The sequence below is a fragment of the Sporosarcina gallistercoris genome, assembly GCF_014836415.1.
GTDB lineage: Bacteria > Bacillota > Bacilli > Bacillales_A > Planococcaceae > Sporosarcina > Sporosarcina gallistercoris.
This window is the reverse complement of sequence record NZ_JACSQY010000002.1, coordinates 115344-230686: the sequence shown is the minus strand read 5'-3', so window position 1 is coordinate 230686 and position 115343 is coordinate 115344. Positions and strand designations below refer to the sequence as shown.

Here is a 115343-nt window from a genome sequence, read left to right as displayed (position 1 = left end):
TCCGAACGTCTGAAACGATTCGCACCTTTTTTTGCAGAAGTATTTCCAGAAACGAAAACTACCGAAGGGCTCATTGAATCTCCCCTTACTGAAATTCCAAACATGAAGCAGATGCTGATTGATGAGGCCGGAATTGATCTAGGAGGTACTTTACTTATCAAACAAGACAACGCGTTGCCGGTATCTGGTTCCATAAAAGCGCGCGGTGGATTCCACGAAGTGTTAAAACATGCAGAAGTATTGGCGAGGGAGCATGGCCTCATTCAAGAACGGCAGGACTATCGTCAATTTACAGAACAGCCTTTCACAGAGCTGTTCGCTTCCCGCAAAATTGCTGTCGGATCGACAGGGAACCTAGGATTGAGTATCGGTATCTTGAGCGCTGCACTTGGTTTCGAAGTGACGGTTCATATGTCAGCGGATGCAAAACGATGGAAAAAGGAATTACTTCGGAGTAAAGGAGTTACCGTCATTGAATATGAAGATGACTACAGTAAAGCAGTAGCAGAAGGCCGGCGTGAAGCTGAGATGGATCCGATGTGTCACTTTGTAGACGATGAAAACTCCCGTGAGCTGTTTTTGGGCTATGCAGTTGCAGGTGAACGAATTGCTGCGCAGTTTGAAGAACAGGGAATCGTAATTGATGAAACGCATCCTCTGTTCGTCTACTTGCCATGTGGTGTAGGCGGAGGACCGGGCGGTGTCGCATTCGGTCTGAAATTGGCCTATGGCGATGCTGTTCACTGCTATTTTGCAGAGCCTGTCAATGCGCCATGCATGTTATTAGGTATGATGACAGAGTTGCACGATAAAATCAGTGTCCAAGAAATTGGTTTGGACAATAAAACAGCAGCAGATGGACTGGCAGTCGGTCGTCCTTCTGGCTTTGTAGGAACTGTCATGAAGCCATTACTGGATGGAATATACACTGTAAATGACCGTACGCTATTCGGATTGTTACGAATGCTTGCGGATACAGAGTCGATTCAAGCTGAGCCATCTGCACTTGCAGGAATGATGGGAGCAATTCACACAGTTTCTTCAGGTGTAAGATTTGCGGAATCTGAGCATGCAAGGCATCTCGTCTGGTCGACTGGGGGCGGAATGGTGCCAGAGACTGTAATGGAAGCGTATTATGAAGAAGGCGGAAATGTCGAATTATTTCCCGGGAAATCGACAAAATAAGTGGAATACTTCAATTGCAGTTAACGTTCATTTAAAACGTTAACTGTTTTTTATTCAGCGAAATGGATGGTTATTAGGTGGTGATATCCGTTTGAAACGCTTATGTAAGGGGAATATTTATTTATAGAAGATACTCAACAACTTCAATTGGAGGATGAACAACTATGAACTCCCCTGTTACCCAAGCGATGGATAACCAAAAAGACCAGCCTCATTCAATGATGCCGGCTGCAAAATGTGTAACCGAATATGATACATTACGTCAGGTCGTTTTATGCGAACCTAAATATATGGCCATCAAAGATATCATTAATGATGTGCAAAAGAAATATAAAGATGAAAATATCGATCGCGCTAAGGCGATGAAGCAACATGAAGAGTTTGAAACGAAACTCAAAGAGCATAATGTGGAAGTCATTAAGTTACCTTCTTCTGAGCAGTATCCCGAGCAAGTTTTCACTAGAGATATCGGATTTACATTGGGAGATCGGCTATTTCTTGCGGATATGGCAAGCGATATCCGAAAAGGTGAGGAAGCAGCTCTTCAAAACTGGCTCCTTCAAGAAAACATACCTTTCCGCGTTTCAGAAAGCAGAGTGGAAGGTGGAGACGTGATTGTAGACCGCAATCGTGTGTTCGTTGGAATTAGCAGCCGCACGAGTGAAGAGTCTGTGCAGCATTTGGAACAAAGCCTTCCTGATCACGAAGTTATCCGGGTTCCTTTTAATGAAAAGTATTTACACTTGGACTGTGTATTTAATGTGATTTCTCCCGAAGTCGGATTATACTTTCCAGAAGCATTCGATGAAGAAACACGCAAATATCTAGAGTCGTTGTACAATCTTATCGAAGTCAACAAAGACGAGCAATTTTCGATGGGCACGAATGTCTTATCGATTGGAAGCGGGCAGCTGTTTAGTTTACCTCAGAACCCGCATGTCAATGCAGCGATGCGTAGTAAAGGCTTCGAAGTGATTGAAGTGGACTTCTCAGAAATTATTAAATCCGGCGGTTCATTCCGTTGCTGCTCCATGCCAGTAGTACGAAACGATTAATAGGTAAAGCCGCTTCTTATTTTGAGGGGCGGCTTTTTATAATTATTGCGATTTCAAATTTACGAGGAGGCGGTTATTCAATGGATAAAGTAATCTATCTTGTAAACCATGGGGAAGCAGAAGGTTTTACAGCGCAGGACTCGTTAACAGCCGAAGGGATCTTACACGGCAGTGAACTTGCACAATTTTTAGAGCATTATCCAATTGAGCGAGTGATTACAAGTCCTTTGATGCGGGCCCGACAGACTGCAAACGAAATTGGTGACAAACTTGGAATTCATATCGAAGAAGACAGCAGGTTAGCGGAGCGGCAAATGAGCTCACAAGTGTTTGATGATTGGTTAGTGAAAGTGGAAGACACTTTTTTAGATTTGAATCTTTCTTATGAAGATGGTGAAACATCGAATGATGCGATGCAGCGCGTGTGTGATGTTGTCGATGAACTTCCGGATAACAGTCATACGGTATTGGTCACACACAGTTTGCTGCTCGTGTTGCTCATGCGCTGTTTCAATGACCGAATCGGATTTGAAGAGTGGCAGGCGATCAAGCATCCTGACGTTTACGAGATACGACTGACGGATACGGGGGCGCAGATAACCCGTTTATGGGAAAATGAATGAAAATAAGAGGGCGTCCAGGAATCTTCACGGACGCCCTCTTATTTTTTGACCATACATGAACGAGGTACTGGAAATCTAGGAAAGCGCTCATAAAGCATGGGAAGTGCTCATAAATCCAGAAAAGCGCTAATAAAGCATGAGAAGTGCTCATAAAAGCAGGGAAACGCTCATAAAGCATGAGAAGTGCTCATAAAACTAGAAAAACGCTCATAAAGCGTGAAGACTGCTCATAATTCCCACAAAGTGCTCATAACCCCATCCACGACCCCCTCAAAAAGATCAGCTGGACAGAAGCATTGATAGCCACAGTCCAGCAGTCTCGTTCACAAATGCTACAGTCGTCGTCCTATAGGGTGATGCAGCATACGAGTTGCAAGAATAGCACCTATTATGGCTCCGCTCACGCTTGAAACGAGAAAAGGCGGCAGAAAGAAGAATGCTCCGACAGAGGAACCTATCAAAATTGCTGCGTATGGTACTGCCAACAGAGAGGCGATGATTCCTGTACCGATCATTTCTCCTAGCGCTGCTGACCAGACTCGTCCTGTTCTTTGAAACAGGATCCCGGCAAGGGCCGCGCCAATCATCCCACCTGGAAAAGCCAATAATGAGCCAGTGCCTGTCAGAATGCGAATGATCGCAGTCACGAATGCAATCATAATAGCAGGAACAGGACCCAGAAATACAGCTGAAGCGACGTTGACAGCATGCTGAATCGGATATGCACGTGCAATGCCTGCCGGGAAGGAAACGAAGGCAGAACCGGCAACCGCAATCGCAACAAGCAAGGCCATTATGGCAATCTTACGAGTCCCCACTAGATTCCCACCTTAACCCGCTGAACAGCGTCAAGTAGTGAACGGGCAGCGGCTTCGGGATTTTCCGCACCTGATATTGCTGAAATGATGGAAACCCCTGTCGCTCCGCTGTTCATCACGATATCTAAATTACTGGCAGTGATCCCGCCAATGCCGACAATCGGGAGTTCTGGGAAGATGGCAGCCACTTCTGATATTCTTGCAGTACCTGCCACTGGCTTCGCATCCGATTTGGAAACTGTTTCATACACAGGTCCCATCCCTATGTAATCGGCGCCGGCAGCCAGAGCGCTAGTCGCTTCGAAAACGGAATGTACCGAAACCCCCAATAGTTTCTGCTCACCGATGTTGCGACGTACCACAGATGCAGACAAGTCGTCTTGGCCAACATGCACCCCATCTGCATCAATCAGAACTGCGAGCTCCACATCATCATTCACAATGAATGGAACGCCATATGCCTTACATAATCGCTGACAACTTTTTGCGAAAGCCGTTTTTTCATCTCCTGTCAATGCATCTGGTCCTTTTTCACGTAACTGAAAGCACGTAATTCCACCCTTTAGCGCTTGTTCTAACACATGTAAGGGATCGCCATTAGGTGCATTGAACGAACCCATTATGAAATACACACGCAAGTCAACGTCTCTCAATAAGTTTCACCTCCCCGGTTTTCAACTGATTTCTCTTCCTGAATGCAGCGTGGTTGGTAGGTCCTTGTCCATTTCCAAGTTCAATCCCATCTTCAATAGCTAGTTGGATGAAGTTCTTGGCCGTCACAACAGATTCTTCCAAAGAACGACCCTTCGCTAATTCAGCCGTAGCCGCCGCAGCAAATGTACAGCCGGTGCCGTGTGTATGTTGAGTTGCAATCCGTTTTGAGCGCATTAAAAAGTGTTCACCACTTGTGGACATGAACAAATCTTCCGCATAGGGCACGTCTTCACGATGTCCCCCTTTTAATAGAACTGCAGAAGCTCCCATAGATAGCAGTCTATTCGCGGTAAGTTTCATGTCCCTTTCTGTGAGAATCCGCTGACCCGTCAATACTTCCGCTTCAGGAATGTTCGGTGTAATGAGTGTCGCTACTGGAAGCAAGTGACTTCGGAGCGCAATGACTGCTTCGTTCTGCAACAAAGAAGCTCCTCCTTTTGCAATCATGACAGGATCAATGACTAAAGGAATTGCAGAATAAGCTTTTAGTTCATTCGCGACGGCCTCTATGATTTCAGAAGAGAATAACATGCCGGTTTTAATGGCTTTCACTGGGAAATCGTTGAGCACCGCCTGTATCTGCGCTGTAACCATCGCCACATCAACGGATTGGACGGCATGTACGCCGAGTGTGTTTTGTGCAGTAATCGCTGTCAGTACGGAAGTGCCAAAAACTCCGAGTTCTTGAAACGTTTTCAAATCCGCTTGAATACCAGCACCGCCGCCGCTATCGGAACCTGCAATCGTTAAAGCTACTGATGTCATGAAATCGCCCCCTGTTCGTACTGGAAATGATCATCGGTAATATCTTGAGATTCAATGGAGTGAAGTGTGTTCAAGAAATTCATAGCAAAATCACCAGGACCGAAGGACTGCTCGGCTGCAATTTCTCCAGACTTCTTATAGAATGCAAGACTTTCAGCTGCTGTTTGAAGTGTGTCACCGTTACTAGTTGCTAAAAAAGCTCCCATCACTGCACTTAAAAGACAACCGGAACCAGTCACTAGCGACATGAACTCATGTCCGCCTGATATACGAATCACTCTTTCGCCATCGGTGACCAGATCTGTTTCACCTGTGACTGCGACTAAACACGTATTCAATCGGGCAACTCGCTTCGCGGCGTCTGTTATATCAGAATCACCGCTTCCCGCATCAACGCCTCTGGCATTCCACTCGACACCAGCAATGGCGGCAATTTCGCCTGCATTCCCTCGGATTAATGTGAAATCCAAGGCATTCAGAAGATGATTGACTGTTCGCTGTCGGTACCTAGTTGCACCCGCACCGACCGGGTCAAGTACAAGGGGATGTCCATGTTGTACGGCACTCTTTCCAGCAGCAATCATCGAATCGACAGTTGACGGATCCAGTGTTCCTATATTCAGCAGGGTACAAGAAGAAATTGCGGCAACATCCGCAGCCTCTTCCAAGGAATCGGCCATGATAGGAGAAGCCCCCAGAGCCAATAAGCCATTCGCCTGGAAGTTAGCCACTACAATATTCGTAATGCAGTGTACCAATGGATTGGTCTGACGTAGTTCAGTGAGGATGGTATGCTGCCGCGTCATATCCGGACCTCCATTTTAGAATCGGATTCCCATTGTTGTTTAGTCCAAGCCATTTCCCAGAATTGCAATTCGTAATGACTACTTTTAACGAAATGTGCAATGAGTTCTTCACGGCGTTCCAAAGAAACAGACTCTGCTAGATCATTCATTCGATTGATTTGTTCGCGGGTCGCTTGTTCAAACCATTCCGATCCGTATGTCGCAATCCACTTATCGTAAATGGGGTGATTCGGAGTGGCGTGTTTTAATCGTTCACCAATTTCGTAATACAACCAATAGCAAGGGAGTAGTGCTGCTAACGTATCCGCAAGGTCGCCGTGCATCGCTGTCCGATAGAGGTGGGACGTATAGGCGTACGCTGTTGGCGCAGCCTCAAACGAAGCAAGATCCTTATCCGTAACGGCGAGCAATTCAAAAAAACCTTCATGCAGTGAAATCTCAGCCCCGCAAGTCTCCTCCGCATGTTGTGCAAAGCGTTGAGTTGTCGCTAAGTCTTTGGCTTGTACAGCAGCCAGTGCATGGACTTTAGCAAAATGCTTCAAGTAATACGAATCCTGAAGAACGTAAAACCTGAAAATGTCTTCAGGCAGTGTCCCAGCCGCCAAGTGCTGAACAAACGGATGGTTAAAACTTGCCTCCCAGCTTTCATCACAACGTGCACGAACCTCTTCACAAAATGTCATTTAAAAACGCCCCTTTCGATGAATGAACCGAAAAAAAGCCGCCCCTATCGACTCATCAGTCGAAGGAGCGGCTCGCGTAATAGGAAATTTCAAGGAATCTACAAAGAAATAGACTCGTCCATGTGCGATCCACTTCCCTCCGCTGGTATGAGCCAGATCAGGTTCCAAGGGTCCGCATATCTATACGCGTCTCAGTCTTTTACAAAGACTCCCCCAGTGGGCAATCGTTTTCAGTTTTCCTCACCACTATACCATAGTTTTAAAAATTGGCAATTAGGGCAAAATACAACTACTACGTGAAAAGGAGGCCAAGTACATGTCGCAGCGCTTTGAAATCACTTCCGTTACCCATGAAGTGGGAAGAATTGCTTTTGAATGGGACGACGCAGGTGGAACGTACCATGTGTATAAAGACGGCGAGCACATTTATGAAGGAACTTCCCCGGATTTTCAAGATACAGATCTATTAGCGGACACGTATTATAAATATACAATTGAAAGGCATGCAAATGACGAAGTGAAAGATGTGATCGTCATGCAGACGTCTGCTTTAACTGTTGAGAAAAATGCGGACAATCCGCTACAATCTCTGGTTATCACTACAATAGCAGCCAAGACGCAAGTAGCGTTATCGTGGGAGCGCTTAAAGGATACAGAAATGTATACAATCTATCGGAATGGAAAGGAATTAGCTCAGGTGGAGTCTAACCGTTATATCGATAGAGACTTTCCCATGGATGAACCACTGACATACGCAGTGTATTGTGAACGTTCCATTGCACAATCAGAGGAAACATTCAATAATGCAAGGTCATTCATTGCTAAAGCATTCGGTTTCCTGTATCCGAAAACGACTGAAAAAGAAGCCTCTGTGGAAGGATTTACGATCATGAAATCGATTGGAGTCCCTTCAAAGCTGCTGGTTCCATTTGCTGATCACCAGCCATCTTCGTCTGTTGATAATTGGGATTTTCGCTATAAAACATTTCTAGAAGATGACATTTTGGAGAACCCGAATGTGATTTCCCCCAACCGATATTTCAAAGGCGATAACCGGAAATTCGATCCCGAATCGGGTGCATATCGCACATGTGTGGACATTGAAATCGATTACAAAAACCCGGTCAATCCTTTGACAATTACAAAGAAGGTTGGGGAAAGTGTTGCTTTGGGGCTGGATAAGAAAGTACGTGAGCGCCAAACTGCATCTGATGAAGGAATCACCCTGAAACCCCTCGATGACAAGAAGGGTGAAACAGGTTTCCATCTGGAACATGCGGTGGGTAATCCCCTAACAACTTCTCCCGATATCAACTATGAAGTTCAAGCCGTCTTCGGGGAGAATGGTACATTCGATCTTACTGGATTCCATGATCAGTCACCCAATCATGAAATCTATCTGCGTTCTGGTAAGGAAACTGATTGGATCCCTGTTCACCAAAGCCGGAGCGCAGGCCTTGCTTATATGAGTGGAGTTACGGCATATCAGTATTGGCGCTTTTCCAATATCAATTAAAATGTCTAAAGTGCAGAAAACTATTTTCAACTTGAATTCACGATAAAAAGGAGATCGATAGAGATGATAAAAACAGCAATCGTTTATTACAGTTCAACGGGTACTAACCATCAGCTAGCGGAATGGGCAGCGGCAGCGGCTGAGGAAGCTGGTTCTGAAGTGAAGGTGTTGAAAGTGAAAGAAACGGCACCTGCTGCAGCAATTGACTCAAATGCATTGTGGAGAAAGCATCATGATGCAACGCAGGACATCGCTGAAGTGACACCAGAAGATTTGGAATGGGCGGATGCCATCATTTTCAGTGTTCCGACTCGCTTTGGTAATGTTCCTGGACAAGTGCAAAGTTTCATCGACACGGTCGGAGGTCTATGGGCACAAGGTAAACTCGCGAACAAGGCAGTGAGCGCGATGACATCCGCACAAAACGAACATGGAGGACAAGAGGCGACATTATTATCCCTCTATACTACGATGTACCATTGGGGAGCGATTGTTGTAGCGCCAGGCTATACAGATCCCGTTCTTTTTGAAGCGGGAGGGAACCCATACGGAACGAGTGTAGCGGTGGGCCAGGATGGTGAAATGAAGACCGATCGAAAAGCGATTCAAGCTGCGGTGAACTATCAGGTGAAAAGAACGGTTTCCGTTGCAAAAGCGCTTCAGCATTTAGAGTGAACACGTCAATAATGTTGCAAAACCGTCACCTTATTCATAGGTGACGGTTTTTGGTATTCCATGAGTACTACAAGGCGGTCAAGATGGTTTAACACTATATGGCTAACGCGGCCGAGAATCATTTCCTGAAAGGGTTTAAGCTCGCGACTCCTAATGACGACAACGTCAAATAACTCTGCACCCGCATAGTCAATCAGCGCTGGCACCGGTTGCAGGTTCTTTAGGAAGCCGAATGGTGAACAACGATCCGTCACCTTTCCTGCTTGAGACGTCGATAGTACCGCCATGCAGTGTGACGAGCTGGCGTACAATGGAAAGCCCGAGGCCGAATTCTCCGTAGGGATTGGATGTCCGAGAGTCGATCGCTTTATAAAAACGGCTCCAAATCTTTTCGACTTCTTCCGAATCCATGCCAATGCCGGTATCTCGGATTTCTAAAACAACGTAATCACTATCTGCTTTTGCCAACAACGAAATTTCTCCTTCTTCCGTGAATTGGATACTGTTTTTCGTAATGTTCAACAAGATTTGAGTGAGACGATCGTAATCGGCAAAGACGGTCAATGTTTCAGGTGCTTGTACATCAATTGCCGTTCCACGTTGTTCAGCCGCCGGTTCCAACTGCTCCCGGATCACTTCGAATAATTCCAAAACCCGGATCGGTTGTTTGAGTAACGTAATTTGGTTCGATCTGATTTTTTCATAGTCAAGATTTTCGTTAACGAGGCGTAACAAGCGTTTCGTCTCTCCACTCGCAAGTTGAAGCGCTTTGTCTTTTTCACTCTCGGAAATCAGATCACTCCGCAACCCTTCAATCGTTCCACGGATTGTAGTCAGCGGCGTCCGGAGTTCGTGGGAGACATCGGCCATGAACTGGCGACGGCGATTTTCCAGATTTTCAATTTCTTCATGAGAAGTATGCAGATCACTGACCATAGCATTGAAATCAGTCGCCAGTGCATCGATTTCATCCCGTCCGCTTTCAGGAATACGGATAGTATAGTCACCTGCAGAAACTGCCGCGGTTGCTAGGCGAAGCCGCTTAATACGTCGCCCGTGATAGATGGACAGCAATCCGCTTAGAATGATAGCAACTGCTAATGCAGTGAGTGCCGCGTAGACTAAGTAGCGATTCATCTGCGAAATGATCGCGCGGGGACCTTCAATTGGAGAGGTGAGCAGAACCCCGCCGACAAACTGCGGACCTTGGAAATAAGGGAGCAGCACAAATGTAACCGCCTGATCGAAACGGCGTTGCTCTTGGCGTACAGTAACGGCTTTTCCACTTTGAAGCTGCGCCCATTCTGATTCGTTAAGTTCAATTAACGGAGTCTTGAGCCCGGTCGAGTAGATGATTTTCGAGTCTTCATCGAACAAGCTATACTGGATGTCCCGGCTATTCAGCACTTGACCGTAGGATTGAAGCGTTTGCTGTGAAGGTTTTGTACTGCGATCGATATCTGTCAGAAGGGCACGTCCATATTGTGAGAGCTCATCAGTCTTCGTGTCGTACACATATTGCTCGAAGAAATGGGAAAATAGCAACCCGACTAGAAGGACTGCGGCAACAATCACACTCACGTGGCTGACTAACTGTTGAGTGAAGTAGTTCACTTTCATGAAGACGCCTCTTCCGACTCGTCAAACTTGTAACCGACTCCCCAAACGGTATGGAGAACTGGCATACCAATGCGGGAAATTTTCGTCCGGAGCCGTTTTATATGTACATCCACTGTCCGGTCATCTCCGTAAAAATCGAATCCCCAGACGCGTTCAAGCAGCTGGTCCCGTGAGAAAACCTGTTTGGGATGCCGGATGAAAAAGACGAGTAAATCGTATTCTTTCGGTGTAAGGTTTTCAATAGCCACACCGTCTGCGAACACTTCGCGTGCGTTTTCATCCACACGGAAATGGATCGTTTCAAGCACGGAATTCGTTTCCGCTTCTTTTGCCGGTCGTCTGCGTGTCACAGCTCTAATACGAGCCATTAACGCAAGTGGACTGAATGGTTTCGTCACATAGTCGTCTGCTCCCATCTCCAAACCGAGCACTTGATCGGACTCGCCATCTTTTGCTGTCAGCATAATGATGGGGACGTCATCTCCTGCTTTTCGAAGCGACCTGCAAATCGTCACTCCATCCATCGAAGGAAGCATCCAGTCGATAATGAGGCAATCCCATGAATCTTGTTGCGCTCTTTCTAAACCTGTTTTTCCGTCCATGACGAACTCGCCGGCAATGCCTTCCTTTTCAAAAAACAAGCCAATCATCTGTGACACACTTTCATTATCTTCAATGACGAGAATCTTCAACGAGGTTCGCCTCCTTTACTTTAAAGCTATCGGGAAATGCCTGTTGGTGCAACTCATTTGTCCAAAGTGAAAAAGCTGTCCAGCCCCCACGTGCAGGTATCCGGACAGCGGTTCTTCAACTTACTTGTCTACATCTGCATTACTCGAGAGTGTCACATTGACAACTTGTTGTTTGCCTTCCCGATAAATCGTGAATTTCGCTTGGTCTCCCACTTTCAGATCCGTGTAGAGGATTTTCCTTAAAGCAGTCGAAGAATCGACTGCTTTTCCATTGACTGCAGTGATGACATCCTGCTCTTTGAATCCAGCTTTCCCAGCAGGGGAAGTTGCGTCCACACTCCCAACCATGACGCCGCCTTTCACACTGTCTGGGATATCGCGCACGTACATATCAGGGACCTCTGCAAGATCGATGAGACCCACTCCGATATAAGGACGTTGGATTTTACCGTCTTTCATGAGCTTTTCCGCTAGCGGCTTCACATCGTTGCTGGGAATGGCGAAACCTAACCCTTCGACCCCGTTTTGAGCGATTTTCAAGCTGTTGATACCGATCAATTCTCCTGCTTCGTTTACTAACGCGCCACCGCTGTTGCCGGGATTGATAGCTGCGTCTGTCTGAATGACATTCAGCTCCCATTGCCCAGCGGATGTGTCTACGTTGATGGAACGAGTCGGTGCGCTGACAATCCCTTGTGTCACAGTACCTGAAAAGTCGAGGCCGAGCGGGTTACCGATTGCAACCACCGAATCACCTGCACGCAGTTTCGAAGAATCTCCGAATGATAATTTGCCTTCTGCATATTTTTTATCCATTTTAAGGACTGCTAAATCCGTGAGAGGATCAGTACCGACTAGGACAGCTTCCGTTTTTTCGCCGCTGGCTGTTGTGATCCCGAGTTTAGTCGCACCCTCAATCACATGATTGTTTGTAATGATATATGCATCGGATCCTTCCGTTTTGAAGACGACCCCTGAACCCGTTCCAACGCTTTGAGATTCGGATGAACCAGCAAAACGATTGCCAGTGGACTGGTAGTTGTCGATTCCGACAATCGCTTTAGAGGCGTCTGCTACCATATCAGATAGAGACTTTTGAGATTGAGTGCCAGTAGTTTGCACATTGTAGGGAGTTGTCGTATCAGATTGCGCTGCTGATTGAAGTCCGCTGTCCTGCTTCAAGACGTCCGTATTCACGACTGCTCCAAGTGTTAATGCCGAGCCGAGAACCCCTGCACCTATTGTGGATAATAGCCATTTACTTTTTGATGTATTCATTGTCCATCGCTCCTTTGTCTACTGTTGATAAAGTAATTGTAAATCGAACTTATGAACAAATTATTACCGAGACGTTAATAAGTTATTAATTGTTAGAAGAAAGATTGTTATCTTACAATAAAATTGTAATAATCTAACTAGTCAGATATAGTGATAGTGAACACGAATTTTTTTATTTTCAATTGAAAGCGCATACATTACTCATGCCTATAGATATCCCGGCATAGAATGGACCTGTGTGCACTGTACATGCACCAATTTTCTACTAAACTTGCAGAAATGGGAGGAATGGAAATGGTACAACAAGTTGAAAACCTAGTTTACGCAAACCCGAACACAGAAGGTGCTAAGGTGAATTTCAAGGAACGATACGATAATTTCATAAATGGTAAATGGACAGCCCCTGTCAACGGCGAGTACTTTGACAATCCGACTCCAGTCACAGGGAAAGTGTTTACTCAAGTTGCACGCTCCACTGCGGAGGATATTGAACTGGCGCTCGATGCAGCACATGCTGCTAAAGACGCTTGGGGAAAGACTTCCGTAACTGAACGCTCTAATATTCTCTTGAAGATTGCCGACCGGATTGAAGACAATCTGGAAATGCTTGCGGTAGCAGAAACGTGGGAGAACGGCAAAGCTGTGCGTGAGACGCTGAATGCGGACCTGCCGTTAGCAATTGACCATTTCCGCTATTTCGCATCTGCAATCCGCGCTCAAGAAGGTGGCGTCAGCCAAATTGATAATGACACGGTTGCTTATCATTTTCATGAGCCTATCGGTGTCGTGGGACAGATTATCCCTTGGAACTTCCCAATCCTTATGGCGGTTTGGAAACTCGCACCTGCACTCGCTGCGGGGAACTGCGTGATTCTCAAACCGGCCGAGCAAACACCGGCATCCATTCTCGTGCTCGTGGAATTGATTGAAGATCTGCTGCCTGCAGGCGTCTTGAACGTCGTGAACGGATTCGGTCTTGAAGCCGGAAAGCCGCTCGCATCCAATCCGCGAATCGGGAAGATTGCATTCACTGGAGAGACGACGACAGGTCGTATGATTATGCAGTATGCTTCCCAGAATCTTATTCCAGCAACACTCGAACTGGGCGGTAAATCTCCGAACATCTTCTTTGAGGATGTCATGGCAGAAGACGATGACTTCCTGGACAAAGCGGTTGAAGGCTTTGTCATGTTTGCCTTGAACCAGGGGGAAGTATGTACTTGCCCTTCACGTGCACTTATCCAAGAGTCGATATATGACAAATTCATGGAGAAAGCATTGGCGCGTGTCGAAGCCATCAAAGTCGGAAATCCACTGGATCCGACGGTCATGATGGGAGCTCAGGCGTCCACGGAACAGCTTGAGAAGATTTTGTCCTATCTCGATATCGGTAAACAGGAAGGTGCGGAATGCCTGGCAGGCGGCGAGCAAAACCATCTTGAAGGCGATTTGGCGGAAGGCTATTACGTGAAGCCGACTGTCTTCAAAGGGCACAATAAGATGCGGATTTTCCAAGAGGAAATCTTTGGACCAGTTGTTGCGGTTACGACATTCAAGACAAAAGAAGAAGCATTGGAAATCGCAAACGACACATTATACGGTCTCGGCTCAGGCGTCTGGACACGTGATATGAATACGGCCTATCGTTTCGGACGTGGTATCCAAGCCGGCCGCGTGTGGACGAATTGCTACCATGCTTATCCGGCTCATTCTGCGTTCGGAGGTTATAAAGCATCGGGTATCGGCCGTGAAAACCACTTGATGATGCTCGAACATTACCAACAGACGAAAAATATGCTCGTCAGCTATAACGAACAGAAGCAAGGATTCTTTTAAGCGAAAGTAGTGAGGTGAGCAGCAAATGACAGAGCGGGTTATTGCGACAGAAGCAACGCTAGCGCTGATCAAACAGCTCGAACAAAAACACGGTCCGTTGATGTTTCACCAATCAGGAGGTTGTTGTGACGGCTCATCACCGATGTGTTACCCAGAAGGGGATTTACTCATAGGAGATCAGGATGTGCTTCTCGGGTCTATTGGAAATGTTCCATTTTACATGTTGCGCAGCCAGTTTGAATACTGGAAGCACACTCAACTGATCATAGATGTTGTGGACGGAAGAGGGGGCATGTTTTCCCTTGAAGGAGTTGAAGGGAAACGATTTCTTACCCGTTCACGTGCGTTTACAAAGGACGAGGTCGAACAGCTTCAGACATGACAAAGACGGCACCCTTTTCATAGTGGGTGCCGTCTTTTGTCTATAGGATTTTATCAGATGAACCGTTTTCGCTCTGAAGGCGTTGGAAGCATACAAGCCTCTTCTTTTTTTCCGAACCACTTATACCGATTGCGTGCAACGAAGTCATAAACACTGTCTCGTAGAGGAGCAGGCACAAGTATGAACAAAAACGCGAGGTGCCACAGTCCATCGAGTTTCTTTGCAATGCGGAGTGCTGCACCTGATTTCGTATACGCTTTTCCATTTTCAATGAGAACAAGACTATCTACATCATCAGGAATTGCGAAGTCTTTAGAGAGTTGCTGTCCAGTTTCACTTTGAAGAGAGGAGAACTGAAAATACTCATATGGATCTCGTTTTATAATGAATTGAACACTCGCATCACAAAAGTTACATTCCCCGTCAAATAGCACTGTTCGCTTCATATATAATCCCCCTTAAAAAGCTTGGTAAAGTTACTATATCCTAAAACAAACCAGCTGAAACAAATTAGAGAGCTCTTCATATGAATATAATAGACGGAATACTCTTTCCGTTCGGTAGATAATATGTTAGACTACAGATGAGAGAATGTATTCTATTTGGCCTTTAGCGCTTCACCGTTCATGTCCCGCCTGTGATTACAATAAGGGAAGGTGATTGAAGTGGATCGTCAAAACATTCATCCGGATGAAATGAACTTACGCAACGATATGGATCATATCGCTATGCTGCATATGATTGGAGAGGGTGCTCCGGACTTTAGCAGGTTTCTCGACCATCGTCCGGAACCTCCTTCAGAACAGGGATTCGACGAGCACGAACTTCCAAGAGACTATCAGTGAAACCTTCCAACTGGAAGGTTTTTTGTTTGGAAGAAGAAATGTCTTTCATCAATTTCACTCTCTACAAGGCGCGAGCCCGCTTCCTCAATGCTGACTTGCATGTAATGGAGGAGAGGAGGTGATGAAAATGATGCAACAAAATCACAACCGCTGCATGAAACCACAACCAATGCCACCGATGAAACCTTGCAACAATCAAGCGCAGCCTGTAATCTGCCCGACGCAATACCGCTTCCATGATACGTTCATGCCACAGGAATTACCAGTAGTCCATCCGTTTGTCAACGTAAACCGCCAACATACCGTTCAAATCCCTCGCCACTACTACACTGAAGTGAATGAAACAATGACGGGGCAGACGGTTCAAGCAATGCCTGGTTACGGACCGGGAATGGGGCAATGGGGTCCTCAACGACCTCCGATGGGACCAGGACCAATGCCTTGGGGAAGACGATAATGTAAGAAAAGAGCCTGCAGAGAAGAGTGGCTATACTCTCCTGCAGGATCTTTTGTAATAATTATTCAACGTTGAAATAACGTGCATCAGGATGAGCGAAGACGATTGCGGACACGGAAGCTTCCGGCTCCATCATAAACTCTTCTGTTAAGTGAACGCCGATCTGCTCTGGCTTCAACAATCCGAAAAGTTTTGACTGATCTTCTAAATTGGGACATGCAGGGTATCCGAAGGAAAATCGCTGTCCTTGGTATTTTGCTGCAAATCGGTCTTTCATCGTAAAATCAGTGGTGTCCGGGAATCCCCATTGGTCGCGGATTTCTTGGTGTACACGCTCTGCAAATCCTTCCGCAAGTTCAAGCGCAGTCGCTTGAAACGCATGACTTTCAAGGAATTTTCCTTCCGATTTCAATCGTTCCGCTTCTGCCCGCACTCCGTGACCCGCTGTTACTTGCATAAAAGCGACATAATCCATTTCACCGCTATCTACAGGCTTCAAATAGTCAGCCAGGCAAAGGAAAGGCTTCTGTCGTTGGCGTGGAAATGTAAATCGTTCAATTTCAGTTTTGCCGTCTTGTGGATCATAAATGATTACATCATTCCCGTTAGCTTGAGCGGGGAAGAACTGATACAGACCCGATGCGCCAAGTTTCCCGGATTCTAAAAATCCCGTCACCATTTCATGCAGTTCAACTGCGCGGGGTTCTTGCTTTTGCAATGTTGAATCCGTAAATCCACGAAGTCCTAGATGATGACCAATCAGTGTCCTCATATTAACGTAAGGAGAGAGATGGGAAATTGAGTAATCCCGCAGCACTCGTTTCCTGCAATCATTCGGAACAAAAACAGGGACATCCGTACGGACTGTTTTCACAGGACGAGGGGCCACGGCAATAGCGACTCCGCCCTTTTCTGCTGCTTTCGCGGCTTTTATGGCATCATTCGTCGCCCGCTTCTCCAGTTGCTGATCCAGTTCTAACAGTAATGCATCTTTTTCACCGCTTTGCAGTCGGTTTGCAAGATCTAACCCTTGCATTGCATCTTTTGCATAGATGACAGGGCCATCGTATTCGGGTGCAATTTTCGTATCTGTAAAACGACGGGTAAGTGCAGCGCCTCCCACCATAACTGGCAAATCGATTCCTGCGGATTTAAAATCTTGAGCAGTCAAAACCATTTGTTGCGCTGATTTTACAAGCAACCCGGATAACCCGATTATGTCCGGCTTTTCTTTACGGATGACTTCAATCAGTTGCGCAGGTGTCACTTTAATTCCGATATCCACAACTTTGAATCCGTTATTGCTCAAAATGATTTCAACGAGATTTTTCCCGATATCATGAACATCGCCTTTTACGGTTGCGAGTACAATTTTCCCTTTACCGTTATCGTCTTCTTTTTTCTCCATGAACTGCTCTAGATACGATACTGAAGCTTTCATGACTTCTGCACTCTGGAGCACTTCGGCAACAATGAGCTGATTCGTATTGAACAGTCGACCGACTTCTGCCATTCCTGCCATGAGAGGGCCGTTAATAATATCGAGAGGTTCATCATACTGAGTCATCGCAGCATCCAAATCCTTGATAAGCCCTTCTTTTGTTCCTTCAACGACATAGTAAGCAAGACGCTCAGGAACGGTCTTCGGAATATCGTCTTCTGTTTTCTCTTTCTTTTTTCCACGATAGAACTCAGTGAATTTCGCAAGTGTTTCGTCTGTAGTCGTAAATAACAATGCGTTTGCCATATCGTTTTCCACTTGGGGAATCGAGGCATAGCGTTCCAGCTTTTCTGTATTCACGATTGCATAATCCAGTCCGGCCTGGGTGCAGTGATATAAATACACAGCGTTCAATACTTCCCGGCCTACTGGAGGGAGTCCGAATGACACGTTACTGACACCAAGAACCGTGAGTGCTCGCGGAAGATGTTCCTTAATCAGACGAATGCCTTCAATCGTCTCCACTGCCGAGCCAATGTACTGCGCATCTCCTGTCCCAACAGGGAACACGAGCGGATCAAAAATAATATCCTCAGGCGCAAGCCCCCATTTGTTGGTTAGCAAGTCGTAGGAACGTTTCGCAATCTCGAGTTTCCGTTCCCGCGTTACAGCCATCCCGACTTCATCGATCGTACCTACAACGACTGCTGCTCCGTACTTCTTAACAATCGGCATCACGGCGTCAAACCGTTCTTCACCGTCTTCTAAATTTATGGAGTTGATAATCGCTTTCCCTTGGGAATACTTCAATGCTTCTTCAATAACGTTTTCGTCTGTCGAGTCAATGACGAGGGGCGCTTTGATCTTTTTCACAACCTCTTGCATGAAATCGGTCATATCCGACAACTCATCACGATCCGGATTGGCGAGACACACGTCAATGACATGTGCTCCGTTTTTTACTTGTGACCTCGCGATTTCAGCTGCTTCCTCCACCTTGCCATCGACTATAAGCTGTTTGAATTTACGAGACCCTATGACATTGGTACGCTCTCCTATTAAAATCGGACGCATACTAGGATCGTACAAAAGTGGTTCAATTCCTGAGACAGTATGTCCGTGCGTTACAGCAGGTAGAGGACGTGGAGTTTTCCCTTCAACTGCCCGACAAATCGCTTGAATGTGGTCAGGTGTCGTCCCGCAACAGCCGCCAACAATATTCAGCCAACCTTTCTCCGCAAATCCTTCCAGCTTTTTTGAGAGTGATTCAGGAGATTCATGATAATGACCTTCTTCGTCAGGCAAACCTGCATTTGGATAGCAACTGACAAACCCTGTCGCAAGTTCTGACAACGAACGTAAATGATCCGTCATGAATTCGGGTCCCGTTGCACAATTGAGTCCGACAGAAAGGGGATTGATATGTGCGATGGACACGTAGAATGCTTCAATGCTTTGTCCTGCTAAGGTTGTTCCCATCGGTTCAATCGTTCCCGATATCATCACAGGAAGTTCCCGGCCGGTTTCTTCAAAAGCTTGACGAATGCCAATTGTACCGGCTTTAACATTCAGCATATCTTGACTGGTTTCTAGTAAGAGAAGATCCGAGCCCCCATCGATCAACCCCTTTGCCTGAACGTAGAAATCGTTTGCCAGCTCGTCAAACGTGATGCCGCCTGTGACGGACAGTGTCTTAGTCGTCGGGCCCATTGCGCCTGCAACGAACCGAGGATGTTCAAGTGTCGAAAACTCATCCGCTGCAGTGCGTGCCAGTTCTGCGCCGCGGCGATTGATCATCTCTGCTTCACTACCTAAATTGTAATCGTCTAACACGACAGGTGTACCGCCGAATGTATTCGTGCAGATGATGTCAGCACCAGCCTCCAAGTATTCGCGATGAATTCTCGTTAGCACATCGGGCTTTGTAAGATTCAAATACTCATTGCATCCTTCAAACTCCTCCCCGCCGAAGTCGTCCGCTGTTAAATTCGCGTTTTGAAGCATCGTCCCCATCGCACCATCCATTACGAGAATCCGTTTCTTCAGTTCGTCTTTAATACGTTGTTTTGGCATGGTGCACCCCTCTTTCTGCAATTGGATCAATCTCGTTGATATAGTGTACGAGCTCCACAGTCATGTCGTAGCGTAAAAATGGAGTGATCAAGTAAATCCCGTTAAACAAAGACGCGGCCGTGTCGATTAGTTCCTGAGCGATTCGAATCCCTTCGGCTGTCGCTGTTTCTCGATCATCGCCGCAGGCTCTCATACGCTCAAGCACTTCATCGGACAATTTGATGCCCGGTACTTCGTGGTGCAGGAATTCCGCGTTCCGAATATTCGTCAACGGCATGATACCGATGAAAATCGGAGTGTCTAAATGTTTGACAGCTTCATGGATTTCAATAATCTTTTCTTTTGTATAGACAGGCTGTGTGATGAAATAATCCGCACCACATTCGATTTTCTTCTCAAGTCGTTTCACAGCACGGTCAATGACCCGGACATTCGGGTTGAATGCACCTGCTACTGAGAAGTTCGCCTTTTTTCGTAAAGGACGGCCGGAGAATGAAATCCCTTCATTGAGCTTTTTAATGAGCTGGAAGAGTTCGAGACTGGAAACGTCATAAACGTCTGTTGCTCCCGGGAAATCTCCTATCTTGGTCGGATCACCTGTCACAGCTAAAATGTCATGGATGCCGAGTGCGTCCAGTCCCATTAAATGAGACTGCAGACCAATTAGGTTATGATCCCTGCAAGTAATGTGGACGAGAGGGCGGACATCATCTTGATGTTTTACAAGAGAGGCCATCGCTAAATTACTAATACGTGGGGAAGCGAGGGAATTATCAGCCATAGTCACAGCATGGGCTCCAGCTTCTTGAAGTTGACGAGCCCCTTCGAAATAATTTTCAGTTTCCAAGTGTCGGGGTGTATCCAACTCAACTAGAATCGTCCGCTCACGCTGTGCTCTTATATGCAGTGGCTCATAGCGAGCCGGTTCCGCGTCCCGTATAATGATTGGCTTGTGCGGAATGACTGCTTTTTCAGTAATAGGTGCCAGATTGGCCAATTGAGATTTCACTGCGACAATGTGTGCGGGAGTGGTTCCGCAGCATCCGCCAATAAGTCGCACACCTTCGTCCCGTAACAAGCGGGCAGCACGTCCGTAATAATCGGTTTCCGATACATAGACTATGCGTCCGTCTTCAACGTCCAGCAAACTTGCATTTGGATATGCTGATAAGAAAGCTTTCTCAGGAAGTTCAACGCCTTCAAATGCTTGAATCGTGTGATAGGGACCGAGCCGGCAATTCACCCCTACTACGTCTGCACCTAATGCCTCCAATCGGAGCAAAGCATCGTTTAATTGCAGGCCGTTTTGCAAAATTCCGGGTTCGTGCATGGATACTTGTGCAATGAGAGGGATATCGGTCTGTTGACGCAAATGCTGAACGACAGCACTAAGTTCTTCAAAGTCGTAATAGGTTTCAAGAAGAAGGCCATCAGGATCTCCTGCAAGCAGCGGCTCAGCTTGTTGTTGGACAATGGACAGTACTTCATCGATAGAGGCGTCACTTTTACGGATACTGCGGATGCCGCCAATTGTACCGAGTACATATTGGCCACCAGCAACAGCTGCGTGTTTTGCGATGGCGATCCCAGCTTCGTTAAACTCTTTTACGCGATGCTCCAGTCCGTAACGTGCAAGTTTATACGCATTGGCACTGTACGTATTGGTTTGGATGATGTCCGCTCCTGCCTGAATATACTGTTCATGGATTCCTTGAATGACGTCCGGCTTTTCTATATTTAATTGCTCATAGCAAAAATCTAAACCCTCCGCATAGAGTAACGTTCCCATTGCACCATCCGCTGTCAGAACTTCTGTTTTTAAGCGTTCCAGTAATTTCATTTCCCTAACTCCCTTTCTTACGGCAGAGCAATGAAGCGTAGAATAATAAAAAAGCCTTCTAACGTACGAAGAAGGCTTTTCATCTTAGTGATTGTCTCCTCCTCATCTGCCGGACTTTAACATCCGCTGGAAGTAGCACCTGACCGTTTGGCTGGTTGCTGAAGCATCGACGGGCCAGTTCCCTCCGCTTCTCTTGATAAGAATGACTATGAAGTTGTGTGAATAATTTTACATATCATATCGTTGTTTGAGAGTTCCGTCAATAGACAATGTCGGAAGTGAACTGGGAGTTACCTAGTATATGTGGTAAACTGTAGAAACATGCGAGGAAAGGGGATTGCTATGAGGGCGTTCAAATTTGTTATTCCGATGGTGTTATTAGTCGGTGGAGTTGCCTGGGTTATGCTTAACAAAAACTTTACAGATGTGCCAGTCATGTCTCGTTTTTATATTACGCTTGGCGCCATGGTTCTGAGTGGAGTCATTTCATTTTTCTTATTTCCTAAGGATGAAGGGAAAAGACGATAAACTGACAGAGGATCAGCTGTCAGTTTTATTTTTATTCAAATTTGTGTTAACCACAAAATAATTATGGTTGACACAATGTGATGCTCCTTTTAAACTATGACTATATAGTAAAAGGGGTGTGACAAATGGGGACAACTGCAACTATGAAACCGAACCGATCAAAGACGATAATCGGAACGCTCGGACTTGTCTACTCAGCGATGTTTGCTGCGTTAATGATGATCGGAGCAAATATTACGTATTTCCTACCGGCTTTATCGGTAAGTGGTGTACCGATTACGCTGCAAACATTCTTTGCAATCTTAGCTGGCCTATTGCTCGGAAGCCGTTACGGGGCACTCTCGATGACGGTATATATGGCAATCGGTCTTGCAGGAGCGCCCGTGTTTGCAAAATTCAGTGGTGGCTTCAGTTCGATTATTAGCCCGACGTTCGGATTTATCCTATCCTATATTTTAGTCGCATATATCGTCGGGAAAATGATTGAAAAGAATAGTACGGTGGCAGGCTTTATAATTGCAGCACTTGTAGGGTTCATCGTTAATTACCTTATCGGAACAAACTGGATGTTCGCTGCGTACAAGCTATGGGCAGCTGCGCCGGATGCGTTCACGTACAAGATGGCGTGGATTTGGATGTTACCGCCGTTACCTAAAGATATTATCCTCTCCATATTGGCTGGCTTGTTCGGTCACCGGATGGCACGCATTCTAAGAACACGTCGTTCTATTTAAACAAACCAAACCGACTTCTTTCTTAACGGGGAGTCGGTTTTCCTATGTCAACTTAAATAGATGAAACATTATCCTTGCCTGATCCGTATACAAGAGTAAGTACAGTACAAACGGAAGGAAGGCTTACTCATGATTCACTTACTCTTATTTTCTCTCATTGCAGGAAGCGTTGCCGCACTGCTTGCCGTGCCGATGCATAAGAAAGTCCTCAAGGAAGAAAAAGAAAGCAGTCCCGGTTTTAGAATGGCCCTTCTGATCATTACAGCTGTTTTGATCACGGCAGGTATCTCTATTTTTTACTACACAACAAATTTAGATCAGCATTGGTCCTCATTATGGGTTCTCTTACTCGCTGCAGCGATACTTGGAACTCTTCTAGATGGCGGAGTGTATAGGAAAGCAAAGATGACCGTTGCAGGCCTTGCAATCATTGCAGGGATTTACATTCTTTCCGCTCCTTTATTAAATGCGAACACGAAGTATGAGGCAGTTGAGATGGACCAGCAAGTGGAAATCGAAGCGTTCGACGAAACTCAGACGCCTGCGAGTGTGCCGCCTAAATTTGCACGCAACAAAATGAAAAAAGCTTTCGGGCAAGTGCCGAATACGAGTTATTACGATCTAGGTCATCTACAAATCCAAAAGGTGAAAGATGATTATGTATATATCGCCCCAGTTGAGTTTTCAGGGTTCTTCAAATGGTGGAACGGTAAGACGACACCAGGATACTTCCAAATGAGTGCCACGGACTCTGCGGATAATCCGAAGTTTGTCTCTTCGGAAATGACGTATACGGAGACATCCTACTTCAACAAACAAGTGGACCGTCATATGCGTTTACAATTTCCTGAACTGATCTTTTATGGAGATGTCCAGTTGGAAATCGACGACGAAGGCAATCCGCATTACATTCGTTCTTATGGAGAATTCATCTCCGCGCGCAATGGATTTGACGTAAAAGGGATTGTCATGACGGATCCGAAGAATGGGGCAGTTGAGAAGTTTGCGCTTGCGGATATCCCGGATTATATCGATGGTGCCGTCTCGCCGGAAGCTGTCAGTTTGCAAAACAGTTATTTCGGAAAGTATGTGCATGGTTTCTGGAATTCGTTTATCGGTAAAAAAGATGTCAAATTACCATCTGATGAAGGAACGGAAGTAAATGTCAGTCCAATTTTCGATGAAAACGGACATATGTACTACTTCACTGACTTTACAAGTCCGAAAGAAGGCGTCGATTCGATGCTCGGTTATGCGCTGACAGATGGGCGTACTGGGGAAGCGACGTATTACACAGGTGATTTAGAGGAATCCTACATGGACTCTCAAGGTGCCCTGCAAATTATTGAAAAAAAGTTCATCGAGAAAAAATGGTCTGGCGAAATGCCTGTCCTTTATAACTTCTACGGAGAAGCAAGTTGGCTGACCCCTGTACTGGACTCGAACGGTTTCCTGCAAAACTACTTCATAGTATCTGCTGCGAATCCGGAAATATCGGTGTTTGGCAACTCCCCGAATGATGCACTGAAACTGTATAAAACAGCATTACAACGAGGAGGCAGTTCTGTGAATGGAAGCTCGGAAGCGGAAGAAGCGAAGGCAGCGATCACTGCTAAACGTGTCTATAAAGAGCGGGTAGGGGACTTTACATTGGTTTCTGTAAAATCGGAAGATGGACGGAACTTCCTAGTTTCGTCTGAAACGATTCCGGAAGCGGTGTACGTGCAAGAAGGCGACAAATTAACGATTACGTATGTAGAAACAGGGGAACTCTTCCTTCCTGTCAAGGAGCTCACAAATGTCTCGTTAATGGAATAAGGGAATGGTTTTTAAAGCCATAACAAAAGCGGAAGCCGTTAAGGTGGCTTCCGCTTTTGTACGTTGTTTTATTGAAGGGCAACTATTACATTAAGCACTAACGTGAGCAAAAGGTTTCAGGATATTTGTTTTACCTTCTGTGCGGAATGTCAATACTTTATCGATCGGGTCGTAGGATTCACCGTAAAATTCATCATCTTTATACGTATGGATTTCTTCATACGTCATCTTCATTGCATTATAGACGGTCTCTTCTTCTGCATCTTCAGGTGACCAGTAAAGGATTTCGAGGTCAGTTTGTTCTCCAGTCGCGAGTGAACGACGGCTATATCCGATGCGGGATGCATGATGGAAATTTTCACGAGCATAGAAACGTAACCTTTTCTCTGTGTCCGTATCTTCATAATTCACCGGTTCCACTTCCAACAAAATCGGCTTCCCTTTTTCCTTGAGCTGTGTCAGCAGTTTTTTGCCAAGACCTTCACCCCGTGCAGAGGATGAAACAAACAAATAATCGACAAACACAAACGATTCTGTCTCAACATACATGAGCACGTGTTTCTCGCCTTCATCTTTACAATAAACATTGTGCTTATCCTTTAATAACGCGTCCATATGCTCTTTTGACTTCATTTCTTCAATAGGGAAATACTCACTTAGTTTCTCGTACCAATTCATTGGTTCAATCTCCTCCGTCGGTATGGGTGTACCCGGAGCTTTTTGTTGGGGGTCGAACGTAGAGAGGAAAAAAGAGGTCAGAAAAAAATCCTCGACTTTATTCTATACCCCTATTATAAACATACTAAACAAAAATGTTCAACTTTTTTATTTTTTCCTCCTCTGCTCATACGTTCTGCAAAATTCTTGCGTGCCTATTGTTTAATACGGTACAATTAAGTCAAAGATAGTCAAAGTCAACAATGATGACTGTGCCAATAAAAGAGGTGAGAGGATGCGTAATATTTCCGACATCATAGAAGGGTATTTAAAATCGATTATCGAACATGAAGATAATGGGATCGTGGAAATCAAGCGCAACGAAGTGGCGGAAAAATTCCAATGTGTTCCTTCGCAGATCAATTACGTCATTAAAACGCGATTTACATTGGAGCGGGGTTATGCTGTGGAATCCAAACGCGGCGGCGGCGGGTACATCCGGATTTATCGGGTTCAAACGAATTCACGTAAAGAACTATTGGATCACGTATTGGAAAGTGTGCAAGAAGGCGCTTCATATACAATGGCGGAAGACGTGATCTATCGATTGATTGCAGAACAAGTGGTTTCAAAAAAGGAGGCCAGGCTCATGCTTGCAGCTGTCGAACCGGCTGTCCTGAACTATCCGTTACCTGAACGGGATATGATTCGAGCGAGAATCTTACAGGCCATGTTATTTTCGCTCCTATACGAACAATCGGAGTGAAGCGGCGAGTTATCTAAACTATTGAGGTGGTAAAACATGCTTTGTGAAAATTGTAAAGAACGTCCAGCTTCCGTTATTTTGATGCAGGATACGCCAAATGGACCGATTGAACGGAATTTGTGTGAGAAGTGTGCATTTAACTTACAGACGTTTTCAATCAGCCCGAATCAGGAGCCGATGTCCATTCAACAATTTCTGTCACAGTGGTTGAGTGGAAGTGAAACGTTCCAACAGCAAACGCGAGAGGTTCAGACAATGCCCGAATGTCCGGAGTGCGGTCTAACCTTCCATCGCTTTTTAGAAATCGGTAAGTTCGGTTGTCCTACGTGCTATGAAACGTTCCGTGAGCGACTGCCAAAGGTGTTTGGGAAGCTGCATAATGGCAATACAAGCCACAAAGGTAAAGTTCCCGCATCGTTCAATGAAAAGATGAGCATTAAAAAGAAAATCGAGGAACTTCGAGCGCGTATGCAAGAAGCGATTCAAGAGGAACAATTTGAACAGGCTGCCGTATTGCGTGATGAAATAAAAGACTGGAAACAGAAACTCGCTGCAGAAACAGAGGAAGGGAGGAGTCATCATGGGGAATAATCAGTTTATGCAAAACGCTGTCACAGGCTGGATGATCCCTCATGGAGAGCATTCCGATATCGTGATGTCGACCCGCATCCGCCTTGCTCGAAATCTCCGCGAATTTCGGTTCCCTATCGCTTTCTCTGACGAACAGGCGGAAGAGGTCGGTAGAATTGTTTCGGAGGCACTGCTTAGCACAGGTGAAAAAGGGTATTCCTATACGAGAATGAAAGAATTATCGTCACTTGACCGTCAAGTGCTTGTTGAAAAGCATTTGATAAGCCCGCAACTTGCAGAAGCTGAACTATTCGGAGCAGTACTCCTATCTGAGGATGAAACCATCAGTATTATGGTCAACGAAGAAGATCATTTACGTATTCAGTGCATCTATCCGGGATTGCAGCTCGAAAGCGCCTATCAGAAAGCAAGTGAAACCGATAGTGCACTTGAAAAGAAACTGCCTTATGCATTCGATGAAGAGTTTGGATATCTCACAAGTTGTCCATCCAATACGGGAACTGGAATGCGTGCTTCTGTCATGCTGCATTTGCCGGCACTCACGATGACCCGGCAGATTAACCGGATCATCCCGGCTGTTTCAAGGCTAGGTATGGTAGTGAGAGGAAGTTACGGCGAAGGCAGTGAAGCACCGGGAAACGTCTACCAAGTATCCAATCAGCTGACGCTCGGTAAATCTGAGAAAGAAATATTAGCTGAACTGGCAAATATCGTCTCCAGATTGATCGCCCATGAACGCAGATCACGTGAATTACTACTTGAGAAGTCGCGAATTGCGCTTGAAAATCGGGTGTTCCGTTCACTTGGGACCATTTCGTACGCCCGGCTGCTTCCTTCCGCAGAAGCGGCTCGATGCCTGTCTGACGTCCGGCTCGGCATCGATCTTGAATTGATCGAAGATGTGGAAATGACGATTTTAAACGAGTTGATGATTTTCATGCAGTCCGGATTTCTTCAACTTTATGAAGGAGAAGAGTTAACGTCTGAAGAATTAGATATTAGTCGCGCTAAACTTTTCAGAGAACGTTTGAAAAATGATCCTTCAGAAGCAGATGGACAGACAGACCGTTCTTGAGCGTCTCTTTTGCGTCCATGTAACCGATTCGATATAATAGTCAAAGATAGTCAAAGTCAATTCACCCGGAAACCGATTGTTTAACGGACCGGAAGAATATAGATAGAAGTAGTACGATGAAAATTATTCCCTGCAGAAGGAGAGGAATGTTAATGATGTTTAATCGATTCACTCAACGTGCACAAAAAGTGCTCCAACTCGCTCAAGAAGAAGCCATCCGTTTAAAACACGAAGCAATTGGAACAGAACATATTCTACTTGGACTTATCCGTGAAGGCGGCGGCATTGCAGCAAAAGCATTAGAAGCGATCGGTGTCAGTTTCGATACAATTGAAACTGGCGTGGAAACACTCGTTGGAACAGGCAGTAAAGAAGTCGGACCAATCGTACATTACACACCGCGTGCAAAGAAGGTCATTGAGCTTTCTGTGGACGAATCCCGAAAACTCGGTCACTCGTATATTGGAACAGAGCACATTCTGCTTGCACTAATCCGCGAAGGGGAAGGTGTAGCCGCTCGCGTACTCAACAATGCAGGTGTCAGCTTGAACAAAGCCCGCCAGCAAGTGCTTCAGCTGCTCGGAAGTAATGACACGGCCAATGCAAGCGGTCAAAATGCATCGGCAACAGCTGCGACTCCAACATTGGATGGATTAGCACGGGACCTAACTGAAATTGCACGCGAAGGAACTCTGGACCCCGTCATCGGGCGAGGTAAGGAAATTACACGTGTTATCGAAGTCTTAGCGCGCCGTACAAAGAACAATCCGGTTCTAATTGGTGAGCCCGGTGTTGGTAAAACAGCAATTGCTGAAGGGCTTGCGCTGCAAGTCGTGAACAACGAAGTTCCTGAAATTTTGCGTGATAAGCGCGTCATGACGCTTGATATGGGAACGGTCGTTGCGGGTACCAAATACCGCGGTGAATTTGAAGATCGCATGAAAAAAGTGATGGAAGAGATCCGCCAAGCAGGCAACATCATTCTATTCATCGATGAGTTGCATACGCTCATTGGGGCTGGTGGAGCAGAAGGTGCAATCGATGCATCGAACATTTTGAAACCATCACTCGCTCGTGGTGAGTTGCAGTGTATCGGTGCAACGACACTCGATGAGTACCGGAAGTATATTGAAAAAGATGCAGCACTCGAACGTCGTTTCCAGCCGATTCAAGTGGATGAACCATCCGTCGAGGAGACTGTGCAGATTATTACTGGGCTACGCGATAGATATGAAGCGCATCACCGGGTTAAAATCACTAACGAAGCGATTGAAGCGGCAGCGAAAATGTCGGATCGCTACATTTCGGACCGGTTCTTACCTGACAAAGCGATTGATTTGATCGATGAAGCAGGTTCGAAAGTCCGACTGCGTTCTTATACGACGCCGCCCAACTTGCGTGAACTTGAGAAGAAGTTGGAAGCCATCCGTTCAGAGAAGAATGCTGCAGTTCAAAGTCAAGAATTCGAAAAAGCAGCATCTTATCGCGATAAAGAGCAGAAGATGAAAGAAGAGCTCGAAACGACAAAAACGGAATGGAAAGAAAAACAAGGCAAGACGGAATCTGAAGTAACCGTAAATGATATAGCGGAAGTTGTAGCGATGTGGACTGGAATCCCGGTTGCGCGTATTGCAGAAACAGAATCCTCGAAGCTGTTGAACATGGAAGAAGAGCTGCATAAGCGTGTCATTGGTCAAAAAGAAGCTGTTGCAGCTATTTCCCGGGCAATACGTCGAGCGCGCGCAGGATTGAAAGATCCGAAACGTCCGATCGGCTCGTTCATTTTCCTTGGGCCTACTGGAGTCGGAAAAACAGAGCTAGCAAGAGCGTTGGCTGAAACAATGTTTGGCGACGAAGACTCCATGATCCGGATTGACATGTCCGAGTACATGGAAAAGCATACAACGTCGCGTTTAGTCGGATCCCCTCCAGGATATGTCGGATATGAAGAAGGCGGTCAGTTAACCGAAAAAGTACGCCGCAAACCATATTCCGTCATCTTACTTGATGAAATTGAAAAAGCGCATCCAGATGTGTTCAACATCCTGTTGCAAGTGCTTGAAGACGGACGATTAACAGATTCCAAAGGGCGCACAGTCGATTTCCGCAACACGGTGATCATCATGACTTCAAATGTCGGTGCACAAGAGTTGAGAAAGAACAAATATGTCGGATTTAATCTTCAAGATGGAGAGCAAGATTATGAAGACATGAAGAAGAAAATGTTGGAAGAGCTGAAAAAAGCATTCCGCCCTGAATTCTTGAACCGTGTAGATGAGATGATCGTCTTCCATTCACTTGAAAAAGAGCAATTGGAAGAGATTGTTTCCTTGATGGCGGATGAATTGAGCAAACGGCTCGCTGAACAAGATATTGAACTTGTATTGACTCAAGAAGCGAAGTTGAAAATCGCGGATGAAGGGTACGATCCTGAATATGGCGCGCGTCCACTTCGTCGCGCACTTCAGAAACACGTGGAAGACCGTCTTTCGGAGGAACTTCTTAAAGGGACAGCACTTACTGGTAGAAAAGTGACAGTCGACTATGTGGACGGTAACTTCACAGTAGATACGCAACAAGAAGAAATGGTGGAAAATTAATAAGAAGCAGAGGAATAGGATAGTCCATCCCTAGTTGGAAAAAAGGGGAGGGGCTGTCCTCTTCGTCGTTTGGAGGATGTATATGGCGAAAAAGAAAACGAAGTTCATGTGCAGAGCATGCGGATATGAGTCGCCTAAATGGATGGGGCGGTGTCCGGGCTGCGGTGAATGGAACACGATGGATGAAGAAACGGAAATTGTTCAAAAAGGTCCTCGCGGAGCGTTCCAGCATTCTGATGCCGTGAAGCAGAAAGCGATGCCTATCAACGACGTCGCGATAGAGGATGAACCGAGAATCCGCACAGAAATGGAAGAGTTGAATCGTGTATTAGGCGGCGGCATTGTTCCGGGCTCGCTTGTATTGATTGGCGGAGATCCGGGAATCGGGAAATCCACATTGCTGCTTCAAGTGTCTGCGCTTTTAGCGAACCAACAGCAACGCGTGTTATACATTTCAGGAGAAGAATCGATTCGGCAGACCAAGCTGCGAGCACAACGTCTCGGTGTGCTGTCCGATGAATTATATATATACGCAGAAACGGATCTTGCGCTAATACATGATACGATCGATAACGTAAAACCGAAATTTGTTGTAGTGGATTCAATTCAAACCATCCATCACCCAGAAGTTGCCTCTGCTCCGGGAAGTGTATCACAAGTAAGGGAATGTACAGCGGAATTAATGAAAATAGCAAAGACGCAAGGTATCGCGATCTTCCTGGTAGGCCATGTCACTAAGGATGGTCAAATTGCAGGACCGCGCCTGCTTGAACATATGGTCGATACCGTATTGTACTTTGAGGGGGAGCGTCATCATACGTATCGTATTTTACGCAGTGTGAAAAACCGCTTCGGGTCAACGAACGAAATCGCGATTTTCGAAATGCTTCAAGCGGGATTGAAGGAGGTTCTGAATCCTTCTGAAATGTTTATCCAGGAACGTTCTCAAGGCGGTGCCGGCTCCACCATTGTCGCCTCGATGGAAGGGACACGCCCAATTCTTGTGGAAATTCAGGCACTTGTCACACCATCCAGTTTCAATTATCCAAAACGGATGGCGACGGGTCTGGACCAAAACCGGGTGTCACTTTTGATGGCGGTATTGGAAAAACGGATGGGAATGCTATTACAAGCACAGGATGCGTATATTAAAGTGGCGGGTGGCGTGAAACTCGACGAGCCTGCGATTGATCTTGCTGTCCTTATGAGTATCGTATCGAGTTATCGTGACGTTGCAGTACGGGCTTCTGACTGCTATATGGGTGAGGTGGGACTGACGGGTGAAGTCCGGAGAGTTTCCCGTATCGAACAACGTGTAGGAGAAGCGGCTAAACTAGGATTTGAGCGAGCTGTCATTCCGGCTTCCAATATCGGCGGATGGGAATACCCTGAAGGTATCCAAGTCGTGGGAGTGGAAACAGTTCGTGATGCACTTGACCTTTGTTTACCACAGTAATTACTGGAGTGCTAGGAACTTTTGGACCTTTTTGGGAGTCCTGTTCTATAGATACAGGATTCCTGATTCTTTGAGGTTCCAAAAAGCAATCGGTAGGGAATACATGTATACTAGTACTACTAAAAGGAGGTGGATCGAATGCTAAAACGAATTGTACAAATCATGTTTTTACTGGTTGGTGGGACACTTGGCGTATTGTTTCTTCCGTACTTATTCCAATTATCTTCTTTCACAGCATCACCATTTATAAATAACCCTTATGTCGCTGCCATTTTAGGAGCACTTTTCCTATTCGTGTTCAGTACGTTTTTAACAGATCCGATAGTCAACTTTATAAAGTGGTTAGAGGATTTACTGATGAAAGCTCCAATTTTAGATTTACTATTTGGTTCAATAGGATTGATTATAGGTCTATTCGTTGCTTTTTTAGCTGGATGGGGGTTAAGTAATATTCAAATTCCTGGTTTCACTTCGGTGATACCCATCTTGCTGTCAGTTTTACTAGGTTATTTAGGGTTCCAGGTGGGCTTTAAAAAACGAGATGAGTTTTTAACAGCCATTTTCTCCATCCGCAATGTAGGTCGGAAAAAGGAGCCTGAAACGGAAGCTGACGTATCTAAAAACCCTGTCTACAAGGTGCTCGATACAAGTGTCATCATCGATGGTCGCATTGCGGATATCGTTGACACTGGATTTCTCGAAGGTGTGTTGGTCGTGTCCCAGTTTGTATTGACGGAGCTCCAACACATTGCGGATTCTGCGGATACATTGAAGCGGACGAAAGGAAGGCGTGGTCTGGATGTGCTCCGTCGCTTGCAGGAAGGTGATGGCAAGAAGATCTTGATTACGGACGAAGACTTTCCGAATGTAGCTGAAGTCGATTTAAAATTAGTGAAGCTTGCTAAAAAGATGAATGGACTCGTCGTCACAAACGATTTCAATTTGAACAAAGTCGCAGATCTGCACGGAGTTTCCGTGTTGAATATCAATGACCTTGCGAATGCTGTGAAACCTGTGGTTATCCCTGGTGAAGAAATGCATGTCGTGGTCATCAAAGACGGAAAAGAACACAATCAAGGTGTTGCTTACTTAGATGACGGAACAATGATTGTTATTGAAGATGGACGGAACTTTATCGGCACTGCTATTGAAGTTGTAGTGACGAGTGTGTTGCAAACTTCCGCAGGTCGCATGATTTTCGCGAAACCTAAAAATGGTAAACAAACCAAAGCCCACTGATCGCCAAGCAGTGGAAAGGAGTCATGATGGAATATACAGTAATGATGCCTGCTGCCGGAAGTGGAACACGGATGGGAGCAGGGCATAACAAACTTTTCCTCGAACTTGAAGGGAAACCGATTTTGGCCCGCACGTTGGCTGTGTTTCAACAGGATCCTTGGTGTACAGGAATCATTTTAGCGGTGAAGGAAACAGAACGCACCACAATTGAAACAATCATCCAGCAAGAACAAATCACAAAAATTAATGCTTTGCCTGAAGGTGGGACCGAACGTCAGCACAGCGTGAAAGCATGTCTTGCAGCCCATCAAACCGGTGGTATAGTCCTTGTGCACGATGCGGCCCGCCCTTTTATCAAACAGGATGTTATCCATGAACTTGTTATGAGTGCTTCCCGGCATGGGGGTGCAGTTGCGGGTGTTAAGGTGAAAGATACGATGAAATACGTAAAAGATGGAATCGTTGAAGAGACGGCAGACCGCGAACGTTTATGGATCATTCAAACCCCACAGGCATTCCGTTACGAAATTTTGGAAGAATCGTCCCGGAAAGCGGAGGACGAAAGCTTCTTGGGGACAGACGAAGCGATGCTTGCAGAGCATGCAGGCTATGAAGTGCGGATTGTTGAAAGCACGTATGACAATATTAAAATGACGACACCAGAGGATCTTGCCTATGGTGGGTATCTCTTGAAAAAAAGGCTGGAGGAGACGGTATGATGATACGAATTGGACAAGGTTTTGACGTACATGAATTTGCAGAAGGACGCCCGCTGATTATCGGAGGAGTTACGATTCCGCATACTAAAGGATTGATCGGCCACTCTGATGCGGATGTCCTATTGCACACCATTACAGACGCGGCGCTTGGAGCGATCGGCAAAGGGGATATCGGTCATCACTTCCCGGACACAGATGCTGCGTTCAAAGACGCAGACTCAGCAGTTCTTCTTCAGGAAGTCTGGAAGCTGGTAGAAGAAGAAGGCTACACGCTTGGTAACGTGGATTGTACCATTATGGCGCAACAGCCTAAACTTGCACCGCATATTGAAACCATTAAAAACCGCGTAGCCTCTTTACTGCATGCAGATCCTAGTCAAGTGAACATTAAAGCGACTACAACAGAAAAATTAGGGTTTGTGGGAAGAGAAGAAGGGATTGCATCTCTTGCGGCGATTCTATTGGTGAAAGCTTGAGTTTTTGGTAAACTAGTCTATACAAGTAATTATTATTTGAACTAACAGAACGGAGATGTCTAGTCATGACAGCAGAAGTACGTGTGCGCTATGCGCCGAGCCCAACAGGTCATTTACATATCGGAGGAGCTCGTACCGCATTATTTAACTATTTGTTCGCTCGCCATCATGGCGGGAAATTCATAGTACGGATTGAAGATACTGACACGGTTCGTAATATTGAAGCTGGTGAATTGTCGCAGCTTGAAAACTTGAAGTGGCTTGGAATCGAGTACGACGAGTCGGTGGATATCGGCGGACCTTTTAGTCCTTATCGCCAAATGGAACGACTTGATACGTACAAAAAGTATTCCGAGGAGATGCTTGAAAAGGGCGCGGCTTACAAATGTTTCTGTACCACTGAGGAACTTGAAGCTGAACGTGAGCAACAAAAGGCGGCAGGGATTGCAGCGCCTATGTATAAAGGGACTTGCCGTCATTTGAGCGCAGAACAAGTTGCGCAAAAAGAAGCAGCTGGCATGCCGTATACAATCCGCATGCGTGTTCCTGAAAATGTAACATACACGATTGACGATCTTGTACGCGGCAGTGTTCAATTCGAATCTAAAGACATTGGTGATTGGGTCCTTGTGAAAGCGAATGGCATTCCTACGTATAACTTCGCAGTTGTCATTGACGACTTCATGATGAAGATGTCTCACGTTTTCCGCGGAGAAGAGCATTTGACGAATACACCAAAGCAGCTCATGGTCTTTGATACATTCGGCTGGGAAGCACCTCGTTATGGGCATATGACACTCATCGTCAACGAAGATCGCAAAAAGTTGTCCAAGCGGGATGAGTCGATCATTCAATTCATTTCTCAATATAAAGATCTTGGATTCTTACCGGAAGCGATGTTCAATTTCTTTGCACTGCTTGGGTGGTCTCCTGTTGGAGAAGAAGAGCTGTTCACGAAAGAGGAACTCGTCGAACAGTTTGACGAGAGCCGTCTATCGAAATCGCCTTCCATGTTCGATAAGCAGAAATTGACGTGGATGAATAACCAATATATTAAAAAGCTGAGCCTCGACGAAGTCGTTGCATTGACGTTGCCGCACCTTGTGAAAGCAGGTCGGGTGAGTGAAGATATGACAGCGGAAGAAAGTGCATGGATTCATGACTTAATCGCACTTTATCACAGCCAGTTAAGTTATGGAGCTGAAATTGTTGAGCTGTCTGCCCAATTCTTCAGCGACGCAGTTGAGTATGATGAACAATCAAAAGAAGTTTTGGCTGGAGAACAGATTCCTGAAGTGATGGCCTCTTTCAAACAGCAACTTGAGAACCTTGAAACTTTCGATGCACCGTCAATCAAAGCGGCCATCAAAGCGGTCCAAAAGGAAACAGGGCATAAAGGGAAAAACTTATTCATGCCAATCCGTGTGGTCGCAACTGGTCAAGCACATGGCCCGGAATTGCCGGAATCGATTGCATTGCTTGGTCGGGAAAAGACGATTGCGCGCGTCGGGAAGTTTGTACAGTAAGCCTTTGTTGACAAGCGGAAACAGCCGTGTACAATAAGAGTAATCTTAGAATGTATCGCATATATAAAGCGTTGAAGAGGAGAAGTATGTAAAACACACCCTTCAGAGAAGATCTCCATTGGCTGAAAGAGATCTGGGTCACCCGTTTTACAGAAATGCACCTTTGAGCGCCAGGCTGAAATCCAGTAAGCCGGACGGTTCGTCTCCGTTACAGACGTCGAGTGAAATGGAATTCTCCTATTCCGTTTCAAAAAAGAGTGGAACCACGCAACAACTGCGTCTCTGTCATTAGACAGAGGCGTATTTTTTTTTATAGAAAAGGGGGACCGACATGTTTTCCAGAATGAAAGAAGACATTCGCTGCATTTTTGACCAAGACCCCGCTGCTCGGAGTACGATCGAGGTCGTCTTGACCTACTCAGGATTACATGCTATTTGGTCACATCGGATTGCACATGTACTGTTTAAAAAGAACATGCACTTCGCAGCTAGGGCACTTTCCCAAATGAGCCGCTTTTTCACTGGGATTGAAATCCATCCTGGGGCCAAAATCGGAAGAAGGCTTTTCATCGACCATGGAATGGGAATTGTGATAGGTGAAACTTGTGAAATTGGTGATGATGTCACGATCTATCAAGGTGTCACGTTAGGTGGAACTGGTAAAGAAAAAGGGAAAAGACACCCGACTCTTCATGATAGGGTTCTAGTAGCGACGGGTGCGAAAGTGCTCGGTAATATTGTGATAGGTGAAAACAGTAAAGTCGGAGCCGGTTCCGTCGTGTTGAAAGATGTCCCGGCGGAATCGACAGTTGTTGGGATTCCAGGAAAAGTAGTTATTTCCAATGGTGTTCGGGTAAAAGATCGGCTGAATCATACATTGCCTGATCCTGTAGCGGAAATGTGCTCCTCGATGGAAAACAGGATTTCGCAATTGGAACGGCAGCTAAGTGACCTTAAAAAAGATATTCAAATTCATGATGAAAAGGATGAGAATTGATGACAATCCAGTTATACAATACGTTGACACGTAAGAAAGAGGAATTTGTTCCTGTCACTGAAGGGGAAGTGAAAATGTATGTATGTGGACCGACTGTTTACAACTACATTCATATCGGAAATGCTCGTCCTGTCATCGTGTTCGATACAGTACGAAGGTACTTGGAATACCGCGGTTACAACGTCAAGTTCGTTTCCAATTTTACAGATGTGGATGACAAAATCATTAAAGCCGCAAACGAACTTGGCGAAGAAGTACCGGAGTTAACTGAGCGGTTTATCCAAGCGTATTTTGAGGACGTGGGCGCACTCGGATGCAAGAAGGCGGATATGCATCCTCGCGTAACCGATCATATTCAAGATGTGATCGACTTCATTTCATTATTGGTCGAAAAAGAATATGCTTATGAATCAGACGGGGATGTCTATTTCCGTACGAGAAAATTTGATGGATATGGAAAGCTATCGCACCAGTCCATTGACGAATTGAAAGTCGGTGCTCGTATCCAAGCGAGTGAACGCAAACAAGATGCCTTGGATTTCGTATTATGGAAAGCGGCAAAAGAAGGTGAAATCTCGTGGAGCAGTCCATGGGGAGAAGGCCGCCCTGGCTGGCACATCGAGTGTTCGGTAATGGCTAGACAACTACTTGGTGATACGATTGATATACACGCGGGTGGGCAGGACTTGACGTTCCCGCATCACGAAAACGAGATCGCTCAGTCCGAAGCGCTGACAGGTAAGACGTTCGCTCGCTATTGGATGCATAACGGATATATAAATATCGATAATGAAAAAATGTCGAAGTCACTAGGGAACTTCGTGCTAGTACACGACATCATTCAACAGATTGACCCGCAAGTGTTGAGATTCTTCATGCTCTCCGTGCACTATAGTTCTCCAGTGAACTTCTCACAAGATCTTGTGGAAAGTGCTGCGAATGGGTTGGATCGTATACGTACTGCCTATCAAAACGTTGAACACCGTCTAGCTGTATCTGCGGATAATGGGGACCAACATGATATTTGGCTCCACAAAATCCAACAACAGCAAACTGCTTTCGAAGAAGCGATGGATGACGACTTCAATACAGCTAACGGAATTGCGGTTATTTTTGAGCTCGCAAGATTAGCGAATGTATATCTGCTCGAAAAGAACACTGAAAAAGTTGTGCTTGAAGCATTTTTGAATACGTTTAATCAGTTGATGAGTGTTCTTGGTCTGCCGTTCAAAGAGAAGGAAGAACTCCAAGATGAAGCAATCGATCGGTTGATAGAAGAACGTTTGGAAGCGCGTAAAAATCGTGACTTCGCCCGTGCAGATGCAATCCGCGATGAATTGAAAGAGCAAGGGATCCTTCTGGAAGATACTGCGCAAGGGGTCCGGTGGAAACGATCATGAGTGACTACAGTCTGCGCCCAGCAGATGTTCGACAGTTAAAAGCATTATCCCTCGCCTATATGGGAGATGCGGTCTATGAGCAGGCGGTGCGTGAGCATCTCCTGCGCTCAGGTCGTGTCAAACCGAATGTCCTTCACAAGGAAGCGACCCAATTCGTATCTGCAAAAGCGCAAGCATCCATTTTGCGGGCAATGGTAGACGAAAACTTTTTGACTGAAGAAGAGATGGCAGTCATGAGACGCGGCAGAAACGCAAAATCAGGATCTGTACCTAAAAATACAGATGTTTTAACATACAATCACAGTTCTGCGTTTGAAGCAGTCATCGGTTATTTGTATTTGTTGGAAGATAGAGAGAGAACGGCTGAGTTCATACGTAAGGCTATCGAATTTATAGAAGGAGGAGAAGACCGTGTCAGAAACTGAAGAAACCGAAATGATAGGCGGCAAAAATCCAGTCGTTGAGGCATTGCGTTCGGGAAGAGAACTGAATAAGATCTGGATTGCAGACGGGTTGAATAAGCAAAGTATCGGGGAGATTACGACGCTTGCCAAGAAAGCTGGAGTTGTTGTACAAGCTGTTCCGAAAAAGAAACTTGATCAGTTGCTGGATGTGAACCATCAAGGAATCGTTGCCTCTGTAGCAGCATACACATACGCAGAGCTGGACGATATTTTTGCGGTAGCAGAACAACGAGGAGAAGATCCATTCATTTTGTTGTTGGATGAACTTGAAGATCCCCATAATCTTGGATCGATCCTGCGTACTGCAGACGCTGTTGGTGTACATGGAATCATCATACCTAAAAGACGTTCAGTTGGTCTTACGGGTGTTGTTGCAAAAGCCTCGACAGGTGCAATTGAACACGTTCCGGTCGTTCGTGTTGTGAACTTAGGGCAAACCGTTGATGAATTGAAGAAGAAAGGTGTTTGGATTGCGGGCACAGATGCAAAAGGCTCTGCTGACTATCGGACAATGGACGCGACGCTTCCGCTAGCAGTCATTATAGGCAGCGAAGGAAAAGGTATGTCCCGTTTGTTGAAAGAGAAATGTGATTTTCTATACCACTTACCGATGCGCGGGCACGTCACCTCCCTTAACGCTTCTGTTGCGGCTTCGCTGCTTATGTACGAAGTGTTGCGCAAACGGCTGCCGAATCCGTCTACACCATGAAAAAAGATATCCTGCTAGTAGATGGTTATAACATCATCGGTGCTTGGCCGGAATTACGGGAGTTAAAACGTTTGAAACTTGCAGAGGCGCGTGACCGACTGATTGACCAGTTAGCAGAATACCAAGCATTCAAAGGCTGGCGGGTAATCGTCGTGTTCGATGCGTACCTAGTGCCGGGGATTGAAAACAAAGAAAAACGTTCCAGTGTGGAGATTGTTTTTACGAGAGAGAACGAAACTGCTGATGAACGTATCGAAAAATTGGTTTCTGAACTATCCAGACGTACCGTTCAACTGCATGTGGCCACTTCCGATTTTACCGAACAATGGATCATTTTTGGTCAAGGAGCACTAAGAATTTCTGCGCGGGAATTAGAGATTGAAATGCAGGAAATCGACAAAATCATATCTGCGAAAGTGCAGGCGATCCAAGAAAACCGCTCATTTTCAAAAATACAATTATCGCAGGAAGTGGCGGAAACTTTCGAAAAATGGCGCAGAGGGAACAGGTGAGCGGTTGACGCAAAAAAATTCCTTAAGGTATAATTGACGAACTAGTATGATAAACCGGAGTGATGGGGAATGGCGGAAAAGACAGCTTATGCACCTAGGACAGCAGACTTCAGTACCTTTTCCGATGAACAATTGATCGGAATCATCCAAGAAGGGAACACAGATGCACTCGACTTTCTCATTACCAAATACCAATCATTCGTTAGGATGAAGGCGCGTTCTTACTTCATGATGGGCGGGGACAAGGAAGACATAATCCAAGAAGGCATGATTGGGTTATACAAGGCGATTCGTGATTTCCGTGAAGATCGGCTCAGTTCGTTCAAAGGGTTCGCAGAGTTGTGTATTAAACGGCAGATCATCACGGCCATCAAAACAGCTACCCGGCAAAAACACATTCCGCTTAATTCATCGGTATCATTAGACAAGCCGGTATATGACGAAGAATCTGATCGGACTTTACTGGATGTCTTGACGGGTCCATTGAACGATGATCCTGAGGATTTAATGATTTACAAAGAGAACTTTGTTCAAATGGAAGTTGAGATGAACAAAGTTTTGAGCAGTCTTGAAAAGGAAGTGCTCGGTCTCTATCTGGACGGACAGTCCTATCAAGAAATCTCCGAAGAACTGAATCGTCAAGTGAAATCGGTAGACAATGCATTGCAGCGCATTAAACGTAAGCTTGAGAGGTATATGCAGGTAGACGTTGTTACATGAAGCATCGCCAATTTTCTGACTATCCTTGCATTGACAGGGAATAGGTTAGGTGGTACTCTTTATCAAGACTATGGAAAGACTAGGTGTTCACTAGATATGTCTAAAAAAATTGTAGTAAGCTGTGAGAAATGCGGCTCCAGAAACTATTCACTTCCGGCAGGCAGTAACAAAACAACTGAACGGCTGGTCCTGAAGAAACACTGCAGTCATTGCAATGAACATACGTTACACAGACAAACAGCGTGAGGGTCTGGCTAGACTTGAGGCCGTCATATCTACTATTCGGAGGTTTGCAAAAGAATGGGCAAGATAACAAGTTTCTTTAAAAATGTTGTCACGGAAATGCGGAAAGTCAGCTGGCCGAAACGCAAAGAACTGACTCGCTATACAATCGTGGTTATCGGTACAGTAGTATTCATGGCAGTTTATTTCGGTCTTGTGGATCTTGGCTTATCACGAGTAATGGAATGGTATGTTTCGTTATAATAGAGCACGTTGAATCGCATACTGAAAATATCCCGTCTAACTGAAAGAGCGGGTTTTTTCATTTGAACAAAAAAGGAGGGACGGACGCGAAGTCCTCAATGATATGGAAATGGAGAAAAATTGGTACGTCGTCCATACGTACTCAGGGTACGAAAATAAAGTGAAAGAAAATCTTGAAAAGCGCGTTGAAACAATGGGAATGCAAGACAAGATTTTCCGCGTGATTGTTCCTGAAGAAGAAGAAACGGATTTCAAAGAAGGTAAAAAACGTACAGTGATGCGGAAAACGTTCCCTGGTTACGTCCTTGTTGAAATTATCATGACAGATGATTCATGGTATGTGGTCCGGAATACGCCTGGAGTCACAGGGTTCATCGGTTCATCAGGTGGCGGAGCGAAACCGACACCGCTTCTTCCTGAAGAAGTGACGTTCATCCTTAAGCAAATGGGTATGAAGGATCGTAAAATGGAAGTTGACTTTGAAATTGGCGAAATGGTGGAAGTGCTAGAAGGACCATTTGCTGGATTCCAAGGTAAAGTCGAAGAAATCGAACTTGACCAAGGCAAAGTAAAAGTGTCTGTAGATATGTTCGGCCGCGAAACGAACATGGAACTTGACTTTGAACAAGTAGAACGGACGAGCTGAAAAAATTAATTCGTTCCCTCTTGCAAAACCTGAGGAATAGTGATATTATTTCAAAGGTCAGACATAGAAATGTCTGAACGTCTTACAAAATTCTACCGGCATTCGCCGGCAGGCACATATTGAGTGGGAGGGGCAACCCAAATACCACATCACGGACTTAAGGAGGTGTGTCTCGTGGCTAAAAAAGTAATCAAGCTTGTGAAATTGCAAATTCCAGCAGGAAAAGCAAATCCAGCACCGCCAGTCGGACCGGCGCTCGGTCAGGCAGGTGTCAATATCATGGGATTCTGTAAAGAATTCAATGCGCGTACATCTGACCAAGCAGGTCTTATTATTCCTGTTGAAATCACTGTATTCGAAGATCGTTCATTTACATTCATCACAAAAACTCCGCCAGCAGCAGTATTGTTGAAGGTTGCAGCTAAAATCCAAAAGGGTTCAGGCGAACCGAACAAAAAGAAAGTTGCTGTCGTGAAACGTGATCAAGTTAAAGAAATTGCTGAACAAAAAATGCAAGATTTGAATGCTGCATCAGTTGAAGCAGCGATGGCAATGGTTGAAGGTACTGCTCGCAGTATGGGAATCACGATCGAAGACTGATCTGAAACCTGATTCATTGTATGTTTTTATGGGGGTTGCGGTTGTTCTGATGAACACGCAACCCTTAATCGTGGGAGGTTTATTCCGCTAAAACCACAATCGAGGAGGAAATATCTGATGGCTAAAAGAGGTAAGAAGTTCGTAGAAGCTGCAAAGCTTGTTGACCGTACAACGGCATACGACTTAACAGAAGCGATCGAACTCGCTAAAAAGACAAGCACAACAAATTTTGATGCAACAGTAGAAGTGGCTTTCCGTCTAGGAATCGATACACGTAAAAACGATCAGCAAATCCGTGGAGCGGTAGTGCTTCCAAACGGAACTGGTAAAACACAGCGTGTACTTGTTTTCGCTAAAGGTGAAAAGCTTAAAGAAGCTGAAGCAGCAGGCGCTGACTTTGCAGGCGACGCTGAATACATCACTAAAATCCAACAAGGATGGTTCGACTTCGATGTAATCGTTGCGACACCTGACATGATGGGTGAAGTTGGTAAAATCGGACGTGTACTCGGACCTAAAGGTCTTATGCCGAACCCGAAAACCGGCACAGTGACATTCGATGTTACAAAAGCGGTTCAAGAAATCAAAGCAGGTAAAGTTGAATATCGTGCGGACAAAGCGGGGATCATCCACGCTCCAATCGGTAAAGTTTCTTTCGATAACGAAAAACTTGCAGAAAACCTTACAACTGTATTTGAAGTAATCCAGAAGGCGAAACCGGCTGCAGCAAAAGGTACTTACATGAAGTCTGTTAACTTAACGACTACAATGGGTCCTGCTGTAAAGATCAACCCTTCTTCAGTAACTGTAAAATAATTAGTTGACATACGCCCTATCGTTTGGTAGGATAACGTTTGTTGCAATATACGATTTGTACCGCAGACAGCAGGAGTGGATTACCACTTAATATTCCTGCCGAGGGACAAGACGCTCTTTTTAACAGTAAAAAGATGACGACTTTCCAACCCTCCGTCTGCCAGTCAGATCGGAGGGTTTTTTATGCATATGGTATAAATGCCCCTACACTTAACAGGAGGTGTCAAGATGAGTAAAGTATTAGAAGCGAAACAAGCAGTAGTAACTGAAATCGCGGACAAGATGAAAGCATCTGCTTCAATGGTCGTTGTTGACTATCGTGGTCTTAACGTTGCGCAAGCAACTGAACTTCGTAAACAACTTCGTGAAGCTGGCGTTGAATTCAAAGTCTACAAAAACTCGATGGCTCGCCGTGCGGCTGAAGCATCAGGCCTTGAAGGGCTTAATGAGCATCTTACAGGACCTAACGCAATTGCGTTTTCAACTGAAGATGTAATCGCACCCGCACGAATCATCAACAACTTCGCTAAAACCAATGAAGCTTTGGAAATCAAAGCTGGTGTCATCGAAGGTGCAATTGCTTCTGTTGAAGAAGTGAAAGCATTGGCGACTCTTCCTTCACGCGAAGGTCTTCTCTCAATGCTACTCAGCGTGCTTCAAGCTCCAATGCGCAACTTCGCATTGGCAACAAAAGCCGTTGCAGACCAAAAAGAAGAACAAGGCGCGTAATATCGCATCTTGACCCATTAGCGAGCTAACTCGCAAAACATACCCATTAGGAGGAACTAAAATGACTAACGAACAAATCTTAGGCGCTATCAAAGAAATGACAGTTCTTGAACTTAACGACCTAGTAAAAGCAATTGAAGAAGAATTCGGCGTAACTGCTGCAGCTCCTGTAGCTATGGCTGGCGCTGGCGCTGGAGAAGCAGCTGCTGAGCAAACTGAATTCGACGTAGTTCTAGCTTCTGCTGGAGACCAAAAAATCAAAGTCATCAAAGTCGTTCGCGAAATCACTGGCCTAGGCTTGAAAGAAGCGAAAGAAGTAGTTGATAACGCACCTAAAGCTATCAAAGAAGGCGTAGAAAAGGCTGAAGCTGAAGAAATCAAAGCTAAGCTTGAAGAAGTAGGCGCTTCTGTAGAAGTTAAGTAATTCGTGAACTGCGAAGAAAAACCGCGTCTTTGTTGACGGGTTTTTCTTCGTTTTTTTTATACCCGGATTTAACAAGTTAACAGTAAGGGGGATTCATGTGGCTGAGCATTACTATTCGAAAAGTCCCGATGTGAAAAGTGAACCGAAGCAATGGCAAACGAACTTGCGTGGAACTAACTTTGTTTTTGTAACAGATGCAGGTGTGTTCAGTAAAGGGGAAGTGGACTTTGGTTCACGTCTACTCATCGATGCATTCCAAGCTCCGGAAATTAAGGGAGACATTCTTGATGTGGGATGTGGATACGGACCGGTAGGACTTTCTATAGCCGCGTTGTTTAAAGAGCGGACGATCCAGATGGTGGATGTGAACGAACGTGCGTTGGCTCTGTCCCGGACCAATTCCCAAAAAAATAATATTGATAACGTTGTAATCTATTCCAGTGATTCGTTAGATGAAGTGGAGACAAAAGAATTTGCTGCAATAGTGACAAATCCTCCGATTCGGGCGGGGAAAGAAACGGTTTTTAAAATTTACGACCAAGCAAGCGAACGCTTAGCAGTCGGCGGCGACCTTTGGGTGGTTATTCAGAAAAAGCAGGGGGCGCCTTCAACTATAGCAAGATTAGAAGGATTATTCGGTAATGCAGAAATTGTGGAGAAAAGCAAGGGGTATTATATTATTAAGTCAAGAAAACATTGACTCCACCTAGGCGTTGTGATAACATTATAAAATGCAACAATAATTATACTGCATTCGTGTGCCTTTTTATGCGTTTGCATAAGTGATGGAAATGTTAGGTATACTGACGTTGGATAAAAGATTGGTAAATCGAAAATGAGCTCTAGCCGGAACTCGTTTTCTTTTTGTTTTTTCGATATCATACACTATTTTTTTGATTTCGAAAAGACTTTTATGAGGTGTTTGGGAATACTTGGCGCTAATTTCAAACCGGCCTGAAATTGCCAGGGTACCAAACCAGCTCTATTAATGTCTTATGAGGGGTGAAAGAGTTGACAAATCACTTAGTTCAGTATGGTCAACACCGTCAGCGCAGAAGTTTCGCGAGAATTAGCGAAGTACTAGATCTGCCGAATCTGATTGAAATTCAGACGGAATCTTATGAGTGGTTTTTGGAAGAAGGACTACGGGAAATGTTCCACGATATTTCTCCTATCCAAGACTTCACCGGAAATCTGTCATTGGAATTTGTCGATTATCAGCTTGGCGAACCTAAATATCCTGTTGATGAGTCAAAGGAACGGGACGTAACATTCGCTGCGCCACTTCGGGTGAAAGTCCGTTTACACAATAAAGAAACCGATGATGTCAAAGAACAAGATGTCTTCATGGGCGATTTCCCGTTGATGACAGAAAATGGAACTTTCATTATTAATGGTGCTGAGCGGGTTATCGTTTCCCAGCTCGTTCGATCACCTAGTGTATATTTCAACGATAAGACAGACAAAAACGGTAAACGCGGGTTTGGCGCAACTGTCATTCCTAACCGTGGTGCATGGCTTGAATACGAAACGGACGCAAAAGATGTAGTCCACGTTCGTATTGACCGTACGCGCAAATTGCCGATCACAGTCCTCTTACGTGCCCTTGGTTTTTCAAGCGATCAGGAGATTATCGATTTAATCGGCGATAATGAATACCTCCGAAACTCTCTTGAAAAAGATAACACGGAAAACTCGGAGAAAGCACTTCTTGAAATATATGAGCGTTTACGTCCGGGTGAACCACCAACTTTAGATAGCGCGAAAAACTTGCTGTTTTCCCGTTTCTTCGATGCGAAGCGCTATGACTTGGCAAACGTCGGTCGCTATAAAATGAATAAAAAGCTCCACCTTCAAAATCGTTTGTTCAACCAAACGATTGCTGAAACTCTTGCGGATCCTGAAACAGGAGAAATCCTGATTGAAAAGGGACAGCTAATTGACCGTCGTATGTTGGACAAATTGCTTCCTTACTTTGAAAAAGGTGTGGGAGTAGAAGATTTGAAGCAAATGGGCGGAGTGTTAGAAGACGACATTCGCATTCAATCTGTAAAAATCTATGCTCCAAAAGGTGAAGAAGGACAAATCATCAATGTCATCTCCAATGGCGTTATTGATGATTCCATCAAGCATGTTACACCTTCGGATATCATTGCTTCCATCAGCTACTTCTTCAACTTGTTACACGGAGTGGGTGACACAGATGACATCGACCACTTAGGAAACAGACGTCTCCGTTCAGTTGGTGAACTTCTGCAAAACCAATTCCGTATCGGTTTGTCCCGTATGGAACGTGTTGTCAAGGAACGTATGTCCATTAATGACACGCAATCGATTGTGCCTCAACAACTGATTAACATCAGACCTGTTATCGCATCTATCAAAGAGTTCTTTGGCAGCTCTCAGCTATCACAGTTCATGGACCAAACGAACCCACTCGCAGAGTTAACGCATAAGCGTAGACTATCTGCACTTGGACCAGGCGGCTTAACACGTGAACGTGCTGGAATGGAAGTACGTGACGTTCACTACTCCCACTACGGCCGTATGTGTCCGATTGAGACGCCGGAGGGGCCGAATATCGGGCTCATTAACACTCTCTCTACATTTGCGAAAGTGAATAAGTTCGGATTTATAGAAACTCCTTACCGGAAAGTGGATCCGGATACCGGACGTGTAACTTCACGTATCGATTATCTGACAGCTGACTTGGAGGACAATTATATTGTCGCTCAAGCCAATGCGCCGCTAAACGATGACGGTACATTCGTCAACGAAGAAGTGGTAGGTCGTTTCCAAGGGGATAACACGGTATTCAAACGCGAACAAATCGATTACATGGACGTTTCTCCTAAACAAGTTGTTTCTGCAGCGACAGCATGTATTCCATTCTTGGAAAACGATGACTCGAACCGCGCGCTAATGGGAGCGAACATGCAACGACAAGCAGTACCTCTTCTAAACCCGAAAGCACCTTTCGTAGGTACGGGAATGGAGCACGTTTCCGCACGTGATTCAGGAGCTGCTGTTGTATCGAAGCACGAAGGGATTGTTGAACATGTCGAAGCGAAAGAAATCCGCGTTCGTCGTATCAACATGGTAGAAGGAAAAGAAGTTAAGGGTGACCTTGACGTCTATCGTCTATCGAACTTCATCCGTTCAAACCAAGGGACTTGTTACAACCAGCGTCCAATTGTCAGTGTCGGTGATCGTGTCTCTAAGAAAGATATTCTCGCAGATGGCCCGTCGATGGAAAAAGGAGAAATGGCTCTTGGTCAAAACATCCTGATTGCTTTCATGACATGGGATGGGTACAACTACGAGGATGCCATTATCATGAGCGAACGTCTTGTTAAAGATGACGTCTTCACTTCTGTCCATATCGAAGAATATGAATCAGATGCTCGTGATACGAAACTTGGGCCAGAAGAAATCACACGTGATATTCCAAACATCGGTGAAGATGCACTTCGCAACTTGGACGACCGTGGGATTATCCGTATAGGTGCTGAAGTTCATGATGGAGACATCTTGGTCGGTAAAGTGACGCCTAAGGGTGTAACTGAACTCACTGCAGAAGAACGTCTTCTACATGCGATTTTCGGTGAAAAAGCACGTGAAGTTCGCGACACATCACTTCGTGTACCTCACGGAGCGGGTGGTATCGTATTGGATGTTAAAGTGTTCAATCGTGAAGATGGCGATGAACTCGCACCTGGCGTAAACCAACTAGTTCGTGTTTACATCGTTCAGAAACGTAAAATCTCTGTCGGAGATAAGATGGCCGGACGTCACGGTAACAAAGGTGTTATTTCCCGGATTCTGCCAGAATCCGATATGCCTTTCATGCCTGACGGAACACCAGTAGATGTCATGCTTAACCCTCTCGGTGTACCATCACGTATGAATATCGGACAGGTACTCGAGATGCACCTTGGGATGGCTGGCCGTACGCTAGGCGTTCACATGGCTTCTCCTGTATTTGACGGCGCGAACGAACAAGACGTTTGGGATACGATGGAGGAAGCGGGAATGGATCGTGACGGAAAGACTGTTCTTTATGACGGTCGTTCCGGAGAAGCGTTCGATAACCGTGTATCTGTCGGAATCATGTACATGATCAAACTTGCCCACATGGTCGATGACAAACTTCATGCCCGTTCTACGGGACCATATTCATTAGTTACGCAACAACCACTTGGTGGTAAAGCCCAGTTCGGCGGACAGCGTTTCGGAGAGATGGAAGTTTGGGCACTCGAGGCATATGGTGCAGCTTATACGCTTCAAGAAATCCTGACAGTGAAATCGGACGATGTCGTGGGTCGAGTGAAAACGTATGAAGCTATTGTTAAAGGTGAAAGTGTTCCTCAACCAGGTGTACCAGAATCCTTTAAAGTTCTAATTAAAGAACTTCAAAGTCTTGGATTGGATGTTAAAATGCTATCCGAAGACTTCGAAGAAATTGAATTACGTGACTTAGAAGAAGACGATGATATGCAGCCAACGGATGCGTTAAACCTTATGAAGGAAGACCAACCGGTCTGATTCGTAAGAGAAAGTTAATAAATGGGGGCACTGTCCCCCTTTTTTAAATGGTATAACAGGGCCAGCAAGTCAGCGACTAGACAAGAGGGAGGTAGGCTCCTTGGTAGATGTTAATAATTTCGAGTATATGAAAATAGGGCTAGCTTCTCCTGATAAGATCCGTTCTTGGTCTTATGGTGAGGTAAAGAAGCCTGAAACAATCAATTACCGTACATTGAAGCCTGAAAAAGATGGGTTGTTCTGTGAGCGTATTTTCGGACCTACAAAGGACTGGGAGTGCCATTGTGGGAAATATAAGCGTGTTCGATATAAAGGTGTCGTTTGTGACCGCTGTGGCGTAGAAGTCACACGTCAGAAAGTTCGCCGTGAACGTATGGGTCACATCGAACTTGCAGCACCAGTCACACACATTTGGTACTTCAAAGGTATTCCTAGTCGAATGGGACTTATTCTGGATATGACACCACGTGCATTAGAAGAAGTTATCTACTTTGCTTCTTATGTCGTTGTCGATCCAGCGGATACGCCGCTTGAGCGCAAGCAATTACTCTCTGAAAAAGAGTACCGGTTGTATCGTGAAAAGTACGGCTCTAAGTTCCAAGCACTTATGGGTGCTGAAGCTATTGAACAACTTCTATCTGCTATAGATTTGGATAAAGAAACAGAGAGCTTGAAGGAAGAGCTTAAGACAGTTCAAGGACAGCGTCGCACACGTGCGATCCGTCGTTTGGAAGTTGTGGAATCATTCCGTAACTCTGGAAATCATCCTGAATGGATGGTTCTTGAAGTGCTTCCAGTTGTTCCGCCTGAGTTACGTCCGATGGTTCAGTTAGATGGTGGTCGTTTTGCGACTTCCGATCTGAATGACCTATATCGCCGAGTGATTAACCGGAACAATCGTCTGAAGCGTCTATTGGATCTTGGTGCGCCGGGAATCATCGTTCAAAACGAGAAACGTATGCTTCAAGAAGCTGTCGATGCTCTCGTTGATAACGGTCGTCGCGGTCGTCCTGTAACTGGACCGGGTAACCGTCCATTGAAATCTCTTTCTCACATGTTGAAAGGTAAGCAAGGACGTTTCCGTCAAAACTTACTTGGTAAACGTGTTGACTACTCCGGTCGTTCTGTAATCGTTGTAGGACCAAACTTGAAGATGTACCAGTGTGGACTTCCGAAAGAGATGGCAATTGAGTTATTCAAACCATTTGTGATGAAAGAACTCGTTGAACGAGGCCTTGCTCATAACATTAAGAGTGCAAAACGTAAAATTGAGCGATTGCATTCGGAAGTATGGGATGTCCTAGAAGAAGTGATCAGGGAACACCCAGTCCTATTGAACCGGGCACCTACACTTCACCGTCTTGGTATCCAGGCGTTTGAACCGATGCTTGTAGAAGGCCGGGCAATTCAGCTTCACCCACTCGTATGTACAGCGTATAACGCCGACTTCGATGGTGACCAAATGGCTGTGCACGTACCTCTATCTGCAGAAGCGCAAGCAGAAGCACGTCTTCTCATGCTGGCTGCACAAAACATCTTGAACCCTAAAGATGGTAAGCCGGTTGTTACGCCTTCACAGGATATGGTATTAGGTAACTACTACTTAACTCTCGAGCGCAGTGGTGTTGTTGGGGAAGGTAAAACGTTCAGTAATGTGAACGAAGCATTAATCGCTTACCAAAACGGACATGTGCATTTGCACTCTCGTATCGCGATTGCAGCCAGCTCCCTCAAGAATCCTACGTTTACAGAGGAACAGAATACTCAATTGCTGATTACGACAGTGGGGAAAGTGATATTTAACGAGATTCTTCCTGAATCGTTCCCATATATCAATGAACCAACTACTCATAATCTGCAAGTCGAAACACCTGCAAAATACTTTGTACCGGGTACTACGGATATTCTTAAACACGTTCAAGCGGCTGAGATCGTTTCACCTTTCAAGAAGACCATTCTTGGGAACATCATTGCGGAGATCTTCCGCAGGTTCCACATCACTGAAACTTCGAAAATGCTTGACCGTATGAAGAATCTTGGTTTCAAATACTCGACACGAGCAGGAATTACGATTGGTATTGCAGATATCGTCGTACTTCCGGATAAGCACGAAATCCTACAAGATGCACAAGCGAAAGTAGATAAAGTGACACAACAGTTCCGTCGCGGTCTGATTACGGACGAAGAACGCTACGATCGTGTTATTTCATATTGGAGCCATGCGAAGGATGTCATTCAGGGTAAATTGATGGACTCTCTTGAGGACACAAACCCGATCTTCATGATGAGTGACTCCGGAGCGCGTGGTAACGCATCTAACTTTACACAGCTTGCAGGTATGCGCGGACTCATGGCCAACCCGGCAGGACGCATCATTGAATTGCCGATCAAGTCATCATTCCGTGAAGGACTTACCGTTCTCGAATACTTCATCTCGACACACGGTGCACGAAAAGGGCTTGCGGATACAGCACTCAAAACTGCTGACTCAGGATATCTTACACGTCGTCTCGTTGACGTTGCACAAGATGTCATCGTTCGTGAAGACGACTGTGGCACAGACCGCGGCTTGGAAATTTCAGCACTCACTGAAGGTGTTGAAGTAATTGAAGCCCTAGATGAGCGTATCGAAGGTCGTCACGCTAAGAAGAGAGTACTTCACCCTGAAACAGGCGAAGTCTTAGTTGAGAAAAATCAGCTTATTACCGCTGATATTGCACAAGCCATAATCGGTGCTGGCATTACTTCTATGTCCATCCGTTCGGCGTTCACTTGTAATACAAAACACGGAGTATGTAAGAAATGTTACGGCATTAACTTAGCAACCGGAGAAGCGGTTGAAGTTGGAGAAGCAGTTGGGATTATTGCGGCTCAGTCAATCGGTGAACCGGGTACACAGCTTACAATGCGTACTTTCCATACAGGCGGTGTAGCAGGAGACGATATTACTCAAGGTCTTCCGCGTATCCAGGAGATCTTCGAGTCACGTAACCCTAAAGGTCAAGCTGTCATTTCACAGATTAAAGGTATCGTTACAGATATCGATGAGATCCGTGAAGGACTGAAAGAAATTACGATTAAAGGTGACGTGGAGACACGTAAATACCTTGCTCCATACAATGGTCGTTTGAAAGTTGATGTAGGAGATGAAATTGAACGCGGTCAAGCACTGACTGAAGGTTCGATTGATCCGAAAGAATTGATTGTTGTAAAAGACGTTTCAACTGTTCAGGAATACCTTTTGAAAGAAGTTCAGAAAGTATACCGGATGCAGGGTGTTGAAATCGGGGATAAGCACGTTGAAGTCATGGTCCGTCAAATGATGCGTAAAGTCCGCGTCATTGAAGCTGGTGATACAGACTTGCTGCCAGGTTCATTACTCGACATCCATCAGTTTGCGGATGCCAACAGAAAAGTTCTTAAAACCAACAAACTACCAGCGACAGCGCGTCCTGTAATCCTTGGTATTACAAAAGCGTCGCTAGAAACAGAATCATTCCTTTCTGCCGCATCATTCCAGGAAACAACTCGCGTATTGACGGATGCAGCCATCAAAGGTAAAACAGATGATCTTCTCGGATTGAAAGAGAATGTTATTATCGGTAAACTCATTCCAGCAGGAACGGGTATGCAACGTTATCGTGGAATTGAAATGGATCGTGATGAGGAAGTAGAACAAGACGCAGTACCAGCAGAGTGATGAAACTTAAAACGGGAGGAAAAACCTCCTCCCGTTTTTCTTTTTACTGTTGACATGGAGTCTTGCAGATGGTACTATACAAAAGGTTGATAGTTGAATGTCTGTACTTTGGAGGATGACATTTATGTCTTATGATAAAGTCACTCAGGCAAAGAAGCTGATCATCGGTACAAAGCAAGCGGTGAAAACGATTCGTCTGAATAAGGCGCATGAAGTCTTCATTGCACAAGATGCAGATGAGCGGGTAACCACTCCTGCAATTGAAGAAGCAGCTCGTCAAGGAGTCCTGTTAACATATGTTGATTCTCGGGACGAACTTGGAAAAGCATGTGGCATTCAAGTAGCTGCATCAGTGGTCGTCATCACTGATTAACGGTTTTTGCACAAAGAAATGTGCAAAGCCTTTGTTTTTACCCAAAAAATGAACCACCTGGATGTGTGGTCTTAAAAAGAAGTTGGAAGGAGGAAAAACCGATGCCTACAATTAACCAATTGGTCCGCAAACCTCGCCAGTCGAAGTCTAGCGGTTCAAAAGCTCCGGCACTTGGAAAAACGTATAACAGTTTCAAAAAGTCAATGACAAATGTCAACTCGCCACAAAAACGAGGTGTCTGCACACGTGTGGGCACAATGACTCCGAAGAAGCCGAACTCGGCTCTTCGTAAATATGCTCGTGTTCGTTTGACAAACACATTGGAAGTTAATGCTTATATCCCTGGTGAAGGCCACAACCTTCAAGAGCACAGTGTTGTTCTAATCCGCGGAGGAAAAGTAAAAGACTTACCAGGTGTTCGTTACCACATCGTTCGTGGTGCACTTGATACTGCTGGTGTTACTGGCCGTATGCAAAGTCGCTCACACTACGGTGCGAAAAAGCCAAAAGAGAAAAAATAATAAAATAGCAACTATTTTGAAAGGAGGAACACCCCATGCCTCGTAAAGGTCCAGTTGCAAAACGTGACGTTTTGCCAGATCCGATTTATAATTCGAAGCTTGTCAGCCGCCTCATCAACAAAATGATGGTAGACGGTAAAAAAGGTACTTCTCAGAAAATTTTATACGGTGCGTTCGAACTTGTTAAAGAACGCTCTGGAAATGATCCGATCGAAGTATTCGAAGCAGCACTTAATAATGTAATGCCAGTTCTTGAAGTTCGTGCACGCCGTGTAGGTGGAGCTAACTATCAAGTACCAGTTGAAGTTCGTCCTGAGCGACGTACGACTCTTGGTCTCCGTTACCTCGTGAACTATTCACGTACTCGTGGTGAAAAGACAATGGAAGAACGTCTTGCGAACGAAATCCTTGATGCATCAAACAACACAGGCGCATCTGTTAAGCGTCGTGAAGAAATGCACAAGATGGCAGAAGCGAACAAAGCATTCGCTCACTACCGCTGGTAAAATCCACTCGTTCATCAATTCGTTATTCCTATATGGAAGGAGCAATACAAAATGGGTAGAGAGTTCTCCTTAGAGAATACTCGTAACATTGGTATCATGGCTCACATCGATGCTGGTAAAACAACAACGACTGAGCGGATCCTTTATTACACAGGTCGTATCCACAAAATCGGAGAAACGCACGAAGGTGCGTCTCAGATGGACTGGATGGAGCAGGAGCAAGAGCGTGGAATCACAATCACTTCGGCTGCGACAACAGCAAGCTGGAAAGGCCACCGTGTAAATATCATCGATACTCCTGGACACGTAGACTTCACAGTTGAAGTTGAACGTTCACTACGAGTACTTGATGGTGCTGTAACGGTACTTGATGCACAATCAGGTGTTGAACCACAGACTGAAACAGTTTGGCGTCAAGCGACAACATACGGCGTTCCGCGTATCGTATTTGTCAACAAAATGGACAAAACGGGAGCTGACTTCCTTTACTCGGTAGGCACACTCCACGAACGTCTTCAAGCGAATGCTCACCCAATCCAATTACCAATTGGTGCGGAAGATGACTTTTCAGCGATCATCGACCTAGTCGAAATGAAAGCTAACTTCTATCCGGATGATACTGGAATGAACGTTGAAGTTGGAGAGATTCCTGAAGAATACCGCGCGGATGCGGAAAAAGCTCGCGAACGTTTGGTTGAAGCTATTGTAGATTTCGATGAAGTCCTCATGGAAAAATACCTTGGCGGAGAAGAACTTACAGTCGACGAACTTAAAAATGCAATCCGTAAAGCAACATTGGCTGTAGAATTCTACCCAGTTGTTTGTGGTACTGCTTTCAAAAACAAAGGAGTTCAACTCGTACTAGATGCTGTCATCGACTACTTGCCAGCTCCGACTGATTTACCACCAATGATGGGTGTCAACCCTGAAACTGAACTAGAAGAAGTGCGTGAAGCTAGCGATGAAGCACCATTCTCTGCTCTTGCGTTCAAAGTTATGACTGACCCTTATGTCGGTAAACTTACATTCTTCCGTGTTTACTCAGGTGTCTTGCAGTCGGGTTCTTATATCAAGAACTCTTCAAAAGACAAGCGTGAGCGTGTAGGTCGTATCCTACAAATGCACGCAAATCACCGTGAAGAAATTTCCGAAGTTCACGCAGGGGAAATTGCTGCTGCTGTAGGACTTAAAGATACAGGAACTGGGGATACGCTATGTGACGACAAAGCGTTGATCATTCTTGAATCTATGGAATTCCCTGAGCCGGTTATCTCTGTTGCGATCGAGCCGAAAACAAAGGCTGACCAAGACAAGATGGGACAAGCTCTTGGTAAACTTCAAGAAGAAGATCCAACGTTCCGTGCACACACTGACCAGGAAACTGGCGAAGTCATTATCGCGGGTATGGGTGAGCTCCACTTGGATATCATCGTTGACCGTTTGAGACGTGAATTCAAAGTGGAAGCAAACGTTGGTGCTCCTCAAGTATCGTATCGTGAAACGTTCCGCAAAGGTGCTGAAGTCGAAGGTAAATTCGTACGTCAGTCTGGTGGACGTGGACAATTCGGACACGTTTGGATCGAATTCGAACCGAACGAAGAGGGCGCAGGATTTGAATTCAAGAACAACATCGTTGGTGGAGTTGTTCCTCGTGAATACATTCCAGCAATCGAAGCGGGTGTGCGTGACTCCCTTAATAACGGTGTCCTTGCAGGTTATCCATTGATCGACATCAAGGCTCGTCTATTCGACGGTTCTTACCATGATGTTGACTCAAACGAAATGGCCTTCAAAATCGCAGCATCTATGGCTTTGAAAAATGCAGTAGCGAAATGTGATCCGGTACTTCTTGAGCCTACAATGAAAGTTGAAGTCATCATCCCAGACGAATACATGGGAGATATTATGGGTGACATCACTTCTCGTCGTGGACGCGTAGAAGGAATGGACGCACGCGGTAATGCACAAGTCGTTCGTGCAATGGTTCCTTTGGCAGAAATGTTCGGTTATGCGACATCTCTCCGTTCGAACACGCAAGGACGCGGCGTATTCTCAATGACTTTCGACCACTACGAAGAAGTGCCGAAGTCAATTGCTGAAGAAGTCATCAAGAAAAATAAAGGCCAATAATTGAAATTTGGCTATAAATCAAGTATAACTACCTTGTAAGCTATGGAAACGGAGGTCGCGCGGCCTTCGCTCCATATCTATAAAACTAAAATCATACTCAATTTAGAGGAGGAACTCCAAATGGCTAAAGAAAAATTCGATCGTTCCAAAACACATGCTAACGTTGGTACAATCGGTCACGTTGACCATGGTAAAACAACTTTGACTGCTGCAATCGCAACAGTACTTGCAAAGCGCGGTGGCGGAGAAGCGCGTTCATACGCTGACGTTGATAACGCACCAGAAGAAAAAGAGCGTGGTATCACAATCAATACTTCACACGTTGAATACGAAACAGCAACTCGTCACTACGCACACGTTGACTGCCCAGGACACGCCGACTATGTTAAAAACATGATCACAGGCGCTGCTCAAATGGACGGCGGAATCCTAGTTGTATCTGCAGCTGACGGCCCAATGCCACAAACTCGTGAGCACATCCTTCTTTCACGTCAAGTAGGTGTACCTTACTTGGTAGTCTTCATGAACAAATGTGACATGGTAGACGACGAAGAACTTCTTGAGCTTGTTGAAATGGAAATTCGTGATCTTCTTTCTGAATACGACTTCCCTGGCGATGACATCCCTGTTATCAAAGGTTCAGCACTTAAAGCACTTGAAGGCGAAGAAGCATGGGAAGAAAAAATCGTTGAACTTATGGATGCGGTTGATAGCTATATCCCAACTCCAGAGCGCGACACTGACAAGCCATTCATGATGCCTGTCGAGGATGTATTCTCAATCACTGGACGTGGTACAGTTGCAACTGGCCGTGTTGAGCGTGGACAAGTTAAAGTCGGCGACACTGTTGACATCATCGGTTTGACTGACGAGCCTAAATCTACAACTGTAACAGGTGTAGAAATGTTCCGTAAGCTTCTTGACTATGCAGAAGCTGGCGACAACATCGGAGCATTGCTTCGTGGTGTAGCACGTGAAGACATCGAGCGTGGACAAGTACTTGCTAAGCCAGGTACTATCACGCCGCACACAAACTTCAAGTCTGAAGTTTATGTTCTATCAAAAGAAGAGGGTGGACGTCACACTCCATTCTTCTCAAACTACCGCCCACAGTTCTACTTCCGTACAACTGACGTAACTGGAATCATCTCTCTTCCAGAAGGCGTAGAAATGGTTATGCCTGGCGATAACGTTGAAATGACAATTGAACTGATCTCTCCAATCGCGATTGAAGAAGGTACTAAATTCTCAATCCGTGAAGGTGGACGTACAGTTGGAGCTGGCGTTGTAGCTACAATCGAAAAGTAAAACCTTAAACCCGCCCTTGTGGCGGGTTTTTTAGTGAGTAAAACAAGAAAGCAACATTTTTGATAAATTCCATGGAAAAGCGCTCATAAGCCCCGAGAACCGCTCATAAACCGAGGAAAGCGCTCATAAACTTTGAGAACCGCTCATAAACCGAGGAAAGCGCTCATAAACACTGAGAACCGCTCATAAATCATGGAAAGCGCTCATAAACTCCGAGAACCGCTCATAAATCATGGAAAGCGCTCATAAACTCCGAGAACCGCTCATAAATCGTGGAAAGCGCTCATAAACCCCGAGAACCGCTCATAAATCGTGGAAAGCGCTCATAAACCCCGAGAACCGCTCATAAACCGAGGAAAGCGCTCATAAACTCCCCGGAACCGCTCACAAACCATGCCACCATTCCTAACGCTCACCAGCCCACTCACTCCCTAGCGCACGGCAGCATCCATATGTCAACACACACTTCCCAGCCATACGGAATGCACTTAACCGAACAAAACCAAATGATGTACTTCACGATGCTCAGCTTTTTCCGTCTATTTGGAGATGATGATGCACTCGTTCGCTGAACGAACCGACAAATGCATATTAAGAAACAATAACTTGCAATCTCGATAATCAACTTGAAACTTACCTAACTTAAATACCTTTCTAAAAACTAACCTACTTGAAAACAATAACAACAAATTAGTTGCATCTGTCGGCATTTCGTTCTATACTATAAAAGTTGTTAAAGAATATCGCTAAACCTATTGCGACATTCTTTTTTTATGTGTATAATGTTTAGTGTTGGTCTTTGACTGCGATGAAGCGGGAGGTTACCGACACACCCGGCCGCTTTGCCATGGCATGTGTGTGGGAAAATTTCCGTGGAGAATGTCTAGAAAATAGGCGAGAAGGAGGGAAAATAATGGCAAAACAAAAGATTCGTATTCGTTTAAAAGCTTATGATCACCGTGTGCTTGATCAATCAGCTGAAAAGATTGTTGAAACTGCAAAGCGTTCCGGAGCTAGTGTCTCAGGTCCGATTCCATTGCCGACAGAACGTTCTGTGTACACAATTCTTCGTGCGGTCCACAAATACAAGGACTCACGTGAGCAGTTTGAAATGCGTACTCACAAGCGTCTGATCGATATCGTCAATCCGACACCACAAACTGTTGACGCATTGATGAAGCTTGACTTACCATCTGGCGTAGACATTGAAATCAAACTTTAATGGCAAACTATAATACTAAAAACAAATTAATCAGGAGGTGTGACAAATGACCAAAGGAATCTTAGGAAGAAAAGTCGGTATGACGCAAATCTTTGCTGAAAACGGCGATTTGATCCCCGTAACTGTAATTGCAGCTGCTCCAAACGTTGTTCTTCAAAAGAAGACAATCGAAACAGACGGCTACGAAGCAATCCAGCTCGGATTCGAAGACAAACGCGAGAAGCTTTCCAACAAACCAGAGATGGGGCACGTTGCAAAAGCGGAAACGACACCTAAGCGCTTCATTCGCGAATTCCGCGGAGTCGACGTAGCTGGGTACGAAGTTGGTCAGGAAGTCAAAGTCGATACATTCGCAGAAGGCGAAATCATCGATATCACAGGAGTATCAAAAGGTAAAGGTTTCCAAGGTGTCATTAAGCGCCACGGTTTCTCACGTGGACCAATGAGCCACGGATCTCGTCACCATCGTGCACCGGGTTCAATCGGATCGGTTGATGCTCAACGTGTATTCAAAGGTAAAAAAATGCCAGGCCGTATGGGTGGCAAAACAGTAACAATCCAAAACCTTGAAATTGTACGAGTTGACACAGAGCGCAACTTGCTACTAGTAAAAGGTAACGTTCCAGGTTCACGTAAATCACTTGTAGAAGTGAAAAGCGCGATTAAAGGGAACTAATTAACGAAGGAAGGAGGAAACACTAATGCCAAAAGTATCCGTAGTGAATCAAACAGGATCTGCAGCAGGCGAAATCGAATTGAATGAACTTGTATTCGGAATTGAGCCGAATGAAGCAGTCCTATTCGAAGCATTGGTTCAACAACGTGCGTCATTGCGTCAAGGGAACCACAAAGTAAAATCACGCGCTGAAGTAGCTGGCGGTGGTCGTAAACCATGGCGTCAAAAAGGGACAGGTCGTGCTCGTCAGGGCTCAATCAGATCTCCACAATGGCGTGGAGGCGGTATCGTCTTCGGACCAACACCACGTAGCTACAGCTACAAGTTACCGAAGAAAGTCCGTCGTCTTGCTCTTCGTTCAGCTTTATCTTCAAAAGTACGTGACGAAGAATTGGTAGTATTGGAAGCTTTGACTTTCGATGCACCAAAGACAAAAGAATTCACGAAAGTGCTGAAAGACTTGTCAATCAGCAAAAAAGCATTATTCGTAACTGCTGACCTCGATGAAACAGTAGCATTGTCTGCTCGTAACATCCCAGGAATCAGTGTCGTTACAGCTAACGGTATCAACGTTCTAGATCTAGTTGGTCACGATCAACTAATCGTAACTAAAGATGCTGTCAAAAAAATCGAGGAGGTGCTTGGTTAATGGAAGCACGTGATGTATTGAAGCGTCCGGTCATTACCGAGCGATCTTCTGAAGCGATGGAATTCAACAAGTACACTTTCGAAGTTGACACGCGTGCAAACAAAACGCACATCAAACAAGCTGTCGAAGAAATCTTCGGAGTAACAGTGGAAAAAGTGAACGTCCAGAATTACAAAGGTAAATTCAAGCGCATGGGTAAACATGCTGGTTACACTAACAAACGCCGTAAAGCGATTGTTACACTAACTGCTGATTCTAAAGACATCGAACTATTCGAGATCTAATCACAATAAACGAAGGAGGGAATACCAATGGCGATTAAGAAATACAAACCTACCTCCAACGGACGCCGTAACATGACGACTTCAGATTTCGCTGAAATCACTGCAAGCAAGCCGGAAAAATCATTGCTTCAGCCAGTCAAGCGTAAAGGCGGCCGTAACAACCAAGGTAGGATTACAGTTCGTCACCAAGGTGGAGGCCACAAGCGCCAATACCGTGTCATCGACTTCCAACGCCGGAAAGATGGCATACCAGGACGCGTTGCTACGATCGAATACGATCCGAACCGTTCTGCTAACATCGCATTGATCAACTATGCTGATGGAGAAAAACGTTACATCTTAGCTCCTAAAGGATTGACAGTTGGAACGACAATCATGTCAGGACCTGAAGCGGACATCCGTGTAGGGAACGCGCTTCCTCTTGAAAACATCCCTATGGGTTCTACAATCCACAACATCGAGATGAAGCCTGGTAAAGGCGGACAATTAGTTCGTTCAGCTGGTACATCTGCACAATTGCTAGGCCGTGAAGGCAAATATGTCATCATTCGTCTGCAATCTGGTGAAGTTCGCATGATTTTGTCAGCTTGCCGTGCTACAATCGGTCAAGTTGGTAACGAACAACACGAACTCATCAACATCGGTAAAGCAGGACGTTCACGCTGGATGGGTAAACGCCCAACTGTACGTGGATCTGTCATGAACCCGAACGATCACCCACACGGTGGTGGTGAAGGACGTACTCCAATCGGTCGTCCAAGCCCAGTTACACCTTGGGGCAAGCCAACTCTTGGTTACAAAACTCGTTCTAAGAGAAACAAATCCGACAAACTTATCGTTCGTCGTCGCAAAAAATAATGTGATTGCACTGCGGTTCAATGATTGGGCCGTAGTACGAACACAAAGGGAGGTAACGAAATGGGCCGCAGCTTGAAAAAAGGACCTTTCGCAGATGATCATTTGCTTAAAAAGGTCGATGCTCAAAAAGATGCACAAAAGAAGCAAGTCATTAAGACTTGGTCACGTCGCTCTACAGTATTCCCATCCTTCATCGGATTGACAATCGCTGTATATGACGGACGCAAACACGTACCTGTCTACATCACTGAAGACATGGTCGGCCACAAATTAGGTGAGTTCGCACCTACCCGTACTTACAGAGGCCATGGTGCCGATGATAAGAAAACGAAACGCTAATTGAGAGGAGGAATTTCTGATGCAACAAGCTAAAGCATCTGCGCGCACAGTCCGTATTGCTCCTCGTAAAGTCCGATTAGTCGTTGATCTTATCCGGGGCAAGAAAATCGGTGAAGCTGTCGCGATTCTACGTTTGACGCCAAAAGCGGCATCTCCAGTCGTAGAAAAAGTATTGAATTCAGCTATCGCTAATGCTGAGCACAACTACGAAATGGATCTAGAGAACCTAATTGTTAGCGAAGTATTCGTTGATGAAGGTCCTACTATGAAACGTTTCCGTCCACGTGCGCAAGGCCGTGCGAGCGCGATTAACAAACGCACAAGCCACATCACTGTAGTGGTATCTGAAAAGAAGGAGGGATAATTCGTGGGTCAAAAAGTACATCCTAACGGTCTGCGGGTCGGTATAATTCGTGACTGGGATTCGAAATGGTATGCAGAAAAAGACTATGCGACTCTCTTGCACGAAGACCTTAAAATCCGCAAATACATCGAAACACGTCTAGTAGATGCTTCAGTTTCTAAAGTAGAAATCGAACGCGCTGCGAAAAAAGTAAACATCACAATTCACACAGCTAAGCCTGGTATGGTTATCGGTAAAGGTGGTACTGAAGTCGAAGCACTTCGTAAACAGCTTAACGAAATCTCTGGCAAGCGTGTACACATTAACATCGTTGAAATTAAGCGTGCTGATCTTGACGCGAAATTGGTTGCAGAATCAATCGCTCGTCAACTAGAAAGCCGCGTATCATTCCGCCGCGCACAAAAGCAGGCAATCCAACGTACAATCCGTTCTGGAGCAAAGGGTATCAAAACTCAAGTATCCGGACGTCTTGGTGGAGCCGACATCGCGCGTGCAGAACACTACAGCGAAGGAACTGTCCCACTTCATACACTTCGTGCAGATATCGATTATGCACATGCTGAAGCTGATACGACATACGGTAAACTTGGTGTTAAAGTATGGATCTATCGTGGAGAAGTCCTTCCAGTGAAGAAGAACTCTGGGGAAGGAGGCAACTAATCATGTTAGTACCAAAGCGAGTAAAACATCGTCGTGTATTCCGCGGCAAAATGCGCGGACAGACAAAAGGCGGCGCAACGGTTCAATTCGGTGAGTTCGGCCTTCAGTCTCTTGAGGCTGCATGGATCACGAATCGTCAAATCGAATCAGCACGTATCGCAATGACACGTTACATGAAACGTGGCGGTAAAGTATGGATCAATATTTTCCCACACAAATCGTATACTAAGAAGCCTCTCGAAGTTCGAATGGGTTCTGGTAAAGGTGCTGTAGAGGGATGGGTAGCAGTAGTAAAACCTGGCCGAGTTATGTTTGAAATCGCAGGCGTCTCTGAAGAAGTCGCTCGTGAAGCACTCCGCCTTGCAGCGCACAAACTTCCTGTTAAGTGTAAGTTTGTAAAACGTGAAGAAATTGGTGGTGAATCTAATGAAAGCTAATGAAATCCGTGACTTGACAACTGCAGAGATCGAGCAAAAAGTGAAATCACTGAAAGAAGAGCTTTTCAACCTTCGCTTCCAGTTAGCGACAGGACAATTAGAAAACACTGCACGCATCCGTGAAGTACGCAAATCGATTGCGCGCATGAAAACAGTAATACGTCAAAGAGAAATCAGTGCAAATAACTGATGAAGGAGGTTGCAGCCATGACTGAGCGTAACCAACGCAAAGTATACACAGGCCGAGTTGTATCCGACAAAATGGACAAAACGGTAACGGTAATGGTAGAAACACACAAAAAGCATTCTTTGTATGGCAAGCGTGTAAAGTATTCAAAAAAATATAAAGCACATGATGAAATGAACGAAGCTAAGATTGGCGATGTAGTCCGTATTATGGAAACTCGTCCGTTGTCAGCTACAAAGCGTTTCCGCCTTCTTGAAGTAGTCGAAAAAGCGGTCATCATCTAATAACGTTCGGTACACAGTATCCGAGGGGAGGTAACCAAATTGATTCAACAGGAATCCCGCATGAAAGTCGCAGATAACTCTGGCGCACGTGAAGTGCTTACAATTAAAGTTCTTGGCGGTTCAGGCCGTAAAGTTGCGAACATCGGCGACGTTGTCGTTGTTACAGTTAAGAAAGCAACACCAGGTGGCGTTGTTAAGAAGGGTGAAGTCGTTAAAGCGGTTATCGTTCGTACTAAGAGCGGTATGCGTCGTAAAGACGGATCTTATATCACATTCGATGAGAATGCTTGTGTCATCATTCGTGACGACAAGAGTCCTCGTGGAACACGTATTTTCGGACCAGTTGCACGCGAATTGCGCGACAGCAACTTCATGAAAATCATTTCTCTTGCTCCAGAAGTACTTTAATTAAGAGCAGTGCCAATCAAGGAGGTGCAACAGAATGCACATTAAAAAAGGCGATAAAGTAAAAGTTATCTCTGGGAAAGACAAAGGAAAGACAGGTGTCATCCTTTCAGTATTCCCGAACAAAGAACGAATCCTCGTTGAGGGCGTGAACATTGTTAAAAAGCATACAAAGCCTAACCAAGCGAATCCGCAAGGTGGTATTGTAAGCCTTGAAGCTGCAATTCACGTTTCTAACGTAATGTTTGTTGATCCAAAGTCTGGCGAACCAACACGTATCGGTTACAAGTTCGAAGAAAAAACCGAAGGCGATAAGACATTCCGTATTAAGTCTCGTGTTGCGAAGAAGTCCGGCGAAGTCATCGACCAAATTAGTAAAAAAGAACTCAAAAAATAACTCTCTAAGAAGGGAGGTTCTTCTGTATGAGCCGATTAAAGGATAAATACCAAAAAGAAATTACTCCTGCTCTCATGAGCAAGTTCAACTATACATCTGTAATGCAAGTACCAAAAGTTGATAAGATCGTTATCAATATGGGTGTTGGCGACGCGGTTCAAAACACAAAAGCACTTGACGCTGCTGTGGAAGATCTGACAATTATTTCAGGTCAAAAACCAGTCGTAACTAAAGCGAAGAAATCGATCGCTGGATTCCGTCTTCGTGAAGGAATGCCTATCGGAACAAAAGTTACTCTACGCGGAGAACGCATGTATGAGTTCCTGGACAAGTTGATCGCAGTATCACTTCCACGTGTACGTGACTTCCGTGGCGTATCGAATAAATCATTCGACGGACGCGGAAACTATACACTTGGTGTGAAAGAGCAACTTATTTTCCCGGAAATTGACTTCGATAAAGTGTCTAAAGTACGCGGAATGGATATCGTCATCGTTACGACTGCCAACTCAGACGAGGAAGCTCGTGAGTTGCTAGCGCAGTGCGGCATGCCGTTCCAAAAGTAAACATAAGGGAGGCGTAAAACGTGGCTAAAAAATCAATGATCGCAAAACAGAAACGTACGCCAAAGTTCCAAGTTCAAGAATATACACGTTGTGAGCGCTGTGGGCGCCCGCACTCAGTATATCGGAAGTTCAAACTTTGCCGTATTTGTTTCCGCGAACTCGCATACAAAGGACAAATTCCTGGCGTTAAAAAAGCAAGCTGGTAAACCCCATTCTGGGAAGGAGGTTAATGTAATGACAATGAGTGATCCGATCGCAGATATGCTTACTCGCATCCGTAACGCCAATATGGTTCGTCACGAGAAGCTTGAAGTACCTGCTTCAAACCTTAAAAAAGAAATCGCTGAAATCCTCAAACGTGAAGGTTTCGTCCGCGACGTAGAATATGTGGAAGACAGCAAACAAGGCATCATCCGCATTTTCCTTAAATATGGTAAAAACGAAGAACGCGTAATCACTGGACTCAAGCGTATTTCTAAGCCTGGTCTTCGTGTATATGCAAAGTCAACAGAAGTTCCAAGAGTGTTGAACGGACTAGGTATCGCCCTTGTTTCAACATCTAACGGTCTTTTGACTGACAAAGAAGCTCGTGCTAAACAAGTTGGCGGAGAAGTCGTCGCTTACGTTTGGTAATCTGTAACAATTGAATGGAGGTGCAAACTAATGTCCCGAATTGGTAAACGTCCAATTGAGGTGCCTGAAAACGTAACAGTTACAATCGATGAGAATAACTTCGTTACAGTTAAAGGACCGAAAGGCGAACTTACAAATACATTTACGAATGACATAAAAATCGAACAAGAAGGTAACGTGATCACTTTGACACGTCCATCTGAATCGAAAGAACACCGTTCGATGCACGGTACTACACGTTCGCTTCTAGCAAACATGGTAACTGGAGTATCGACTGGTTTCGAGCGTGCGCTTGAACTAGTAGGTGTCGGGTATCGTGCTCAAATGCAAGGTAAGAAACTTGTATTGAACGTCGGTTACTCACAACCGGTTGAATTCACACCGGAAGAGGGCATTGAAGTTGAGGTGCCTGCTAACACTAAAATTATCGTTCGCGGTACTAACAAAGAACGTGTTGGTGCTCTTGCTTCTAACATCCGCAAAGTACGTCCACCAGAGCCGTATAAAGGTAAAGGTATTAAGTACGAAGGCGAAGTTGTTCGACGCAAAGAAGGTAAAACAGGTAAATAATGCCGCGTAGGCATCTGGAAGGAGTGACCTCGAGTGATCACAAAACAAGATAAGAACGCTGTCCGTAGAAAACGGCATTCACGTGTCCGTACAAAGATCAACGGTACTGCTGAGCGTCCTCGCTTGAACGTATACCGTTCAAACAAACACATCTATGCACAACTTATTGATGATGCAAACGGTGTAACACTTGCAAGCGCATCTACAATGGATAAAGAATTCTCAGCGGATTCTTCATCTAATGCAGACGCAGCTACTAAAGTGGGCGAATTGATTGCGAAAAAAGGTTTAGAAAAGAACGTCAAAGTTGTCGTATTCGACCGCGGAGGCTATCTATACCACGGCCGCGTTAAAGCACTAGCTGACGCTGCACGCGAAAATGGACTTGAATTTTAATTAAGAAGGAGGGACATATTCCATGCGTCGTAATGAACAAAACAAAAGTGAATTCGAAGAGCGCGTAGTTACCATCAACCGCGTAGCTAAAGTTGTAAAAGGCGGACGTCGTTTCCGTTTTACTGCTCTAGTCGTTGTTGGTGATAAAAACGGCCGCGTTGGTTTCGGTACTGGAAAAGCGCAAGAAGTTCCAGATGCAATCCGTAAAGCAATCGAAGATGCGAAGAAAAACCTAATCGAAGTACCAATGGTCAAAGGCACAACGCCTCACCAGATCATCGGACATTTCGGAGCAGGCAACATTCTCATCAAACCGGCTGCACCAGGTACAGGCGTTATCGCCGGCGGACCAGTCCGTGCGGTACTTGAACTTGCAGGAATCACGGATATCCTTTCTAAATCACTTGGATCTAACACACCAATCAATATGGTACGTGCTACAATCCAGGGATTGACGAATTTGAAGCGTGCTGAAGATGTAGCACAGCTACGTGGCAAATCCGTAGAAGAACTGTTAGGTTAAGGGGGGAAACACAATGGCAAATAAACTTGAAATCACCCTTACTAAAAGCGTGATTGGCGCTAAGCCAGCACAACGTAAAACAGTTGAAGCACTTGGACTTCGCAAAATGAACCAAACGGTTGAGCACCAGGATAATGTCGCAATCCGCGGCATGATCAACAAGGTCAGCCATTTGGTAACTGTCAGCGAACAATAATCAGTTATTCTTGAATAAGGAGGTGCCGAAAGATGAAATTACACGAAATGAAACCTGCAGAAGGTGCTCGTAAAGAACGCAAACGTGTTGGTCGTGGTATGGGGTCTGGATCAGGTAAAACATCTGGCAGAGGTCATAACGGTCAAAACTCTCGTTCAGGCGGTGGTGTACGTCTTGGATTCGAAGGTGGTCAACTTCCACTATTCCAACGTCTACCTAAGCGCGGATTTACGAACATTAACCGTAAAGAATATGCCATCGTAAATCTTGAAACGTTGAATCGTTTCGATGAAGGCACAGAAGTAACACCAGAATTGTTGATTGAAACAGGTATTGTGAGCAATGAGAAATCCGGTATTAAGATTCTTGGTAATGGGACTCTTGAGAAGAAGATTACTGTCAGAGCTCATAAATTCTCTGCTTCTGCTAAAGAAGCGATCGAGAAAGCGGGCGGGCAAGTCGAGGTGGTTTAATGTTTCAGACAATCTCAAACTTCATGCGAGTAAAAGAGATACGGTCTAAAATAATTTTCACACTGCTATTGCTCATCGTATTCCGTCTCGGTACGTTCATAACGGTACCGAACGTGGATGCGACTGCGCTCCAGCAATCGGACAATCAATTCATTGGATTTTTGAACATCTTTGGTGGAGGAGCGCTTTCTAAGTTCTCAATCTTCGCCATGGGAATCATGCCTTACATCACAGCTTCAATCATCGTGCAGCTTTTGCAGATGGACGTTGTGCCGAAGTTTTCAGAGTGGGCGAAACAAGGGGATGTCGGAAGACGTAAACTTGCACAATTCACTCGTTACTTCACCATGATTCTTGCGTTTATCCAAGCGATTGCAATGTCGTTTGGATTTAACCAAATGTTCCAAGGAAGACTTGTTGAAGATAACGGAGTTTCGACTTATATCGTCATTGCTCTAGTGTTGACAGCTGGTACCGCTTTTCTTCTCTGGCTCGGCGAGCAGATTACAGCGAAAGGTGTCGGTAATGGTATTTCAATCATTATCTTCGCCGGAATCGTTGCTGCTATTCCGAATGCGATCAACCAATTGTATGTATCACAGATCCAAGATGCAGGGGACGCTTTGTTCCTTCGTATTGCTATGATGGCTTTGTTACTAGTTGCAGTTATTGCAATTACAGTTGGCGTGATCTACTTCCAAGAAGCGTTGCGTAAAATTCCGATTCAATATGCAAAACGGGTGACGGGTCGCGGGCAGTCTTCTGCCGGACAACAAACGCATCTACCATTGAAACTGAACGCTGCAGGGGTTATCCCAGTCATCTTTGCGGTTGCGTTCTTTACAACGCCGCAATTACTTGGCACGTTCTTCAGTGACAACAGTACTGTCGCTGCTGTTACACGAGTGCTCAACTACTCGCATCCAGCTGGCATGGCACTGTATATCGGTCTGATCGTTGCCTTCACGTACTTCTATGCATTTGTTCAGGTTAACCCTGAGAATGTAGCAGATAACTTGAAGAAACAAGGGGCTTATATCCCTGGGATTCGTCCTGGTCAGAACACACAGGACTATTTGACAAGCACGCTCTATCGACTGACGTTTGTCGGATCGATTTTCCTTGCTACAGTCGCAGTTCTGCCGATTATCATTATTGAAATTGCAAATCTTCCACAGTCCGCTCAAATCGGTGGTACCAGCTTGCTGATCGTAGTCGGGGTTGCCCTTGAAACTATGAAGCAACTTGAATCACAATTGGTTAAGCGTCACTACAGAGGATTTATGAAATAAATTCAAGTGAAGGTTTCTCCACTTGAATATCGATGGAGGGCAAGGCGTATGAACATCGTATTAATGGGTCTGCCTGGTGCCGGTAAAGGAACTCAGGCCGACAAAATTGTCGAAAAGTACGGAATCCCTCATATTTCTACAGGCGATATGTTCCGTGCTGCGATACAAGAAGGCACGGAACTTGGAGTCAAAGCTAAATCGTATATGGACCAGGGCGCACTTGTCCCTGATGAAGTTACGATTGGTATTGTCAGTGAGCGTCTTCGCAAACCTGACTGTGATAACGGTTTTCTATTGGATGGTTTCCCACGTACTGTTCCTCAAGCGGAAGCGCTTGATGGCATACTTGAGGGAATGTCCCGGAAAATCGAACATGCACTTAATATCCAGGTAGACAAAGAACTCCTTGTTGCTCGGCTGACGGGTCGCCGGATCTGTAAAGTTTGCGGAACGTCGTATCACCTCGAATTCAACCCGCCTAAGGTTGAAGGCGTTTGTGATAAAGACGGTGGCGAACTCTATCAAAGAGCTGATGACAATCCGGAAACTGTCACAAACCGTCTGGAAGTAAATATGAACCAATCTGCACCGCTGCTATCGTTCTACGATGGAAAAGGCGTGCTGACAAACATTAATGGTCAGCAAGACATTAATGACGTATTTCACGACGTGGATGCTGTGTTAACAACTCAGGTTCACTAAGCCTTTCCGAAGCATGCAGACGTCAGGGCATCACGTCCGGCAGCGTTCTGCTGTACGGAAGGAGCAAATGATTAGAATGAGCTGCAAAAGCAATTGATGCTATGCTGGAATTCGGCCACAGTCCGCAGTTTGATGCTCAATACTTTACACATGCATTTTCTTGTTTTCCGGAGTATAATGTGTTGTTGTGAGTGGGTTTGCTGTCTTCGGACAGATAGATCAGAAGCACACTGTCGGTCATGTTTGAACCGATTTGAAGTTCCAGACAACATTTCGGGGCCGGCAAACAGGCATGAATTGTGATTTGCGTCTTTTCGAACATCACTCGCGCATACCGGACATATGTTGAAGGAGCTTGTAAAGCGACTGATGATGCTTGTTGGTGAGGGCCTTTAAGGATATAGAAGGGAGACTGAGCTGATGGCGAAAGATGACGTAATCGAAATTGAAGGTACTGTAATAGATACGTTGCCGAATGCGATGTTCAAAGTGGAATTGGAAAACGGACATACTGTGCTTGCACATGTATCCGGTAAAATCCGTATGCACTTCATCCGCATTTTGCCTGGTGATAAAGTGACAATTGAATTGTCGCCTTATGACTTAACACGTGGTCGCATCACATACCGATTCAAATAAATTTTGCAACTCCGGACTAATGAAGGAGGTTGGGTAAGATGAAAGTAAGACCATCTGTAAAACCGATCTGCGAAAAATGCAAAGTTATTCGCAGACGCGGCCGAGTAATGGTAATCTGTGAAAATCCAAAGCACAAACAGCGTCAAGGATAATATAAAGGAGGTGCGCAACCTATATGGCACGTATTGCTGGTGTAGACGTACCGCGCGATAAGCGCGTTGTAATTTCATTGACTTACATCTACGGAATTGGGAAAACGACAGCACAGAAAGTTCTTGCTGCAGCTGACGTTTCAGAAGAGACACGCGTTCGTGATTTAACTGACGCGGAACTCGACAAAATCCGTGAACAATTAGATGCATTGAAAGTAGAAGGGGATCTTCGCCGTGAAACTTCACTTAACATCAAACGTTTGATGGAAATCGGAAGCTTCCGTGGAATCCGTCACCGTCGTGGATTGCCTGTACGCGGACAAAACACAAAAAACAATGCACGTACACGTAAAGGTCCTAAGCGGACTGTTGCAAACAAAAAGAAATAATAGGTAAAGGAGGTATTTTCGAACATGGCACGTAAACAACAAACTCGTAAACGTCGTGTAAAAAAGAATATTGAATCCGGGATTGCACATATCCGCTCGACGTTCAACAATACTATCGTAACGATTACTGACACTCACGGAAACGCACTTTCATGGTCTAGTGCTGGGGCACTTGGTTTCCGCGGATCACGTAAATCAACTCCTTTTGCGGCTCAAATGGCTGCAGAAACAGCTGCGAAGTCTTCTATGGAACACGGTCTTAAAACGTTGGAAGTTACTGTTAAAGGACCAGGTGCAGGACGTGAAGCTGCGATTCGTTCACTCCAAGCTGCTGGACTTGAAGTAACTGCTATCCGTGACGTAACGCCTGTTCCGCACAACGGATGCCGTCCTCCAAAACGTCGTCGTGTATAATGGTTTCTATTCCAATTGATTGAGAAACACAATTTTTGGTAAGAATGAATTGTGCGATTGCATTTTGCTGTCTATAAAAATCGATTTCAATAAGGAACGACCCACACAGACGTTTTGAAGGAGGGTAAATGAATGATCGAGATTGAGAAACCGAAGATTGAAACCGTTATGGTTGCTGAAGATTCCATGTTTGGTAAATTTGTTATCGAACCTTTGGAACGAGGGTATGGAAACACTTTAGGGAATTCGTTACGCCGCGTTTTGTTGTCTTCTCTACCTGGAGCTGCCGTTACATCGATTCAGATCGATGGCGTTCTTCATGAGTTCTCAACAGTCGAAGGTGTCGTAGAAGATGTAGCGACTATTATTCTGAACGTGAAGCAATTGGCTCTTAAAATCTATTCTGATGACGAAAAAGTTATTGAGTTGGATATTAAAGGCGAAGGTAAGGTAACTGCTGCTGACATTACTCATGATAGTGATGTAGAAGTATTGAACCCGAATCTTCACATTGCAACACTTGGGAAAAATGGTCACCTCCGTATGCGTATGTATGCAGTAAGAGGAAGAGGCTATGTTCCTTCGGTTCAAAACAAGCGTGATGACCTTGCGATTGGTGTCATTCCAATCGACTCTATCTACACACCAGTATCCCGTGTAAACTTCCAGGTTGAAAATACCCGGGTTGGTCAAAGTACAAACTTTGATAAGTTGACATTGGATGTATGGACAGATGGTAGTATTGGTCCTAAAGAATCTGTTTCATTAGGTGCGAAAATCCTAACGGAACATTTAAATATTTTTGTCGGCATGACAGACGAAGCACAAACTGCAGAAATCATGGTAGAAAAAGAAGAAGACCAAAAAGAAAAAGTTCTTGAGATGACTATCGAAGAACTGGACCTTTCTGTTCGCTCTTATAACTGCCTGAAGCGTGCAGGCATCAATACCGTTATGGAACTTGCTAACAAGTCCGAGGACGAAATGATGAAAGTGCGCAATCTTGGCCGAAAGTCACTTGAAGAAGTAAAGCTGAAATTGGAAGAGTTGAATCTAGGATTACGCTCTGAAGATTAATGGCAGAATCAGATTGAAGGAGGGAATCTTCTATGGGTTACAGAAAACTTGGACGCACAAGTTCACAACGTAAAGCGATGCTGCGGGACCTGGCAACAGACCTAATCATCCACGAACGCATCCAAACAACGGAAGCACGTGCGAAAGAGCTTCGTTCAGTTGTTGAAAAAATGATCACACTTGGTAAGCGTGGGGACTTGCATGCACGCCGTCAGGTAGCTGAATTCATCCGCCGTGAAGTAATTCTTGGTACTGATGATGAAGGTAAGGAAACTAAAACGTTTGCTATCCAGAAATTATTTGATGATGTTGCACCGCGCTACGCAGAACGCCAAGGCGGATACACACGAATCATGAAGATGGGACCGCGCCGTGGAGACGGAGCACCTGTTGTAGTCATCGAACTCGTGTAAGGAACTTGAGGGTGTGACTGGCAACAGCCGCACCCTCTTTCCACATAACGATTTATACGACAATATGAAAAGCTGAGTGTTATGATCGACAGAGTTTCTGTTCGGTCTAGCTCTACGCATCTCATCCGCGATGACGGCTTGAGCACCCGGCATCGAAACATTTTGCTGCGCATTCTTCGGATGAGATGCGCGCTTTTTTTATTTATAAAAAATTTCAGTAGAATTTCTGAAAATACATACATAAGTTCACAAGAAAAGAGGCGGTAGGTCATGCGGGAAGTTTTGTCGTTGGACGGTGTGTCGTTTGCTTATGAAACAGAAGAAGACGTTTTTGTACAAGCCGTTCAGGACGTCTCTTTCACAGTGCGTGATGGTGAATGGGTGTCGATTGTCGGGCGTAATGGTTCAGGTAAATCGACGCTTGCCAAGTTGATGATCGGCTTACTTTTCCCTGCAACCGGAACGGTCAATGTCTTTTTGGATCCCTTAACGGAGGATAATTTATGGGATGTCCGTTCACAACTGGGGGTCGTATTTCAAAATCCCGATAATCAGTTCGTGGGTGCCACCGTGCAAGATGATGTTGCATTTGCATTAGAGAATAATGGAGTTCCTTACGACGACATGCAGACTCGCGTGAAAGAAGCCCTCGCTGATGTCGGGATGTCGGCTTACCATAGTCACGAACCTCATCATTTATCAGGAGGACAAAAGCAGCGTGTAGCGATTGCCGGGGCACTTGCCATGAATCCGAAAATTTTGATATTGGATGAAGCGACATCAATGTTGGATCCCCAAGGTCGTACTGAAGTGATTGAATTGATCACTTCTCTGCGTCGCACCACTGGTCTTACTGTCATCTCAATTACACATGACTTGGAAGAGGTCCTTCTCGCGGATCGCGTTTTCGTCATGAACCAGGGGAAACTTGCTGCTTCAGGAACACCGACCTCTATCTTTGAACAAGGAACTAAACTTCAAGAGCATGGACTCGATTTGCCGTTTGCTCTTCGTCTCTCTCAGCTATTAAGGGATGCAGGACTGCCGTTAGTAGGCGACCATATGTCAGAAAAAGAGTTGGTGAACGAGTTATGGACATCTCATTTCAGCAAGTGAATTTTGCATATGCACCGAATACACCTTTTGAAAAAAAGGCGCTGCATGACATTAATACTACGATTAAAACAGGTTCATATACAGCAGTGATTGGTCATACCGGTTCTGGGAAGTCGACGTTACTCTTGCATTTGAATGGTTTGCTGAAACCCACTGAAGGTACCGTGCGAGTAGGGGATACGCTTATTACATCTGAAACGAAAGGGAAAGCACTCCGGAATGTGAGACGGAATGTCGGAATCGTTTTCCAGTTTCCTGAGCATCAGTTATTCGAAGAGACTGTTGAAAAAGATATCATGTTCGGTCCTTTGAATTTTGGCATCCCTGAAGAGGAAGCAAGAGCAAGGGCGCATGAATTGATTGAAATGCTGGGATTGCCACCAGATGTTGCGCACAAGTCACCATTTGAGTTATCAGGCGGTCAAATGAGACGGGTAGCAATTGCAGGGGTGCTTGCATTTAAACCATCCGTTTTAATTTTGGACGAACCGACGGCTGGACTCGATCCACAAGGGCGAAGGGAAATTATGGAGCTGTTCGAACGTTTCCATAAAGAAGAGGGTCTGACAACGATATTAGTAACCCACAGCATGGAAGACGCTGCCCGCTATGCAGAGCATGTCATCGTGATGCATGAAGGTCGTGCAGTCCTCGCTGGCCCCCCTGAAGAAGTATTGACAGATGCAGATCAACTTGCCGCGTATCGCTTGGAATTACCCCGTTCTGTGAGGTTTCAGAGGGACTTCGAACGATTGGTTCATTGTAGATTGTCTACGTCTGCTCTTACCGAAGAGAAGCTTGCTGAAATGATTGCAAAGCTTGCTAAAGAAGCAGGTGAGCTGAAATGATGGAGAAGATGATTTTCGGACGCTACTTACCCGGAGATTCCATTACACATCGTCTGGATCCGAGGTCCAAGCTCATTTTCGTTTTCTTGTTCATCTTTGCAGTTTTCTTAGCGAATAATACAGCGACCTATGCAATTTTACTTGGATTTACTGTGTTCGTTATCCTTCTCTCGAAAATCAGGATCCCATTTTTGTTAGGTGGACTCAAACCGATTCTGTTTCTCGTAGTGTTTACGCTTTTCATGCACTTGTTTCTCACACGAGAAGGGGAAGTCCTCTTCCATTGGAAGTTTATCTCTATTTATGAAGAAGGATTGCGCCAAGGGATCTATATATCGTTACGATTTTTGATTTTAGTATTGATGACGACCGTACTCACACTGACAACCTCGCCAATATCAATTACGGATGGCGTGGAAACGCTGCTGAATCCGCTGAAACGACTGAAGCTGCCTGTACACGAGCTAGCCATGATGATGTCGATCGCTTTGCGTTTCATCCCTACTTTAATGGATGAAACGGACAAAATCTTGAAAGCACAACTCGCGCGGGGATCGGATATCAGTTCAGGAAGTGTTCAACAACGTGTAAAGGCTGTTATCCCGTTACTCGTCCCATTGTTTGTAAGTGCGTTCAAGCGTGCGGAAGATCTAGCAATTGCGATGGAAGTCCGCGGTTACCGCGGCGGAGAAGGCCGTACAAGGTTTCGGAAGTTGCAGTGGCAGACGAGCGACACAATGGTCCTGGTTTTGTTAGGTGTACTCTCAGCCATCATGCTGTATTTCAGAGGGTAAAGGAGGACATACAGGATGCGTATAAAAGCGACCGTTGCGTATGACGGCACACAATTTTCTGGCTACCAATCTCAACCTAACATGCGTACCGTGCAGTCGGATATCGACAAGGCACTCCGTAAGATGCATAAAGATGACTCGATCCATAGCGTGGCAAGCGGCAGAACGGATGCAGGTGTGCACGCATGGGGACAAGTGATCCATTTTGACACGCCTCTCAATCTGACTGAAGATAGTTGGCTGATGGCATTGAATGTGTTGCTGCCTAAAGATATCCGTATCCTTTCTGCCCAATCCGTCAATGAGGATTTTCATGCCCGTTATTCAGCAAAAGGGAAAACGTATCAATATCGCTGGACGAGAAAGCCCATCCAAAGTCCGTTTGACCGCAATTATTCGGTCCATTTGGGGAAATGGAACCCAGATCTTAAACGAATGCAAGAAGGTGCCGTGCATTTACTAGGCAAGCACGATTTCACGAGCTTTTGTTCTTCCCAGACAGCGACATCGAACAAGGTTCGGACGATACGTATGCTTGAAATCGAGGAAAAGGGCGATGACCTCATTTTGACCATCGAAGGAGACGGCTTTTTATATAACATGGTGCGCACGATTGCGGGAGTCCTTTATGCTGTAGGAATTGGATGGGACGAGCCGCACGAAGTGGCTGAGATCCTTGAAGCCCGCGATCGCAAACGTGCAGGGAAAACCGCTCCAGCACACGGTTTGTACTTGATGAGTGTTACGTATGATGAGTAAAGCAACTTTTCCAGGTGTTTTTATGAAAACTGCTTGACTTTTCGTGCGATAACCGGTAAGATAATCTTTGGTATTTCAATAACCCCACAAAAAGCCCCGAAAGTTTATTTGTGTTTAGGGATAGAGAAAACGGAACAGAAGATATTCATTTAGGAGGATATGAAACTATGCGTACAACATTCATGGCTAAAGGCCACGAAGTAGAGCGGAAATGGCTCCTAGTAGACGCTGAAGGCCAAACGCTTGGACGTCTTGCTTCAGAAGTCGCTACATTACTTCGCGGTAAACATAAACCATCATTCACACCAAACGTTGATACAGGTGATCACGTGATCATCATCAATGCTGAAAAGATCCAACTTACAGGGAACAAATTGAAAGACAAGAAATATTACCGTCACTCAGGTTACACAGGTAGCCTTAAGTCTCGTACAGCGCTTGAAATGCGCACAAACTATTCAACGAAAATGCTTGAACTAGCTATCAAGGGAATGCTTCCAAAAGGTCCACTTGGTCGTCAAACAGCTAAAAAGCTTCACGTTTTCGCTGGACCAGAGCACACTCATGCAGCACAAAAACCTGAAGCATTTGAGCTTCGCGGGTAATTAAGAGGAGGAAACACTTTTGGCACAAGTACAATATATCGGCACTGGCCGACGTAAAAGTTCAACAGCTCGTGTACGTTTAGTTCCTGGTGAAGGTAAAATCATCATCAACAAACGTGATGCAGAAGAATACGTACCATTTGAAACACTTCGCGAAATCATCAAGCAACCACTTGTAACTACGGATACACTTGGAAGCTACGATATTCACGTAAACGTAAGCGGTGGAGGGTACACAGGACAAGCAGGAGCAATCCGTCATGGAGTAGCGCGTGCATTGTTAACTGTAGATCCTGATTTCCGTCCAGCTCTAAAAGCTGCAGGTCTCCTTACACGTGACCCACGTATGAAAGAACGTAAGAAGCCAGGTCTTCGCGGCGCTCGTCGTGCACCTCAGTTCTCAAAACGTTAATCATCAACTACAAACAGTCCATTCCCTTACAGGAGTGGACTGTTTTTTGTATGATGAAAATCAATTTACTGTATGCGAATTCGCTTTTTCCTTCATAACTGTTGCAGTTTCTGGACACCATCACTCGGGATCGCCGCAATCCAATGGTCCTAACAAAGACTCAATCATAGGAGAAGTACTGGTTGAGGAGTAGGATCGGTACAGTTGGCTGGCCAGGCGAATGGGGTCTCCAAAAAAATAACGTTCATATTGAGTTTGTCTTGTACCGAAAGAACTCATCGTCAGATCCCAAGCGAGCCTGAAGATTTTCACTCGATCTTCTGCCGTTTTAGTCGCTCCTTGCAAATACTGTGCCAAATCATGCTCAATCTCGGATTTGAACGATTTTTCGGTAGGAATAGTCACCATTCCGCTTGCTCCTATCAGCTGAATGATTTCGCTGAAGCGAGGATAGACTGTCGGGAAGATATTACTTGCCACTTGAAGTGGCACGATACTAGGGCGCATATACCCCCACTGATCCAGCGCTGCGTCCTGTTCGGATTTATCCAACAATGCTTTCATCGTTTCTAAACTAATAATAATTTCTGCAACTTTCCCTTGAATGTGCGAGTACTCGCCGACATTTATCGTCTCTACAAGAAGTTTCGCAACGCTGAGCATGAATTCGGTTTTCACCACTTGGCGGGTAATGACTTGATGGAGTGTGAACGGATGAAAGGAACTGGTTGCGAAGAATTGTGATGCCGCTTCTGTATTGTGATAAAAGAAAACACGATCCCACGGTACGAGTGCGTTATCGAACACGACAATCGAGTCCATCTCTTCAAATCGGGAGCTCAGTGGGTAATTAAATGTGGAACCCGTGCCCGCAAAGGACTCTCTGCAGATGAAACGCACCCCCTCGGCATCTGAAGGAAGAGTGAATGCAAAGGCTTCATCGGGATCTGGAAGAAATTTAGGTGCGCTGAAGACAAGGATTTCATCTGTCAGACCGCCTTGCGTAGCAAGCAATTTCGCACCTTTAATAACAAGGCCTTCTTTTGTAGTGTCCACGATTTTGGCGGAGATGGGTTCGTCGGAAGACTCTAAGTACATCGTTGCACGATTGACTTGAGGAGTGATGAATGTATGGGTGAACGTCAAGTCCTGTTCTCTCGCCCGTTCATATGCAGATTGCACATGTTGGGGAAAACAATTTTCTTTTCCTTCTAGAAATTGCGAGGAGCTTGCAAAGCTCATAAGGGCCGTACTCAAATAATCCGGACTTCTGCCCATGAGCCCGCAGGTCTGGCGGGCCCACTGTTCAATCATCGTCCGGCGCTTTTTCAAGTCCTCTTTTGTAGTTGGCTGCAGAAAAGAAATCCCTACTTTTTCACCCGATGTAGGAGAATCGTATGTCATGTCAAACAGATTTTCCGCTGAGGTTTGAAATTCATATAAAGAAGCTTTGGTTTTTAACAGACCTCTAAACTCCGGGCATTCGGAAATCGGTTCCTTTAGTTGCTGACCGTCCACCCATATTTCAGGCTTCAACTGATTGATGCGGCTTAAAAATTCCTTCCCGTTTTTCACACCCATAGAACTCCTCCTGATTTTCCTGTTTTGTCTAGTCTATTAATTGCTCATGCGATGTGATTATATCGAAAGAGCCCTAATATGGAATGATGAGTTCAAAACCCATCAGACGGTTAACTTCTCCATGTGAACTGTCGAAGTTGAAAATAATTTTCTGACTTGTTGACAGGACATCGGATTGCTTGAAAGTGCGTTTTCATATGCGGTATGCTAATTCAGTGCAACAGAATGAAAGTGAGGTTTCTATTCAAAATGAAAGTATTTCTAGATAAAATCCCTTTTGAGCTGGATGATATAATTGGAACGGTTATTAAACTTGTTGTCATAATTGTGGCTTTTTCCATAGCTGTTCCATTGGGTAAAAAAATGATCAGTGCAACAATTAATAAAATGTCCCTGACTAGAAAAACAAAAGCGAGTCGAATTAAGACCCTCGATAAACTACTTTTGAATATTTATTCCTATGTGATGATTTTCATTTTTATCGGCACCGTCCTATCGCTGTTCGGTGTTAGCATTGGGCCGCTTATCGCAGGGGCAGGTGTTGTTGGGCTCGCAATAGGATTCGGTGCCCAAGGGCTTGTAAGTGACGTCGTAACAGGATTCTTCATACTTCTGGAGCAACAGATGGAAGTGGATGACTATGTAACGGTTGCAGGAATTGATGGGGTAGTCGAGGAGATCGGTTTACGTACAACGAAAGTACGGGCGTTCGATGGGACTCTCAATTACTTACCGAACCGTATTATCGAAAACGTAGCGAATCATACACGGGGTAATATGCGGGCTCTGGTGGATGTAGGAATCAGCTACTACAATGATGTGGACCAGGCAATCGGTGTGTTGGAACGGGTTTGCGAGAACTTCCAGCGAGACGAGCGTTTCAAAGACGGCCCCCATGCGATTGGGGTTCAAAGTATAGATGGGACAAATGTGGTACTCCGTGTTATTGGACAAGTCGAGAACGGATTGCAATGGGAATGTGAACGAGATCTGCTGAAGGCGATCAAAGTGGCATTCGATGAAGCCAATATTGAGCTTCCACTGAACTATCAAGTGATTCATCAGCAAGAGCAATTAGGCTAAAGCATGGACGCAATTCACTAACACGTATATGATACCTTTAGCAAGTTCACAGGAGGCGTACATGATGAAAGAAATTACAGCGATTGAACTGGAAACGTTATTAGATGAAGGGCAGCAAATCAACATGATCGACGTTCGCGAAGCGGATGAAATTGCAACGGGTAAAGTAATAGGAGCTATTCACATTCCGCTTGGTGAGATTCCAGCTCGATTAGGAGAACTCGACAAAGCAAAGCCATATACGCTCATTTGTCGTTCAGGCGGACGAAGCGGACGTGCAGCTGCGTTTCTGGAAGAGGAAGGCTATGACGTAACCAATATGACCGGCGGCATGCTTAGCTGGCAAGGTCCAATCGAATAAGTAACTGATGCAGGCGTCTTCCAAAGGAAGGCGTCTTTTCTATGCTTGGTCATATTTGAAACCGGAGCTGCGTATAGTGGATGAAAAAGGCGGTGTCATATGAAGCGGGTAATGATTATTGGCTTATTACTAGTATGTTCTTTAAGTGTGGTCTGGTATGGAGTGAATGCTTCGGATCGAGCGTTTTTCATGCCTGCGGAACTAGCAGGCGTCAAAGTGCTGCTGGATGCAGGGCATGGCGGAGAAGATGGCGGCGCTTCCACGAAAGAGCTGATTGAAAGTGATGTCAATCTTGCCATTACAAAAGAAGTGGAAAAGAAGTTGAAACAAAAAGGTGCAACCGTTGTGATGACGCGGACGAAACCTGGGGATTCCATTGCCGAGCATGCGCCGGACAAAGAATTCTCTTCAATGCGTGAACGCAAATTTGAAGATTTGAAATTGCGCGTTCAACTTGCTGAGAAAGAAGAACCTGATTTGTTTCTAAGTATCCATGTAAATGCAATCCCTGAGACGCAATGGAGAGGTGCTCAGGTGTTTTATCACCCAGAAGGTCACGAGGGGGGAGAAGCGCTCGCAAAATCGATCCAAGGGGCGTTCAAAGATCGATTAAAGAATACGGATCGGGAAGCCATGAAAATAAAAGGCGTTTATCTATTGAAGAATATCCAGGTACCGTCTGTAATTGTAGAAACGGGCTTCATCTCCAATCCTGAAGAGCACAAATTGTTGGCGGACCCGGGGTATCGGAAGAAGGTGGCGGATGCGATTGTTGCAGGTGTTGTGAAGCACCAGCAAATGGAGAAAAAGTGATAAGCGCATCGACTTACGCGGAAGGTGGACTATGCTATACTTGGAGGTGAATGTACTAAACCTCTAAGGAGTGTTCCGTTGTGATGAATGAAGAAACAGTACGTGAATTATTAGGCGGTATGAGCGATCCTTTTTTACATAAAACATTGGCAGAGACAGATGGGATCGTCGGCATTACCATCAAGCCTGAAAAAGCACATGTTAGTGTGAAATTGGCGATTGCCAAAGTGAACACGGCAGAGCAAATGACACTTCAATCGAAAGTCGTCGAGGTTCTGAAGGCTGCGGGTGCTGACTCCGTCGGCATTCGATTTGAAGAGTTGCCACAAGAGACATTAGACAAATTCCGTGGAACTGCGACAGCTGCAGAAGCGCAGGATTTACTATCTCCAATCAATGACGTGACGTTCATCTCCATTGCGTCAGGTAAAGGTGGGGTTGGGAAGTCGACTGTTTCCGTCAACTTAGCGGTTGGTCTTGCCCGTCTCGGGAAAAAAGTAGGGCTGATTGACTCGGATATTTATGGGTTCAGCGTTCCGGATATGATGGGGGTTACAGAATCACCTGTAATCCGCGGGGATCGGATTATTCCTGTGGAACGTAAAGGAGTTAAAGTCATATCAATGGGCTTCTTTGTGGAAGATAATGCCCCTGTCGTTTGGCGCGGTCCTATGCTCGGTAAAGTGCTGGATCAGTTTTTCAGAGATGTGGAGTGGGGCGAACTCGATTATATGATACTCGACTTGCCGCCAGGTACTGGCGACGTTGCGCTCGATATTCATCAGATGATTCCAGCTTCTAAAGAAATCGTTGTGACAACACCACATCCAACAGCTGCGTTTGTTGCAGCTCGTGCGGGTGCGATGGCATTGCAAACAGACCACGCGCTGCTTGGAGTTATTGAAAACATGTCTTGGTTCGAGTCGAAGCAAACGGGTGAAAAGGAGTTTGTTTTCGGTTCTGGCGGCGGAAAGCGGCTTGCTGAAGAACTTCGTACAGAATTGCTTGGTCAAATTCCATTAGGGCAGCCGGATTGGGATGAAGAGGACTTCGCCCCTTCAGTTTATGCAGCTGACCATCCGATTGGAAAGATTTACTTGGAAATCGCTCAAAATGTTGTGGATAAAGTAAAGAAATAAGAAAAAGCGGAGTGGGTTATTTTCCCCCTCCGCTTTCTGCTTTGTCATCTTCTTTTTTCTTATCGTCTTTTCCTACAGGTTTTACTTCTCCTGCCTGCAAGATCAGTTCTTGCCACTTTGCCTGGAGCAAAGGACTGCTAATCGTTTCTTGTATCGCTTTTTCGAACTCCTTTTTCAATGAGCCTGAGTGCAAAATGTTTTCCAATTGTTTTTGCATATCGGGTGTTCCAAAGAATTCTTCCAGCTCTTTTTGAAAAGACGGGTCATTCATTAAAGCTTTCATAATTTCTTTTTGCTGATCCTTCATACTCGTTGCAATCGTCTTCTGGAATTTCGGATCATCGAATGTTTCTTTCCAAAAATCTTTTCCTTCTTTTGAAAGCAATGTCGTTTCTATAGCAGAAGCCACTTCAGGTTGCTCAAGGACAAGCTGTTTTCGAAACTCTTCTTCTGATAATAATTGCCGGATCGCTTTTTTTCCTTCTTCAGTTTGTATCGCATCAGTCATCATCTTTTTCGTTTCATCGTAAGAAGGAGCTGCGTTTTGTGCATTGCTGCATGCGGATAGAACAAATAGGACAGGGAGCAGATACAGCGCTAATTTTCTCATGTTTTTGAAATCCCTCCACTGGCTTTTCAATTATTGTTCACAACTTTGCGCGGATTATGCAAACACTGTTGAATGAAATAGATTTTTCGATAAATGGCTGTTACACTAGAATCAGTAATTTAAACGGGGGAACGCTGCTGTGACTATACGAAATTGGATGAAATTTTTCATACGGGCTCTACTTTTAGGTGGCGCCATTACTGGACTTGTCGGACTGATTGTTCGTTGGGACTTTTTTTACTCCTACTTATCAACAGGGGAATATTTTCAGTTTTTAGGTGCTTTTTTATGGATGGTGTTTCTAGGATTTACGATGAGTGTTATTGCGCAGATGGGATTCTTCGCGTATTTGACCATTCATCAATTCGGAGTTAATTTGTTTAGAACATTGACACTGTGGAATTGGGTACAACTGCTGTTGATTGTCATCGTTCTCTTCGACTTGGTCTTCTTCAGATTCCGTTTGACTTCAGAGGATACAGGACGGACTGTCCTCTACATGGTGTTGCTAGCGATACTGATAGGTACAGCTGCAGTAACAGCGTGGTTCAAGGCACAGTGGACGAAGAAACATATTTTAATTTCCGCATTGTTTTTCATGATTGTCATTACAACTATTGAGTGGTTGCCGGCACTGATGGTACGCAAAGGGGAAGTCGACACGTGGGTGACGATTATGCTATTCCCGCTTGTCGCAGTCAATGCCTATCAACTTCTAGCGCTTCCAAAGTACAATCGGAAGTCAGATGAGGACAAACTGAAATTAGATGCTCGGAAAGCGGAGCGCAGAAAACAAAAAGCCGCGAAGGCGAAATAACAAAAGACGCACACTAGCGGTTTTTCGCTCATGTGCGTCTTTTGTTATTCGGGAATCTTTTTGGTTTTGACATCTGTCGCAAACAATACATCTTCCACGGATTGAAATTCACGACTGGCTAGTAATCGATCAATATCATCCAAAGTGGCAGTTCCCTTCCGTTCCAGGGCGGCAGTTAAGATTTCACCCTTTTTATGAGGCGGGAGCTTTCCGCCTTTCCAACGTAAAGTGGAACCTAGAGCGTTTATTTCATGCTTCCACAAGGAATCTTGAAGAAGTTTTGGAAAAACTTCATCGCTTGTACGGAACCAAAGAGGTTTTTTTCCAAATAGAATCGTGAATTCCTCTAATTGTTCAGTGAAGAGGGCTGTATCTTCTTCATAGAAGGCTCCTTCTTTGCCTAAAAGAGCAACAGGGATATTCTTTTTACGAATGAGTTCAGCAGAGTCAGGGAAGCGCATTGCCCACGCGGTATCCACGAGTAACAAAGGGTACGGGGCTTCTAGCTCTGCAATCCATTTTTCTAGAGCTGCGTCACCAAACGAAATATCCAGAGTCATTGCTGAGCCAGAAGTGCCTCTTACGATGACATCGGGTTCTTCTGTCAGTTTGAACACATTCAATAGTTGCGGAGCTGTAATGGAAGAGGGCCATAATACGAGAAATAACGTACAAATGATTATGATCCAACCTATCTTTTTTAGCACAAAAAGCTCCTTTCCAACATGTTTACTGTACTTTATGATGAAGGCTTGACCGTTATGCGCACCACATGCTATTATGTAAAAGTCGTCAACAGACGAGAGAACACGATAAAAAAACCTATTGCTATCTTTTGAAGTTATGGTATAATTTTCGTTGTTCCATAAAAGTTAATACTATTATTCCGCAGTAGCTCAGTGGTAGAGCAATCGGCTGTTAACCGATCGGTCGTAGGTTCGAGTCCTACCTGCGGAGCCATTTTCCATGCCTATGCTTCCATAGCTCAGTAGGTAGAGTGCTTCCATGGTAAGGAAGAGGTCACCGGTTCGAATCCGGTTGGAAGCTTCAGTAAGCTGTACTGAACAGTTGGCGACAGTTCAGCGGTTATGTATGGCCCCTTGGTCAAGCGGTTAAGACACCGCCCTTTCACGGCGGTAACACGGGTTCGAATCCCGTAGGGGTCACCATGTTTGTTCCAGTAAAATATTTCAGATAAGCGATGTCGCCATGCACGCTTATTTATAATCATCTATTGGTGGGGTAGCGAAGTGGCTAAACGCGGCGGACTGTAAATCCGCTCCCTCCGGGTTCGGCGGTTCGAATCCGTCCCCCACCACCATTTTCCATGTATAGTTTTTAATCATAATGGTTATCTTAATTAGTAGTACACCGGCGCAGAGATGAGCCGATTTTTTTAATTATTGGGGTATAGCCAAGCGGTAAGGCAACGGACTTTGACTCCGTCACTCGTTGGTTCGAATCCAGCTACCCCAGCCAAAATTTTTGCGAGAAATACCATCAGCTGTTTAGGAACAATCCCGTGCTAAGCATAAGCAGCTAAGAATTATAAAATCAACACTTTTCAAGACATCACCTATCATATGAAATTATCCATTGAATAATTCGAAAAAATGATTTTTTTAAAAGGTGTCTAAATGAACCGATAGTTATTAATAGAACGTATTCGATCCTTCCATATGTAACGGAAAGGGTTTTTTTGTTTGTGCACATCAATAGAATCCCCGGGCAGGTCCTGGATGAAAGAGGTGGCATGTGACTAACCATCAAGATATGATTCATAACCTAGTAAACCGCTATCATCACCTTGAACATTCACAGTTGTTGAATGACATCGTATTTGCAATAGACAACTCTGCGATTGTTGCGATTACCGATAGGACAGGAAAAATTATTTATGCAAATGAGTTTTTCTCCAACCTATCAAAGTACTCCCAAGATGAGCTCTTAGGAGAGAATCAGCGAATCGTCAATTCAGGATATCATCCTAAATCTTTTTTTAAGGAAATGTGGCAGACTATCGGTAAAGGACAGATCTGGCGTGGTGAAATTTGTAATCGCGCTAAAGATGGCTCTTTCTATTGGGTGGATACGACAATTGTTCCTTTCTTGAATGAAAAAGGGACGCCTGAACAATATATTTCGATTCGATATAACATAACTGAAAAGAAAAGCATAGAAGCCTCATTACGTAAACAGGCGGAGCTCTATCGGCTGATTACGGAAAACGCCGGTGACTACGTAGCTGTTGTGGATGCTGAAGGGATGATCCATTACCAATCGCCTTCGGTAGAGAAGTTGCTCGGCACATCCAACCCGAACATATTGAACTCGACGACAGAAGTGGATCGTATCTCCGTGAAAGAAGCTCTTGAACGGGTCAATCAGACGGACGTACATGAAGTGCGGGTGGAATTCAGTTTGCATGCAACCCCGAATTCCATTTTGCAAATGAGTGGAAGTTTGTCACGGATTACTACTGAAGGCGAATTTGCAGGATACAGTGTTTTGGTCTTGCAAGATAGCACTGCAGCGAAGAAGCAGGAACAACTCATTTTGGATTTAGCATCCACCGATCAACTGACAGGATTATTGAATCGAAGAGCTTTTTTAAAAGAGCTGTTCGTAGAGATCGATCGTGTGAAACATACGGACGAGTTACTTGGTCTAGTCCATCTCAACATTGACAAGCTTCGTTATGCCAATGAAACATTTGGTCATGATCGGGGCGACGAAATCCTCAAGAAAGTCGCGGAGCGCCTCACCTCACACCTGGATGGAGCGGTGTGCGGGCGGACAGCTGGAGATGAATTTGCTTTTGTAATGAAAAGTAATGCGTCTGCTGATGAATTATTTGAATGGACACGTGCATTGCAAAAAAAAATAGAAGAACCAATTGAAGTGGCAGGTAAATTGTACAATCCTTCTGTCAGTTGTGGTTTGTCTGTTTATCCCATCCACGCTACTGAAGTACCTGGATGGATAACTACGACAGAGCAAGCGATGCAGTATGTGAAGGAACAAGGCGGCTCAGGAAGTGCTGTTTTTGTACCTGACATGTATTCGAAATCATTGGATAGGATTATTCTGGAGAACGAACTTCGAAAAAGTGTCAAAGAAGGACATTTCATATTGGAATATCAACCGAAAGTGAACCTGGATAAAGAGCAAATTGTCGGTTTTGAAGCGTTAGTGAGATGGCAGCACCCTGATCTCGGACGAATACCTCCTGACAAATTCATAGCTCTTGCTGAAGAGACGAAAATGATCATTCCTCTTGGAGAATGGATCCTGGAAGAAGCATTCAAGCAATCGAAGCAACTTCAAGCTTTACGCACCGTACCTATAACAGTAGCAGTCAATCTCTCAGCAGTGCAGTTAGAAAGCCCCGACCTCATTCCTTTTGTCAGAGCTCTTATGGAAAAGACGGGGATCGACCCTGCAACCATTGAAATGGAAGTGACAGAAAGTGCTTTTGCTGATCGTTTAGAAATGATTTCATCTCTTAGACAGCTGCGTGACCTGGGATTCGTTGTATCCATCGATGATTTTGGAACAGGATTCAGTTCTTTCAGTTATATTAAAGAATTTCCTGCGGAAACGGTGAAAATAGATATGTCTTTTGTCCGGGATATTGAAACGAGTGAAAATAGCAGGGCAATCATACGTGCGATCGTTACAATGGCGGACACTGCTGGAATGAATGTCATAGCAGAAGGAATCGAAACTAAGGAACAAGCTGTTATCGTCAAACAATTGGGTTGCAGAGAGGGGCAAGGATATTTATACAGCCGCCCAATTCCGGCGTCCGAGATTCCGGAACTGTTGGAGAAGTTTACAAAAACGTGGAAATCTGCTGAATAAATATTCAGTATATTGCTTGGTTGAGCCATTAGTTTGAAGCGGATACAATAGGAATGTAGACAAAGAAAACTTCAGGGGGAATAGAGACATGGAGAAGAATTTGAACATTTCATTGGTAGGAGTTCCGCTTGACTATGGTCAGAGCCGCAGAGGCGTAGATATGGGGCCGAGTGCGATTCGTTACGCGGGTGCCGTGCCTCGTCTAGAAGCGATTGGTCATCACGTGACCGATACGGGAGATGTCGCTGTTCCAGCAGGGGAACGCATTGGGCAAGAGAGTGACGGGTTGAAAAACTTGGATGAAGTGACAGATGCGTGCACCGAGCTTGCTGAACGTGTGGCTGAGTTGACAAAGGCTGGACAGTTCCCGCTTGTTTTCGGTGGTGATCATAGCATGGCGATCGGTACACTTGCAGGACTCTCAGAGAAATACAACAATCTAGGTGTCATCTGGTATGATGCGCACGCGGATATCAATACTGAGAAAACCTCTCCTTCGGGCAATATACATGGCATGCCTCTTGCGGTGAGCCTTGGAATGGGCCACGATCGCCTCGTAAACATCTATAAAGAAGGACAAAAAATCAAGCCTGAAAATGTTGTGATCATAGGAGCACGTTCTGTCGATCCTGGCGAACGCGAATTGATTAAGGAATTGGGGATTAAAGTATTCACGATGCACGAAATCGATCGTGATGGTATGACATCAGTCATGAACCAAGCAATCGACTACTTAACATCTAAAAATATTGACGGTCTCCATTTGTCATTGGACTTGGATGGATTAGATCCACTTTACACGCCGGGCGTCGGAACACCCGTCCCAGGTGGAATCAGTTATCGGGAAAGCCATTTAGCGATGGAGATGCTTCAAGATTCAGGCTTACTGACTTCTGCGGAGTTTGTAGAAGTGAATCCGATTTTGGATGATAAGAATACGACTGCCGACGTAGCGGTAGGGCTGATCGGTTCATTATTCGGTGAAAAACTTCTGTGAGGCAAGACAATTATACGGATTGAAAACAAAATAATCGAGTGAAAGTAGCCATGCGTCCCACTGCATGGCTACTTTTTTGAAGGAATTGTAGAAAATAGGGCAATATTTTCAGTTGTTTGGTAAAATGAATTTATATTTAATGAAACCTGTAGACCCCTTCATCCGTATAGAAGGGACAGCCGCAGCAGAAGCGGAGGATGAGAGTCTTTGGATGAGTTGATCAATAAACGAATAAATGAAGTGCTGAAAGGGAATCAAGATTCTTTTGAAGAAATTGTACTGCTGTTCCAGCACCGCTTATATCATGTCTGTTACAGGATGCTCGGCAGTCGGGAAGAGGCGCAGGATATCGCGCAGGAAGCTTTTGTAAGGGCGTACTCGAATTTGCATACGTTTGACCAAAAGAGGAAATTCTCAACTTGGATCTTCCGGATTGCCACGAACCTTTGTATCGACAGGATCCGGAAAAAGAAACCGGATTATTCCTTGGATGCCCAAGTTCCTGGTACGGAAGGGCTCGATATGTACTCACAGATAGCGGCCGCCGAAGATCTGCCTGAAGAGGAAGTCGAACGTATGGAGACACAAGAACGTGTTCAATACGAAATCGGACGTTTGCCGGAAAAGTATCGTTCTGTCATAACGCTACGGTATATGGAAGAATTGCCACTCCAAGAGATCGCTGACATATTGGAACTTCCGCTAGGCACCGTTAAAACACGTGTGCATCGAGGGCGAGATGCTTTACGAAAACAGATAGGTACAATGTAGGAGGGGTAAGGATGACTAACTGTCCAATTGAAGTTGTCCATTATATGCACGAATACCTGGATGGAGAGATTTCTCCTGAACATGAACAGGTATTGAACGAACATCTTGCTACGTGCGAAGAGTGTCAAAAACTATTTGATGAATTAAGTGATGCAGTTGAGCTCCTTGAACTCGCAGATCCGATGCAAGCACCTGTTGGTTTTGCAGAGGGAGTCATGGCGAGATTACCACAAAGTGCACAACAGAAAAAGAAGACGGGAGTAAATCGCTGGTTACGCAAACACCCATTGTTGTCTGCAGCAGCGTTATTTCTCATTCTGATGAGTGCAGCACTTTTTTCAAGTTATAATACAAACGAACAATTTTCAGTTACAATGCAGCCAAACCTTGTGATTGAAGGAGATACAGTGGTTGTCCCAGCAGGTGAAGTGATCCAGGGAGATCTCATTGTGAAGAACGGGAATTTGCGCATTGAGGGCCAGGTGGATGGTAATGTAACCGTCATACGAGGGGAGAAGTACATGGCTTCTACAGCAGTGGTGACAGGGAACATTGAAGAAATCGACGAAGTATTCGACTGGCTATGGTATAAGATCAAATCCGCATTCACAGGGCTGACCCCGGATAAATCCGAAAAAGAAGATACTGAGTAAGCGACGCGCATACGCCGGTCGCTTTTTCGGTAGTTACGGGAACTTCAAAGGCGATTTCCCCGTCTAAGAACAGCATGTAAATTGTGCTCTATGGTATACTTGAATAAGTGAAAAATTGTCTGTAAAGGTAGGGGAAGCGCATGCCTGATTGGGAAATAGTTGCAAATATGAATGCTGTTGAAGTCTTGAAAGCCATTTTGGATGTGCTTCTCGTTTGGTTTGTTGTGTATAAACTCATCACGATTATTAAAGGTACTAAAGCGGTGCAGCTGCTAAAAGGAATCTTTGTCATCCTAATTGTCCGCATTCTGACAGAACTACTAGGCCTGGATACGTTGAAATGGATGGTCGAACAAGTCCTGACATTCGGTTTCTTAGCTGTGATCATCATTTTCCAACCCGAGTTGCGTCGTGCGCTCGAGCAGCTCGGCCGTGGCCGGCTGTTCGCTAGGACTCAAATGCAGGAGGAAGAAGAGAGAGACCGCCTGATTAGCGCATTCACTAAATCAGTGAGTTATATGGCGAAACGCCGAATCGGAGCGCTCATCACAGTGGAAAAAGAGACAGGACTCAGCGAATACATTGAAACAGGCATCGGGATGAATTCAGACATTTCATCAGAATTACTGATCAATATCTTCATTCCGAATACACCGCTGCATGACGGGGCAGTCATTGTCCAAAAAAACAAAATTGCAGCAGCAGCGTGTTACTTACCACTTTCAGAAAGCCCGTTCATTTCAAAGGAGCTGGGGACCCGCCACAGAGCGGCTCTAGGTATTAGTGAAGTCACGGATGCCTTCACCATTATTGTTTCAGAAGAAACCGGTGCAGTCAGTGTGACGATTGACGGAGATATCAACCGCAATGTTACGATGGAAGAGTTTGAACGGATTGTACGTCTTGCATGGTTCGGAGACGCGACAGCTGCCAGCGCTGTAAACTCCATTTGGAAATGGGGGAAGAGAAAAAATGGATAAATTCATGGATAGTCCTTGGTTTCTGAGATTGACAGCACTCGCACTTGCACTATCTCTCTTCTTTTCCGTACGTGCAGACCAAGAAAAATCGTCTCTTGCAAATGTAGGGGACTCAATGGATATCATTCGTGATGTACCCGTAGAAGTGTTCTACGACAACGAAAACCTCGTAGTCACAGGAGTCCCGGAAACAGTCAACATGACTATCAGTGGGCCGACGAATTTAGTTCAGTCAGCAAAGTTGCTCAAAGACTTTGCCTTGAAAGTCGATCTGCGGAGTATGCCGATGGGGCGTCATACGGTTCAAATCCAGACTGAAAATATTTCCAATAAAATCGATGTGAAGCTGGATCCAGCGACGATAGAAGTGGATATTGAAGAGAAAATCACGCAATCGTTCAGAGTCGATCCGGAAATGAATGACAAGTTACTCGCAGAGGATTACGAACTGGTGAAAATGGAAGTGAATCCAGCGACGATCGAAGTGACAGGTGCCAAAAGTATTGTAGATTCCATCAGTTTTGTAAAAGTTTCTGTAACCGGTGATAACGGAATCGACAAGTCGTTTGAGCAAAAAGGAAGAGTCCGGGTACTCGATCGGGATTTGAATAAATTGAATGTCTCGATTGAACCGGAAGAAGTAACGGTAAAAGTGGATGTAGAAGCGTATCACAAAGAGGTCCCGATTTCAGTTAAGCAAAAAGGGAAAACAAAAGAAGGGATATCCGTTAATTCCTTAACGACCGATGAAAAAATGGTTACTTTATATGGACCGCGTAAAACAGTGGATGCCATCGACCAGGTGAATGTTGACGTAGATGTGAGTGAGTTATCGGGAAGCGGGAAGCAATCGATCGAATTGCCGAAGCCGAAAGGGGTCCTCAAAATGTCTGTTGACAAAGTAAACGTCAACATAGATGTCAAAGTATCGTCTGAAGGGGGAAAGGATACTACTGAGGACGACAAGTCAGATGATGAAGCCGCTGCCCCGCCCAGTGAAGAATCGACCAATTCGGATGTTGTAACAGAAGAACCTTCGTCCGATGGAAAGGAACCGCCAACCGTTGTTAAAAAGACTCGTAAATTCACTGGGATTGAAATCCGGATTCAAGGTTTAGATAAGAGTTTTGTAGGTAGTATCGTAAAACCTTCTGATGGTGTAGCGGCAGTTACGTTAACGGGCGAAGAAAAATTGATCGATTCCCTCACTGAATCAGATGTAACTGTCTTTGCAGACGCGAAAAGTGTGAACCATGTTGGAGAACACGTTCTGCCGATTTTTGTGCAGGTGCCATCGGATGTTCAGTATGAAGTGAATTTTAAAGACATTGCAGTAATGGTTGAACAAGCGTAAAGTACGCAGAATGGATAGGATCGAAAGGGAGAATGAAAATGACTAAGTATTTCGGCACGGATGGTGTAAGAGGAGTTGCCAATGCAGAATTGACTCCGGAATTGGCATTTAAATTAGGTCGTTTCGGTGGTTACGTCCTCACGCAACATTCAACGGAAGTAGCACGTGTTCTTGTTGGAAAAGATACTCGTATTTCTGGTCAAATGTTAGAGAGTGCATTAATCGCTGGGCTTTTGTCAACTGGAGTCGAAGTTATGACCTTGGGCGTAATCAGTACACCAGGAGTCGCTTATTTAACAAGAGCGATGAATGCTCAAGCGGGTGTTATGATTTCAGCTTCACATAATCCAGTCGAAGATAACGGCATTAAATTCTTTGGAGCAGACGGCTTTAAGCTGTCGGACGATCTTGAAGCTGAAATTGAGCAGCTATTAAATGCTGAAACCGATACGCTGCCTCGCCCGACTGGCGGAAACGTAGGAACGATCACCGAGTACTTCGAAGGGTGTCAAAAATACAATCAGTATTTGAAGCAGACAATAGACGGTGATTTTGAAGGGATGCACGTTGTGCTCGATTGCGCACACGGTGCTACTTCTACGATTGCGACACACGTGTTTGCAGATCTGGAAGCTGATCTCACAACGATGGGCGCATCCCCGAATGGGTTGAATATCAATGATGGTGTCGGCTCAACTCACCCTGAAGAACTCGCTAAACTAGTACTTGAGAAAAACGCTCAAATCGGACTTGCGTTTGACGGTGATGGCGACCGCTTGATCGCAGTTGATGAAACGGGTGCGATCGTAGATGGAGACCAGATTATGTATGTAATCGGAAGCTACCTCCACTCAAAAGGTGCATTGAATTCAGATACGATTGTTTCGACAGTCATGAGTAACCTTGGATTCTACAAAGCATTAGAAGAACAAGGAATACAAAGCGCCCAAACAGCGGTTGGTGACCGTTATGTTGTGGAGGAAATGCGAAGAGGCAACTTTAATCTTGGCGGAGAGCAGTCAGGACATATTGTCTTGCTGGACTACAATACAACAGGAGACGGTCTGATCACTGGACTGCAGCTGGTGAATATCATGAAGCGTACAGGCAAGAAGTTGTCCGAATTGACGAGTGGTATGACGATTTTTCCTCAAAAACTTGTGAATATCCGGGTGACGGATAAGCATGCAGTAACGGAAAATGCAAAAGTCGCTGCAATTATTAACGAAGTGGAAATGGAAATGGCTGGAGAAGGACGTGTTCTCGTACGCCCTTCCGGTACAGAACCATTAGTACGTGTAATGGTGGAAGCACCTACATCGGAAGCATGTGAAAGCTACAGTACACGAATTGTCAATGTAGTCACGCAAGAAATGGGATTGGACTAACGAACCCTTTATGAAGAACTGAAGTCCTGGATGAAAAGGGCTTCAGTTCTTTTTCAAAAGTGCTAAGTAACATCCAATCCGGGGGAATTAGGGGAAATAACGACCGACCGTAATTGGTGACGGGGGGAATGTAAGTTTGGACTACGAGAAGTATCAACGACTAGTAACGGGGAAAATTGAGGAATCGTTCACGCAGTGGGACGCTAAAAAATTTGTGAAGGAATCGGAATTGTATACGTTCCTTCATACATTGAAAGGGACGGCGGGTACGATTGGTCTCCATGATCTGGCGGAGTTTTGCAGTGCGCATTTGGAAATTCTTTCTCCTCATGATGAATCAGTAATTCCTATTTCTTCTTTGAAAAACTTTAAGAAGAACATTCTCCTATTGGCTGATGGCAATAAGAAGGAAAGACGCAATTATGTTTTGCCTGACTTATACGTCGATCATTTCGATCAAGAAACGTTCATTTTGATCATTGATGATGATTTGGAGTTCGTGACATTCACTAAAGAATTGTTGGAACAACTCGGTGCACAAGTACTAATCGCTATGGATGGAAAGCGCGGTATACAACAATTTTACGATCTGCAACCGAACATGGTAATGATCGACTTGCAACTTCCAGATATGTCGGGTTTGGATGTTTTTGACCAAATCCGTGATACTGCAAGTGACCGTCATGTAGTATCCATCTTAATGAGCAGTAATCATTCCAACAAAGTGATTAGCCAGGCGTATGAAGCAGGACTGATGGACTTTATCAGAAAGCCATTAGAACTGGATCTGTTTTTGCCTTACTTATTTAACAGGGACAAGTGGCGAAAAGGAATAAGCCAATCGATTACTACAGACGGATTGACGGGTGTGGGCAATCGGAAACGTTTGGATGAAATGCTGATGTTTTGTGAACGGCTAACGCAACGTTCAGGGGTACCATTCTCTGTTGTTATGATGGACCTAGATCATTTCAAGAGTGTAAATGATACGTATGGACATCCTGCGGGAGATGAAGTGCTTAAGGCTTTCAGTAGAATTGCGCTCGAAGAAAAACGTGAGACTGATTATATTTTCCGGTATGGCGGAGAAGAATTTGTCATTCTCGTTTCTGGCGGTAAGGGCGAAGCGTATACTTTCGCAGAACGGTTGCATGAGTCGTTCAACAATATTATTTTTGAAGAAGGGGACCGTTCATTCTCTGTCACCTTCTCTGCGGGAATCGCGGAGTATGAAGGCAGGTTGGAAATGCTGCTCATCGAAGCTGACCAAGCACTTTATCAGGCGAAGCGCACAGGACGTAACCAAAGCGTTATTTTTGATAAGAATTTGATAGAAGTGAAGCGTAAACTTCAAGTCATTATTATCGATGATGATTTTCTGATCCGCACAATGTTGGAAGAGGAACTTCGCGGATGGAGTTTGGTGGACATTGAATTATCCGTCAAAATGTTTAAGGATGGAATTTCATTTTTAGCGGCTGATTGGTTTGATCCTGATACGCACTTCATCATCCTGCTTGACGGAATTATGCCAGGTATGGACGGATTGGAAGTATTAGAACGCTTAAAGAGAAGACCCGATACTAATAATATTTTAGTCTCGATGATGACCGCCCGCACGAGTGAACAAGATATAAAGTCTGCACTGTGGCTAGGTGCTGATGATTATATAATGAAACCGTTCCAAAAGAATGAAATACTAACACGGATTCAGAATTTGTCATCCAGAATGTTTTAAACAATCGACTTCACCAGGGGGATCATACATGGTAGAAAGCAAGAAAATATTGGTGATCGATGATGAAGGAATCTTACGGATGCTGATTTCTGATACGCTTTCCTTTGAAGGTTATGCGGTAGAAGAAGCGCAAGACGGCCAAGAAGGGTTCGACAAAGCGGCCACGGGACAATTCGATGTTATACTTCTCGATTACATGATGCCGAAACTGACGGGGCCAGAGGTGTTGGAACGCTTGCAACCACTCAATCTTGGAATCCCGATTATAATGTTGACTGCAAAAGCACAGCAATCAGATAGAGACTTGGCAGCTCATTTTGGAGCAGATTATTTCATGCCTAAACCTTTCAGTCCTTCAGAACTTGTAACGCTCGTGAAACAAGTATTGGAAGGGTCCGATTAATTTGAAAAACGCTAGTTCCAGGTTACGGAAACTAGCGTTTTTTTATGCCTTCATGCTGTATTTGTTCCGCAAGTAAATAGCAGAGCCATTTAAGAGGAATAGGCTAATGAGCAATACAATACTTGCAGCTGCAGCGAGATGCGCATAATCTGCAACGAGTGCTGCATCCAATGTCCAATAATAGATTTGCATCGGTAACACGGTGAAACGATCTAAGATTCCGCCTGGAAATGGAATGAGCAGCGCAGGGATTCCAAGGACGACAAGTGGCGCAGTCTCCCCGATAGCTCTTGAGAGAGCCAATATCGCACCCGTCAGAATGGATGGGAGGGCGACCGGTAAAATGACAGATTGTATAGTCTGCCATTTTGTTCCGCCTAGCGCATAAGAAGCATCGCCAAGCTGACTTGGAACGGATCGCAGTGCTTCTTGAGCAGCTACAATGACAATTGGGAGGATAAGTAATGATAAGGTAAGTCCCCCGGCGAGAACGACGCTTCCGAATCCAAGAGCTCTTACAAAAACGGTCAATCCGAGAATTCCGTAAACAATCGACGGAACGCCAGCAAGATTCGCGATATTAGTTTGTATAAACGTCTTGGCCTTGCCGTTCTTAGAATAGAGTTCCAAGTAAACGGCCGAACCGATGCCCACAATCATCGTTACAGGCACTACCACAGCCAGCAACCAGAAGGTACCGAGCACGGCTCCCATAATACCCGCCTTTTCAGGAGTGGTGGAAAAGCGTCCTGTTAGAAAGTCGAGGGAGAGCCAGCTGATCCCTTCAGAAGTGATTCGGACTAACAAAATGCCCATGATGACAATTCCGAATAGAGCGGCAGCTCCAAATAGTACTTTAGCTGATCGGTCAGCGAGAAGACGGAAACGAACTCTGGATGGACTGGATGGTTGTCGGGTATGGAGCATATTAGTAGACCTCCCGGAATTTGCGTGCGATTTTTCCAGCAAGTAAATTCATCATTAACGTCGCGGCGAATAGAGTCATCGCAACTGCGTAAAGACTGTAGTAAACGGTGGAACCTGCCGCCGCATCGCCGCTCGTGACTTCAACGATATAAGCGGTCATGGTTTGCATGGATTCCGTGACATCGAACGTGAAGTTCTTGGAGCTCCCGCTTGCGATTGCGACAATCATCGTTTCACCGAGTGCGCGTGATATCCCAAGAACAAAGGATGCGATAATACCGGAAAGCGCTGCCGGAACGACCACTTTTAAAGCGGTCTCCAATTTTGTGGCGCCAAGTGCTGCGGATCCTTCTCTCATTGCTTCAGGGACAGAGCGCATCGCATCTTCTGAAAGTGAAGCGATCATCGGAATGATCATCACTCCCATTACGAGTCCAGGACTCAAGATATTCGTAGCTTCCAGTCCGGGAATCCATTCTTTAAGCAGCGGCGTCACAAAAGTGAATGCGAAAAACCCGTAGACGATTGTCGGAACACCAGCTAATAATTCCAGTGCAGGTTTGAGGATGCTGCGAACTCGGCGTGAAGCATATTCACTTAAGTAGATTGCCGCCATGAGACCGATTGGACCCGCAACCAAGATTGCAATACCGGAAGAAACCAGAGTTCCCATTACAAGTGGGAGTATCCCGTATTCAGGTGTTTGGCTCAAGGGTTTCAAAACAGTTCCTGTAAAGAAGTCGACTATTGGAACGGCCTTGAAAAATTCAATGGTCTCGGTCAATAAAATTACGAGAATCCCTACCGTCGTGAAGACGGATAGGGAAGCAAGTAGAAACAAAAACCGTGGAATCCATGTTTCTATCGTTTTTCTAAAAGATTTCCGGTCCTGATTGAGGCGGATGAGGTCACGGATGTTGTTTCCGCTACTTGAGTTAGCTTGGAATGGAGATGTCATTACCTCGCATCCTCCTTTTCTGCAATGAAGTTCCGTATCTTATTGATCACCAAGTGAGTTCAGGAAGTCCAGATTCTCTTTGCTTTCATTTTCAGGAATCGGTGCAAATCCGGTTTCACCAGCCATCTTATTCGCATTGTTTAAAATGTATTTTGCATAATCGAGTACTTGGGGTTTTTCTTTAGCATGCCCGACATTCAGATAAGTGAAGACAGGACGAGTGAATGCTGCGTAGTCGCCATCTTCTGCAATTGTTTCAAGAGAAGGTTCAACCGGTCCTTTTCCAAAGTCTACAGGTACTGCTTGGAGCTTTTCTTGGTTGCCTGCATAATAGCCATATCCGAAAAATGCTATGCCGTTCTTGTCTTCTGATACAAGGGTAACGAGGGTTGAGTAGTCTTGCTGCAAGTTAACGGAAGGTTTCAAATCTTGTTCTTCCAACACTTTTTCATAGAAGAACTCATAAGTTCCATGGTTTTCGTTCGGACCCATAGGCTTGATTTCTTCGTCTGGCCAAGAAGGATCGAGATCCGACCATTTAGTTACATCACCATCTGCTGTGAAAATACGTATGAGTTGTTCAGGTGTCAGTTGATCCGCCCAATCATTATCTTTATTGACGACGAATGTGAGGCCGTCCAATGCGAGCTTGAGCTCTTTCACTTCGATCCCTGCATCTTTTGCAGCTTGGCTTTCTTCTTCTTTTATAGTACGAGAAGCATCATTGAAATCTGTTCCATCTTTCGCAAGGAACTTCTTGAATCCAGCACTTGTACCCGCACGGCTTACTTCTACAGAAACGCCTTCTTGTTCTTCTAGCATATAGTTTTCAGCGAGTTTCGCCATGAGAGGGTAAACGGTGCCTGAACCATCGATGAGAACGCTCCCTTCAAGCTCAGCAGATGCAGTGGCGGAAGCTGTGCCATTTTCTTCTTCCTTTGAGCTGCAAGCTGTGAGTGCGAGAGCCGCCACTCCGATAAGAATGGTTTTTTGAATGGATTTAATCAATGAATGTTCTCCCCTTTGTGTATGTTGTATGTCCCTTACAACTTTTAGTATAGGGGGAAAGTGTAAAGGCAGTATGGGAGAAGTGTAAAGACTGTGTAAAGATGAAAGAGGTGGCGCCCGTTCCGCCGGGGGGATTTGGCGGTATGGGTGAGGAACCCGCCCGTTCCAGCGGCCACCTCGCTCGTTTCAGCGAGGAATCCGCTCATTCTGTCGTCCAACCCGCTCGTTTCAGAGAGGAACCCGCTCGTTCTGTCGTCCAACTCGCTCGTTTCGTCGAGGAACCCGCCCGTTCTGTCGTCCAACCCCCTCGTTTCGCCGAGGAACCCGCTCGTTCTGTCGTTCAACCCGCCCGTTTCGCAGAGAAACCCGCTCGTTCTGTCGTCCACCCCCAACCCCAACCCCCACTCGAAAAAAGTCACTGGGCGATGCAGCAATTTCCTGCTCTCCCAGTGACTCATATTCTCCATCATATACAAAATTCGCCCAATACAGTCGTGATGGTGTTCTTTCGCATAAGCGAACGAACTCACTGCGCCTTGAAAAGGGAACACCTCATATTCGTATGCTTCCAATTCTTCTTTCAACATCAGAGCGATGCTTGGATCATCTTCGACCCGAATGTTCCGGCAATCGTGTTTGGGAAGGCTTCAAAGGAATTGTGAAGCTGACTGCAGTACCCACGTTTTCTTCAGACTCCACCGTGATCTCTCCACCATGTTTTTCGACGATTCTCCGGCATATCGCAAGCCCTAGACCGGTTCCACCTATTTTTCTTCGGTACGTATTATCAAACCGATAAAACTTTTCAAACATATGCTTAATTTCATCCGCCGGAATTCCAATTCCTTGATCCTGGACAGTGACTTTCAAATATTCACCTTGTGGGGCAAGTGCCACAATCACATCCCCACCGTCCGGGGAAAACTTGATCGCATTGCTGAGCAAATTCGTGAATACTTGAATAAGTCGATCGGAATCTCCTATACAAATGGTTTGTTCGTCGTTCACCTGTAATGCAATCGAATGGTTATCCTGTGATGGAAAATTTTGAATGGTTTGCTGGGCAATGTCTGCAATGTCCACTTCTTGCATCGAGTATTCCTGGTTTCCGGATTCCATCCGCTGCACGTCCAAAAAGTCGTTAATAAGAGCGGTTAGACGTTTTGCTTCTTGATAAATCGCATCGAGATAACGTGATTGTCTTGCGTTATCCATCTCTTTTCCGATAAGCAATTCAGTAAATCCGATGATACTTGAAAGGGGAGTGCGCAATTCATGACTAACCGTTGACACGAGTTCTGTTTTCATTTTATCCACTTCGAATGCTTGGGTAATGTCCCTGTGAACAAACAGGGTGCCGATCCGTTGACCTTCATAGTGAACAGGAGATCCATAGAGCGAAATCACTTTCGATTCTGGACCTTCGACTGTATAGACAGTCTCTGCGAGTCGGCCTGAATCATCGTTAAGAACACCATTTATAAATCCTGCTAATTTGTCGGGGTCAGAAGTGAATCCGGCAAGTTTTTCTCTCCAGTCGGTAAGTTTGAGCCTGCCAGAGGGTTGTCCTATCAAGGCTGAAAGGGCATCGTTCACTTGAACTGAGGTTCCTTCTGTTGAGATGAATTGAATGCCTTCTTCCAGATTGTCCAATATTGTCTGATTCAACTGTCGTTCCTTATTCATGAGAGCGTACTGATCAATGCGATCGATCGCAAAGGATATGCGATTAGCAAGACCGAATAAGTCGGCCTGGTCTTCTTCTGAAAACTTATGAGATGATCGGGTTAAGACGAAAAATGCTTTATACGAGTCATCCGTTAGATGGGGTGCTGTATAGAAATCGTATTCGATAGAACCGTCATCGAGCAGGCGTTCCAATTGGAAATAGTGTTCTGTTTTTAAACGATTCAACACATAGTGCATGTGCTCATCAGAATAACTGGCATACTCTTCTTCAGAAATACCTTGCAGGACATACAAATTATTTGAAGGCATGTAGATACTCCCTTTATCCATCAAAAAGAGTGTATCTAAATAGTTGAGAGTTGCCGTCGCAATCCCTTTAGCGTCGTCTGAGAAAGACAGCTGATGACTAAGTCCGTTATAGCGTTCAAGACGAATTTTTGCATAGCGTGCTTCCGATAAGGCATCTTCCAACTTTCTTTGACGAGTAAACAATTCATCCTGCTGAGAAAGCAATTCATCCTGTTGTGACACGAGTTCTTCGTTTTGTGAAAGAAGTTCCTGTTCTTTTAGTTGGATGGTAGACATCATGCTCGAAAAAGAACGGGAAAGGGAACCGAGTTCATCGTTACGCTTTTCAGGCTCATAGTTTACATCCTGATTTGCTAAATAGCGCTCTGTTGCATTTGTCATGGACTCAATAGGAGCAATGAGCTTACTGATTACACGCCAGCTTAAGAAAATTAGGAACAACAATGCGCTTAGAGCGACTGAAAAAATGACGATATAGAGAAGGTTCAGCTCCTGTTCGGATTTTTTGTTGAACTGATTTCGGGCTTCTTCCGCTTGTTCTTCGTATTGCTTTGCATACTTTATGAATTGGTTTACAGATAGGTTGGTTCCTCCGCTTGACAAGCGCCGCAATCCTTCATAATCGTCAGCATCCACATAGGCGATTGCTTTAGGAAGAATATTCTTTTCATAATTTGAAATGAACCCGCCAATTTCATCGGTATACCGAAGTTCTTTCTCAGTCAACTCCATGGTAGTTAACTGATCGTTCACCTCGCGTATATGACGAAGCTCTGCATAAGCCAACTGAAGCTCTTCTTCCATTTTGAATGCATAAAAACCGCGTGCTCGAAAAAAGAGGTTCGAGATACTTTCCGACAGTTCCGTAATGACTTCCCCTTTTTCAACTTGCTGCGCTAACTCTTCATGACGTTTTTCGAACATCCAGTTACTATAATAATAGGAAATTCCTAGTAATAAGAGTAGCGATGATGATAACGCGGCGATGATCCGAATGAAATAGGTACGAATGCTCTTTTTATGCACAGTACACCTCGTCATCTTCTAATTTGTTACTTCTATTCTATCATGTCGACTACTTCTGCATAGTAGCATTTATACCTATGATGAAAAATCCGCAAAAAAAAGCCTTCTCCCACTTTGTGTAGGAAAAGGCTTGCCATCAATTATCCGAAACGGCCATTTACATAATCGTCCGTTAAGTGACTAGTTGGATTTTGGAAGATAGCTTCAGTCCGGTCGTATTCCACGACTTCACCGTGCAGGAAGAAGGCGGTGCGATCGGATATCCGTGCAGCTTGCTGCATGTTGTGCGTCACGATGACAATAGAGACGTCTTTTTTCAATTCGCCGATCAATTCTTCCACTTTGTTGGTGGACACAGGATCCAGTGCAGAAGTGGGTTCGTCCATGAGCAAAACAGAAGGCTCGATTGCGAGTGAGCGTGCGATACAGAGTCGCTGCTGCTGTCCGCCGGAAAGTCCGAATGCGCTGGCTGACAGACGATCTTTCACTTCATCCCACAACGCGGCTTTTTTGAGGCTGTTTTCCACGATTTCGTCTAACATTGCTTTTTTACGAATTCCATGAAGTTTCGGGCCATAAGCTACATTGTCATAAATCGATTTCGGGAAGGGATTCGGCTTTTGGAATACCATACCTACTTCAGAGCGTAACCGTTCTACAGTTGCGTGCAGCAAATCGGTGTCTTTAAACTGAGCCGTCCCGGAAATGCGTACTGCCGGGTTGGTTTCCACCATCCGGTTCAATGTTTTAAGATAGGTGGATTTACCACACCCGGATGGTCCAATGATTGCTGTCACTTCGTTTTCAAAAATTGTCAAATCAATATTTTTTAGTGCGTGAGTGTCCCCATACCATACGTTCAGACCTTCTGTAGTGAAAATTGCTGCGGGCGCTTCGGTTTGTGTAACGACTCGCAACGGAGTGGCCTGACGGTAATTCGTTAATGTAGTCATGCGCGCTGCCCCTCTCTTGTAACTTCTTCATCAGTATAGAGAAAAAGTGTTGAGGGGGTATGAAGGTAGTGTAAAGATTGTGTAAAGATTAATCATTCGAAGATATACTTGAGTGCTTTTAACGCTTGGTCAGGCGTTTCTACAGTGGCGTGGGCTTTTCTTGAGAGTTCCTTAAGTGCATGGTGATGCTCGTGCGGACGTATTAAGATCAAGGGCTTGTTGAGTGCGACTGCGGTACTTGCATCCATTGCGGTATTCCATTGCTTATACTTTTCTCCGAACAATGCGATGACTAAGTCGCATTTCTTCAGCAGCAATTCTGTCCGTAAGTTATTGAAGCTCGACGCAGCAGCATCTTTAGCAACTGCATCATGTTGTGTACCAAGGATTTCCTCCCCGATGTTGTCCGAACGGTCGTGGTTTTCCATAGGTCCGTAGAACGTCACAGGTAATCGCAATGCAGCTGCTTTTTCTTTGATTTCGTCACGCCAAGAGCTATGGATTTCACCTGCTAAGTATACCGATAATTCCATTTGGATCTCCTCCTCGATTCTTGTAATTTCATTGTAGCAGAATATTGCCTCAAATTGTCGCGGCGAGTACACTAAGGAAAAAGGGGAGCGATGGGGATATGAAAACAATCTGGCACAATGGCAGAATTTATACGATGGAAAAAGAAGGCGAGACAGTAGAAGCTGTTTTGACGGAGGACGGGACGGTTCTCGAAGTTGGAACATTAGATAGGTTACGTGCACAAGCGGATAACGAAGTGGATTTGCAAGGAGCAGTCATGTATCCGGGTTTCATCGATAGTCACATGCACATGATCGGGCACGGGAGTCGTTTGCTGCAAGTGGATCTCTCATACGTCACCTCTGCAGAACAAATGCTTGTCCGTTTGAAGGAGGCAGCCGCAGATCATCCGACAGATGAATGGTTTACAGCGGACGGATGGAATGAAAACAACTTCGCGGATTGTCGCATAGTGACCCGATTGGAATTGGATTCAATCAGTACGTCTCCCATGTTTTTGAAACGAACGTGCCGTCATGCGGCGCTTGCCAATTCAAAGGCATTGGAACTAGCGGGTATTACAAAAGATACACCTGACCCTGACAACGGAACAATTGTCAGGGATGGGGCCGGTGAAGCAACTGGATTGTTACTTGAAGGTGCGGCGGATCTTGTAGAAGCGGTCATTCCGGTTCCGGACGAAGCGGCACTTACGCGTGCATTGCAGGCTTCCGTCGAAGACTTGCTTGCACGCGGGATTACAGGTGCAGTGACGGATGATCTTGGCTATTATGCAGACTACCGCAATCCGCTTCAAGCGTTCCGGAATGTCATTGGAGAAGACAAGCTTAAATTCCGTGCTCACTTGCTGCGCCGTTCCACGGTCTTTCAATCCCTGATGGAAGATGGAGCAACGTATGATGAACCATGGATTCATGGAGGAGAGATGAAGTTCTTCATCGATGGGGCATTAGGCGGCAGAACTGCGCTGCTAAGTAAACCCTATTCCGACGACCCGGGGAATTCAGGAATGGCCGTCCTGACGGATGAGGAGATCCGTGAAAACATTGCGCTTGCCCGTCAATACGGGGAAGCCGTAGCAGTCCATACGATCGGCGACAAAGCATTAGAGAAATTGCTCGATGCAATTGAAGCGAACCCGCCAGCAGGAGGAAAACGGGACCGCATCATTCATGTCAACGTGTTGAGTGACGAACTGGTCGATCGCATGGAAAGATTGCCGGTCATTCTCGATATCCAGCCAGTGTTTGTATCATCTGACTTCCCATGGGCCAAAGACCGCCTCGGTGAGGACAGGATGGACTGGGCATATGCCTGGAAGAAGCTCATTGAACGTGGTTTCATCTGCGGGGGAGGCTCGGATGCCCCAGTCGAAGAAGTGGATCCGCTTCTCGGAATCTATGCAGCTGCATATCGCCGGAAGCCGGGTGAGAAGCATGAAGGTTATTTGCCCAAGGAGAAACTGAGCCGCTATGAATCCGTTGCCCTCTTTACTTCCGGTAGTGCGGCAACAATGGACAAAGCAGACAGTCGCGGTAAAATCGCAAAAGGCTTTGACGCCGACTTCACCATTCTGGATCGGGATTTGCTGACGGTGGATAGTGAAGATATGCTGAAAGCGAAAACCTTTATGACGGTTGTAGCAGGGGAAATCATGTATAAAGGAAACTAAAACTGGAACTTCCAGTCTCGTGAGTTTGAATGAGACTGGAAGTTTTTAATAGTAAGTATTAGATGATTCACGCACGAGTGGTATGATGGATAAAAGCAGTTGAAACGCGTTTTCTAAGAACTAATAAATATAAAATATGTAGGTGACCTAATATGAGAAAAGGTTCAGAGAGATTATCAAAAGAACTGCATATACATACTGTGGATAATATAATTTATCAGGTGAGCGCGGGGTTTCTGGAGGTAACGGGATATAATGAGTCTGATTTAGTAGGGAAATCTCTTCTTGAATTAGGGGTCTTATTGAAATCCGAACATCAGATGTCGTTCCAGGTTATTGAAAATAGACAGTATGGTTACATTTTTAATAGCGATCATTTGCCACTGGAAGTTAAAGTAAGCGTTGATAGTTTAGGTAATGAAGACTATAAAGTATATCACTTTGAAGAACAGAAGGATTCAGCGCTGGAATACACGTTAAATAACTTTGGCGGTAACAAGACGAATGGAAATGGAGCTACAGCAGTTTATAGCTATCCGGATTGTATTCTACTTAGTCATGATGAAAACTATATCACCACGTTGTGCTTGATGAATATCGCCTCTGACAATCCGATAGGCCGATGTCCATCATTTCCAACAAGCATTTTAGATGTACTTAAAAGAGGGACATCTTGTCATGAATTCGAGGTGGAATCACGTGGCTCTGACGGAGCGGCTACTTATTGGGACATCAATGTAAAAATGATTGCGGGTGAGGGGACAAGGCAGTATGCAGTCACTTCTTTTTATAACGTCACGGAGAAGACTCGAGAAAGAAAACTTCTCACAAAGCAAAAAAACGAAATGGAATTCATATTGGACAATATGTCAGATGCCGTAAATATTCTCGATAAAGACGGAGAGTATACGTATATAAATAAAGTGGGCAAGCAATTTCCAGTTCGATATATTCCGCAAAATATACCGGATATAGAGTCAGTTAACAGTGAACGCCTATATCATGCTTTTAGAATGAATGATACAAATGGAGAGAAATCATCATTTGAAGATATTCCTGAACAAAGGGTGTTAAGAGGAGAAAAACTAACTAAACATATGGTCGTTGGAGCAAGGGAACTGACGACTGCTTACTATGAATGTGCGGGGACACCTATCTACGATGAGGAAGGGAATATAGATGGTGGCATTCTGATCTATAAAAATAGTGAACCAAGTTATAAAATTGAAGAATATACAGCGTTGCAAGAAAGTGTAGAAAAGATCTCTATGTACTATGCATCATTTTCTCACAAAGACCACAAAATAAATTATCTCAATCAGTTTTCATTTAAAGCTTTTAAAGAAGAATGGCCAGAGATAAAAACAGAGTCGGATATCATCGGGAAAAATTTTTTTAATTACTATAGAACCGAAGATTTAGAGGAATTGGTTCAAAATATTAATATATCCATTGAAAATAAGTCAGCCTATCTGCATAAATTAGAGTTTACTAAAGATGGGATCACCTATCATACAAAAACAATTTTCCAACCTATTATCAACCAGCATAATGAGGTGGAGAAAATCATTGCTTTAGGAATAGATATATCTGATGAAGAACTAGCGAAGAAGAGCATGGAGAAACTGTTGAAAGACCAAGAAGAATTATTCATTAACACCTCCCATGAACTAAAGACGCCATTAACAGTAATATCAAGTGGCGCTCAATTATTGGATTTATATTTGGAACATGATTCTTTAGAAGAATATAGAGAAGATATTCTGAATGTCAATAAAATGACCATAAGAAACTGTTACAGACTGAATCGGCTCATCAATAACATATTGGACATTTCTAAAATAGACTCCGGGCTATATGAATTATACTTAACTAATTACAATATTGTAGCGATTGTAGATGATATTGTGGAATCCGTTTCACAATACACGAAGTCGAAAGGCATCAATATTATATTTGACCCGGATTTTGAAGAACTGATTATGGCGGTCGATGTTTCTAAATTTGATAGGATTTTACTTAACTTGATATCGAATGCAATTAAATTCTCTATTCCGGGTGAAGCTATATTGATTAGGCTTGTGAAAAAAGACGATCATACCGTAAGTGTTTCTGTAAAAGATGAAGGCATAGGTATAGATCAGAAAAATACAGATGTGATCTTTAAGAAATTTACACAACTGAATCGGAATTTCAATCGTATAGCTGAAGGAACTGGACTGGGATTACCCATAGCTAAATCTTTGGCCGAGCTGCATGGGGGCAGTATAAGCGTAGAGAGCATTTTAGATGAAGGGAGTACGTTCACTATAGAACTTCCTATTAAAAAAATGGATAGTGGAAGTAGCAATCGTGTCAATAATAGTAACTTGGATAGAATTGAGTTAATAAAATATGAGTTTTCGGATATCTATTTTTAAGAGAAGCCGTGATTTGCAGTCAGAGCTCTGATTGTAACGAAGTAACTAAAAGCGGACTTAAGTGGGAAACAACTATGAATGCTTAAACATCCATGGGAGTTTCCCAATCAGGTACTTTTTTAAAATCCTGGCAAGTGCAGCTACTATAAACAAAACGCACAGTCGCAGATACAAATCTGTTAAGGCGCAAACTGGGAGATATCACATCTGATAACTTGAAAAGGATGAAGGACAAGCAGCTGTACAGTTGAAACCATCCAGTTCAGGTCATCGTTTACGATTCATCATCCCACATGGTAAATGGACGCGCGAGGAAGGATTTAAAGTTCCTATAACGGGAAAGTATATACGTTACCTGCCAGAGTGGATCTTAAAGTCTGCTTTATATATGGAACGTACTAGTTGCAATTTCATCAGATACCTGTTATTCTTAAGGAGTATTATCTTTGTTCTTTTTCAGATTGAGAAAATATTTTGTTTTTCGTCTAAGGTATTTGAGCAAGTATAGTAACATATTGTGTGGATATCCACACTAGGAGGCAATAATTATGGAACAAGGTACAGTTAAGTGGTTTAATGCAGAAAAAGGTTTTGGATTCATCGAGCGTGAAGCAGGGGAAGACGTATTCGTACATTTCTCAGCAATCCAAAGCGAAGGTTTCAAATCTTTAGACGAAGGTCAAAGTGTAACATTTGAAATTGAGCAAGGACAACGTGGCCTACAAGCTACTAACGTTCAAAAAGCTTAATAACAGCTAAAAAAGCCCCTACATGTAGGGTTTTTTTTGTATGCAAAAATGTATTTATGTCATGAGTAATCTAAGTCACTTTAATCGATCATCTGCGCTCGTTCATTAACCTTGCCAAACAGCTAGAGTGCGGAACAAAGCTGATAGCGAACACAACCTATTTTTCCAGTACATAGGTTATGAATTCACAAAAAATAATCCGTTCCGAACAGTCTGGGCTGTTCGGAACGGATTATTTGTATTCATGGTAGATCGTTCATCCGCGGAATGGCCACCAGACGCCTCGACCGAACGATACGGTGATCGCAGGAATCAGAAGCGGCAATATGATGAGACCATACAGCAAGAGGCCAGTAATGACGATAGTTGCGATTTGCACGAGACTCAAAACCCCGGACGGCATCATGGCGCCGAATGTGCCCGCTAGAATGACAGCAGCGGTGATAATGACCGTGCCCATCTTGGCCATGGAAATCTTCAATGCATCAGCAATCGTGCTTCCTTTGATGCTCTCTTCACGGAAGCGGTCGAGCAGGAAGATCGAATAATCGACGCCAAGTGCGATGAGCATGATGAATCCGAAGAATGGAACTGCCCAGCTGATGCCATCGTAACCGAGAATATTCACGAAAACCAATTCCGTAAAGGAAATCGCTGTGTAATACGTAAGCAGCAACGAACCGATCATATACAGTGGCATGATTGCAGAGCGGAATAGAATCGTCAATACGACGAACAATCCAACGAGCATAATGACTACGGTACGGGTAAAGTCTTTCGATGAAATATCATCCAGATCGGAGTTCATGCTGGAAATACCAGCAAACGCAACTTCCGTATCTTCAAATGGAGTACCGATGACAGAAGTCCTTACGCTGTCCTTGATTGCATGCAATGTTGCAATCGATTCGCGGGCATAGGGATCCTCTTTCAAGATGACTTCCATGAGAATCCCGGTTTCGTCGCCGAATGTATAACGATCGATGACTGGTTGGAACTCCTCTTCGCCGAGTGTACCGGCTGGAATGTAAATTCCTGTATCACGGATACTAGGCGTTTCACTCATATCTTTTAGCATATCCGTCACTTCTGTCAGCCCTTTGCTGATCTCCGTGAGTCCTTCTTTTGAAGCAGTTACACCTTTTGCAAGTTGGTCAAGCCCGCCACTGAGTGCACCGATTTGGGAACCGGATCCTTCGAGTTGACCCGCAGCTCCATTCAAACTCGCAGATACTTTACCGAGTTCAGCAGTCAGGGCGTTCAATCCTCCTGCAGCTTGAGCAGCTGGCATGCCTTGAGACAGTCCACCTGCAATTTGTCCGAGTTGGTCATTGATTTGTCCGATGCCTTGCGCTGCCTGGCGTAATCCCGCACCACCTGACGATGCTTCTGAACCAGACGGCAACTGGCTTGCAGCATCGTTCAGTCCGCCCTCTACTTGACCGAGTCCGTCTTGGACGCTTTTAATGCCATCATTCGCTTCTTTCAATCCGTCGGAGACCAATCCCAACTGCTTATCGACATTCAACTCGTCAATTTGCTCACCTGTTGGCCGGGTGATTGTACGTACGGATTTCACGCCATCCACTTTTTCTAAGTTTCGGCTGATTGTTTCTAAGTAAGGGACATCTTTTTCATCGACAATCGAATTATCGGATTTCAAGATGACCTGGACGGGAAGGGAATCTCCTTTACCAAATCCTTCAGAGATCAGATTCAACCCTTTTACGGATTCTTTCGACTGATCGATTTCATCCACTGTGTTAAAGGAAAGTTCGTTATCGTATGTCAGCAATAAGGGCACTGTGATGACTGCAACAATTGCCATCGAGAGCAATGGACGTGCAACAGATAGCTTGCTGAAACGGATCCACAATTTACTATCGTTATGGGTCGTCGCCTGTTTTGCTGGCCAGAACAATTTGTCTTTCAGCAGCATCATGAACAATGGAACGACTGTGAACAGTACGAGAATCAATACCGCAATACCGACTGCAACCGCAACCGCCGATTTAAAAATCGGGAAGTCTGCAAATCCGATCGCTGCAAATCCGATGAATACGGCAAGTGAACTGATGATCAACGTCCGGCCTGCAGTTTTATATGTGTTCACAATGGCTTCCTGGATTTCGTGTCCTTCGATCAATTCCTCTTTGTAACGGCTCAAGAGCAGGATACAGTAGTCGGTTCCGAGTCCGAACAGAATCGCGACGAGGAAAATCTGCGTATAGTTGGACACTGGAAATCCGAACCAATCGACGAAGAACGCAACGAGGGATTGGCTGAGTAAGTACGTAATCCCGACAGCGATCAATGGAACGATTGGTGTCACAATCGAACGGAACACGATAAGCAGCAAAGCGAAGATGAGGACAACGGTAATGACTTCCGTCTTCTTCAATCCTTCTTGCGCACTTTCGTTTACGTCATTGTTAATGATCGCTTCGCCTGTTAGATAGACAGTTGTGTCTTTCGGCAGAATCTCCGAGCGGATTTTGTCACTCAGATCGATAATTGCTTCCTCTGAACCATCTACGGTGATCGGAACGAGTACCGTCTGTTTATCTTCAGAAACGAGCTGGTCCTCAATCTCTTCGCTTTCAAATGGGTCCATGACATCCGTCACGGGTTTCCCCAGGTCTTCAATCTCTTTCGCTGTGGCCTGGACCGCTTTTTTGTCTTCCTCAGAAACGGCTTTTTCAAAGTCATAGACGAGCGATAGCGTATCTTCTGAAGCGCCTGCTTTTTCCAGGATGTCCGCTGCTTTCTGGGAATCAGCATCGTCCGCTAACTGGAACGAACCGGCTTCTTCTGCTTGTTTTGCTAGGTCTGGTGCGACAAACAGTAAACCGATTGCAAGACCGAGCAGGACGATGAAAATCGGCCATCTGAATTTCAATATCGTTTTCATTGGTCTAACTCCCTCATTTGTAATATATCTTTTAGTTTCCGGAACGTGCCAACGAACTGGGTCAACTCCTCTTCTGAAATCTTATCGTCAAAGAGATTTGCAATCGTTTCGTTAATCGCCGTATTGGAAGCAGCAAGAATGTCTTGGCCAGCTTCTGTCAGACGGACCACTTTTGTACGCTGGTCGTGTTGCGCACGTTCTGAAAGAATCAGTCCTTTTTCTTCGAGCTTCTTTAAGCGTGCGGTAATTGCACTTTTATGGACACCTTGGAGCACAGCCAATTTACCATTGGATAATGAATCATAAGCCGATAATAGCTTTAACGTTTGAATCTGCTCTGGGGAATACTCTTTCCAAATCGGTGATTGTACCGATTTCAGGAAATGTTCCGTACCATAAATGATAACTTCCTCGAACAATTCTATCGCTTCTAGTAATGTTTCTTTCATAATCAGTTCACCCCCTAAACCAATTACTAGTTTAGGGCATGAACTATTAGCCGTCAACTAGAAAGTATCCGACGAAACATGACACCCAATTCCGACCAGCTCATGTGCTAAACTAAGAGAAAAGGAGTGATAAACTTGGACGGTAAAAACAGAAGTGATATTCATCCAGGACTAAAAGTGGCAGTTATCTTGAAAAAAGATCAGCGGAGCGGTGTGAAGACTGAAGGAGTCGTCAAAGACTTACTCACAAATTCGGCCCATCATCCTCATGGCATCAAAGTACGCCTTGAAGATGGACAAGTCGGCAGAGTATGCGACATTTTAGCGGACTAATTAAACCTAACCACTGGGAATAGGGGGGAGATGATGACATTCAAACAAACTCTAGGTATCCAATATCCGATTGTTCAAGCACCCATGGCAGGTGTCACGACACCTGATTTCGTTGCGGCAGGTACAGAAACCGGTATATTAGGTTCAATCGGAGCAGGTTATTTAACCGCAACTGAAACACGAACTATAATTCAACAAGTGAAAGCATTGACAAATGGCCCTTTTTCCGTGAATCTTTTTGTGCCGGACAATACGCCGTTTGACCAGGAGCAACTGCGATTAGCCTATGAAGCGCTGCAACCGATCGGGGAACAGCTTGGCATGCCGTTTTGGAAAGCACCTCTGTCTGAACCGGATTTTCACGGACAGATCGATGTAGTTATAGAAGAAAAGCCAGCAGCCTGTTCATTCACGTTTGGAATTCCGGATGTGGAATCTATTGAACGGCTTCACGATGCGGGAATACTTTTGATAGGGACCGCAACTACTCTGGACGAAGCAATGGCGGTGCAGCAAGCAGGTCTCGATATGGTTGTCATCCAAGGAGCAGAAGCCGGTGGGCATCGGGGCTCATTTCATCCTGATGGACCGCTAATTCCACTAAACAATTTACTAGCCGAAGTTCGGGATGTCATTCAACTACCTATTATCGCAGCTGGCGGTGTTGCCACGAATGCTCGAATGACCGAACTGATGAACAATGGGGCTTCTGCTGTCCAGATCGGAACAGCTCTTTTAGCAACAGAGGAGAGTGGGGCCTCCATCGCCTATAAGCAAGCCGTTTTGAGTGCGTCTTTAGACGACACCGTGATTACAGAGGTTTTTTCCGGAAGACCGGCACGCGGCATCCGTAATCGATTCATTGACCAGATGAACCGGTCCCCGATTGCGCCCTATCCCTATCAAAACGATTTGACGAAACGAATAAGAAAAGAAGCGGCTATGCAAAATAATGCCGATTTTCTTTCGTTATGGGCAGGGACAGGTGTTCAGAATACGCAAGCAGGCACTGTGGAAAGTATTGTGTCCAGATTATTGAATAAGGAGTAAGCAAGGGGAGGTGTCTTCGTACATTCTCCTCTTTTGAAATGACGGAAAATACAGTATACTTGAACGGACGGAGGATTGAGAGGGAGGTGGGCAAGTTGGACTTACTTATTATTATGCTGGAACGCGTCGGAACGATTGTCGCAGTGGCATTCATCCTGACACGTTTTCGATTCTTTAAGCAACTCGTGCACCACGATACTCTCGATCGCCGGCAAACTGTGAGTGCGATAGTGTTTTTCGGGTTCTTCGGCATTATCGGGACGTATTTAGGTGTCGCTTTTAATACCGAAACGTTCCATTTCAATAGCGTGACGATGAATCTTGCGGGAGACGAAGCGATTGCCAATTCCCGTGTTATCGGAATTGTTGTCGCGGGTTTACTGGGAGGCTATCGTTTTGGTATCGGTGCTGGACTCATCGCTGGAATCCATCGAATGACGTTAGGAGGGTTCACTGCGTTTTCTTGTGGGCTTTCAACTATTTTATCAGGAATTCTAGCAAGCTATTTCTATAAAAAGGGCAACACGGTCAAACCGCTCACAGCTTTTGGAATCGGAGCGCTTGCGGAGTCCATTCAAATGGGTCTGATTCTCGTGCTCTCGAAGCCGTTCACTGAAGCCTGGGCACTCGTTCAAGCGATCGGCCTACCGATGATTATTGCAAATGGTCTGGGAACTGCTATTTTTCTTCTGATTGTCTACAACGTGATGAGTGAGCAGGATAGGGCAACGGCTCTTCAAGCGCAAAAAACGCTGCGCATCGCGAACCAAACACTCGCACACTTAAGAAAAGGAATGACACCTGAAACGTGCAGCGAAGTATGTCGGATCCTCTTCAATGAGCTCTCCCCGAGTGCTGTTGCCATGACGAATCGGAACGAAATTCTCGCTCACGTCGGTGTAGCGAGTGATCACCATCGATCCTACAGTCCGATTCAAACGCATATAACAAAAGAAGTGCTCCAACATGGAAATCGTGTAGTCGCTAACGACCAAGCCATTCATTGCATTAACACGGATTGTCCACTCGGTGCTGCCGTCATTGCGCCGTTAAAACAGAGGGACAAAGTGGTCGGAACCCTTAAACTGTATTATCCTTCCGAAAAAGCGATTACGGATGTCACGATAGAATTGATCGATGGATTGAGCTCATTGCTCAGCGATCAGCTGGAAATCGCAGCTGCCGACCAAGCGCACGAACTGGCGAAGGATGCGGAGATCAAAGCATTGCAAGCTCAGATCAGTCCTCATTTCTTCTTCAATTCGTTAAACGTCATTATTTCTCTAATACGAACGGATCCCGATCAGGCACGTCAACTGTTAACTTCTTTATCAAAATTTCTGCGTCAAAATGTTGAAGGAACCACTGCTGCACGAGTTACGCTTGAGCAAGAATTGGCACACGTGCGTGCGTACCTTCAAATTGAAGAAGCCCGTTTTGTCGACAAACTTACGATTGACTTTGATGTCGACCCATCTGTGCTCTCCCAGCTGATACCGCCCCTCACACTCCAGCCGATTGTTGAAAATGCGGTGAAACATGGAATCGCTGATATGGCGCGAGGGAGTATCGTGAAAGTGAGGATTGCTGCACGGGATGGTGAAACGGAAATTACCGTTCAAGATAATGGCAAGGGGATAACTTCAGATCGTTTGAAAACGTTGGGGGAACACCCTGTTGAGTCGGAATCGGGAACCGGGATGGGATTATTTAATGTGCATCGCCGGTTGATGATGACGTTTGGTGACCAAGCAGGTCTTCAATTCACAACAGCAAGCGGAGAAGGAACCATCGTACGTTTTGCAATTCCAGGAGAAGAGGTGATTCGTCATGCCATCTAGCATTCGAGCGCTCGTTGTAGACGATGAACGCTATGCGCGTGAAGAACTCATATTTCTACTCAGCCGTCATCCGCGTGTGGAGATTGTGGGAGAAGCGGATTCAGGGGACACCGCCATCATGCAGGCGATTCGATTGCAGCCTGAAGTGGTATTTCTGGACGTTGAAATGCCGAAGATGAACGGCATCGAAGTTGCTGCTGTTCTGAAAGAATTGAAGAATCCGCCTCAAATTGTATTTGCGACTGCGTATCCTCAATTTGCAGCTGATGCATTCCGTGTGAATGCAATTGACTATTTATTGAAACCTTACGAAGAGGACCAACTTGCTCAGACGCTGAACCGGATCAAAGTCCAGGATGCATTGGAGACTACTCCTGAATCTAGCCATCCACTAGGTAAGTTGGCCATTGAACGGGAAGGGGAAATTGTCTATCTTCCTATCAGCAGTATTTTGTACATTTGTCGGGAGGGCAGTTTGACCCGAATCGTAACGAAGACGGGAGAGCATGAAGTGAAACTGACGTTAAAAGAATTGGAAACGCGTCTCTCCCCCTTTTCATTCTATCGGATTCATAAAAGCTACCTGGTCAATTTGCTACATGTCACCCGTTTGTCACCTTGGTTCAACGGAGCCTATCAGCTCGAAATCGATGGGTACCCGGAAAAATTGTCTGTGAGCCGTAACTATGTGAAGGGGTTACGGGCAAAGCTTGAACACTAACACAACACGTCAATATCCCTAACGTGCATCTTACTCTTGAAAACCGACATGTTAGCACAAAACCCATCCTTTGTTAGAATAATTCATCTAAACTGATAACAGAACATAAATAGATAAAGGGGTTGGAAGTGGATGTACACATTTCTATTTGGGGTAGTGTTGCTCGTGGTCGGCTATTTCACGTATGGGAAATTCGTGGAACGCGTTTTCGGAGTGAAGGAAGAACGTCAGACACCTGCTTATGCAAACGCTGACGGTATTGACTATGTACCGATGAACACAAAAAAGAATTCATTGATCCAACTGCTGAATATTGCGGGGGTAGGTCCAATCTTCGGACCAATCATGGGAGCACTATACGGACCGGTTGCATTTCTTTGGATTGTACTCGGAGCAATTTTTGCAGGTGCCGTTCACGACTATCTAACAGGAATG

General features: G+C 45.0%; 123 protein-coding genes, 5 tRNA genes, 2 riboswitches and 2 other annotated features (2 of these 132 cut by a window edge). Of the genes, 104 read left to right on the top strand and 24 right to left on the bottom strand.

What is annotated here, in order from left to right:
* From H9659_RS04455 to H9659_RS04445, 3 genes are all read left to right on the top strand, one after another.
* On the top strand, positions 1 to 1185 hold the 3' portion of the coding sequence (locus tag H9659_RS04455; protein ID WP_191688722.1) for a D-serine ammonia-lyase. The gene continues 150 nt to the left of window position 1, outside the view; the window shows 1185 of its 1335 coding nt (coding positions 151-1335); its start codon lies beyond the left edge, outside the window; the stop codon is at positions 1183 to 1185.
* Positions 1186 to 1403: 218 nt separating this feature from the next.
* Positions 1404 to 2240: a dimethylarginine dimethylaminohydrolase family protein gene (locus tag H9659_RS04450; RefSeq protein ID WP_191688894.1), complete on the top strand. Its 837-nt coding sequence runs from the start codon at positions 1404 to 1406 to the stop codon at positions 2238 to 2240.
* Between the two features lie 80 nt (positions 2241 to 2320).
* A complete protein-coding gene (locus H9659_RS04445) occupies positions 2321 to 2863 on the top strand; it encodes a histidine phosphatase family protein (RefSeq protein WP_191688721.1) in 543 nt (180 codons plus the stop codon).
* Positions 2864 to 3195: 332 nt separating this feature from the next.
* Here the strand turns inward: H9659_RS04445 and thiW are convergent, their stop codons facing one another.
* Genes thiW through tenA form a run of 5 tightly spaced genes read right to left on the bottom strand, consistent with a single transcriptional unit; the run spans position 3196 to position 6649 of the window.
* Positions 3196 to 3681, bottom strand: a complete 486-nt coding sequence (gene thiW, locus H9659_RS04440; RefSeq protein ID WP_191688720.1) for an energy coupling factor transporter S component ThiW — start codon at positions 3679 to 3681, stop codon at positions 3196 to 3198.
* A complete protein-coding gene (thiE, locus tag H9659_RS04435) occupies positions 3681 to 4334 on the bottom strand; it encodes a thiamine phosphate synthase (protein WP_191688719.1) in 654 nt (217 codons plus the stop codon). The genes thiW and thiE overlap by 1 nt, the downstream gene beginning before the upstream one ends.
* Complete coding sequence (gene thiD, locus H9659_RS04430) at positions 4321 to 5160, bottom strand: bifunctional hydroxymethylpyrimidine kinase/phosphomethylpyrimidine kinase (protein ID WP_191688718.1); 840 nt, start codon at positions 5158 to 5160, stop codon at positions 4321 to 4323. Before thiD ends, thiE begins: the two co-directional genes overlap by 14 nt.
* On the bottom strand, positions 5157 to 5966 hold the full coding sequence (thiM, locus tag H9659_RS04425) for a hydroxyethylthiazole kinase (protein WP_191688717.1): 810 nt from the start codon (positions 5964 to 5966) through the stop codon (positions 5157 to 5159). The genes thiD and thiM overlap by 4 nt, the downstream gene beginning before the upstream one ends.
* The gene (tenA, locus tag H9659_RS04420; RefSeq protein WP_191688716.1) at positions 5963 to 6649 is read right to left on the bottom strand and encodes a thiaminase II; all 687 of its coding nucleotides are present in this window, start codon (positions 6647 to 6649) and stop codon (positions 5963 to 5965) included. The genes thiM and tenA overlap by 4 nt, the downstream gene beginning before the upstream one ends.
* 117 nt (positions 6650 to 6766) lie before the next feature.
* Positions 6767 to 6874, bottom strand: a riboswitch (TPP riboswitch).
* Between the two features lie 91 nt (positions 6875 to 6965).
* On the opposite strand from tenA, the gene H9659_RS04415 reads away from it, so the two are divergent.
* Complete coding sequence (locus tag H9659_RS04415) at positions 6966 to 8165, top strand: DUF3238 domain-containing protein (protein ID WP_191688715.1); 1200 nt, start codon at positions 6966 to 6968, stop codon at positions 8163 to 8165.
* Positions 8166 to 8228: 63 nt separating this feature from the next.
* Entirely contained in the window at positions 8229 to 8840 is a 612-nt protein-coding gene (gene wrbA / locus H9659_RS04410; RefSeq protein WP_225217644.1) for an NAD(P)H:quinone oxidoreductase, read from the top strand.
* A 189-nt stretch (positions 8841 to 9029) separates the two neighbouring features.
* Here wrbA and H9659_RS04405 read toward each other — a convergent pair whose 3' ends face one another.
* The 3 genes from H9659_RS04405 to H9659_RS04395 all read right to left on the bottom strand — a co-directional run bounded on the left by H9659_RS04405 (position 9030) and on the right by H9659_RS04395 (position 12430).
* Positions 9030 to 10460, bottom strand: a complete 1431-nt coding sequence (locus H9659_RS04405) for a sensor histidine kinase (RefSeq protein WP_191688714.1) — start codon at positions 10458 to 10460, stop codon at positions 9030 to 9032.
* Entirely contained in the window at positions 10457 to 11152 is a 696-nt protein-coding gene (locus tag H9659_RS04400; protein ID WP_191688713.1) for a response regulator transcription factor, read from the bottom strand. Before H9659_RS04400 ends, H9659_RS04405 begins: the two co-directional genes overlap by 4 nt.
* 120 nt (positions 11153 to 11272) lie before the next feature.
* A complete protein-coding gene (locus H9659_RS04395; protein WP_191688712.1) occupies positions 11273 to 12430 on the bottom strand; it encodes a S1C family serine protease in 1158 nt (385 codons plus the stop codon).
* Positions 12431 to 12724: 294 nt separating this feature from the next.
* On the opposite strand from H9659_RS04395, the gene adh reads away from it, so the two are divergent.
* Positions 12725 to 14266 carry an aldehyde dehydrogenase gene (adh, locus tag H9659_RS04390; RefSeq protein WP_191688711.1) on the top strand — a complete coding sequence of 514 codons (1542 nt, stop codon included), beginning with the start codon at positions 12725 to 12727 and terminating at the stop codon, positions 14264 to 14266.
* Between the two features lie 25 nt (positions 14267 to 14291).
* Positions 14292 to 14648: a DUF779 domain-containing protein gene (locus H9659_RS04385; RefSeq protein WP_191688710.1), complete on the top strand. Its 357-nt coding sequence runs from the start codon at positions 14292 to 14294 to the stop codon at positions 14646 to 14648.
* A 53-nt stretch (positions 14649 to 14701) separates the two neighbouring features.
* Here H9659_RS04385 and H9659_RS04380 read toward each other — a convergent pair whose 3' ends face one another.
* Entirely contained in the window at positions 14702 to 15094 is a 393-nt protein-coding gene (locus H9659_RS04380) for a thiol-disulfide oxidoreductase DCC family protein (RefSeq protein ID WP_191688709.1), read from the bottom strand.
* Between the two features lie 219 nt (positions 15095 to 15313).
* On the opposite strand from H9659_RS04380, the gene H9659_RS04375 reads away from it, so the two are divergent.
* Together H9659_RS04375 and H9659_RS04370 are read left to right on the top strand one after the other, a co-directional pair.
* Positions 15314 to 15493, top strand: a complete 180-nt coding sequence (locus tag H9659_RS04375) for a hypothetical protein (RefSeq protein WP_191688708.1) — start codon at positions 15314 to 15316, stop codon at positions 15491 to 15493.
* 127 nt (positions 15494 to 15620) lie between these two features.
* Complete coding sequence (locus H9659_RS04370) at positions 15621 to 15950, top strand: hypothetical protein (protein ID WP_191688707.1); 330 nt, start codon at positions 15621 to 15623, stop codon at positions 15948 to 15950.
* Positions 15951 to 16011: 61 nt separating this feature from the next.
* On the opposite strand, the gene metH is transcribed toward H9659_RS04370, so the two are convergent.
* Both metH and H9659_RS04360 read right to left on the bottom strand, forming a co-directional pair.
* Complete coding sequence (metH, locus tag H9659_RS04365; protein ID WP_191688706.1) at positions 16012 to 19464, bottom strand: methionine synthase; 3453 nt, start codon at positions 19462 to 19464, stop codon at positions 16012 to 16014.
* A complete protein-coding gene (locus tag H9659_RS04360; RefSeq protein ID WP_191688705.1) occupies positions 19445 to 21304 on the bottom strand; it encodes a bifunctional homocysteine S-methyltransferase/methylenetetrahydrofolate reductase in 1860 nt (619 codons plus the stop codon). The genes metH and H9659_RS04360 overlap by 20 nt, the downstream gene beginning before the upstream one ends.
* Positions 21305 to 21403: 99 nt before the next feature.
* Positions 21404 to 21507: riboswitch (SAM riboswitch) on the bottom strand.
* A gap of 139 nt (positions 21508 to 21646) precedes the next feature.
* Here H9659_RS04360 and H9659_RS04355 point away from each other — a divergent pair.
* The 3 genes from H9659_RS04355 (at position 21647) to H9659_RS04345 (ending at position 24384) form a co-directional block, all read left to right on the top strand.
* Positions 21647 to 21832 (top strand): hypothetical protein, encoded by a 186-nt coding sequence (locus tag H9659_RS04355; RefSeq protein WP_025782849.1) that lies wholly within the window; start codon positions 21647 to 21649, stop codon positions 21830 to 21832.
* A gap of 125 nt (positions 21833 to 21957) precedes the next feature.
* Positions 21958 to 22566, top strand: coding sequence for a biotin transporter BioY (locus H9659_RS04350; protein WP_191688704.1), 609 nt, complete (start codon positions 21958 to 21960; stop codon positions 22564 to 22566).
* 129 nt (positions 22567 to 22695) lie between these two features.
* Entirely contained in the window at positions 22696 to 24384 is a 1689-nt protein-coding gene (locus H9659_RS04345; RefSeq protein ID WP_191688703.1) for a hypothetical protein, read from the top strand.
* 90 nt (positions 24385 to 24474) lie between these two features.
* On the opposite strand, the gene H9659_RS04340 is transcribed toward H9659_RS04345, so the two are convergent.
* On the bottom strand, positions 24475 to 25062 hold the full coding sequence (locus H9659_RS04340) for a GNAT family N-acetyltransferase (protein WP_191688702.1): 588 nt from the start codon (positions 25060 to 25062) through the stop codon (positions 24475 to 24477).
* 274 nt (positions 25063 to 25336) lie between these two features.
* Between H9659_RS04340 and H9659_RS04335 the strand changes: the two genes are divergently transcribed.
* From H9659_RS04335 to rpsI, 65 genes are all read left to right on the top strand, one after another.
* Entirely contained in the window at positions 25337 to 25807 is a 471-nt protein-coding gene (locus H9659_RS04335; RefSeq protein WP_191688701.1) for a CtsR family transcriptional regulator, read from the top strand.
* Between the two features lie 36 nt (positions 25808 to 25843).
* Positions 25844 to 26398, top strand: a complete 555-nt coding sequence (locus H9659_RS04330; protein WP_191688700.1) for a UvrB/UvrC motif-containing protein — start codon at positions 25844 to 25846, stop codon at positions 26396 to 26398.
* Entirely contained in the window at positions 26388 to 27473 is a 1086-nt protein-coding gene (locus H9659_RS04325) for a protein arginine kinase (protein WP_191688699.1), read from the top strand. Before H9659_RS04330 ends, H9659_RS04325 begins: the two co-directional genes overlap by 11 nt.
* A gap of 152 nt (positions 27474 to 27625) precedes the next feature.
* Positions 27626 to 30073, top strand: a complete 2448-nt coding sequence (locus tag H9659_RS04320) for an ATP-dependent Clp protease ATP-binding subunit (protein ID WP_225217643.1) — start codon at positions 27626 to 27628, stop codon at positions 30071 to 30073.
* An 82-nt stretch (positions 30074 to 30155) separates the two neighbouring features.
* A complete protein-coding gene (radA, locus tag H9659_RS04315; RefSeq protein ID WP_191688698.1) occupies positions 30156 to 31529 on the top strand; it encodes a DNA repair protein RadA in 1374 nt (457 codons plus the stop codon).
* A gap of 138 nt (positions 31530 to 31667) precedes the next feature.
* Positions 31668 to 32768 (top strand): PIN/TRAM domain-containing protein, encoded by a 1101-nt coding sequence (locus tag H9659_RS04310; protein WP_191688697.1) that lies wholly within the window; start codon positions 31668 to 31670, stop codon positions 32766 to 32768.
* Between the two features lie 26 nt (positions 32769 to 32794).
* The gene (ispD, locus tag H9659_RS04305) at positions 32795 to 33487 is read left to right on the top strand and encodes a 2-C-methyl-D-erythritol 4-phosphate cytidylyltransferase (RefSeq protein ID WP_191688891.1); all 693 of its coding nucleotides are present in this window, start codon (positions 32795 to 32797) and stop codon (positions 33485 to 33487) included.
* Positions 33487 to 33963, top strand: a complete 477-nt coding sequence (ispF, locus tag H9659_RS04300) for a 2-C-methyl-D-erythritol 2,4-cyclodiphosphate synthase (RefSeq protein ID WP_191688890.1) — start codon at positions 33487 to 33489, stop codon at positions 33961 to 33963. Before ispD ends, ispF begins: the two co-directional genes overlap by 1 nt.
* Before the next feature lie 65 nt (positions 33964 to 34028).
* Positions 34029 to 35489: a glutamate--tRNA ligase gene (gene gltX / locus H9659_RS04295; RefSeq protein WP_191688696.1), complete on the top strand. Its 1461-nt coding sequence runs from the start codon at positions 34029 to 34031 to the stop codon at positions 35487 to 35489.
* A 62-nt stretch (positions 35490 to 35551) separates the two neighbouring features.
* Positions 35552 to 35776: a binding site (T-box leader), on the top strand.
* Between the two features lie 44 nt (positions 35777 to 35820).
* On the top strand, positions 35821 to 36486 hold the full coding sequence (gene cysE / locus H9659_RS04290; protein WP_191688695.1) for a serine O-acetyltransferase: 666 nt from the start codon (positions 35821 to 35823) through the stop codon (positions 36484 to 36486).
* Positions 36486 to 37886, top strand: coding sequence for a cysteine--tRNA ligase (gene cysS, locus H9659_RS04285; protein ID WP_191688694.1), 1401 nt, complete (start codon positions 36486 to 36488; stop codon positions 37884 to 37886). The genes cysE and cysS overlap by 1 nt, the downstream gene beginning before the upstream one ends.
* Positions 37883 to 38311: a Mini-ribonuclease 3 gene (locus tag H9659_RS04280; RefSeq protein WP_191688693.1), complete on the top strand. Its 429-nt coding sequence runs from the start codon at positions 37883 to 37885 to the stop codon at positions 38309 to 38311. The genes cysS and H9659_RS04280 overlap by 4 nt, the downstream gene beginning before the upstream one ends.
* A gap of 10 nt (positions 38312 to 38321) precedes the next feature.
* Positions 38322 to 39059 carry a 23S rRNA (guanosine(2251)-2'-O)-methyltransferase RlmB gene (rlmB, locus tag H9659_RS04275; protein ID WP_191688889.1) on the top strand — a complete coding sequence of 246 codons (738 nt, stop codon included), beginning with the start codon at positions 38322 to 38324 and terminating at the stop codon, positions 39057 to 39059.
* Positions 39056 to 39571: an NYN domain-containing protein gene (locus tag H9659_RS04270; RefSeq protein ID WP_191688692.1), complete on the top strand. Its 516-nt coding sequence runs from the start codon at positions 39056 to 39058 to the stop codon at positions 39569 to 39571. Before rlmB ends, H9659_RS04270 begins: the two co-directional genes overlap by 4 nt.
* Before the next feature lie 69 nt (positions 39572 to 39640).
* Positions 39641 to 40291, top strand: a complete 651-nt coding sequence (gene sigH, locus H9659_RS04265) for an RNA polymerase sporulation sigma factor SigH (protein ID WP_191688691.1) — start codon at positions 39641 to 39643, stop codon at positions 40289 to 40291.
* A gap of 96 nt (positions 40292 to 40387) precedes the next feature.
* A complete protein-coding gene (gene rpmG / locus H9659_RS04260; protein WP_191688690.1) occupies positions 40388 to 40537 on the top strand; it encodes a 50S ribosomal protein L33 in 150 nt (49 codons plus the stop codon).
* 54 nt (positions 40538 to 40591) lie between these two features.
* On the top strand, positions 40592 to 40777 hold the full coding sequence (gene secE, locus H9659_RS04255; RefSeq protein WP_191688689.1) for a preprotein translocase subunit SecE: 186 nt from the start codon (positions 40592 to 40594) through the stop codon (positions 40775 to 40777).
* 109 nt (positions 40778 to 40886) lie between these two features.
* Positions 40887 to 41423 carry a transcription termination/antitermination protein NusG gene (nusG, locus tag H9659_RS04250; RefSeq protein ID WP_191688888.1) on the top strand — a complete coding sequence of 179 codons (537 nt, stop codon included), beginning with the start codon at positions 40887 to 40889 and terminating at the stop codon, positions 41421 to 41423.
* A gap of 174 nt (positions 41424 to 41597) precedes the next feature.
* On the top strand, positions 41598 to 42023 hold the full coding sequence (gene rplK, locus H9659_RS04245) for a 50S ribosomal protein L11 (protein ID WP_025782829.1): 426 nt from the start codon (positions 41598 to 41600) through the stop codon (positions 42021 to 42023).
* Between the two features lie 117 nt (positions 42024 to 42140).
* A complete protein-coding gene (gene rplA, locus H9659_RS04240; protein WP_191688688.1) occupies positions 42141 to 42839 on the top strand; it encodes a 50S ribosomal protein L1 in 699 nt (232 codons plus the stop codon).
* A 42-nt stretch (positions 42840 to 42881) separates the two neighbouring features.
* Positions 42882 to 43032, top strand: a sequence feature (ribosomal protein L10 leader region).
* 35 nt (positions 43033 to 43067) lie between these two features.
* The gene (rplJ, locus tag H9659_RS04235; protein WP_191688687.1) at positions 43068 to 43568 is read left to right on the top strand and encodes a 50S ribosomal protein L10; all 501 of its coding nucleotides are present in this window, start codon (positions 43068 to 43070) and stop codon (positions 43566 to 43568) included.
* A 61-nt stretch (positions 43569 to 43629) separates the two neighbouring features.
* Entirely contained in the window at positions 43630 to 43992 is a 363-nt protein-coding gene (gene rplL, locus H9659_RS04230) for a 50S ribosomal protein L7/L12 (RefSeq protein WP_191688686.1), read from the top strand.
* 97 nt (positions 43993 to 44089) lie between these two features.
* Positions 44090 to 44692, top strand: a complete 603-nt coding sequence (locus H9659_RS04225) for a class I SAM-dependent methyltransferase (RefSeq protein ID WP_191688685.1) — start codon at positions 44090 to 44092, stop codon at positions 44690 to 44692.
* A gap of 302 nt (positions 44693 to 44994) precedes the next feature.
* A complete protein-coding gene (gene rpoB / locus H9659_RS04220) occupies positions 44995 to 48537 on the top strand; it encodes a DNA-directed RNA polymerase subunit beta (protein WP_191688684.1) in 3543 nt (1180 codons plus the stop codon).
* Positions 48538 to 48637: 100 nt separating this feature from the next.
* Positions 48638 to 52237: a DNA-directed RNA polymerase subunit beta' gene (gene rpoC / locus H9659_RS04215; protein WP_191688683.1), complete on the top strand. Its 3600-nt coding sequence runs from the start codon at positions 48638 to 48640 to the stop codon at positions 52235 to 52237.
* Between the two features lie 124 nt (positions 52238 to 52361).
* The gene (locus H9659_RS04210; RefSeq protein WP_191688682.1) at positions 52362 to 52610 is read left to right on the top strand and encodes a ribosomal L7Ae/L30e/S12e/Gadd45 family protein; all 249 of its coding nucleotides are present in this window, start codon (positions 52362 to 52364) and stop codon (positions 52608 to 52610) included.
* 101 nt (positions 52611 to 52711) lie between these two features.
* Positions 52712 to 53131, top strand: a complete 420-nt coding sequence (gene rpsL / locus H9659_RS04205; RefSeq protein WP_191688681.1) for a 30S ribosomal protein S12 — start codon at positions 52712 to 52714, stop codon at positions 53129 to 53131.
* Positions 53132 to 53166: 35 nt separating this feature from the next.
* Positions 53167 to 53637, top strand: a complete 471-nt coding sequence (rpsG, locus tag H9659_RS04200; RefSeq protein WP_025782820.1) for a 30S ribosomal protein S7 — start codon at positions 53167 to 53169, stop codon at positions 53635 to 53637.
* A 51-nt stretch (positions 53638 to 53688) separates the two neighbouring features.
* Positions 53689 to 55767, top strand: coding sequence for an elongation factor G (fusA, locus tag H9659_RS04195; RefSeq protein WP_191688680.1), 2079 nt, complete (start codon positions 53689 to 53691; stop codon positions 55765 to 55767).
* Between the two features lie 120 nt (positions 55768 to 55887).
* A complete protein-coding gene (tuf, locus tag H9659_RS04190; protein WP_191688679.1) occupies positions 55888 to 57075 on the top strand; it encodes an elongation factor Tu in 1188 nt (395 codons plus the stop codon).
* Between the two features lie 913 nt (positions 57076 to 57988).
* Positions 57989 to 58297: a 30S ribosomal protein S10 gene (rpsJ, locus tag H9659_RS04185; protein ID WP_025783865.1), complete on the top strand. Its 309-nt coding sequence runs from the start codon at positions 57989 to 57991 to the stop codon at positions 58295 to 58297.
* 46 nt (positions 58298 to 58343) lie between these two features.
* Positions 58344 to 58973 (top strand): 50S ribosomal protein L3, encoded by a 630-nt coding sequence (gene rplC / locus H9659_RS04180; RefSeq protein WP_191688678.1) that lies wholly within the window; start codon positions 58344 to 58346, stop codon positions 58971 to 58973.
* Positions 58974 to 58998: 25 nt separating this feature from the next.
* Entirely contained in the window at positions 58999 to 59622 is a 624-nt protein-coding gene (gene rplD / locus H9659_RS04175; RefSeq protein ID WP_191688677.1) for a 50S ribosomal protein L4, read from the top strand.
* Positions 59622 to 59906 carry a 50S ribosomal protein L23 gene (gene rplW / locus H9659_RS04170; RefSeq protein ID WP_191688676.1) on the top strand — a complete coding sequence of 95 codons (285 nt, stop codon included), beginning with the start codon at positions 59622 to 59624 and terminating at the stop codon, positions 59904 to 59906. Before rplD ends, rplW begins: the two co-directional genes overlap by 1 nt.
* A gap of 27 nt (positions 59907 to 59933) precedes the next feature.
* On the top strand, positions 59934 to 60764 hold the full coding sequence (gene rplB / locus H9659_RS04165) for a 50S ribosomal protein L2 (protein WP_116018340.1): 831 nt from the start codon (positions 59934 to 59936) through the stop codon (positions 60762 to 60764).
* Positions 60765 to 60824: 60 nt separating this feature from the next.
* A complete protein-coding gene (gene rpsS / locus H9659_RS04160; RefSeq protein ID WP_191688675.1) occupies positions 60825 to 61103 on the top strand; it encodes a 30S ribosomal protein S19 in 279 nt (92 codons plus the stop codon).
* A gap of 19 nt (positions 61104 to 61122) precedes the next feature.
* A complete protein-coding gene (rplV, locus tag H9659_RS04155; protein WP_191688674.1) occupies positions 61123 to 61467 on the top strand; it encodes a 50S ribosomal protein L22 in 345 nt (114 codons plus the stop codon).
* Between the two features lie 3 nt (positions 61468 to 61470).
* Positions 61471 to 62127, top strand: coding sequence for a 30S ribosomal protein S3 (rpsC, locus tag H9659_RS04150; RefSeq protein WP_116018334.1), 657 nt, complete (start codon positions 61471 to 61473; stop codon positions 62125 to 62127).
* A gap of 2 nt (positions 62128 to 62129) precedes the next feature.
* On the top strand, positions 62130 to 62564 hold the full coding sequence (gene rplP, locus H9659_RS04145; protein ID WP_025783857.1) for a 50S ribosomal protein L16: 435 nt from the start codon (positions 62130 to 62132) through the stop codon (positions 62562 to 62564).
* A complete protein-coding gene (rpmC, locus tag H9659_RS04140; protein ID WP_025783856.1) occupies positions 62554 to 62754 on the top strand; it encodes a 50S ribosomal protein L29 in 201 nt (66 codons plus the stop codon). The genes rplP and rpmC overlap by 11 nt, the downstream gene beginning before the upstream one ends.
* Before the next feature lie 17 nt (positions 62755 to 62771).
* Entirely contained in the window at positions 62772 to 63035 is a 264-nt protein-coding gene (gene rpsQ, locus H9659_RS04135; protein WP_025783855.1) for a 30S ribosomal protein S17, read from the top strand.
* 39 nt (positions 63036 to 63074) lie between these two features.
* The gene (gene rplN, locus H9659_RS04130) at positions 63075 to 63443 is read left to right on the top strand and encodes a 50S ribosomal protein L14 (protein ID WP_025783854.1); all 369 of its coding nucleotides are present in this window, start codon (positions 63075 to 63077) and stop codon (positions 63441 to 63443) included.
* A 34-nt stretch (positions 63444 to 63477) separates the two neighbouring features.
* Positions 63478 to 63837 carry a 50S ribosomal protein L24 gene (gene rplX / locus H9659_RS04125; RefSeq protein ID WP_191688673.1) on the top strand — a complete coding sequence of 120 codons (360 nt, stop codon included), beginning with the start codon at positions 63478 to 63480 and terminating at the stop codon, positions 63835 to 63837.
* Between the two features lie 26 nt (positions 63838 to 63863).
* Positions 63864 to 64403: a 50S ribosomal protein L5 gene (gene rplE, locus H9659_RS04120; protein WP_025783852.1), complete on the top strand. Its 540-nt coding sequence runs from the start codon at positions 63864 to 63866 to the stop codon at positions 64401 to 64403.
* Positions 64404 to 64423: 20 nt separating this feature from the next.
* Entirely contained in the window at positions 64424 to 64609 is a 186-nt protein-coding gene (gene rpsN / locus H9659_RS04115; protein ID WP_025783851.1) for a 30S ribosomal protein S14, read from the top strand.
* 28 nt (positions 64610 to 64637) lie between these two features.
* Complete coding sequence (gene rpsH / locus H9659_RS04110) at positions 64638 to 65036, top strand: 30S ribosomal protein S8 (RefSeq protein WP_191688672.1); 399 nt, start codon at positions 64638 to 64640, stop codon at positions 65034 to 65036.
* Between the two features lie 30 nt (positions 65037 to 65066).
* Positions 65067 to 65606, top strand: coding sequence for a 50S ribosomal protein L6 (gene rplF / locus H9659_RS04105; RefSeq protein WP_191688671.1), 540 nt, complete (start codon positions 65067 to 65069; stop codon positions 65604 to 65606).
* 33 nt (positions 65607 to 65639) lie between these two features.
* Positions 65640 to 66002, top strand: coding sequence for a 50S ribosomal protein L18 (rplR, locus tag H9659_RS04100; RefSeq protein ID WP_191688670.1), 363 nt, complete (start codon positions 65640 to 65642; stop codon positions 66000 to 66002).
* Between the two features lie 22 nt (positions 66003 to 66024).
* A complete protein-coding gene (rpsE, locus tag H9659_RS04095; protein WP_191688669.1) occupies positions 66025 to 66525 on the top strand; it encodes a 30S ribosomal protein S5 in 501 nt (166 codons plus the stop codon).
* 13 nt (positions 66526 to 66538) lie between these two features.
* Positions 66539 to 66721 (top strand): 50S ribosomal protein L30, encoded by a 183-nt coding sequence (rpmD, locus tag H9659_RS04090; protein ID WP_040285498.1) that lies wholly within the window; start codon positions 66539 to 66541, stop codon positions 66719 to 66721.
* Positions 66722 to 66753: 32 nt separating this feature from the next.
* Complete coding sequence (rplO, locus tag H9659_RS04085) at positions 66754 to 67194, top strand: 50S ribosomal protein L15 (RefSeq protein WP_025783845.1); 441 nt, start codon at positions 66754 to 66756, stop codon at positions 67192 to 67194.
* A complete protein-coding gene (gene secY / locus H9659_RS04080; protein ID WP_191688668.1) occupies positions 67194 to 68486 on the top strand; it encodes a preprotein translocase subunit SecY in 1293 nt (430 codons plus the stop codon). Before rplO ends, secY begins: the two co-directional genes overlap by 1 nt.
* A 48-nt stretch (positions 68487 to 68534) precedes the next feature.
* Entirely contained in the window at positions 68535 to 69188 is a 654-nt protein-coding gene (locus H9659_RS04075) for an adenylate kinase (protein ID WP_191688667.1), read from the top strand.
* Between the two features lie 420 nt (positions 69189 to 69608).
* The gene (gene infA / locus H9659_RS04070; RefSeq protein ID WP_025783842.1) at positions 69609 to 69827 is read left to right on the top strand and encodes a translation initiation factor IF-1; all 219 of its coding nucleotides are present in this window, start codon (positions 69609 to 69611) and stop codon (positions 69825 to 69827) included.
* A gap of 38 nt (positions 69828 to 69865) precedes the next feature.
* Positions 69866 to 69979, top strand: a complete 114-nt coding sequence (gene rpmJ, locus H9659_RS04065) for a 50S ribosomal protein L36 (RefSeq protein ID WP_076758849.1) — start codon at positions 69866 to 69868, stop codon at positions 69977 to 69979.
* Between the two features lie 23 nt (positions 69980 to 70002).
* Positions 70003 to 70368, top strand: coding sequence for a 30S ribosomal protein S13 (gene rpsM, locus H9659_RS04060; protein WP_039043301.1), 366 nt, complete (start codon positions 70003 to 70005; stop codon positions 70366 to 70368).
* Positions 70369 to 70392: 24 nt separating this feature from the next.
* Positions 70393 to 70782: a 30S ribosomal protein S11 gene (gene rpsK / locus H9659_RS04055; protein ID WP_025783840.1), complete on the top strand. Its 390-nt coding sequence runs from the start codon at positions 70393 to 70395 to the stop codon at positions 70780 to 70782.
* Between the two features lie 132 nt (positions 70783 to 70914).
* The gene (locus tag H9659_RS04050) at positions 70915 to 71859 is read left to right on the top strand and encodes a DNA-directed RNA polymerase subunit alpha (protein WP_191688666.1); all 945 of its coding nucleotides are present in this window, start codon (positions 70915 to 70917) and stop codon (positions 71857 to 71859) included.
* A gap of 32 nt (positions 71860 to 71891) precedes the next feature.
* Entirely contained in the window at positions 71892 to 72272 is a 381-nt protein-coding gene (gene rplQ / locus H9659_RS04045; protein WP_025783838.1) for a 50S ribosomal protein L17, read from the top strand.
* A gap of 270 nt (positions 72273 to 72542) precedes the next feature.
* The gene (locus H9659_RS04040) at positions 72543 to 73388 is read left to right on the top strand and encodes an energy-coupling factor ABC transporter ATP-binding protein (RefSeq protein ID WP_191688665.1); all 846 of its coding nucleotides are present in this window, start codon (positions 72543 to 72545) and stop codon (positions 73386 to 73388) included.
* On the top strand, positions 73364 to 74236 hold the full coding sequence (locus H9659_RS04035) for an energy-coupling factor ABC transporter ATP-binding protein (RefSeq protein ID WP_191688664.1): 873 nt from the start codon (positions 73364 to 73366) through the stop codon (positions 74234 to 74236). The genes H9659_RS04040 and H9659_RS04035 overlap by 25 nt, the downstream gene beginning before the upstream one ends.
* Complete coding sequence (locus H9659_RS04030; protein WP_191688663.1) at positions 74233 to 75030, top strand: energy-coupling factor transporter transmembrane component T family protein; 798 nt, start codon at positions 74233 to 74235, stop codon at positions 75028 to 75030. Before H9659_RS04035 ends, H9659_RS04030 begins: the two co-directional genes overlap by 4 nt.
* A gap of 15 nt (positions 75031 to 75045) precedes the next feature.
* Positions 75046 to 75789 (top strand): tRNA pseudouridine(38-40) synthase TruA, encoded by a 744-nt coding sequence (gene truA, locus H9659_RS04025; protein ID WP_191688662.1) that lies wholly within the window; start codon positions 75046 to 75048, stop codon positions 75787 to 75789.
* A 167-nt stretch (positions 75790 to 75956) separates the two neighbouring features.
* Positions 75957 to 76394 (top strand): 50S ribosomal protein L13, encoded by a 438-nt coding sequence (rplM, locus tag H9659_RS04020; RefSeq protein WP_191688661.1) that lies wholly within the window; start codon positions 75957 to 75959, stop codon positions 76392 to 76394.
* A 19-nt stretch (positions 76395 to 76413) separates the two neighbouring features.
* On the top strand, positions 76414 to 76806 hold the full coding sequence (rpsI, locus tag H9659_RS04015; RefSeq protein ID WP_191688660.1) for a 30S ribosomal protein S9: 393 nt from the start codon (positions 76414 to 76416) through the stop codon (positions 76804 to 76806).
* Between the two features lie 120 nt (positions 76807 to 76926).
* Here the strand turns inward: rpsI and hpaB are convergent, their stop codons facing one another.
* On the bottom strand, positions 76927 to 78387 hold the full coding sequence (hpaB, locus tag H9659_RS04010) for a 4-hydroxyphenylacetate 3-monooxygenase, oxygenase component (protein WP_191688659.1): 1461 nt from the start codon (positions 78385 to 78387) through the stop codon (positions 76927 to 76929).
* A gap of 249 nt (positions 78388 to 78636) precedes the next feature.
* Between hpaB and H9659_RS04005 the strand changes: the two genes are divergently transcribed.
* The 4 genes from H9659_RS04005 to H9659_RS03990 all read left to right on the top strand — a co-directional run bounded on the left by H9659_RS04005 (position 78637) and on the right by H9659_RS03990 (position 81783).
* Positions 78637 to 79470, top strand: coding sequence for a mechanosensitive ion channel family protein (locus H9659_RS04005; protein WP_191688658.1), 834 nt, complete (start codon positions 78637 to 78639; stop codon positions 79468 to 79470).
* A gap of 64 nt (positions 79471 to 79534) precedes the next feature.
* Positions 79535 to 79831 (top strand): rhodanese-like domain-containing protein, encoded by a 297-nt coding sequence (locus H9659_RS04000; protein WP_191688887.1) that lies wholly within the window; start codon positions 79535 to 79537, stop codon positions 79829 to 79831.
* 99 nt (positions 79832 to 79930) lie between these two features.
* Entirely contained in the window at positions 79931 to 80644 is a 714-nt protein-coding gene (locus H9659_RS03995) for an N-acetylmuramoyl-L-alanine amidase (protein WP_191688657.1), read from the top strand.
* Between the two features lie 80 nt (positions 80645 to 80724).
* Entirely contained in the window at positions 80725 to 81783 is a 1059-nt protein-coding gene (locus tag H9659_RS03990; RefSeq protein WP_191688656.1) for an Mrp/NBP35 family ATP-binding protein, read from the top strand.
* A 16-nt stretch (positions 81784 to 81799) separates the two neighbouring features.
* On the opposite strand, the gene gerD is transcribed toward H9659_RS03990, so the two are convergent.
* On the bottom strand, positions 81800 to 82393 hold the full coding sequence (gene gerD / locus H9659_RS03985) for a spore germination lipoprotein GerD (protein ID WP_191688655.1): 594 nt from the start codon (positions 82391 to 82393) through the stop codon (positions 81800 to 81802).
* A gap of 139 nt (positions 82394 to 82532) precedes the next feature.
* Here gerD and H9659_RS03980 point away from each other — a divergent pair, with 139 nt between their 5' ends.
* Positions 82533 to 83210 (top strand): KinB-signaling pathway activation protein, encoded by a 678-nt coding sequence (locus tag H9659_RS03980; protein ID WP_191688654.1) that lies wholly within the window; start codon positions 82533 to 82535, stop codon positions 83208 to 83210.
* Between the two features lie 44 nt (positions 83211 to 83254).
* Here the strand turns inward: H9659_RS03980 and H9659_RS03975 are convergent, their stop codons facing one another.
* A complete protein-coding gene (locus tag H9659_RS03975) occupies positions 83255 to 83917 on the bottom strand; it encodes a polysaccharide deacetylase family protein (protein ID WP_191688653.1) in 663 nt (220 codons plus the stop codon).
* A gap of 178 nt (positions 83918 to 84095) precedes the next feature.
* On the opposite strand from H9659_RS03975, the gene H9659_RS03970 reads away from it, so the two are divergent.
* The 14 genes from H9659_RS03970 (at position 84096) to H9659_RS03905 (ending at position 95358) form a co-directional block, all read left to right on the top strand.
* Positions 84096 to 84170: transfer RNA gene (locus tag H9659_RS03970), tRNA-Asn, on the top strand.
* A 14-nt stretch (positions 84171 to 84184) separates the two neighbouring features.
* Positions 84185 to 84257, top strand: a tRNA-Thr gene (locus H9659_RS03965).
* A 47-nt stretch (positions 84258 to 84304) separates the two neighbouring features.
* Positions 84305 to 84379, top strand: a tRNA-Glu gene (locus H9659_RS03960).
* 67 nt (positions 84380 to 84446) lie between these two features.
* Positions 84447 to 84531 (top strand) — tRNA-Tyr (locus tag H9659_RS03955).
* An 83-nt stretch (positions 84532 to 84614) separates the two neighbouring features.
* Positions 84615 to 84689: transfer RNA gene (locus tag H9659_RS03950), tRNA-Gln, on the top strand.
* 276 nt (positions 84690 to 84965) lie between these two features.
* The gene (locus tag H9659_RS03945; RefSeq protein ID WP_191688652.1) at positions 84966 to 87074 is read left to right on the top strand and encodes a sensor domain-containing protein; all 2109 of its coding nucleotides are present in this window, start codon (positions 84966 to 84968) and stop codon (positions 87072 to 87074) included.
* An 88-nt stretch (positions 87075 to 87162) separates the two neighbouring features.
* Positions 87163 to 88071 carry an arginase gene (rocF, locus tag H9659_RS03940; protein ID WP_191688651.1) on the top strand — a complete coding sequence of 303 codons (909 nt, stop codon included), beginning with the start codon at positions 87163 to 87165 and terminating at the stop codon, positions 88069 to 88071.
* A 207-nt stretch (positions 88072 to 88278) separates the two neighbouring features.
* Entirely contained in the window at positions 88279 to 88842 is a 564-nt protein-coding gene (gene sigW, locus H9659_RS03935; protein ID WP_191688650.1) for an RNA polymerase sigma factor SigW, read from the top strand.
* Positions 88843 to 88853: 11 nt separating this feature from the next.
* Positions 88854 to 89495 carry an anti-sigma factor family protein gene (locus H9659_RS03930; protein ID WP_191688649.1) on the top strand — a complete coding sequence of 214 codons (642 nt, stop codon included), beginning with the start codon at positions 88854 to 88856 and terminating at the stop codon, positions 89493 to 89495.
* A gap of 140 nt (positions 89496 to 89635) precedes the next feature.
* On the top strand, positions 89636 to 90475 hold the full coding sequence (cdaA, locus tag H9659_RS03925; protein WP_318240686.1) for a diadenylate cyclase CdaA: 840 nt from the start codon (positions 89636 to 89638) through the stop codon (positions 90473 to 90475).
* A complete protein-coding gene (locus H9659_RS03920; protein WP_191688648.1) occupies positions 90468 to 91829 on the top strand; it encodes a CdaR family protein in 1362 nt (453 codons plus the stop codon). Before cdaA ends, H9659_RS03920 begins: the two co-directional genes overlap by 8 nt.
* 38 nt (positions 91830 to 91867) lie before the next feature.
* Positions 91868 to 93217 carry a phosphoglucosamine mutase gene (gene glmM / locus H9659_RS03915; RefSeq protein ID WP_191688647.1) on the top strand — a complete coding sequence of 450 codons (1350 nt, stop codon included), beginning with the start codon at positions 91868 to 91870 and terminating at the stop codon, positions 93215 to 93217.
* 136 nt (positions 93218 to 93353) lie between these two features.
* The gene (locus H9659_RS03910) at positions 93354 to 94955 is read left to right on the top strand and encodes a diguanylate cyclase (RefSeq protein ID WP_191688646.1); all 1602 of its coding nucleotides are present in this window, start codon (positions 93354 to 93356) and stop codon (positions 94953 to 94955) included.
* A 28-nt stretch (positions 94956 to 94983) separates the two neighbouring features.
* Positions 94984 to 95358 carry a response regulator transcription factor gene (locus tag H9659_RS03905; RefSeq protein WP_191688645.1) on the top strand — a complete coding sequence of 125 codons (375 nt, stop codon included), beginning with the start codon at positions 94984 to 94986 and terminating at the stop codon, positions 95356 to 95358.
* A 42-nt stretch (positions 95359 to 95400) separates the two neighbouring features.
* Here the strand turns inward: H9659_RS03905 and pstA are convergent, their stop codons facing one another.
* From pstA to H9659_RS03870, 7 genes are all read right to left on the bottom strand, one after another.
* Positions 95401 to 96285 carry a phosphate ABC transporter permease PstA gene (pstA, locus tag H9659_RS03900; protein ID WP_191688644.1) on the bottom strand — a complete coding sequence of 295 codons (885 nt, stop codon included), beginning with the start codon at positions 96283 to 96285 and terminating at the stop codon, positions 95401 to 95403.
* Between the two features lies 1 nt (position 96286).
* The gene (gene pstC, locus H9659_RS03895) at positions 96287 to 97243 is read right to left on the bottom strand and encodes a phosphate ABC transporter permease subunit PstC (RefSeq protein WP_191688643.1); all 957 of its coding nucleotides are present in this window, start codon (positions 97241 to 97243) and stop codon (positions 96287 to 96289) included.
* 39 nt (positions 97244 to 97282) lie between these two features.
* The gene (locus H9659_RS03890) at positions 97283 to 98248 is read right to left on the bottom strand and encodes a PstS family phosphate ABC transporter substrate-binding protein (protein ID WP_191688885.1); all 966 of its coding nucleotides are present in this window, start codon (positions 98246 to 98248) and stop codon (positions 97283 to 97285) included.
* A gap of 47 nt (positions 98249 to 98295) precedes the next feature.
* A complete protein-coding gene (locus H9659_RS03885) occupies positions 98296 to 98838 on the bottom strand; it encodes a hypothetical protein (protein WP_191688642.1) in 543 nt (180 codons plus the stop codon).
* Between the two features lie 16 nt (positions 98839 to 98854).
* Entirely contained in the window at positions 98855 to 101275 is a 2421-nt protein-coding gene (locus H9659_RS15630) for an ATP-binding protein (RefSeq protein ID WP_191688641.1), read from the bottom strand.
* Between the two features lie 140 nt (positions 101276 to 101415).
* Positions 101416 to 102228 carry a phosphate ABC transporter ATP-binding protein PstB gene (pstB, locus tag H9659_RS03875; protein WP_191688640.1) on the bottom strand — a complete coding sequence of 271 codons (813 nt, stop codon included), beginning with the start codon at positions 102226 to 102228 and terminating at the stop codon, positions 101416 to 101418.
* A gap of 92 nt (positions 102229 to 102320) precedes the next feature.
* Positions 102321 to 102761 carry a YtoQ family protein gene (locus H9659_RS03870; RefSeq protein ID WP_191688639.1) on the bottom strand — a complete coding sequence of 147 codons (441 nt, stop codon included), beginning with the start codon at positions 102759 to 102761 and terminating at the stop codon, positions 102321 to 102323.
* A 98-nt stretch (positions 102762 to 102859) separates the two neighbouring features.
* Between H9659_RS03870 and H9659_RS03865 the strand changes: the two genes are divergently transcribed.
* The 3 genes from H9659_RS03865 (at position 102860) to H9659_RS03855 (ending at position 107603) form a co-directional block, all read left to right on the top strand.
* A complete protein-coding gene (locus H9659_RS03865; protein ID WP_191688638.1) occupies positions 102860 to 104434 on the top strand; it encodes an amidohydrolase in 1575 nt (524 codons plus the stop codon).
* A gap of 152 nt (positions 104435 to 104586) precedes the next feature.
* A complete protein-coding gene (locus H9659_RS03860; RefSeq protein WP_191688637.1) occupies positions 104587 to 106854 on the top strand; it encodes a PAS domain-containing sensor histidine kinase in 2268 nt (755 codons plus the stop codon).
* A 548-nt stretch (positions 106855 to 107402) separates the two neighbouring features.
* The gene (locus tag H9659_RS03855) at positions 107403 to 107603 is read left to right on the top strand and encodes a cold-shock protein (RefSeq protein WP_025783429.1); all 201 of its coding nucleotides are present in this window, start codon (positions 107403 to 107405) and stop codon (positions 107601 to 107603) included.
* 256 nt (positions 107604 to 107859) lie between these two features.
* Here the strand turns inward: H9659_RS03855 and H9659_RS03850 are convergent, their stop codons facing one another.
* On the bottom strand, positions 107860 to 110514 hold the full coding sequence (locus tag H9659_RS03850) for an MMPL family transporter (RefSeq protein ID WP_191688636.1): 2655 nt from the start codon (positions 110512 to 110514) through the stop codon (positions 107860 to 107862).
* On the bottom strand, positions 110511 to 110963 hold the full coding sequence (locus H9659_RS03845) for a MarR family winged helix-turn-helix transcriptional regulator (protein ID WP_191688635.1): 453 nt from the start codon (positions 110961 to 110963) through the stop codon (positions 110511 to 110513). The genes H9659_RS03850 and H9659_RS03845 overlap by 4 nt, the downstream gene beginning before the upstream one ends.
* Before the next feature lie 135 nt (positions 110964 to 111098).
* Here H9659_RS03845 and H9659_RS03840 point away from each other — a divergent pair, with 135 nt between their 5' ends.
* The 5 genes from H9659_RS03840 to H9659_RS03820 all read left to right on the top strand — a co-directional run.
* Complete coding sequence (locus H9659_RS03840) at positions 111099 to 111296, top strand: YwbE family protein (RefSeq protein ID WP_191688634.1); 198 nt, start codon at positions 111099 to 111101, stop codon at positions 111294 to 111296.
* Between the two features lie 33 nt (positions 111297 to 111329).
* Positions 111330 to 112346, top strand: coding sequence for an NAD(P)H-dependent flavin oxidoreductase (locus tag H9659_RS03835; protein WP_191688633.1), 1017 nt, complete (start codon positions 111330 to 111332; stop codon positions 112344 to 112346).
* A gap of 113 nt (positions 112347 to 112459) precedes the next feature.
* On the top strand, positions 112460 to 114187 hold the full coding sequence (locus tag H9659_RS03830; RefSeq protein ID WP_225217656.1) for a sensor histidine kinase: 1728 nt from the start codon (positions 112460 to 112462) through the stop codon (positions 114185 to 114187).
* A complete protein-coding gene (locus H9659_RS03825) occupies positions 114177 to 114908 on the top strand; it encodes a LytR/AlgR family response regulator transcription factor (protein ID WP_191688631.1) in 732 nt (243 codons plus the stop codon). Before H9659_RS03830 ends, H9659_RS03825 begins: the two co-directional genes overlap by 11 nt.
* A 132-nt stretch (positions 114909 to 115040) precedes the next feature.
* Positions 115041 to 115343 carry the start of a carbon starvation CstA family protein gene (locus H9659_RS03820; RefSeq protein ID WP_191688630.1) on the top strand. The gene runs 1185 nt beyond the window's last position, so 303 of the gene's 1488 nt are visible here — the first part of the coding sequence; its start codon is at positions 115041 to 115043; its stop codon lies beyond the right edge, outside the window.

Excerpts from the sequence above, each read along its gene's own strand:
- H9659_RS04450 (WP_191688894.1), top strand. The coding sequence starts at position 1,404 with ATGATGCCGGCTGCAAAATGTGTAACCGAATATGATACATTACGTCAG.
- H9659_RS04445 (WP_191688721.1), top strand. The coding sequence starts at position 2,321 with ATGGATAAAGTAATCTATCTTGTAAACCATGGGGAAGCAGAAGGTTTT.
- thiD (WP_191688718.1), bottom strand. The coding sequence starts at position 5,160 with ATGACATCAGTAGCTTTAACGATTGCAGGTTCCGATAGCGGCGGCGGT.
- thiM (WP_191688717.1), bottom strand. The coding sequence starts at position 5,966 with ATGACGCGGCAGCATACCATCCTCACTGAACTACGTCAGACCAATCCA.
- tenA (WP_191688716.1), bottom strand. The coding sequence starts at position 6,649 with ATGACATTTTGTGAAGAGGTTCGTGCACGTTGTGATGAAAGCTGGGAG.
- H9659_RS04415 (WP_191688715.1), top strand. The coding sequence starts at position 6,966 with ATGTCGCAGCGCTTTGAAATCACTTCCGTTACCCATGAAGTGGGAAGA.
- wrbA (WP_225217644.1), top strand. The coding sequence starts at position 8,229 with ATGATAAAAACAGCAATCGTTTATTACAGTTCAACGGGTACTAACCAT.
- H9659_RS04405 (WP_191688714.1), bottom strand. The coding sequence starts at position 10,460 with ATGAAAGTGAACTACTTCACTCAACAGTTAGTCAGCCACGTGAGTGTG.
- H9659_RS04395 (WP_191688712.1), bottom strand. The coding sequence starts at position 12,430 with ATGAATACATCAAAAAGTAAATGGCTATTATCCACAATAGGTGCAGGG.
- adh (WP_191688711.1), top strand. The coding sequence starts at position 12,725 with ATGGTACAACAAGTTGAAAACCTAGTTTACGCAAACCCGAACACAGAA.
- H9659_RS04385 (WP_191688710.1), top strand. The coding sequence starts at position 14,292 with ATGACAGAGCGGGTTATTGCGACAGAAGCAACGCTAGCGCTGATCAAA.
- H9659_RS04380 (WP_191688709.1), bottom strand. The coding sequence starts at position 15,094 with ATGAAGCGAACAGTGCTATTTGACGGGGAATGTAACTTTTGTGATGCG.
- H9659_RS04370 (WP_191688707.1), top strand. The coding sequence starts at position 15,621 with ATGATGCAACAAAATCACAACCGCTGCATGAAACCACAACCAATGCCA.
- metH (WP_191688706.1), bottom strand. The coding sequence starts at position 19,464 with ATGCCAAAACAACGTATTAAAGACGAACTGAAGAAACGGATTCTCGTA.
- H9659_RS04360 (WP_191688705.1), bottom strand. The coding sequence starts at position 21,304 with ATGAAATTACTGGAACGCTTAAAAACAGAAGTTCTGACAGCGGATGGT.
- H9659_RS04355 (WP_025782849.1), top strand. The coding sequence starts at position 21,647 with ATGAGGGCGTTCAAATTTGTTATTCCGATGGTGTTATTAGTCGGTGGA.
- H9659_RS04350 (WP_191688704.1), top strand. The coding sequence starts at position 21,958 with ATGGGGACAACTGCAACTATGAAACCGAACCGATCAAAGACGATAATC.
- H9659_RS04345 (WP_191688703.1), top strand. The coding sequence starts at position 22,696 with ATGATTCACTTACTCTTATTTTCTCTCATTGCAGGAAGCGTTGCCGCA.
- H9659_RS04340 (WP_191688702.1), bottom strand. The coding sequence starts at position 25,062 with ATGAATTGGTACGAGAAACTAAGTGAGTATTTCCCTATTGAAGAAATG.
- H9659_RS04335 (WP_191688701.1), top strand. The coding sequence starts at position 25,337 with ATGCGTAATATTTCCGACATCATAGAAGGGTATTTAAAATCGATTATC.
- H9659_RS04330 (WP_191688700.1), top strand. The coding sequence starts at position 25,844 with ATGCTTTGTGAAAATTGTAAAGAACGTCCAGCTTCCGTTATTTTGATG.
- H9659_RS04325 (WP_191688699.1), top strand. The coding sequence starts at position 26,388 with ATGGGGAATAATCAGTTTATGCAAAACGCTGTCACAGGCTGGATGATC.
- H9659_RS04320 (WP_225217643.1), top strand. The coding sequence starts at position 27,626 with ATGATGTTTAATCGATTCACTCAACGTGCACAAAAAGTGCTCCAACTC.
- radA (WP_191688698.1), top strand. The coding sequence starts at position 30,156 with ATGGCGAAAAAGAAAACGAAGTTCATGTGCAGAGCATGCGGATATGAG.
- H9659_RS04310 (WP_191688697.1), top strand. The coding sequence starts at position 31,668 with ATGCTAAAACGAATTGTACAAATCATGTTTTTACTGGTTGGTGGGACA.
- ispD (WP_191688891.1), top strand. The coding sequence starts at position 32,795 with ATGGAATATACAGTAATGATGCCTGCTGCCGGAAGTGGAACACGGATG.
- ispF (WP_191688890.1), top strand. The coding sequence starts at position 33,487 with ATGATACGAATTGGACAAGGTTTTGACGTACATGAATTTGCAGAAGGA.
- gltX (WP_191688696.1), top strand. The coding sequence starts at position 34,029 with ATGACAGCAGAAGTACGTGTGCGCTATGCGCCGAGCCCAACAGGTCAT.
- cysE (WP_191688695.1), top strand. The coding sequence starts at position 35,821 with ATGTTTTCCAGAATGAAAGAAGACATTCGCTGCATTTTTGACCAAGAC.
- cysS (WP_191688694.1), top strand. The coding sequence starts at position 36,486 with ATGACAATCCAGTTATACAATACGTTGACACGTAAGAAAGAGGAATTT.
- H9659_RS04280 (WP_191688693.1), top strand. The coding sequence starts at position 37,883 with ATGAGTGACTACAGTCTGCGCCCAGCAGATGTTCGACAGTTAAAAGCA.
- rlmB (WP_191688889.1), top strand. The coding sequence starts at position 38,322 with ATGATAGGCGGCAAAAATCCAGTCGTTGAGGCATTGCGTTCGGGAAGA.
- H9659_RS04270 (WP_191688692.1), top strand. The coding sequence starts at position 39,056 with ATGAAAAAAGATATCCTGCTAGTAGATGGTTATAACATCATCGGTGCT.
- sigH (WP_191688691.1), top strand. The coding sequence starts at position 39,641 with ATGGCGGAAAAGACAGCTTATGCACCTAGGACAGCAGACTTCAGTACC.
- rpmG (WP_191688690.1), top strand. The coding sequence starts at position 40,388 with ATGTCTAAAAAAATTGTAGTAAGCTGTGAGAAATGCGGCTCCAGAAAC.
- secE (WP_191688689.1), top strand. The coding sequence starts at position 40,592 with ATGGGCAAGATAACAAGTTTCTTTAAAAATGTTGTCACGGAAATGCGG.
- nusG (WP_191688888.1), top strand. The coding sequence starts at position 40,887 with ATGGAGAAAAATTGGTACGTCGTCCATACGTACTCAGGGTACGAAAAT.
- rplA (WP_191688688.1), top strand. The coding sequence starts at position 42,141 with ATGGCTAAAAGAGGTAAGAAGTTCGTAGAAGCTGCAAAGCTTGTTGAC.
- rplJ (WP_191688687.1), top strand. The coding sequence starts at position 43,068 with ATGAGTAAAGTATTAGAAGCGAAACAAGCAGTAGTAACTGAAATCGCG.
- rplL (WP_191688686.1), top strand. The coding sequence starts at position 43,630 with ATGACTAACGAACAAATCTTAGGCGCTATCAAAGAAATGACAGTTCTT.
- H9659_RS04210 (WP_191688682.1), top strand. The coding sequence starts at position 52,362 with ATGTCTTATGATAAAGTCACTCAGGCAAAGAAGCTGATCATCGGTACA.
- rpsL (WP_191688681.1), top strand. The coding sequence starts at position 52,712 with ATGCCTACAATTAACCAATTGGTCCGCAAACCTCGCCAGTCGAAGTCT.
- rpsG (WP_025782820.1), top strand. The coding sequence starts at position 53,167 with ATGCCTCGTAAAGGTCCAGTTGCAAAACGTGACGTTTTGCCAGATCCG.
- fusA (WP_191688680.1), top strand. The coding sequence starts at position 53,689 with ATGGGTAGAGAGTTCTCCTTAGAGAATACTCGTAACATTGGTATCATG.
- tuf (WP_191688679.1), top strand. The coding sequence starts at position 55,888 with ATGGCTAAAGAAAAATTCGATCGTTCCAAAACACATGCTAACGTTGGT.
- rpsJ (WP_025783865.1), top strand. The coding sequence starts at position 57,989 with ATGGCAAAACAAAAGATTCGTATTCGTTTAAAAGCTTATGATCACCGT.
- rplC (WP_191688678.1), top strand. The coding sequence starts at position 58,344 with ATGACCAAAGGAATCTTAGGAAGAAAAGTCGGTATGACGCAAATCTTT.
- rplD (WP_191688677.1), top strand. The coding sequence starts at position 58,999 with ATGCCAAAAGTATCCGTAGTGAATCAAACAGGATCTGCAGCAGGCGAA.
- rplW (WP_191688676.1), top strand. The coding sequence starts at position 59,622 with ATGGAAGCACGTGATGTATTGAAGCGTCCGGTCATTACCGAGCGATCT.
- rplB (WP_116018340.1), top strand. The coding sequence starts at position 59,934 with ATGGCGATTAAGAAATACAAACCTACCTCCAACGGACGCCGTAACATG.
- rpsS (WP_191688675.1), top strand. The coding sequence starts at position 60,825 with ATGGGCCGCAGCTTGAAAAAAGGACCTTTCGCAGATGATCATTTGCTT.
- rplV (WP_191688674.1), top strand. The coding sequence starts at position 61,123 with ATGCAACAAGCTAAAGCATCTGCGCGCACAGTCCGTATTGCTCCTCGT.
- rplP (WP_025783857.1), top strand. The coding sequence starts at position 62,130 with ATGTTAGTACCAAAGCGAGTAAAACATCGTCGTGTATTCCGCGGCAAA.
- rpmC (WP_025783856.1), top strand. The coding sequence starts at position 62,554 with ATGAAAGCTAATGAAATCCGTGACTTGACAACTGCAGAGATCGAGCAA.
- rpsQ (WP_025783855.1), top strand. The coding sequence starts at position 62,772 with ATGACTGAGCGTAACCAACGCAAAGTATACACAGGCCGAGTTGTATCC.
- rplX (WP_191688673.1), top strand. The coding sequence starts at position 63,478 with ATGCACATTAAAAAAGGCGATAAAGTAAAAGTTATCTCTGGGAAAGAC.
- rplE (WP_025783852.1), top strand. The coding sequence starts at position 63,864 with ATGAGCCGATTAAAGGATAAATACCAAAAAGAAATTACTCCTGCTCTC.
- rpsH (WP_191688672.1), top strand. The coding sequence starts at position 64,638 with ATGACAATGAGTGATCCGATCGCAGATATGCTTACTCGCATCCGTAAC.
- rplF (WP_191688671.1), top strand. The coding sequence starts at position 65,067 with ATGTCCCGAATTGGTAAACGTCCAATTGAGGTGCCTGAAAACGTAACA.
- rpsE (WP_191688669.1), top strand. The coding sequence starts at position 66,025 with ATGCGTCGTAATGAACAAAACAAAAGTGAATTCGAAGAGCGCGTAGTT.
- rpmD (WP_040285498.1), top strand. The coding sequence starts at position 66,539 with ATGGCAAATAAACTTGAAATCACCCTTACTAAAAGCGTGATTGGCGCT.
- rplO (WP_025783845.1), top strand. The coding sequence starts at position 66,754 with ATGAAATTACACGAAATGAAACCTGCAGAAGGTGCTCGTAAAGAACGC.
- secY (WP_191688668.1), top strand. The coding sequence starts at position 67,194 with ATGTTTCAGACAATCTCAAACTTCATGCGAGTAAAAGAGATACGGTCT.
- H9659_RS04075 (WP_191688667.1), top strand. The coding sequence starts at position 68,535 with ATGAACATCGTATTAATGGGTCTGCCTGGTGCCGGTAAAGGAACTCAG.
- infA (WP_025783842.1), top strand. The coding sequence starts at position 69,609 with ATGGCGAAAGATGACGTAATCGAAATTGAAGGTACTGTAATAGATACG.
- rpmJ (WP_076758849.1), top strand. The coding sequence starts at position 69,866 with ATGAAAGTAAGACCATCTGTAAAACCGATCTGCGAAAAATGCAAAGTT.
- rpsM (WP_039043301.1), top strand. The coding sequence starts at position 70,003 with ATGGCACGTATTGCTGGTGTAGACGTACCGCGCGATAAGCGCGTTGTA.
- rpsK (WP_025783840.1), top strand. The coding sequence starts at position 70,393 with ATGGCACGTAAACAACAAACTCGTAAACGTCGTGTAAAAAAGAATATT.
- H9659_RS04050 (WP_191688666.1), top strand. The coding sequence starts at position 70,915 with ATGATCGAGATTGAGAAACCGAAGATTGAAACCGTTATGGTTGCTGAA.
- rplQ (WP_025783838.1), top strand. The coding sequence starts at position 71,892 with ATGGGTTACAGAAAACTTGGACGCACAAGTTCACAACGTAAAGCGATG.
- H9659_RS04040 (WP_191688665.1), top strand. The coding sequence starts at position 72,543 with ATGCGGGAAGTTTTGTCGTTGGACGGTGTGTCGTTTGCTTATGAAACA.
- H9659_RS04035 (WP_191688664.1), top strand. The coding sequence starts at position 73,364 with ATGGACATCTCATTTCAGCAAGTGAATTTTGCATATGCACCGAATACA.
- H9659_RS04030 (WP_191688663.1), top strand. The coding sequence starts at position 74,233 with ATGATGGAGAAGATGATTTTCGGACGCTACTTACCCGGAGATTCCATT.
- truA (WP_191688662.1), top strand. The coding sequence starts at position 75,046 with ATGCGTATAAAAGCGACCGTTGCGTATGACGGCACACAATTTTCTGGC.
- rplM (WP_191688661.1), top strand. The coding sequence starts at position 75,957 with ATGCGTACAACATTCATGGCTAAAGGCCACGAAGTAGAGCGGAAATGG.
- hpaB (WP_191688659.1), bottom strand. The coding sequence starts at position 78,387 with ATGGGTGTGAAAAACGGGAAGGAATTTTTAAGCCGCATCAATCAGTTG.
- H9659_RS04005 (WP_191688658.1), top strand. The coding sequence starts at position 78,637 with ATGAAAGTATTTCTAGATAAAATCCCTTTTGAGCTGGATGATATAATT.
- H9659_RS04000 (WP_191688887.1), top strand. The coding sequence starts at position 79,535 with ATGAAAGAAATTACAGCGATTGAACTGGAAACGTTATTAGATGAAGGG.
- H9659_RS03995 (WP_191688657.1), top strand. The coding sequence starts at position 79,931 with ATGAAGCGGGTAATGATTATTGGCTTATTACTAGTATGTTCTTTAAGT.
- gerD (WP_191688655.1), bottom strand. The coding sequence starts at position 82,393 with ATGAGAAAATTAGCGCTGTATCTGCTCCCTGTCCTATTTGTTCTATCC.
- rocF (WP_191688651.1), top strand. The coding sequence starts at position 87,163 with ATGGAGAAGAATTTGAACATTTCATTGGTAGGAGTTCCGCTTGACTAT.
- H9659_RS03930 (WP_191688649.1), top strand. The coding sequence starts at position 88,854 with ATGACTAACTGTCCAATTGAAGTTGTCCATTATATGCACGAATACCTG.
- cdaA (WP_318240686.1), top strand. The coding sequence starts at position 89,636 with ATGCCTGATTGGGAAATAGTTGCAAATATGAATGCTGTTGAAGTCTTG.
- H9659_RS03920 (WP_191688648.1), top strand. The coding sequence starts at position 90,468 with ATGGATAAATTCATGGATAGTCCTTGGTTTCTGAGATTGACAGCACTC.
- glmM (WP_191688647.1), top strand. The coding sequence starts at position 91,868 with ATGACTAAGTATTTCGGCACGGATGGTGTAAGAGGAGTTGCCAATGCA.
- H9659_RS03905 (WP_191688645.1), top strand. The coding sequence starts at position 94,984 with ATGGTAGAAAGCAAGAAAATATTGGTGATCGATGATGAAGGAATCTTA.
- pstA (WP_191688644.1), bottom strand. The coding sequence starts at position 96,285 with ATGCTCCATACCCGACAACCATCCAGTCCATCCAGAGTTCGTTTCCGT.
- pstC (WP_191688643.1), bottom strand. The coding sequence starts at position 97,243 with ATGACATCTCCATTCCAAGCTAACTCAAGTAGCGGAAACAACATCCGT.
- H9659_RS03885 (WP_191688642.1), bottom strand. The coding sequence starts at position 98,838 with ATGTTGAAAGAAGAATTGGAAGCATACGAATATGAGGTGTTCCCTTTT.
- pstB (WP_191688640.1), bottom strand. The coding sequence starts at position 102,228 with ATGACTACATTAACGAATTACCGTCAGGCCACTCCGTTGCGAGTCGTT.
- H9659_RS03870 (WP_191688639.1), bottom strand. The coding sequence starts at position 102,761 with ATGGAATTATCGGTATACTTAGCAGGTGAAATCCATAGCTCTTGGCGT.
- H9659_RS03865 (WP_191688638.1), top strand. The coding sequence starts at position 102,860 with ATGAAAACAATCTGGCACAATGGCAGAATTTATACGATGGAAAAAGAA.
- H9659_RS03860 (WP_191688637.1), top strand. The coding sequence starts at position 104,587 with ATGAGAAAAGGTTCAGAGAGATTATCAAAAGAACTGCATATACATACT.
- H9659_RS03855 (WP_025783429.1), top strand. The coding sequence starts at position 107,403 with ATGGAACAAGGTACAGTTAAGTGGTTTAATGCAGAAAAAGGTTTTGGA.
- H9659_RS03850 (WP_191688636.1), bottom strand. The coding sequence starts at position 110,514 with ATGAAAACGATATTGAAATTCAGATGGCCGATTTTCATCGTCCTGCTC.
- H9659_RS03845 (WP_191688635.1), bottom strand. The coding sequence starts at position 110,963 with ATGAAAGAAACATTACTAGAAGCGATAGAATTGTTCGAGGAAGTTATC.
- H9659_RS03835 (WP_191688633.1), top strand. The coding sequence starts at position 111,330 with ATGACATTCAAACAAACTCTAGGTATCCAATATCCGATTGTTCAAGCA.
- H9659_RS03830 (WP_225217656.1), top strand. The coding sequence starts at position 112,460 with ATGCTGGAACGCGTCGGAACGATTGTCGCAGTGGCATTCATCCTGACA.
- H9659_RS03825 (WP_191688631.1), top strand. The coding sequence starts at position 114,177 with ATGCCATCTAGCATTCGAGCGCTCGTTGTAGACGATGAACGCTATGCG.